This window comes from Haloarcula sp. Atlit-7R (assembly GCF_003666065.1).
Lineage (GTDB): Archaea > Halobacteriota > Halobacteria > Halobacteriales > Haloarculaceae > Haloarcula > Haloarcula taiwanensis.
Genome location: NZ_QXIK01000008.1, coordinates 1 through 115,343, shown reverse-complemented (window position 1 = coordinate 115,343; position 115,343 = coordinate 1). Strand labels below are relative to the sequence as shown.

The window sequence follows — 115,343 nt, the reverse complement described above, 5'->3', positions numbered from 1 at the left end:
CATCAAGGAGCGCCCCGATCTCCTCGATGTTCTTCTCGACCCGCCTGAAGGGCCGTGGATGCTAAAGTACAAGAACAACTCCGACTTCCTACCCGTGTTCAACGGCTGGATTGTAGCGCAGACACTTAACACGTCGCGTGAAGACTACCAGCTCCTCGTGGACAAGCGACTGGTCAACATCAACCGCGAGCGGTTCGCGGACATGATTGAGTTCGGCCAGCAGCTTCGGAGCAAAGACGACGAACCCTCGAAGCGCGCGCTGAAGGGGCCAGTCCGGGCCGCAGACCTCGCCCGGTACGACTTCGAGCGCGACGAAGTGGAACGCATCAACAACGACCTCACCGGCCGTGAGGACTGGCGGATCGCGGTTCAACTCATCCAATGACGACAGCCGACACCCCCGAGATCACTCGGGACGAACTCGCAGAGCACTGGACAGTTATCCTCGCAGAGTACTGGCGACAGGCCGATTGGGATCAGTTCCCGGACACGAAGCGCCGGAGCGAATCCTTCGAGGAGCGGCTTCTCCGCGCACAGAACGCGGGAGACGTACACGGCGCACTGAAGAAACTTGCCCGGGGCCTCGGCATGGCCGCGCCAGACCTTCCGACAGAGAACCTGGACCCGCTCGTCAAGAACGACGAGGAATCGATGCGAGTCCTCCGCCGAGAGGACATCTGGCTGATCGCCAAGGCGCAGGAGACCGTCCAGAACTACTTCGACGCCAAGCAGAACGAGGACAGCGAGCCCGAGCCGACGACCAGCGAACTCAGCGACTTCATCACGGAGGACTAACATGAGCGAAGCTACCACCACCGACGAACTCAGCGAGATCGGCGCGACCGAGACCGTCACCGGCAACGCAACCACACTTTCCCAAATCCACACGGGGGCGGACGAACACACCGGGAACACGCAGCTGCTCCGCAAGGAGAAGATCCGGCTCCCGGACGAGGACCGCTTCGACGACGTGCCGTTCATCGCGGGTAACTCGGTCCGCGGCCACCTCCGCCGGCTGCTCGCCGAGGATCTCGTGCAGCGACTCGACTACACGATCACCGACGAACGACTGTTTCACCTGCTCCGGGCGGGCGGCGTCCTCGAAAAGGGCGGAACGTCGGACATCGACGTCGGGATGAGACGAGACCTCAGGGATGCCTTCCCGATCATCGACCTGCTCGGCGGCAGCACGGGGAACCAGATGTTCGGCGGAACGGTGGACATCCACCATATGACGCTGGTGTGCCGGGAGAACAACTGGCGCACCGAAGCAGAGTCGGAGACCTCGTGGCGCGAGTTCGTCGATGAGATGCACCAGACGCGGATGCACGACGAGCCCGACGACACCGGGATGGACGTGGACTTCGGGTTCGACTTCGACGCTAACGACGAGGACGCCGCCGGGAGTCAGCAGATGATCTACCACTTCGACACCATCGTCCCTGGCGCACAGTTCGAACACAGCGTCCGATTCGAGTCCTACGCAACCGAACTCGCCCGGGCCTGCCTCCTGCACGGCCTCCGCCTCTGGCAGAACGAGGGTGTCATCGGGGCCATGTCGTCGTCGGGCCTCGGGCGCATCGACATCGACTACGAGACGGGCCTCTCGGAAGCTGAGCGCTACACCACGTACGTGGACGAACAGGGCGGAGAGATCATCGAAGCGCTGGACGAGATCGCCAACAAGTAGCGACCATGTACCAGCTCTTGCTCCGGCTCGAAGCCGACCGCGACTGCGCGTGGGAACGTGAGTACCACCGCCGGATTCGCGGCCGTCTCGGGCAGACACTCAAACGCGCTGGAATCGACGATTACCGCGAGACGCAACGACCGCCGTTCGCGTTCTCGGATCTGATGCCGCTCGGCGACGACAAACAGCCCGGCAGACCGCTCGATGAGGGTGACGCCGTCCATCTCCTGATCGCAACACCACGGACTGAAATCATGAAGGCAATCGCGGGCGACCTCCAGCGCGATCCCGAGCTCACGGCAGGGTCGATGGCCTTCGAAACCAGGGCCGCGAAGCCGCTTAAGACGGACGTGGGCGAGCCCGGTTCTGAGGGCGTCCTCACCACCGGTTCGGGCATCATCGTCGCGCTCGACGACGGCGACACGGATGGGGAGCACAGCCAGCCGGAATACTGGACCGAACGCAAGCACTCGGTTCACGAGTTCAAGACGACACTCTCTGAAACGATAGACCGGGTTCTGGACCACGAGACTGGCGACACGGACACGCTCCGGCCGTACTTCAGCGACTACCAGCATCTGAAGACTTACTCCTCGAAGCTTCGCGTGACGCCAGAACAGGCGCTTACGGTCGTTGCGAGTAAGTGGGACCTCCACTACCACGTCCGGGATGAGAAACACCGAGAGGCGCTGAATGCACTCCTCGGGACCGGCGTCGGGCGGCGACGCTCGTACGGCTTCGGGATGCTACAGACCCGTAACGACGGGACGCACGAGGTGAGCGGATGACCGCGACGAACCTCCAGCTGACGCTGGAACTCGGATCGGGAATCGCGCTCGGCCACCCGTGGCTCAACGGTGATGGCGTCCTTGAGCGTCTGGCGCTCATCGATCACGCAGGCCGCGAGTACGACCGGTGGGTAGCCGACCTCGAAGAGGACGGACCTGCCGACCTACGCAACGTGGACGCCGTCGAGACCGGGCTCGCGTACACTGACGGCCTCGCGCACGCCTCTGTCTCGCAGTTCGACACCGAACGGACGGTAGAGACGACGCTGTACTCCTCGTACGACGAGGTTCGGGCGCACACCGTCGGTGGGTCTCGTGCCCGGTCGAAGATCCCCATCGGCGGCGGGGCGTTCAAGTCGCAGATGATAAATGTCGTCTACCGGCCTGCCCGGCAGTGTACGTTCTACTTCCGAGGCGACCGCGAGCGGATCGAGTACCTTCTCGAAACCCACCTGACTGACCTCGGGAAGAAGACGGCGGCTGGCTTCGGAAAGGTCGCCGATTGGGGACTTAGGGAACTGGACACGGACTACTCGCTCGTACATCCGACAGATGGCGTTGCGATGCGGCCGCTTCCGACAAGCGCCCTCGACGAGTGGGGCGATCAGCAGACACTCACCTGGAAGACGCCATACTGGTACAACGAGTGGGCCAGCGAATGCGCACCACCCGGCACGGAGGTAGAACTGGCGTGGTAGACTTCCCTGACCCTGAGATGGACACCGAGTTCGACTACGATCAGGGCGACGACGGGATGCCCGAGCGGACACGGCGAGCGTTCCAAGCTCATGCCGACCAAAACCTCGGTAGTAAAATCCAGAGGGCTATCGAAGAAATCGAACGGGTCTACGAATCCTATCCGACGACAGTCGTTGCGACCTCAGGCGGGAAAGACTCGATGACGGCGGTGGCACTTGCGTCCGAGGCGTCTGTCGATCACCGCGCCCTCCATTGGGACTACGGCCCCGATCTCGTCCCTCGGGAGTACGAGCAGGAGATCATCAACAACATTCTCGAATACGTATCACGCGGTGACCTTTTGGTCGCAGTAGAGGGAATGAACCGCTACGAGCCATATTCATCTCCAGCTGCTGAGCCGTTCCTGTCGCAATTGGCGACGAAAGAACGCCTCTCGGATTGGAAGCCAGCAACCGACTCGGACAAGAAGCCCATCCTTCGGTCAATTCGCCCTCTCAACAACTCTCGGGAATCGGATGTGTTCGACCGGCAAATAGTCGCCCTTCGGCGCGGTGAGAGTGGAAAGCGTGACCGGAAGATATCGGGACTCTACGGCGAGTCGATGGGCTTCCCGGTAGCGTTCCCACTTCGAGACTGGTCGGCACGCGATGTATGGGCGTTCATCGTAGACCGGGGCGTCTCCTATCCAGAGCACTACGACAGGGCAGCGTATGCCATCGGAGATGCGTCACCGCGAGATTACGAGGACACGCGCATGAGTGCCTTCTTCTTCGAGTTTCTGGACCCGTTCGTCCACCACGGGGTTTCTGCTTGGCGACACCTCGACCTTCCTGCCCGCGAGTGGGACGAATAGACCGTCCTGGTAAAAAGAGCGTTACTCTACACTCTCATCATCGTCGCCGTTTGGTACAGCTACTACCTCAATCTCAACAACGCCAACCGTTTCACGGTCACAGCGACCGCAACGCGGCATTTCACGCTTCGGGACACCACCCGTGATTGGAATGATATCGTGCCCGTCCGGGCAGGCGACGATTGTCGTCGCACGGTCAAGATCCCGAGCCAGCGCTTTTGCCGACTTCGGCGAGTAGCCAGCGCGGAAGGACCCATGCGTCAGCGTCTCAACTTCAAAGACGACTTGGCCAGCGTGCGGATCTTGGTCGCTGTCCGCAGGCTCGTCGTCAGTCATATCTCGGGCCCGTGATCGGCAAGCCAGTCCACCTCGTCTCGATTATCTCGGTACCTCCGTACGTGCGTTGAGACCTCGCTCCGCTTGTCGAGCCCCAATTCTTCTTTGACTTCTTGATGCGTCCTACCCTCCTCGATCAGGGCGACGACCTTCGCCTGCTTCTTGGCGACACCGCCCTTCTCGTGCAGCTCCTCTGCTCGTTCCTCCCACGTCTGATCAACGCTTTCGCTTGACCAGCCGCAGTTCGGGCAACTCACGACACCGGTGCCGCGTTCGGTCACGGCTACATCGCAGTAACACTGCCGGCAGTGGACGCCGGTATTGTAGGCGTACTCGTCCGTGACGAATATCGGGGAAACGTACGGGTTAGATGGGTCGCCGTCCCCGAACAGCGGCTCCGCATCCTCGGGGACGAACTCCTCGATATCGTCCGAGCGGGACGTTCCGAGTCGGGATTCGTAGGTAGTTTCGGTCATTCTTCACTCCCGTTGTACGCGGTTGGTTTGACGTGGATGAGGATGTACTGGTCACGTCCCGGTGCGTCGCCGTGCCGGAGGTGCGCCTGGTGGCCGACGCTTGTGACAAGCTGCCGGAGGATTCGGACGTACTCATCCGAGAGCGAGTCGCGGTAGTCGCCGCGCTGCTCGGGCAGCGCCTCACGAATGACCTGCGCCATCCTGCTGGTTTGGCCGGGGCCGTAGAGCGCGAGCCAGTATTCCTCGGTCTCCGAGGCAAGACAGTCGCCGCTCGGCTCGGTTCCCTGCCCCATCTTGGCCGCTATTGCGCGGAAGGCGTCGCGCACGTCGTCAGGATGGCTGTCCATCTTGGGGTCGTCCAGGTTCATTTCGTTGTCGATGATCGTTGCGGCTGCGGCGTCGGCGTCGAAATTATCGTCGGTCATTGTATCAGTAGGTGTGGGTCCGGCGACTCTCTATGTCGCCCTCCGGCGTTGCGACGCGGGTGACGTGGTCGAGGTTGCACTCTTTCGAGGAGTCGTTGCAGCTCGTCGTTGACTTGTTGATGACGACCTCTTCGCCGGTCTCGGCAGCCTCGTCGAGCGCGTCCTCGTCTTTCTCTTCGTTGGTCCGCGCGTCATCGAGGAGATCTTCGAAGGTAAGCACGTCGCCCGGTTCGGCATCGTCCGGGACGCGGTCGGTGTCAACCTTCATGGAGAGGTCCTGCTCGCGCTCGGTCATCTCGTTGTAGGACTTGCTCGGGACGAGTTTCTGGCCCGTGAGTTCCTGCCCCCACGATCCGGTGCCCTTCGAGTACTCTTCGACCTCGTAGGTGAGCGGGCTGTCGTCCTTGCTATCCTCACGGAGTTGCTCGATCTCGTCGCGGCGGTCATCGACCGGGATGAGCGCTCGGAACCGCTCCCCGCTGTTGTCGCGGTGAGTGCCGGCGTCGAGAACGTCCATGCCCTTCTCGCGGTCGAGTCGGGCGCTGGAGTCCTCAACTGATGCGTTACCGGCGTCGAAGGTGACGAAGAGCGTTCCGGACTCGGCTCTGACCGTCACGTCCGCGCCGCGGTCAGTCGTGAACGAGAGTTCGTCGTGACCGCCGTCGGCGACCGCAACCGGCGCGCTGCTGGCCTCACCAGCGGAGGCCTTGCGCCAGGTCACGAACTGCCCACTGGAGTTCCGGAGCACGTGCACGTCCGTGCCGTTCCACGTTTCGGTGGTTCCGAGTTTCTTGGCCGGGTCGTTCGCCGCTTCGACTTTGGTGGTGAGTTCTTCGGTCGTCATCTGTCTTGCCACACATAGTTGTATGGCGGTATACCACTTAAGTCTTGCCCTACAAAATTGTGTGGCGGTATGGTCACCTGCTATTTTATATCCTGTAAGCCAGTAACTATCGAGAAACGTGCCACGTTCTCCGGGATTCGGTGATATCGACGAGTGGCCGTCTGAAAGTGACGGGTTTGAAATTGAGGGAGAAGGTTCCCTCTCCGGCCTGTCGGACGAATTCTGGCGGTACACCTCGGCACAGTTGGAATTAGGATACGGGCCTATCGAACCGATAGCCGACCAACTGAAACGAAACCTCAATTTGGGATACGATCCCGCCGAAGCTGTCGGGAAACTCAACCTCGTCACCGACACCGTCCCGTTCTGGAGTCTTGAGAAGAACTGGTACAAGCTCGACCGAGAGGATGCCGCGCGGCTCTACCTCTACCGATCCATCACCGCTTCGAAGGACTACGCCATCGAGAACGAACTGGAGGATGGCGCAGCCGACAAACTCGGCCTGAACGACGCCGTCACCGAAAACACCATCGAGCGCATCAGCAAGGAAGTCGAGAAGCAACTCGGCGGCGATGTGAGCGCAGAGGTTCGTGATGTCGTCGAGCAGCTGGAGGACAACGACGAGATCGTGACACTTCCCGATCCCGCTTCCGACGGGCGCGGCGAGCCGGAACTGGTACTCATCGCGCGCGAGATGCGGAAGGACGCGTACCACAACATCCAGTTGGACCGCGACGAGTCCCGGGTTACGTACCCGAAGTGGCAGTTGTTCAAACTCATGGAGATAGCCGGACTCTGCAACATCCACCCGAACGATGCCGAAGCCTCGCTTCGCTTCCTCCCGTACTTCTACTACCGAGACGCGCCCGGATTCAAAGCGCTCTGGAACCAGCTCCGCGAGCACGACATGGCCGAACTGCGGAAGATGTACCTCGCCGCCCTGGAGTCGCTGATCACGGTTATCAACGAGTACGGCTACCTTCCCGAGACGGCCGACCTCGCCATGGACCTCACGAACATCATGTGGTACGGCCGCCACTCCACCGAGAAAGACGAGAAGGGGAAGCGCCTCGACCGTGGTGAGATACCACATGCGGACCAACCTATCGGCGTGGAGGGGGTCGATAATAAATCGGGGTCGTCCTTTGCGTTCCAGATTGCAAGCGTGAATCTCGCAAACGTCGATATTCCGGTCACGCTGGCCGCGAAAAGCATCCAGCGAAGAGGGAACATTGAGCACCAGATCGACGAGTTGCTCACCTACGCGAAGCACCACGTTGACCCCGATGTCGTCTGCATGGACGGTGGCTTCTACGGGCGCGGAATGCACGACTGTCTCGAAGAGCACGACCTCAAGTTTATCAGCCGGCTCCGTGGGCGGACGCCGTCCATCATTGACGACCTGAAGGAGGCCGCCATCCACTACGACCTGGACTACAACGCGGCAGGGTACGACGTCCGAATCGGTGAGGTAGTCCCCGAGAGCGAAGCCGAGTCGTGGCTCATCACGATGCCGTCGGAGAAACGCATCTCCAGGGCCGAGACCGGGACGGACGACAAAGGCAATTGGGAGGTCTACTACACCAACCTCGATCCCGAGGAGTTCGGCGGCCTGGAGATCGGGAGACGGTACCGACAGAGATGGGCTGTGGAGACGGCCTACCGCCTGATGAAGCACGACTTCACCGCGAAGTCTGCCAGCGAACTACGGAGCCAGCGGGAGTTTATCGCCAACATGGCGTTCATCTACAACGCGATGTGGATGGCAACGAATGTGACCTACGCCGTCGAGAACGACCGCCCGGTCAAAGACGACCAGGGCCGATACCCCTTCACAGCCAATCAGTTCATGGTCGCCATGCTGCTCGACATGGAGAATATCGACATCGGAGAAGTCCGCGACCTATCAGTTCGAAGTAACATCATTCGGGAGGTGTTCGGCGACGGCTATCCGTTCGAACTTGAGGGTCACCCCGAATTTGAGAATTGAGGCTCAATTACCGAGGACTGTAGAAGCAAAATTGCAGTTGAGTTCGTCAGAAGGGGCCTACCGGCTCTGAAACGAGTCTGTCGCGGCTTCGATACCAGTACTTCCGTGGCATAATTAGGCGGGTCCCGCCTGTGACCCCGATGACTGGGGTAACCAGAAAAATTCGGGATTTCAAGTCGCTTACCGGTCGAGTCCAGCGACGAAATCCGAAGCCCATCGTGGTGTCGGAAGGACATCGCGACGGACGGCCGCCGGAACAAGACGAACTCAGCCAAAATCCCGCCGGCGAACTGCCGGTTGGGGGAGTCGGTTTCTTGTTCGGGAAATAGCTTCAAGCGATGTAGAGTATGTGTGATAGTGTCGGCCACGGATAACTGATGCAGAAGTGATAGTAATGGCGCAAGACGTGCGGCAGACACGTGGGAACTCCTTTTAAACGAGATCCCCCTCGCTCGGAAAGCCGCTTCAGGTACTGTTCAGTGTATTCGGTATTCCAGGCTATAGCGAGCCAATATGGGAACGATAGCACCAGCGCAAGACGTGCGACAGACAGATGAGAACATTTTTAAGCCGCTCATTTGAAATGGAGGTAACATGAGCATCCTTAAGCGCGACTTATCTGGGCTCCTGCCCCAAGGTGAAGTCATCGGGGCAATGCTAGGCCTCGTAGTAATGGTGCTTTCAAGTGCTATCCTGACTGGTTCATTTCCATTCATCCCCGGGGTAGTAATTAGCACAGTTCTGGTTGGGCTGTCTTTCGCTCTTGCAGCCCAAGCACCGTAACGTAGGACCGGGCAACGTAGCGGGTCTGAAATAATAACTAGCAGCAGTACATTTCACACAACCAGACAGATGTTAGAACAGATACTCGACTTAGTAGTGGGTATGGTTTTACTCCTTTTTCTTATGGGAGGTGTTGTATTTTATTTACGTACAGCGAACATTTATTTTGACAAACTATACTTGTACCACACTCCGAAAAAAGAGTTTGAAGGAATCAACTACATCCCACCAGATACCAGCAAGGTCGACCCTTCTGAATATATCGACGAACTACCAGAAGGGGAAACTGAAACAGAGCAGGTTAAACCTGTAGGCAGTTCGAATAGTTTCGATTCTCCAGAAAAGGTCTACGACTTTCAAAACGATATAATTGAGACGTATGGAGAGACACTGCTGCATAAGATGTGGGCCGTGCTGCTGTGGTTATTCATTGGTGGAGGATACGCGGCGCTTGTTTTGACAGTCTACCTCTTTTTGAGGGGTGGAAGTGATGGTGAGTCAATACTATATACGGTCAGTATGTTCGCCCCGACACTTCTCCTCACAAGCCGATACGTAGTGTTGGCTCCATTCACCCCGTTCAATGAAACCCTCGATACAGACTATCATGATTTGATCCGCGACACGATGTTTTCATTTATCGGCTCAACTCTGGTGGTTACGGCTATCGTCATTGTGAATTTGATAATTAGTGGAACAGAGCAGTTCCAACAGACGATTGACGCCTCTCAGATTGCTATTGCCTCCGTTTTAACTATTAGCGTCTCTGCGGTTGGTATCTACTTAGGCGAAAGATATCTGTTTAATCATGGTGTCAATGAAAACTGCATTGACACAAAGGACCTCAATAAGGTAGACCGTGAACCGGACTGGTTGGATGATAAAAATTGAGACGATAATGGGTAAGTTGGATCATCCAGTAGGGCGGCCTACGCAGTTCTATTAAATACCACCGTCTTTGTCCCTCGGGGTGGGATATTCATCTGCTGGGAGTAGAGAACACTAGTATTCGGCCTGATGCTACGGTGATGTCTGTTACTGATTCCCAGAAGCCTATCGTCGCTATCGACCTCTTCTGCGGGGCCGGTGGGTTCAGCGCTGCGCTTGATAGGGTTGGCGAGACCCTCAATCGAGAAGTCCACCATTCGGGAGTGAACCACGACGAAGCCGCAATCAAGTCGTACAAAGCCAACCGGAGCGATGCAATCTGCTACAACCGGAAAGCACAAGCGCTGAACCCTGGAGAAGTGCTGTACGACAGGCTGACCGAAATCGCATACGACCGGTGTGACGACCCAGATGTGACCCGAGAGGAGATAGAACCGGTTGACCGCGACGAAGTTGAGCTTATCTTGACAGCCGGGCCTCAGTGTACAGCGTTTTCTCAGGCCTCGGGCGGTAAGCCCGACCCATCAAACCAGCCGCGGGTGTCTGCCTTTGAGGTGCTGACGTGGATCAACCAGCTGCCCGGTGGTGTAGACATCTTTGTCCTCGAGAACGTTGGGGGGATTCGACGGTGGGGACCCGTAGTTGACGACGAATATCATGATGATGGGGCCGTCTTTAACCAGTGGATCAATACGATGAGCTCCATGGGATACGCCGTCGACTGGAAAATGCTTGAAGCCAGTGACTTCGGGGACCCAACCAGTCGCGAGCGGTTCATTCTACTCGGGAAAAAGGAAGGGACTGTATCGTTCCCAGAACCGACCCACGATGACGACGACCCCAACAAGCCAGATCGTCGAACGGCAGCTGAAATAATCGACTGGGACGACCTAGGGAGCTCAATCTGGGATCGTCACAAGCACCGAAGTCGAGTCACGCCGCCAGCAAGTACGACGCTCAACCGGATTGCCGAAGGGCTACGGCGGCACTGTCACGACAGTCTAGAACCGTTTGCTGATGTGCTGGAGACGTTCGACCGGGATACTGTCCACGACCTACGGGAAAACCGGGTAATCCCCCGTGAGTATGTCGCGGAAGCAGTCCAGGCGCTCGACGAGCCCTTCCTCGTCCGGTTCGGAGCACACGAAAAAGAAGCAAGTACCCACTACCTGCTAAAGTACTACGGTACGAGCCCCCCGAAACCAGTTGACGTACCCATCGATGCAATCACTGCTGGGGGCAATAAGTACGCTCCAACAACAGCGTCGACGTACCTCCTTCGGCAACAAGACCAGTACGGGTCCCCCGTCGACGTGACGAAAGAGAGCACCCCAACAGTCACTGCAAGTGGGAGTCATCAGATCGTCACGCCGGCGATAACCTCGCTTATTGCACCAAGAAACCAGTGGGCACGGGGGACCCATAGCAATCCCCTCTACCCAGCAGATAGCAAACCGTTGCACACGGTGACGGCGAAGAATCATGACGGGCATCTCGCAACACCGTCACTGGTCCGTCTCTCACATGGCGGTCGTGCTCTAGATTGTAACAAGCCGGTTCCGGCCCTCCAGACCACGGGGGGTGACTACAATCTCGCCACGCCGTATCTGACGCCGCTGTACAACGGTCGAAAAGGTCAGCAGCCTCGGACCCGGTGTCTCACCCGACCGCTGATGACAGTACCCGCAAGCAAGTCACCAGCGCAACTCATCACACCGGGGGCTGCATTTATCGACGACTGTCAAGGAGAACCGAAGCCACTGGACAAGCCACTCAATACACAGCCTGCGAGCGACCGGTTCGCACTCGTCGTACCCGACCTTGTTCAAGACGGTCTCAATTTTGCCTTAGACGTGAAATACAGGATGCTCAAGCCGATTGAGCTTAAGATGGCTCAAGGCTTCGCAGAAGATTTCGAATTGAAGGGGTCGAAGACAGAACGAACGGCTCAAATCGGTAATGCAGTCCCGGTCAACATGGCCCGGGCAGTGTTGCTACACGCACTATCCGACGAGAGCGTTTCACTGGCATCCTTCGGTGGGGGAATTCAGGAACCAGAAGACGTGTCGCTGCCGGATTACGAGACGTTCCGAACTCGGAGCCGAAGTCAAGGTTAGCGGTGCGTTCAGTCAGCGTCCCATGTCTACATCCACAGTGTAGTAGAACTCCCTCTACATCTGATGTCCCAATATTACAACTCAGAGGCGGGTGAACTGTGATAAATCATCTAGTCATTTTGATATTCTATTCATGCCGCTAAAGAGTATATTCAGGCACTCAGAGATAATATCAACAGATAATCATTGGTTGGTTATCAAAAGGAATATTAACTATAGACCAAATAACTGTAAAGCATGGGCGAAAAAGGGAGAGTGTTGCATGTTGATGACCAACAGCAAATTCGGTATTTATTTTGTGATTTTGTAGATGAGTTCCAGTACGATTTTGCCGTCGACACTGCCCCAGATGGCGATGAAGCTCTAGATATGATTGATGGGTCAACTTACGACTGCATAATAACTGACCAAGAGATGCCGAAAGTTACTGGGTTGGAGCTAGTCAGGAATCTTGAGGAAAGGCCCGTCTCGATACCAGTAGTCGTCTTCACAAGTGTAGGAGACAAAGAGACGCTTGCAGAACTGAGAGGAGCGGACGTCTCTGGAGTCTATACTAAAGGGGACATAGGCTACCAAGAATTGCTTTCCAATGTAAACAGTATCGTGAAGGCACAGACGGACTCTACTGCCCCTCAACAACAGACCGACGAGTCGCCGAAATCTACGCAAATCTCCGCCCCCTTCTCGGAAAGTATTTAGCTGCTGTCGCCGGCGTAGCAGGTTTTAACCATGAGCAACTACCCAGCCGGTGCTGAGTCTGACCCTCGCGCACCATACAATCAACCTCCCGTCCCAGAGTGTCGAGGTTGTGGAGAGAAGATCGGTCACGGAGACGACCACGAACGGGGATGTCCGAACGAGGGGATGTGTGCAGGAGAGCTACTACAGCAGCGTGAAGATGATGCAAAAATCGAGCAGGCGGAACGGCGTATGGAGGAACAGCGAATCCAGTCTCAGATAGAGAGCGGGGTGGACAGCGAATGAGCTCTGTTACTGAAAGAAGCCCTGGCTCGGTGTCGAGCACCAATCAAGCAGGGAAGCAGCCTCTCACCCGGCTACGGCTCAATCATCCAAAAAATTACGTTGGTGTCCCCGTGGCTATCGCTGCTCCTGGTGACACCGGGAGCTTAGTCATGGGGAATCTCACCGCAATGGCCGGCGCAGCGAAACTCGGAGCACGCGCCTTCGGACTGATCGACACCGATGGGGAAGTAACGTCTTGGGGGTGGGAACTCTTAGAAAATATTCTTGAGCAGACTCACCCTGAAGCATATCTTAAGGAATTAAAGCAGTTGCAGAACAGCAGGGGCCGGTTCGTAGAGCAACGGCCCGAATGGGAGAGTTTCGGTGGATCAGTGGCGCGGCGATACGGTGCGACAGAACCAGTTATTGAGCAGCTGCAAAAATATGGCCCACTGGAACTCCCCGACCTCGTCTCTCGGTTAGCAGAAGACCACTGGAATATTGCCAATCGGCTCTTTCTAAAAGACGGCGTGGCCGAATCTCCCGAAGAGATTACAGATGGCATCTTGTGGGACTCAGATTCGTATCGCGGAGCGGGGGTATGCCAGTTCAAAGGAATACTCTATCACTTTGGGGTTATCAACATGCCGGGATCATCTACAGACTACTTAGACCCAGGTGCAGACCACTGGGAGCTTGAGCCTCACATCAACCACGAGGGGGGCATCTAAAATGTTTCAAGAGTTAGCGAACAAGATGGAAATCATAGGGGCGAACACCAACGTGAAGGTTTTCGCGGTCTCTGTCTGTGACCGCTATTTTTACCCATATGCGCTGGGGCACAGTGGATACGTCACTGATCGACACCGGAATGCCTGCTACGAGTTGATAGTAGACAGTGATAAAAACAATCTAGCGGTAGACAACGCGGACGTCATCGAGAAGGCAATGGAAGTCAATGCCGACTCAGTTATTCCAAAAGACTACGTCTCAAAGCCGTACGAAACGCACGAATCGGTCAAAGAATTCGTCTCGCTCTATCAAGAGTCGGAGTGCCAAGCCCAGCCGTATATTGTGCTTCAGCCACCGTACAAGCAGATATATTCCGAGTTTGAGGACTTCTACAGCCAGTTTAACCATTTCGCACTTGGTGGGCTCCAATCGCTCAGTTCCCCAGAGATGCAGGTCCAAGAAATAAATCGGTTCCACGAGGTCGCTCACAATGACGTGACTGTCCACGGATTCGGGGTGGGCACCTCAGTTGAGATAATCCGTGCCTGCCGGAACAACAGGAACTTCTTAGATTCACTCGATATCGGGACTCCAGAATTATCCATCAAGAACGATAATATCGTTGACGCTGAAATGGAACAGTTCGATTTCCGTGTTCCAAAAGGAAACAACAGTTCGACGATCAGGGGGCAATTTGCAGAGGCAATGCTGTATCTACTCAACTACGTTCTATCTCCTCTCCCCAATGAAGGGTTCATAGAGGAGTTCTACGGTCACGAAACCGTTGAAGAGGCAATGACAGAACAGGGAGAATTATCTCAATTCACCGACGAAGCAACTGCTCGAAACGTATTTAGCTAATCCTGAAAGAGGGATCGCCTCTTGGGGTATTCAGTCCAGTGCAAACTGGCCCATGGATAATTCCAGTTCTGACCCACATACGGAAAGTCTGCCACGTAGCAAGTTTCCGAATTCGGAGACGGAAGCCGTCTCTATACTGCTACGAAAGATAGCCGACGGTGAAGTTGATCCACAGGACCTGCTCGCTCGCATTTGCCACGAAACAGATTCCGCAGACATGGAGAGTGAAGACGTTGAGGACCTAATCTGCGATCTTACAGACGCCGCCCTCGAACATCTGGAAGGCGTCGGAGACGTATCGAGGGCGGTCTCAATGGCACTCGATGAATACGAGAAGGATATCACCGGTAACCGTGAGGAAGTCCGCAAACAGGTTGCACAACGGGTAGACGAGCGGCTCCCAGACCAATTCGAATACGAAATTGTGCACCATCCCAACCAAGGTATCGGTATCGCAGTCCAGACAGGATGTCCTCAGTGCGGCCACGAGGACATATTCAATGGGTCACTCACCCATAGTCCTGCTCAGTTCGTGGGGATGACGGTAGACCGGGGGGAGCTACAGGATATAGAGGGAGCAGATATCGGTGACGGGACTACGCTCTGCTTCATTGACGATGCAGACGTCTCTCTCGATTTCGTCACATGCGGACTGTGTGGGGCGGAGCTGGAAACGGCCTAACCAGTTCCCCTGGAAGGTAGCTAGTCGTCTGCAGCCCCCTCCTGTTGCGGTGGGGTGTCCGCAGTGTACGCTGTCACCTCCCCATTGACAGTTATACCCTCTACCGAGACAGGATAGTTTTCGGTAACCTCATTGATGAGCGATTGAGTGACTTTCCGGATGTTCACTCGAAGTTGTTTCTGCCCTCGGAATTCTCCGTATCTGAACCCTTCGCCGTTTCCAGCAATTTCCATAAGCGTGTAGGCATAGTCGTGAGATGGGCCTTTCCCGAGATTCTGCTCAAACATGTCTTGTACCTCCCGGTACGTGCAAGCATGTCTTTCCTGACCCGCTTCAAGAGCAGATTTCACGATGAGGCGTCGCAAACGAACTGCCCTGGTCTCACGGTTTAGATCGCACCAGAAGGTGCGTTTGTCTCGCTCCGACTTTGGTATATAAACAGGCGAGTACGGATGCTTTACACAGTTCTTGTATTCAGCAACGGCTTCAATATAGTTCTGTACAGTCTCAGAATCACCGGATACAGTCTTCGCAATAGTTTTCGCTAATTGAGATTCTGTGAATTGGTCGTCAAGTCCCTCAGCTATATCCATTACTATGCTGGGGTCCACTCCAGAGGTATCCTCTGAAGCGGTACCAGAGTCGGCGAACGATGAAAGGCCAGGCGATTCAACAGAGTCAGAGAGACTTTCATCGGTCTGGACAGTGGAACCAGACTCGTTACGCCGTCCTAAATCACTTTCATCAGATTCAGGTTTGGTACCAGTTGATGACGGAGACTTTGTTAGTTGCTTAATCCCCTCGAGAAGACGTCGAGACCGGCCTCCCTTCCGATACGCGTTGAGTGCACGGGCTAGAACCCCGCCGTAGGAGTCTTGATAGTGCTCATCTCCAAATGTAGCAAACTCCGATTTCAGACCAGCATTAACACGCTGTCCCAATTTTACCGTATCTGAGTGGTCGATATCTGAGGGCACAGGAGTTGATGAAGAAGAAAGCCCCCGCGAATCAAGGTACTTCCTGAGCAGCGATTCTGCCTTGGCGAGGGTTTCATCCCGATCCAAGAACTCTCGCATTGCTGCTTCCATCTCAAACCGGAGATATGGACCCAGCTCGTCCCATTTCTCTTCAACGTATGCAACGAATTGGTCCCACTCTATACGTGGGACGCGCCAGCCCAGTTGCTTTCTCTGCGTCATGCCGCCGCCCCCCTCGATGAAAGGTATGGAACCAGGATGGTACCACCTTCCTTCCTTCCTGTCGGGAAGGGGGAAGGAATGGTAACAATATGGTACCAGTGGGTGGTGGTGTTGAAAGCATCCTGGCGCTCGCAGAGTCCTTGGAAGATATCTAAACTCCGTCCCGTACAGGGATTTCTCTGAGAAATCAATTGTGGCCTATCACACAGGACACTCCTAGTCCGGCTTTCTTCTTCATTGGCGACGGCCGTGGTACCAGCTCGTTCCCAAAGGCAGGTCGTTCCAAGTGCAATCGCACCTTGACCTGCTCTAGTTCCCGGGTGAGGTGGAAAATGGGCAATCGCTCCGAAACCCGATATACTGTTTCTATGCCGGTTCATCTTCCGTCGCAGTTCATTCCGCCAATCTTGCATTGATAGATGTGCTTTCCGCTAATCATTTCAGAGCGCTATCCAGAGCTACCGCTATTTCTAAGGGCGGTAGCTTTACATACCCGGCAACAAAAGAGACGAGTGTCCTACTTCTCGTCCTCTTGGCGTTGACCGGTGAGCCGCTGGTGTCTGGTTCCCTGTTGTACTATTACGGTTCAACCTGCGATACTACTTAAATGATTTGGAGGCTGTTTGACTATTTAGAATATACGTCCGATTCTGGAGCAATCTCGTGAATCGCAAAACGCTGAGTATGGGACTTTGAGACTCTTTAACCTCCATCTGGGAAAAAATATACTGTCATTGAAATGTAGTTTGTATTTACTATTCCTGAGGGCTACTTTCCAAATAATACAGAAAACCTCGTGGTGGTGAGTTATATCCACTTCCGTACTTAGTTTATTAAACTCAATATTCGAAGGACGGATCGGAAATTGGAGTTTGTATTCGGTCCTTCGCAAAACCTGACCTCTATGGCAGAATCATACAGCGATACGACAAACGGCTTCGGTTCTACGAAGACCCAGGAGACATCTATCCAAGATTGCCTCGAGGTGATCAGCCCAACACGGCGGAAAGACTACAAGGCGGTCGTCATCAACGATGTGAGTCCGACGGAGCAGGCAGAGCAACGTGGGGTATATCCCTCGACAGTTTCAGAGAACGTCCGCCGTGGTCACCAACAAGTAGAGCAGCACCTCAGAGAACAAGGTATCATCACGGGGCCACAGGGGCCGGGATACACTGTCGACATTCACTCGGTTGGTGGACGAGAACCAGATGGGTCTCCAGCAGCTGTTTCAAAATGGACGTTCGAAACTAGTGCTATCCGTACCATCGTCGAAGATGCGATACAGGGGCGGACGCTTAATGCGTGCGCCGGGGAGACTCACCTCACAAGTGGCACTGGGACAATTATCAGAAACGACCTCAATCCGGAGAGGCCTGCTGAATACCACCAAGACATCTGTGATTTGGAAAACGGGGTTTTCGAAGAGCGGTCATTCGATAGTGCTATTCTAGACCCTCCGTTTGACCCTCAAAATGCTGACAAGCATTACGAGGGTTGGCACGCCGGCGATCTGGCCGCTGCTCGCGAGAACCTTAGTAGTCTCATCAAGCCAGGTGGAGTGGTGGTCGAACTAGGATGGAACTCTCACGATCTCTCAAAGGCCAGTGACTCCTGGGAACGAACTGAACTCCATCTCTTCTATCGTGGGCCGTGTCTCCCAGATATCTTCCTAACAGTGTCACAGAAAACTCAGATGTCCCTCTTCTAAGGCGAAAACTCTCTCAAGCAGAAGAATTGCTTCAAGGCAATCGAAGTATGGCTGAGTTTCAGAGTCTTCGGCTCGTAGCCTTGCTCGAGTATTTCAGGACTATGCTGTAGTAGATGAGCAGAAACAGATTACCAGCCCCAGGAGAGCCACCGGTTCTCTCATACTATTCTATCCGGGCTGGGGCCATGTCGTTTGAGAACGATAAGGTGAGGAAGCATCTTTTAGATTTTATCGAACCAGAAGATAAAGTTTTGAACGTCTGCGCCGGCGAAACTAGACTACCTGTTTCTGATGTTGACAGAAATGACCTCAGAGACGACGTCGACGCAGAGTACAACTTAGATGCGCGGGTTTTGTTCGACGAAATTGATGAGACATACGATGTCGTCGTCTACGATCCTCCATTCTCGTTGAACCAACACACACAGACATATGGACTAGAGCCCGAACTGTGGCCTGGATACGGGGAACAAATTGCCCGAGGGATGGAGTCGGTACTAGAAGAGGGCGGGCTTGCTATTCAACTCGGGTTCCACGGTACAATCGACCCAGCAGACGAAACGGCCCTCACACCAGTCAGTGTCAGTGCCTTCCAGCAGCTCGGTCGAATGGACGACTGGTGTCTCACTGTTGCCGTCAAAGCCTCAGAACCGACAACGTGCTCAAATACGAAAGTGGAAAACTGTGTTCAGCCTAATACCAGCTCCACCAACGAACTCGTCGAGGGGAGAGGATTCAACATGGAATATACCCGGGTCGACAGCCATCTGTCTCGTGGCAAAACTGCTGCCAAAGTGTTAGAGACACTTGATGAGCCAGCAGGGAAGACACTCGCCCTCATATGGGGGGAAGAACCGAGTCCATTCCAATCCACCTTGGCGCAGCGAGAATCTTTCGTTGACGGCATCGTCCCATATAGAGGGCCCGCAGACCGGATTGTTTCCGTGCGTCTGGGGAGTGGTAGAAACAAAAGGGGAATCGAAATCCATCCAGACGACCTAACCGAAGCAATCCCATCTCTAGATTATGACAACGTCATTCTTTGGCCACACTCCCACGGGTGGAACTGGAATATCACTCGAAACGGGGGGCCGTGTGGGTATATCAAAGCTATAAAACAACAATTAGACGCTGCGCTCGGTTCCGGGACGACAGTCACAACAGTCGGCCATACAATGACAGGGATGCGCGACGCGTGGGGATATACTCACTCCGGCGTGCATATCCTCGATCCGTCCAACGATATCCGGTGTACGTACATCAGTCACTTCGAAAAACCGCAGACCGGTCTGGGAGAATCCCAGTCGGCGAACACTCCAATTGATATCGGCTACCGTCAAACTAGTGCAGAGCCGAACTGGATTTCGGTGGATACCCTAACAACCTGGAACAGGCATCCAGCATACTATATCTCCTGTCCTGTGTGTGGGGCTCATGGAAACCATTACTGCATAGAGGACAACGAGCAGTGTGGAATGCACTCAGAACGGATGGAGTGGTTCCGGGAAAACTATCGGGAGAACGAGACCGTCCGATGGTATCGGCACAGAGAATTCGGAGAAGTGAAACAAGAACCCACCTGCGAATTTGAGTCCGTTGCTACAGAGAGTGGAACAACTCGATGCGAAAACAACCCAGACCCAGGGCCAGAAACGAAGACAGTCAGTACCACTTTAGAAGACTACGCGAACGGGTAGCTGTTGGCAACGGATTGTGACAGAGTAGTTCAGAGCAGATATCGTCTAAATCAGTCTGAGAGTATTCAGTCTGATGCTGAAATACCACCATGAGTGACGACGCTTTAGAAGTAAGTATCCGGCCCCCCTGTCGAGACGACCAGTGGGCGCTACTCGGTGCGTTGTTCATTGATGAGGACTACAAGTATCGCCATGTGTCATCGAAAGAAGATGCGATATCTATTCTCACCGAGGCAATCGAAAACCCCAGTATGCCGGCATATTGGAGTGACGAACCATCAAGAGATACAATTGAATTTGATACACATCCAGACTATTCCAACAGTATCACTCACGACGATCTCTCACCGTCGACGGCTACACTAACTGACTTCGGGGTTAAATCAGATCGATTTCCAGACGGCAATTGGCGTGAGGCACAGCCAGAATATGAGCAAGTGAAGGAGTTCATTGATTCGAGCGCCAGCGACGAAGTGTGGGTCGTAACCGACGACAAAACTGGCACCGGGGAGTGGCCTTGGAACAAAGCGGTCTGGGTTTCAGTAGCCGAAGAAGAACCCCCCACTGACGGCGCGGATACGCTCTTCTCCGTGTGGGCACATTGGAGTAAAGCTCACTTCTGGTATCGTCTTGAGGTTCCGGAGACCGTTCTCATACAGTTGCTACAAGGATTCTGGAATGTGGACTACGGAGAAGACCTCAGGCAGTACCAACAATTCCGCGATGCAGCCAGGAGAAGTAGTAGCGGTGACTCTGACGCTCACTCATTATATGAGTGGTGCCCTGGGACAATTGAGAGCGCTCATCGAGATGGAACTCCATTCAGCGAAGACTGGTCCTACATACCAAAATTCCCAGACGAAATTAATGGGTGGGAGTACGTACCCGGGTCAGTGTATAGGGGAGACGTGTGGAGTGGCCCAGAGGGGGACCGCGAAGTCCAATTAAAACACAACTGCTCAGATTTCTCTTTTGGGTCTGTCAGAGACCGCCGCTTTTTTGGAACGGGAGCATCGGTCACACCTTCACAGTGGCCGTCGAAAATACAGTCCGAATGGACAATTGAAGAGAGTCGCGAAGCAGCTGTCCAATGGATGGAGAATCACGACCCAGAGTTATGGTCACACCCTGCATGGAGAATCTGGCGTCAAATCGACACCAACCCTCCAGGTAACTACACAGTCAAACGAAGTCCACACGTTGGTAACAACGGGAAGAAAATAGCATACAGACTTAGACAAGATATTGGTAGCGGGTATACGCGTTCCCTCTCGGTTGAAGGCAGTTTGAATGATTCCGAATGGGTGACCGAAATTGGCTATTACAAACCAAAGAACGGTGGCCCCATCCACAGAGAACAAATAGGGACTTTCTCGCAGGGTAGACCGTATCAAAGTCTCCAAAGGGCAGTAGACCACATCGAGTCGACTGCAAAAAAGATGGACTACAAGGGTCTCTCAGATGAAGAGCGAGAGTGGTTGACAAAAAATGTCTGGGATACTACTGTTGAAAAACACATAGACCCTCTACCAGAGGCAAAACAGTGCCCAGTTGAATTGAATAGCGGCAGTGCATCCAAGACCTTTCTAAGCATGGCTCGGAGTGGATAGAGATAGACTCCCGATTTCACTCAGTATTCGGAATCTCTGCTAAGCCGGAACTCAGATGATATCGATTGACCCATACGATATTAGCGCTCCAGACGAATCTGTACGCACAGAGACGATACAAAAACCTCAGCCGAATAGCGATCCCCTTGAAATCCTTGAGAGCGACCGAATCCTCGACACGAGCTGTGTGGGTCACGGGAAAGACAAGGCTGTTCTATTCAGCGGCGGAGACGATTCACTCGCCCTCACTCATCTTGCGATGGAAAAAGGATGGGCAGATGTGGTCGTTCACTTAGCAACAAATTCAGCGATACCTGAAAATATAGACTACGTCAGGCGGGTCGCAAAGGAGCACTGCTGGCCGCTTATTATCATTTCATCGCCCGTCGAATTGGATACCTTTAGCTACAGATACGGCTTTCCAGGGGCGCAAGAGCACACAGCCGCATATCACTCTTTCAAGGGACGGCAATTAGCATACCTCTACCGCCGGCGGAGTGGAGGGGTCAAATTCATTTCTGGAGTTCGAAAGTTAGAATCAGACCGCCGGATGAAAAATATCTCTGCTGAGGTCCAGTATTCCGATGCCACATCTGGAGGGAACTTCACAGGGTGGTGGGTCAGTCCTTTGATACACAAATCTGACGAATGGGTGCATAAATATCGGCGCAAACACGACCTCCCCCGAAACCCTGTCGCAAAGCAAATCCATCGAAGCGGAGACTGTCAGTGCTTAGCGTACGGGAACCGGTCCGAAGAACTGATTCTGATTGAAAGCGAATACCCAGAGTTTGGAGAATGGCTGAGAAACGTTGAAAAGCGGACTCAGGAATACCGTGGACGGATTCATATTCTTGAAGACGAGTTTCCTGATGTCGCTAGCGAGGTAGCCAGATTACGGAAGCAAACTCGCCCAAACCCGATGAAAATGACAATACTCAAAGAAAACTTCCCCGGTGTCTATCATGATATCATCAGTGTCAGTCGAGACGATGCGATCCTTCGGGGACAAATGGAACCGACCAATTACATTGGGCATGGGGGTATGTCGTCAGATGACCTCCAACGGTTGGTCGCTTCTGCAGATCAGTCGCAGGCGACACTCTGCGAGACATGTGGTGATGGATGTTCACTCTCATCATCAGCTGTGGAACGTCAAATTGAACGAGCAGAACAAGCATATAATCAGACATCGGCGGTGCAAGAAGAACTTCCGGGAATAACAAAACGGGATGCACGCCCCATCGAAACATCACAGTCTGAATCCGGAGAAGGCGACAACACTGTCCAGACGACGCTACTCTGACTGATTTTGAAAATTCTGATAGCAAAGCGTAACAAATAGTAACCTACAGATAAGTTTGGTACTAAAGTGGAATGCAGGTGTTGGATGGTGACAAGCGCTTGTAGCCGAACTCTTAGTAAAAATCTCGTCGAGGTGGGGTCTGGGAATGGGTGAGCGTGTTGACGATATCGATATGAAATGGGTGGGGGCTGCTCGGTGTGTAACATGTGGGATAACTGGGCCACTGAAAACGACAAATCCAAACCAAGACGAAATCTGGCTTGATTGCCCCAATTGTGAGACGATGAGAAAGCACGAAATAGTGATTATATCAGATACGACTGCCGCTGCACTCAGTAGAGTAACCGAAAATGGCACTTAAGAAAAAAGAACTCCGAGGCAAGTGTACAGGCTCATGAAGCCTCTCTCTCATCAATTCGCAATCGGGCTGGCGGTCATGCTATTACTTTTCAGCGGTTGCTCAGGGTATGTCCAAGACAGCGACGAAACGAGGACAGATTATGAGTTGGAGGTCAATAGTTACAAATGCTCAACGGAAGGGGTTCCAGAGGAGCCAGCCAACCACTCCGATTGTGAGCCTGTCACGCCTGTAGCCTCCAACGAAACTGTCTCAGGAGTAGAAGACTATTCCCCCACGATACCCAACGAAACCGGGCTGGAACCTGACTGTACTCGTGTTGTCTTCGGAGGCAATGGAACGCTCAAAGAGAGAGAGTGTACTGAAAGGTAATAGAAGGGCGGGCAAGAAACCAACTTCCGTTGACGAAAAAGCCGAACAGTTCTCATCCTGTATTCAGCCCTCTGCTACAGTGCATTCATGGCTCAGTCCACACTTGTCGATAGCCAATCGACCAGTCCTGAAAACTCATCACAATCTTCCAAAGAAGCAAACGATACAGATGATTCACGACACTTCGTTGAATATCTGGATGTGAATTCGATGCGTCCGATCCGAGGCCTCGCAGCAACCCTTCACACAGAAGCAGAAGTCAGGAAGTACATCGAGGCAGAAGAAGCTCGATGGAACCGAGATGCAGTCCTACGGATACTCCGCAACCGGCTTGATGAAGTGGAATGACCTCCTAGTCGATATCCTTTGTTCTCCCTCACATCGAACTGACAGCTAAGGCTCACTATTGGTCGAGGGGGGGAAGGCGAGGAAATTTAACCTACTAAAATATTATACCTGATAACGTGTTTCCCTCCCGGATACATGAACAGTTCCCGGCCCCTGGTTACCGGGGGGCTCAGGAACAAGCCCTCGATGATATTCAGGCGGCTTTCGAGAAAGGTGCCGATATAGTTCTCGTACAAGCTCCCACCGGCAGCGGGAAGTCACTGCTGGCTAGAGCAATAGCGGGGTGTGCCCGAGCTAATCGCGAGGCCGACGGCGAGGAGGTATATGATGCATACTACACGACACCTCAAGTGTCTCAGTTAGACGATGTTGAAGACGACGACCTTCTTGAGGACCTCTGTATCGTCAGAGGGAAAAACAATTACAACTGCATTCTCCCAGGGCAGACCGACACCCCGGTAAGCCGCGCCAAGTGCGTTCGGGAGACTGGGTTTGACTGTGACGTCAAGCATCGGTGTCCATATTTCACAGACAGAGCGACAGCAGCAGACAGTCGTATAGCGGCAATGACTCTCGCGTACTTTATGCAAACCGCTAGTAGCGATTTATTCGGAAAACGAGATGTCGTTGTAATTGACGAGGCCCACGGTCTCGGGAAGTGGGCAGAAATGTACGGCACAATCAGTCTCTCCCCCTCGACAATTCCGTTTTGGGATCAACTAGATGTGCCAAATATCTCAAGCCTGCAAGAGGCAGTTCGGTTCTGCGAGCGCCTTTATACTATCAGTGGCCGCCGTCTAGATGAACTGAGTACAAAAGAAGTGCTGAATGGGAGAGAGACTGCCGAGAGAGAGCAAATATATCGGATACGGGGGGACATCAGCTGGCTCACAGCGGACTTCGAGTCCCAAGACGCTGGTACGGAATGGGTGGTGAATCAGCCGGACGACCACGGTACAATATCAATTAAACCACTTAATCCAGAACGATATCTGAAGCACACTATCTGGGATAGAGGGAATAAATTCGCTCTACTGTCTGCGACAATTCTGAATAAGGACGCCTTTTGTCATAAAATGGGCCTCTCACCCAGCGACGTAGCAATGGTAAAGGTGCCTCACACCTTCCCTGTTGAGAACAGGCCACTGTACGATGTGACTCAGGGAAAAATGACCATGCAACACCGGGATGAAACACTCCCGAAAATCGCCCGGGTGGTTGCTCAAGTGATGAAAAAACACAGTGATACGAAAGGACTCATCCACTGCCACTCATACGCTATTCAAGAGCAACTGGCCGATATGCTAACAAAAATCGGTGTCGGAGAGAGAATCCGACAACACGGGAAAGAAAACCGAGATGCTGAACTTGTGAACTGGAAAGCATTGGACGGCAACGACGTTTTCCTCTCAGTGAAGATGGAGGAAGCTCTCGATCTATCCGGCGACCTCGCTCGATGGCAGGTAATCTGCAAGGCCCCTTATTTGAATACCGGCGACTCTGCCGTATCGGCGCGACTTGAAGACGGTCGGTGGAACTGGTACTATCGGAACGCTCTTGAAACGGTCATTCAAGCCTGCGGTCGTATCATCAGGACTCCCGATGACTACGGGGCGACGTACTTAGCTGATTCCTCACTGCTCGATGTGTTCGAGAATGCAGAGCACGATATGCCCCCGTGGTTCGAGGCTCAAGTCGAACGGATCAGCAAGCCAAATCTCCCACGAATCGCGCCAGAGCAGTAGGTGTAGAGCCCCCCCTCATCATGGGGGAGAAATGCCCTTGACAGTAGAGTTGGCCTTGAGAGAAGGGAATCGTATCCTCTGAACGCTTTAGTATTGAGTAGATAGCCTATACGGGCTGGTCTATAGCCGTGATGATGGGGCTTCCGGACCGTACCACACGACTGATTCAAACCTATGAGTCTCCCAGATATCGATGCAGACGGCAGTACCGACAGCGTTGTGACGTATAGACGCACTCGGGCCATCCCCGCAAGTGTACTGAACGCTTTGGTGTACGTTCTAGGCTATCAGCAGTGGCTCTGTCCAAATGCTGACTGTGAGTACGCCTCAGATGCCCGGAAAATCTGCCAAGGCATCTACGCTGCCATCCTCATTACAAACGGCCAATACGACAAGTCAAACCGGTATAGTTCGGAGCCGAACTGGGAGCGGATTCGGGCTATGCGGGAGAGTATCTTCAGCGACCATTTCTATTGTCCTGACCTGTTCGACGAACACATCAAGGAGGAGACCCCCGACGAGATGTTTGATGCAGTTGAAGCAGAACTCAGCGCTCATGGGCTCCTGCACGATATTCCTCCGGAGCGCGAGCAGTCATACGTCCAGAGACGCGAGTAGTGTACTCAATACCGAGGGCCGGTCTGGAAGGTATTGAGTGATCACGGCCAGAGTGAGGCGATTAGCAGTTGCTTGTGCTGGTCAGTCCACATCTGAATAGCCGCGATACGGTCGGATTGACGACTCCAATGAGAAGGTATTGGGCTGAGTAGCACAAGTGCGCGGTCTTGCAGTTAGTTCAAGTGATTAGTTATGTCCACGACACCAGCAGAAGCCGACAGTAGCACCGACACTCCATTCACCATCGGCGAACTCCAGAACCACATCGATATCCAGTCGTCTCCTGTAGGCGAACTCATCCAGTCACTGAGTGGCTGGGCAGAACTCCGTGCGGGGGTTTCCAATGGTCGCGACTGGGAGGAAATCGATGGAGTCGGACCATCGACAGCTGAGAGCCTGAACAACACCGACGCAGAAACTCTCCCCACTGGAGGACCCGTGGGGCCCACGGAGCCGGCAGAGCCGGAAGTCGAAACCGAGACCGAGGATAACATCGAGACCGACGACGATGCCGAGTCCGAAGATGGACCCGAGTCGGGTAGTCAAGATGATGAAGACGAGGGCGGCAAGGACAACGAAGCAGATAGTGAGGACGCCGGCGAAGAGGACTTCGAACCGACCGTGGAACAGAGCGACGAAGATAGCCCCGACGAACAAGAAGCAGAGGGAAGTAATCCCACAGACGAACCGGAGGATGAAGACGAGAGCAAGGGGCTGTACGACATCCGGAACACGCCTGCTCAGTTCGAAGCGTCCATCGAACTCTCTCGCCTGAAGAGCATCTTCGACGCAGTAACCAACCTCGTCGACGAAGCGAAATTCCGAATCGGCGAGGACCGAGTCGCCATTCGAGCAGTCGATCCCGCAAACGTGGGGATGGTCGACTTAGACATGAGCACTCGGGCGTTCCAGAGCTATCAGGCGGACCCTGGAGTCATCGGCATCAACCTCAATCGGATGGTCGATGTGCTCTCTGTCGGGGACTCTGACGACACTGTCCATCTCGAACTCGATGTCGCAACGCGGAAACTGACAGTGACTGTCGATGGGCTCGAGTACACGCTGGCTCTCATCGACCCCGATTCAATCCGGCAAGAGCCAAACATCCCGGACCTGCAGCTCGACACCGAAATCAAGATGAGCAGCAGTGTCCTGAACCGTGGTGTGACGGCCTCCGACATGGTCTCGGACCACATGGGTCTCTGCTACACCCAAGACGGAGCAACCATCTATGCAAATGGTGACACCGACGACGTCAACCTGGACCTCACCAGCGTCGACGGCGTGGAAAGCATCAAGGCCAGTGGCGAGGGAGACTCGCTATTCTCTCTCGACTATCTCAAGAAGTTCGACCGGATGGTCCCCAAGGACGAAACCGTGCGGATGGAAATCGGAGACGATTTCCCGATCAAGATGTACTTCGGCGTAGCAGACTCGCATGCCGAAGTGGAGACGCTACTCGCTCCGCGAATCAAGGCCGACTAAGACCTGAGACACTACTCTCCGGTTGTCTGTGAGCCAAAATTAGCCTCTGCTGTCCCTGTCCTCATTTTGATGCCTTCCAAATCCAACGTCGATTTGAGCGCGATGCTGGAATCTGTTTCAACCGATGCTAACAATACTCCTTTCAACTCATATTCGCTCTCTTTTCCGGAAACCGAGAACAGAGAGGAGTTGATGAGTTCAGTAACGGAGTCGTTCACGGAGACTATTACCCAATCATCTGGCGTCGAGCTCACACCCGAGCAAAAGCGATTCTTTCAGGGTTGGCTCCGTACTCAAGCCACATTTCCAGAATATAGTTGGCGGAATACTGTCTTAATCCAGGCGCAGTTTCCATCAGCGGACTATCTTAAGAGTCCTGATGTCTGGAATGACGAAGGGGTCTCTATCAAGAAAGGCGAAACGGCTATCTGGATTTGGGAGCCGATTACTGGCAGAGCATGTCCAAAGTGCGGAAACACAGCCAGATATCATAGATTGGGGAAAGTAGACTGTCAAAACCATCTCACAGGCTCCCCAGAGTACTGGCCTGAAGACGTCGTAGGGACACGGCCCAGTGCATACTTCGACCGCTCACAGGTGGAGTCACTATCAGGACCTTTCGAAAAATACAGTATTGACCTCTCTTCCCTATCTGCAAGCGTGATTGAACAATTAGTAGAGCGTCTAGTTGACGACGATGAATACCGGTTGTCAACTGTCAAACCACACCAAGCAGATTTCGACGGGGGTGGGCAAATCACTCGGGACGTAATGACGTTCGAGCCGACCATTACAATCAAAGACAGTAGACCAAGTATCAGAGCAGGAAATATCATCAAATACCATCTGCTCGGAGCTCACTACGATAATAACGGAGAGCCTGGAACTAGGACCCACCTGGCTATAGAATGCGCTGCAGGGGCTATCTCAATGGTTCTCGGAATCACCCCTCCAGAGCGGACACATCATCTCACTGCACTTGGAGAGACAAAATCAGGAGTTGAGTCGTCGCTCACCAATATCAGCAGTACCATCGAATCATATCTGCGGCGGCTGCGGACAGCCGCACATAGTCGGCGAGAGCAAATCTAATCGAAGACAGCCCAACAGAGAATCTCCGATTTAGTATTCAGTCCCCCCGCCAGGATGCGAGCAAGCGGTTGTATCAAATCAGTCGATTAGTCCAAGGAACACATGACGACAACACTCAGTAATTTCGGAAGTGGAGATGCACAGCCGACCGGCGGGCTCAAAGGGATAGCAAACGCTGCATACCTAACCGCACCGCCTGAACGAGAGAATGTCGGGGAGTGGCAGTCCCCGGACACCGAATACGGTCTGACGACCCATCGTCACGACGGAGGGTACACCGGTGGGGATACTCACAGGGCAGCAACTCACGAAGTCCGCTGGGTTTCTGGCGGGGATCTCAGTGGGTACGTTGAAAAGTATGGTCAGGAACTAATAGGCATTCCAGACACATACTCTGGATTCGAAACGTTTGATCCGTATCTGAGCTGTATCGATGGTCTGCTCACGGAGGCCTACGGATACGGAATAGACGGGACGGCCGCAGAACGAGCACTTCGAATCCTGATCGACAATGGGCGGTATAGCCGCAACAACTACCATATCATCGCCTGCGGGCAATATCCGTGGCTGCTAATCGGTGATGAGGGAGTTCTACTCTGTTCGACGACTCCCATTGACCGAACTAATTCAATAAGCCGGGAAGTACCGCTGTCACTTCCAACTGGAGAAGTCAGTGTTGAAGAGGAAAACCCGGTCGTCTTGACTGCCCTCCGCCGAATCGGAACATTCCTATCTGGTGATATCCCCGATGAAGCATCAGGTAGCAACCCTATCACCAATACTGTCTCACTTAAAGAACATCTTCACCCGCCACTGACGAAGCGTCGGTCGAAATATCACAAGTTTGCAGTTGAATCTGGAGAAGCAGGGTCTGAAACGGAACTCAGAGTCAAGAGAAGTGACTTAGAGTGTCTCGGAACGATGGAGTTAGACCCTCGTTCCATTCCTGGTGGTGATGGTCCAGAGCAGATTACAGCTCCGAACTGTGGGGACGATGTCGAGATCGCATTCACCGAGCCGCGAGAAATCGGGGAAACCTATTCCGAAGGAATCGTCATCGGGTACTCGTTCGACTGGGAATGCTACGAGTACTCTACCGAAGAGGCCGCGGTTGTGACGACCTACCATCTCGAAGAACCGGTGTTCGATGGGAGCAGAATCGAGGTGACAATCAATACGACCCACAGCCGTCTCGCAACGGTTACACCGGAATACGAAATTCATGACAACTGAAACCCGCTCATCTGCCCCCATCCCAGACAGCGAGATAGAACCTAACGATGTGGATGTGGATTCAGAACCGGAGGAGGTCATCGGAGGACCGCTAAGAGAGCCCCAAGGGCTGTGGCATTTCCAACGAGCAGACCGACTCTAATCTATTCCACAGGATATCCAATCATGAGTTCAACGACGCAACACCACAGCATCGAGGAGAAGTACAATGTGCAAGATATCCCACGTCTCGGTCCCGCACGAGATGCGAGGAGCGAAACGGAAGTTCAAGTTCAGCGAGGTGACGGGGAATTCGTCACAGTAGCCATTGGCGACACCATAGTTCGAGACAGTAGTGTCGGTACTGAGCACCGAATCGTCCTCGAAACCTACACTCACGGGTTTGTGACGTGGATTCTCGACGAACAGAGATATTCCTATTATCCGCGTGACCACCTAGAAGAAGATATCACAGCGGGGGCCTACGAAATCACAATCGCAGCAAACCCGTGAGGGGTCGCCAATTAGTACTGCTACAACGGGTCCACACCAATCTAGTCTATACAGCACAACTATTTTGGATAGTAACTAGCAATCAACTGAACAATGCATAAACAAGGTCATTTCGGACTGGGTCTGCTATCAACATCGGTCCTGACGCTCCTGCTACTAGAAGGGGGGTTCTTTCTCTGGGCACCGCTGATAGGACTGGCTGGAATCGCCGGGGGGCTTACTCCTGATATAGATAACAAGCAGATTGTCCCGTTCAAACACCACGGGTGGACCCATACGGTTGTTTTTGGGCTGTTCATTTCAGCTATCATCTCTGGCTGCTTGTTTGGAGTCTTCCATGCCGCTATCAGGCTCACCTCGGGGACAACCTTCGCCATTACCAGTCCGCCCCTACTCGGGAATCTGGCTCTCGCAATACTGCTTTACGTTGGGACTCTCGCTGGATTTCTCTCACACTTATTTGGAGATACACTATCGACAGCAGGAGGAACCCTTCTCATTCGACCGTGGAAACCCATCTCGAACAACCATGTACGCATTGGTGTGACTACTGCAGGAAATCCAGTGTACAACCTAGCCTTCTTTCTACTCGGTGTGATCTCTCACATTCTACCATACTACGTCTACCTCTGATACGAGAGTATTCGGTCAAATTGCTTGAGTGAGTCATGTCTCAGAGCAAATCACAATCAACCCTCAGTGGCGACACTGCACAGATAGAGAAAGAATCTGATGAGGGAGCTGACCAAGATGGGCAGCAGGCCTCTCTCGTCGACGGTATCGAATCGGGCGAATCATCTCAAGATGGTGTCGACGGGGGAGAAAACCGAGCAAACAGTAAAAAAGGCAGCCAAGATACTTCAGACAGTGAGGAGAGTCTAGAAGGTTTCGGGGTTGAAGACGACCCAAGGCCCAATAACTCGAAACTAGACAATCCTGACGGAGAAATGGAAGCAGACCGACGAGTGAACCGCCGCAGTGATGACAACAACGAAGACACTGGAGCGCAGAAGCAACTCTTCCCAGATGTTGAAGATGACCAAGCAACCCTCACAGGCGAACGGGCACATAACCAGTGTCTCTTCGAGTAAACTCTACCTCCCGACATTTTCAAGTCGCCTAATTAAGGCTTAGAATTAAGTACGAGAATGTCTTCGAAATATCTACTATTATGACCAGATCTAACAAGAATCGCTGCAAGACAACCGATAAGGAAACCGTCCAGTCAATGCTAACCGACTCTGAGCTATCTCAATTACACTCTCAGCGATATTTCAGTGGCGATGGTACCTGGACCGAGGCCCACGTTATCGTTGCTATTGTCGATGGGGCTACCGATGATATTGCCCTCTCGAAGGCTGCCGCTGCTTTTAAAAACAGAGAAGATAGACCAGACCCACTCTTCGCCCACGACAAAGAGGATACGTACGACCTAGCTATAGGACTCCAATCGCTCCCTCTGGCAATATCCGAATCCCCCTGGTCTGCAAGAGACGCAATTATCCAGCTAGGGACTGATGAAGCCGAAGAAGCCCTAGACCTGATCGTATCTGACTCTACATTCGCGGAAGGTGAGTCCATTGCATACAACGAGTGGGGGGAACAGTTTACCTCTGAAGCGGCGCTCCGAAACCAGGCCGCCTCGATAGAGGATAATGGGTGGATTGTAGTTGGTGTCGGTCTAAAGCCGACAGGTGCAGGAGAAGGGAATGAAGAGTATATTGGAGAAACGTTCAATGTCCACTGTCCGAGCTGCGGGCCCAAACCGGCACAGTGTAAGAATATCGTCTATGAAGAGCGCCACGACGGGCACAGTGGAATTTGGGAATGCTCCAACTGCAGCGACATCTTCCGAGGACCTCATCCCCGCGGGCCAGCGCGGCAGGAACTCATCACGGACAAGTAACAATACAACGTTCCCACGCTTGTAATATGAAAATCAAGTCTCCCTCACTCGGACACGTACTCAAAAATTTTCTATCAGTCGCTGCATTCGGAATCGCCATCGTCTCCATCAATAGTTGGGCACTGTCCATCATCTCTGCTGGAGCCCTATTCTCGTGGTTCTATATTTTTGGCGAGTGTCTGTCTGCTTCGCCTCAATCCAAACAAGAGAAATATCTACAGTATATAGCAGAACAGCGAGAATACGACCAGCAAGATGAGATAAAGCCTCCTGAAAACTGAATCTCTCCTTCTTTAAGATTGTTCGCTGCTATCCTGATCCTTTGTCGTCCGGATGTTCTGAATGTTATTCCGAACAGTTTCAGGTTGCACACCACGAGCCTCAGCAATCGTTTCAGGTGTCCACCGGTCAGACCCATGTTCGAACACTAGGTAATCAAGAACGGGGTTAACTACATCCCGGCGGTCAAGTTCTTCCATCATTAGGTCCCACGCGTTCTTGTTACTCGCCTCCCACCCTAACGACACATTTGAGAATTCCTTCCGGTCAGAGCTGTACTCCCCACGTATTCGGACATATTCTTTCTCTTCTAACTCGCTCAATATGTGGGCCGGGAGAGATTCAACAGCGTCAGAAGGTACTCGGTACGCTCTCCGATCATTCATCTTCGCCACATCCACAGCAGGCAAATGGGTGTCAGATTCGTCGACGAACTCCATCATGTACCCCGACTCGATTGTCACGTACCCTCGCTCAGAAGCCATAATATCTGTTACCTCATCACCGTCCTCGACCGTCCGGACCACTTCAGACAGCCCGCGACTTCTTGCCAGTCGACAAGCCAGGTCCTCTCCGTCGCGTAAGTTTTTCACACTCTCTGAGGATGCAATGTACAATAAAATATACGCCATTTGAGTACTAATACATTATTTATAGGATAAAAATACTTCCCCTGGTATTTAGTAGGGGTAGCTAACACAGAAACTTCGAATTTTTAGTATTCTCATGACTCAAACTTCACCTCCAATCGGCATTGACCTAGGGACGTCGAACAGTGTTATTGCGACCGTGAGCGGCGGAGACTTCGAAATCCTCGAAAATAAGCGGGGAGACCTAAAAACGCCCTCTGTCGTCAGTTACGACTGGGACACAGACCAGGTTTTCGTTGGAAAGCAAGCAGCGAACCGAGCCGTGAGTAACCCTGAAGATACCATCCAGTCCATCAAGCGTCACATGGGCGATGATGATACATTCCCTCTTGGAAACGAGACACACCGCCCAGAAGGTATTAGCGCACTCATCTTGAAGAAGCTCATCCAAGACGCAGAAGAGCAACTGGACCGCCCCGTCGAAAACGCGGTCATTACCGTTCCTGCGTACTTTTCCGAAAAGCAACGAAAGGCGACGAAGAAGGCCGGAGAAATTGCTGGGATCACTGTAGACAGAATAATCTCAGAGCCTACTGCAGCATGTCTTGCTTACGGTCTTCAGACGAGTTCAGAGAAGACTGTGTTCGTATATGACCTCGGTGGCGGTACTCTGGATTGTTCAATTGTAAATATTACAGACGGTATCGTCGAGGTGGAAGGAGTCGACGGGAACGACGATCTTGGAGGCGGCGACTACGATGGGCTCATCGTTTCATGGTTGATGGACCAGATAGAGCAAGAGCATGGAAGCAGGCCTGCCGTTACTGACCCCACAGTCGAAGCCCGGCTATTCGAAGCCGCAAAGAAAGCAAAGCACGAACTCACCTCTCTCCGTTCAACCACATTTTCACTGCCCTACGTTGAATTAGAAGATGGTAGTACAGCCAACTTCGAGAAGACACTCACCAGAGATACGTTCAAGCAGATAACTGCGGGTCCAACCCAAGAGACACTCGATATTACGAAAGACTTTCTCAGGAGTGCTGGTGTCACTCCATCTGATATTGATGATGTGATTCTAGTTGGGGGCTCGACCCGTATGCCTGCCATCCAAAATGCTATAGAACAACTATTCGGTCAAAAACCACGGGTAGGGATTAACCCAGATACTATCGTCGCACTGGGCGCTACGGCCCAAGCCTGTATCAGCCAAGATATACCGGTGCCGTCAGCTGCCAAGACGAACATCACCCCAAAAGCAGAGCATTCAACCGATAAGCCCATTCTTGGCGACGATTCACAGCCGGTCTTAGTCGATGTCCTTCCACAAACAATCGGTGTAGGGCTGGCCGATGAAAAGACAGGAGAACTCTATTTCCAGCCTCTAATTGCGAAAAACGAATCAATCCCTGCCGAGACAGAGGTCTCAACTACACCGCTCGAAGACTATCAGACCCACTCCACGTTCAAAATTTACCAAGGAGAATCAGAATCGCTTGAAGAAAACGAATTAGTCGATGAGTTCACCCTCGGCCCATATCCGCCGAAAGAACGGGATGAAGCTAGTCATCGGATACATATCCATATCGATGCTGACGGAATAATCAACGTCGAAGCAGTTGACGAACAACACAACATCAGAGAAGGTATTCAGATCGATGCAGAATTCGAACTCAGTGAAAGCGACATGGAAACAATGCAATCAAATCTCCCAGCGCTCCACGAGTGAGCACATCTCTGTATGAAGCGTAGTGTCGCCGCCAAAGTCCTCGACGTGTCAGAGACCGCTGCCGAAAGCGAAATTGAAGAAGCCTACCGAACAGCGGTCAAATCACATCACCCGGATGTTTCTGATGAACCAAACGCCACGGAAAAATTTCTCAGAGCAAAAAAGGCGAAGGAAACACTTCTAAATAACCAACCAGGAGAGCATCGACGGTCAGTACAGGACTCAGAAGAAGATTCACAAGACAAGACGGAATCAAACAAGCAAAGGTCGTCGCAGTACCGACGTCGACGGAAGACCTATCGTAAGCCGGGAGAGGATACGAACGGAACTAACACAAATTCATCTGACTATTCTACCACTTCGGATTGGCGTTCTGAACGGCAACGCCGGAAGGGAGGGAAGAGAAAATCACGGTCCGGTACAGATCGACACTCCAGAACTGAACATAGAACCCAAACACAGTCTCAATCGAAGACCAAAACACAGTCTCAGTCTCAATCTCAGTCTCAGACAGATCAGCGTTCATCAACTTGGACAACCCCCCTTGCTAAGGAGTTCCGAGGATCTATTCTTAGCATATTAGCTGGATACGTTCTCATCGTCTGTGATGGGTTCCTTCCCCCGAAAGTAACTCGAAGTTCAAAAGTCGACGAGGAAGCATTCCGATCCGCACCGAATCAACTTCTAACAGCACTCACCCTGTCAACCGAAAAATGTGTCGCTGTACTCAAGCAGTGGAAAAGTGGAACCGCATTTATATCAAGTGTTATCGGGGTGACTCCTGCTATTATTCTTACTGAATTCTACCGCCCACTTTCGTGGGCTGAGGGAGCTGCCACCGTCACTTTAGCAACAGCCGTATATGTCGGAGCAGCACTCTACTTATCGACCCGCAGCAGCATCCAAATTGGTAAAATAGTGAGCCAGCCAACTGAACAGTTCAGTATTGACCGGTGGTCTCCCCTAGGAGAACTGCAACTGCTGGTACTCTATGGGCTCTCGTACGCCATCATTACTACAATCAATCCTGGTTTGCTCTATATGTCGTTACAGTTTTTCCCGATTCTGCTCATCTATTCTCTCCCCGTCGCCTACATTCTCGATAGATTTTACACGAATATATCAAATAACGTCTCAGGAACTATATTTGGGTACAAGGGACAGGTAGGGACGCTCTGTACCAGTATGGTCATAACTGGGGGTGTCGTCCATATGGGGCCCCTCGTAGAGATTTCACCATCTGTGTTGTTAAACCTGGACCCCGACCAACTGCCATTCGCCACCCTCTCAGCGAACGGGATTCTGATATCTATTTCGAGTGCATCGCTATACCTGTTCTTATCACCTGTCCTCGAAGTTCTTGACATTGGGTGGGTCCGGTGTCTAAAAGACTGGGAAGAAAATCTCCTAGGGAAATTTGTGTGGAACAGTATTGTGAGTATCTTTGTCGGAGTGCTCCTTTGGACAGTTCTCCCGACAACCGCAGCACCCCAACTTCACATATGGTTCCGACACGCAATTATCGGAACTGGACTGTTCCTGTACGTCTACGGAATAGTAACTAGCTGAGACAAAATCTAAGCCAGTGGACGTCTGAAGAAAGAAACCGAATAGTTTCTAAATCGGTGAATGAGTGCGGCGGGACTCGTCCTTCATACTCTCACGTATCAACTTAGCGGCACGGGCTGGTTTAGGGATATCTCGCAATACAACATCTGTGTCACCCGTTCCAGCCGTCTCAACATAGACGTCTCCTTTACCGACAAGTCTGTCAAAGTAATCCTGTTCATAGCGGCAGTCCTGTACTCGAGTAAGGATGACAGGGTCTACGTTTCTAGCAAAGATTCTCCTTTTGGCCCAAAGATTTCTTTCTGTGATAACGTAGTGTACTGATAACCTCCGGAGCTGCGCCGTCACGACGGGAATAAAAACTAGAGGAATAGCAAGAGCTATCAGAAGTCTCGCATTGTAACCAAAAATTTCCACACCTCTTGTAACATCCCAAAACAGTAGCATTACCAGGTTTATCGCCATGAATACCGACAGGAAAACCTGCTTTATCACAAGCCATTGAGAAGGGTGTGTATGAACTGGAATTCGCTCGTCTGGTTTCGTCTCCAACCACTCTGCTCCAAACATTATTTGTGATATCTTGAACGTACTAGGTACAATTATTTTGGGGAGGCCAACAACAGGCAGTAGATGATCATAGATAATAGTTGAATGCTACCCATAAATTATGTTCAAGTATTTTTATGAGAAACAAAGAAGCAAGCGGTTCTTGGCCACTGCCTTTATATGCTGAGGAAGATTTAAAATAATACATGCGTCACGAACGCCGGCGAGACAGGGTATGGAAAAACGCCATCATCATGGCATACCGATACGGCGAAGTAGATATCAAAGACCTCGATGTCACGGTGACGAAAAAAGTCGAAACAAAGGAGCAAGCAAACAAGCTCATCGAGGAGGAAGAATACCGGAGCGAAGAAGACATGACTCAGAACCCGGACGGTTCATATACCGTGATCCTTGAACCGGACATGTCTGACACAGGCAAGCGGTCTGTTCTAAAAACGCTATCTTCAGATCGGTATAACTTCTTGAAGAAGGCAGAAGATAAAGCGGGCATCTGGGAAGTGGGCCCCCTGCTGCAGGCACTATTTGGCGTTGACGATCCATCTGCTGGTCACGAACTCGTCAAAATAAGTGGCCCCGCAAAAGAGCAGACTGACTTGGAAGAAAAGGAACTCGGGACGGTTTTGCAGGTATTCAACGGTTCGACTGTCAAGAACCCAGTTGAATAGGATTATACCCTGTCTTCACCACCTGCCGGATTTTTAGCCGCCCTTCAGTAAAGGCAGATTCACTAGGGTCTCACCATCTCGGGTTTCATTATTCTACTAGGCGGAGAGTCTTCAAGTCAGGAATACCTACTATTTGTAATCAGCAAAATCACCGGTATGAGGCTCAATTAGTCTGATTGCTTCACCCAGAACCGATATTTACAGAAGTTTTTAGTGCGGTGTCCAATTATTACAGTTAACAGAAACCTAAGCACCTGTTAACATGTTGTTACTACCTGTCACGGGAGACACACAACATGGTCGCAGTTGCCCTCTACAAAACAGGACTCATTGGTGATTAAAGTGGCTAATAACTCCCTCGAAGACATCAGTACTACATCAAGAAGCGGAATGGTCTGTCCTCACTGTTGGACAAAAGGACTGAAAAAATCAGAAAGCTACGCCTCGCAATTTAGCGGTAGTGGCAAAGAAGAGGTGATTTATGCATCTGCCTGTACAAACTCAAGTTGCCCAAATTACGACTCTGGCCGTGAGGACCCAGGGCGTGTTCCTCCAGAGCAAATAAAAAAGCAGTATTCTTCTATGCCGCTCGCAGGGCAGATTGGTGATCTGATAGGAGGCAATCTGAAAGTCGCTGGAATTGCGGTTATTATCGCTATTGTCGGAATCGTTCTCGTTACTACGGGCCTTCCTTTTGGGGCAGGTGGGAGCGGTTCTGGAACCGCACAAGCCGGGGACGTGGCGTATGAAAATATCACAGAAACTGATAGTGGATTCACTGCTATCAAGACGGAGGGGGAGTGGACGATATACGAGTCGGCTGATGGGGAGAGGTATCTTGTCGCCGGTGAGATCAACGGGAATGTGACGTACCTAGAAGAGGGCGGGGAGACAACTCTGCAACCATATATTTTCGATTCTGTCAGTGCTGCCGAGAATGCTATCTTTGCATGGAGAACGAAACACGATCAAGATCCAGACGCATACCCTGAACCAACTCAGACTAGCGACACTCTTGTTAATCAAACCGACTGGAAAGTATATGAGCACAAGGACAAGTACATTGTTGCCGCCGTTATTGACGGGGAGGTAGTTTACTTGGATGGAGACTCCAACATCTCCGATACTCCGTATCTTTTCGACACGCGAGAAGATGCCCGCAACGCGATATTAGATTACTACAATCAATACGGGAACGAATCTCCTAATGGAGAATCTATTGACCCCGTCAAACGAAGCCAATTACGAGAAGATCTCACTGACCACGATTCAGACGGCGACCTCACTGACGATGGTCCCAGTGACGATGGGATTTTTAATTCAAATGATGGTGCTGATTCAGACGGTGATGGCTCAATAGACGAAGATGTTTCTGGTTCAGACGGTGATGACAGCCTAAATTCAGGTGACAGTCAATCCGGTGAAACCAGTTCGCAAATCAACGGTCGAGTTGTGAATTCCAACGGAGAGCCCGTTGAGGGGGCTACTGTTCACCTCTATTCGACCCATCGTACGACTACTACAAATTCTGAAGGCCGGTATAACTTCGGCGGCGTCCCGGTAGGTGAACACCACCTGTTCGTCAACCCACCGACAGGCACCGAACTAGTAGCGACGGAAAACGCGACGCTCCAAATGAGTGAGACTGGCGAACTACAGATTGTAGACAGTAGTAACCAATACTCCGCCTTCGAATCAGGCGGTACTGTTACTAACAACGAAATCACCATCCAACCACCAAAAGGACGACCCATCGATATTGCAGGCCAAGGCTCTCGAGTAGCAGCGCCAGTTATTTTCAGGAATAGTAAGAACGCAGAGGATGTTGAAGTAACACTAGAGGGAGTTTACACCGACGGAACCACTCGAAAACAGTACCAAGGAAGTAGCTATACTTCTACCGCCACTATTGACGGAAACACCAAGCCGAAAAACCAGCAACTGACGATACAAGGGAGCGCTTCTGCCGAAGAAATCACCAACACTGGCTGGACAGACCCGTCAGGGTCCGAGATACCAATCAAAGGAAACAGTGACCCCAGAGATGTTTCTGTCGAACTAAGAGAAAATTATACCAAGACGGTGAAAAAAGATAGTGGAAGGTTGAATGGCACCGCTGTTCTACTGAACAACACAGGGAACCTCTCTCCACACGATATCAACCTTACACTGAAGACCACTCAGAAAAGGCACAGTCACCGTACCGGAGAAGTTGACCTTTCGGATAGCTCTCCAAACAAAACAACCGTATATCAGGCCAGTGAGACAGAGACAGTTCAGATCAAGTCGTACTATAAGTACAATTATGACAACTATGATGGGTATTCGACCAGCGACGATCATGAACACCACCACTACGAGTTTGAGGACGATGTCAGCGTAATTATTGACAGAGCTGATGGGCCTAATGAAACGGTTTATAACTACCACGCGGAAAAACATCCAGACAGTGTCAACTCCCCATACAGGAACTATAACGATTGGTATTACGGTATAGATGACAGCGGATGGAGCAATTCAACAGTCGAACTAAGACCTGAAGACAAGGTCATTATTGAGGCCGAAAGGAGCGCTCGGAATGACTGGGCAATAGGGAACAATCTTAAGTTGAAGTCCCACGTTCTCCAACTGGAACCTCCGCAAAGCGTTTCCGTTCAGGGAGCCGGTGACGGGATGAATACGGAGAGGGTTGGGAGTGGTGACTCGGTTACCATCACAGGGTCCGATATCGAAACTGAGCCTGGTCTAGATAAGATTGAAGTTTCTGCTGATAATCTCAATATCACGTACTTCTTGAATTATACCGAACGTGCCGGGACAGTTGGTGCAACAGTCAGTGCCAGTGGAGAAAATTTCTGTAGAAACCCAGATGGTCTCACGAAGCCAATCTCTTGCGATATTCCAAGACAGGAATTAGAAGGCGATGTCTTAGAAATTAGCAGTGCTGAGGGGTCTGTCCCATATGCCCTCACGTACAAGAAGCGAGACGTTCCGGAGCAGGCTTCTGTTGAAATCAATGGGGAGCAGTACGACTACCCACAAGATTTCACAGGAGAAGGTCCACTAGGAGGGAACGGTCAATCGATAGAAATTGATTCTCTAAAGCCCGGGAGCAATAGTGTTAAGATAGAAACAGGCTCCGTCAACGGGGTCCAGCCAGAACTGAAAACAGTTATCCGTCACAGCAGCGAGCCGAAGCAGACCCACAACCCGACAATCTATGTCATTTCAGCGTCTGGCGAAGTCAGCTCCAAACAATTGCCTGATTCATCCCTGATCAACGGGCAACTGGTTGATACTGAGACAGTGACCCTCCCAGAAACATGGTTCAGCGAAGGACGGAATGTCATCGTTGTCGAGACAACAGACTCCTCCCAAGTGAGCATCACAGTCACAGGTGAGGGCCTAGAAGCTCAGACACTAGAATTTATGCCAGCCGCACAGGTTTCAACTCCGGCAGAAGTTCCAGACAAGGCTGATCAGGAGTAGAGATACCAATGTCTGAGAACTCTACAACGGCAGCTGCCACTTCAAAAAGCGAACTGGTCTGTCCTGCGTGCAGCGGAGAGGGCGTTAAAATAATATCCAGTCACGCTTCCCGATACAACACATACCTTACTAAAGTGCGGCAAGCATCTGGCTGTACTACTCCCGGATGCCAGCATTACTACCGGAGCGAAAATCCAACGCCCATACCGTCCTTCGAAATTGACAAGCAGTATTCTCCGGGGAGGGTTGACAGAATACGCGACGTACTTGGTCAGTGGCGTGCAGAAGCTCGACTTCCCCAGGTTCGGGGGAGGGTTTTCCAGATAGCCCTTACCGTCTTGATTACTGCCCTCCTGATTGGAGGTCTCCTGTCCCTCGGATTCGTGTATAACGGCGGTACCGCAGAAGCCGACTCTGGATTCAATAAAGTGGGAGAAGTAGACGGGTGGGTTATCTATATGAACAATGGAGAATATCTGGTATCTGGGAATTTTGATGGGGAAATTCGATATCTCGGTGAGGGTGCAAATGTTTCCGAAAATCCACACTTCTTTGACACCGAATCTGCTGCGAGAGATGCTATTTCAGCGTGGCAAACAGCAAGAAACGAAAACCCTGAGCAATACCCCGCACCAGACGAGCAGGAAGACAGGAACGACATCTACCCGGCAGCAGACATATGGAGCCTCTACGAGCAGGACGGCGAGTTCATCGTTTCAGGTGTGAAGAACGGAGACGTCGTTTACCTACACCCAGGTGGGGTTGTCAGTGACCGCCCCTACATATTTGATGACCGGTCTTCAGCCGAAGAAGCGATAGTCGCATGGTTGAATAAGAATCAGGAGAATGCCACCCAAATTCGGCCCGCTGATCAGCCAGACTTGACCTCAGACCTCCAAAATCAGTCGTCAGATACTACTGATTCAACTGAGATTGACCAGCAGACTGAAACTGACAATTCAGACGGCTCAGATGGTTCTGACGGGCCATCGGGCACTACCCCAAGTCAACGGACAGATACCTCATTGAGCGAAGATTGGGAGCAAAATTGGGACCGGGTTGAAGTGTATGATTCAGTCCTGCGGGAAGCCAACACTGAGTACGTAGTTCAAGGTCGTGTCTACGATGCAAAAGGCAATCCAGCTGAGGATGTTACTGTTCATTTGCATTCTGACCCCCGAACCACACGGACCAACGAACACGGTGAATACATATTCACTAACGTTTCGTCTGGGGACCACACTCTCTTCGTCGAGCCGAAGAACGCTTCAAAAAATGTTGCTCCACGAGACGTTAGGCTACGGGTTGACTCCGGGGGGAACGTTTCCGTCATAACCGAGAGAAACGGTGTGCTCTACTTTGAAGATGAGGAGAATGTGATCTTGAATCGTATCGGGTTCGAGTTAGAGCAGTCTGAAAGAGTATATCTCCAAGGGAAGGGGGGCAGGTTATCCGGGAACTTCACGGTGTACCAATCTGCTAACGCTAAAAACTATAGTATTGCACTAACAGGAGCCTACAACAGTACCCTGAGCAAAGAGGCAGTAAGTGGGAAATCATCTAATGGGTTGCTTTACGTGGATGGTAACGAGGAAACGAAGACCACGCTGCTCGCACTCAGCGCCAACGAGACAGTCGCAGTACAAGATACCGAAGGCGCGTACCAGTCTGGAGAGCCTAACCCCAGCATTGAGATCATCGGGAATAGACACCCCAGAAACGCCACAATAACGCTCTACGGGCAATATAATACTACAGATGTTACGCTAACAGGCAATTCAAATACTGTACGGGTCGTTGACGTCGAGGGGTCAATTAATCCAGTAGGCCCCTCGGAGAATAACGAGCCGACTCTCACTATCTACGGTTCAAACCGAACAGAGCCATTCTCAAAATCACACAGCGATATCTCAAATAAAGACTTCAATAAAAACATCAAAGGAAACAGTGGCCCAATCAATACCCAAATTCAATTATTTGGAAACACGCTAATCGGTGAGGAACAGTCTCGACAAATTGGATATTCTAGAAGAATAAACGTTGGCGGAAACATTCCCCCCTCAGATGCGTTTGTCACGTTTTACCCAGAAACACGACTTGCTCAAAAATCCATTAGCGGTACTGGGACAGAACAGGCTGACATCTCGGGGAACATGCCACCCGACCCGCCCGATGGGAAGAATGGGGCAGAAATCACTTTGAAGGGTCGTGAAAAGGTAACCTCCGAAAAGATATCTGGCACGTCTAGTTCTACAACGCAGTCTATTGATTTAGTCGGAAATACCCAACCACGAAACGGGGAGATCACATTCACTGGTGAGGAAACCCTAGTATCGAAAACTTATACCAGTGAGTCAGACCCGTGGATTGCCAATGACGGCAACGTTGACTCATCTGCAACAGTAACGATTACCGGAAATACGAATCACCTTGGAACAGCGAGACAGACTGGAAGTGTTTCTGATGGAGGTTCTATAACGGTACACGTCGACGGAAATGTTCCTGCTGAAAATGTCCAATTAGAACTAGACGGTGAAAGCAGAGACGACTACTATTACCTGCTAAATGTGGAATGTAGTAAAAGCAGGCTTAAGGATGATGCAGACTTCACAAAGTGCTACGACCGAATCGGGTCTATTTATCTGGATCAGGGAACCACGTACAGGGTTGATTGGAATGCTGGTGGCTCTGTTGGCATAGAACATCAGGGTGACGAGCCTGTAGCCGCGGGCGGGAGGGTTAGTATCACAGGTAAAGGAACGGTGGGGTCCGCAAGCGTAAGGTGTGAAAAGTGGTCTGAATGTTCAATCCACGGTGATGATGACAATGAAAAAACGGATTACGTGTGGGGTAGTACCACCGTGACGATAGGTGAAAATGCCGACAATCCAAGGGTTCGGTTAGTTGGGTGGCAAACCATAGAGGGTGAATATGGTAAAGCCTCGGGAGATGCTGGAGCGAGAGTTTACAAAATAGAAGGTCCAGGGAAAACGACGGTCTCAGTTGATGGACAATCAGTCTCAACAGCAAATGTCGGGCCCAAGGGTACTACCACTCTCAATCTTGGGACTCTCGAACCAGGGACACACGAAATAAAAATTGATACCGAAAACCGTCTCGGGGCTGATTATACCGTCAATTGGGATGAGAAGTCAGTGACAGAAGACATTTCTGTCACTTCGAGCGACGGTGAAATTGATGGATGGAGTGAAACTGGGCCGTTGGAGAACGGAGAGTCCATATCAAAGTCAGTCACGCTTCCCCCAGGAGACACCAGTATAAGTATCAGCCATCATGGCGCAGAACCGAGTTGGGAAGCCACTGTTAACGAAGTAACAGCTACAGAAGACCCAACGGTAGAACTCTCTAATGGGGGAACGGTTACCTACCCGGGGATTCTGAGAGAGGATGAATCAGTGAGCCGTAATATCCCAATCGACAGCAGTGGCAACCAATTACTATCTATCTCTACTGCACGAGAAAGAGTACACTATACTTTATATTATGAAGCAGTGACCTCCACCGAGGACATTTCAGTCGACATAGATGACGACAGTAACGGTGAAGCAAAATTGAATACGATATTAAAGGAAGATGAAACTGCGACGAGGACGCTTGAAACACTTGATAGTGGTCAAGTATCTCTCTCAGCTGAATCAGAGACTGGACCTGACCCGAAATGGACTGTGGTCTACGTTGCGAATTGGACCACAAAAAGCCCCACTGTTGATGTAGGGAAAGATGGAAATGTTGACGGAACCAAGCAAGGTCCAGTCACGTCGCCTACTACGGTTAGCCTTAGCGGTCTTTCATCAGGGAGTAATGAAATCTCATCCGATAGTGCTTCAGGTCCGAGGCCAGAGGTTGTGGTAACATATAAAAATCGCACTGCGGCTGAAAACCCGAAAATCTCCGTACAAGGGGAGGAGTTGAAGCATAATGAAATACTTCGTCAGGGCGAGAGCATTACGTATGACCTTTCAGGATTAGAAGAAGGTCAAACCCCCCTTACAGTCACTACAAAAGCAGGTGTTGTTGATTACACTCTATCTGGAGAGTCGGTTTACCTACTTGAAGATCCGGGGGTAGACTACGATGATGATAAATTCAACGACGCCGGATATCGGGGGACCCTCGATGAAGGAGAATCTGTTACCCTTGAGGCCCCTGGGCTCCAACACGGGACTCAAGAGCTTGATTTCAACGCAGAAGTGAACAAGATCGAATATGAATTAAAGTACACTGAAAGAAACGTTACAAAAACTCCAAGTTTCAAAATAGGCGGGGCAACTGCGTGTAAGCAACCAGGGATTACGGGTGAGGCACAAGAGTGTGATGTTCCCGTTTCCAATCTCTCACTAGGAAGTAATACGTTGAACCTGTCCACGCTGAATGGAACAGTCAGATACGAAGTTGAATATACTGCTGTCACAGCTCCTGAATCAGTAACGGTCTCAATGGCTGGTTCGACTCATCAATATCCTGCCGACTTTGCAGGAAGTGGAAAACTGCCTGACGACCCCACTCAGGAAGAAACAAAAAGTATCTCGTCGCTTCCACCGGGGACCCACTCTGTTTCAATCTCCACTGGAAAGGTTGATGGGCTGGATACCGCAGCTAATGCAGTTGTTACATTCTCTAACCGGTCATATCAGACTGAAAATCCAACTATAACTGTCACCGACTCAGACGGTGTCCAGCATTCGGCGACGGTTCCGGATACGGCTCTAAGTGCTGACGGCCACTTGACCGGGACATACCGGATGGAGCTCGAACCGCAGTGGATGACCGAGGGGAGGAATACTGTCCGTGTCCAGCCCCCAGGACAAACAACAATCAATGCGACTGTCCGAGGAACCGGGTTAGTCAACCAAACCCGTCAATTCCAAGAAGGGTGACGTCTCCGTCGACGACGTTTACTCGCCCCACTACAGGAATCTGGCTCTAAAGGCGAGTATGGGCTGATCCTCTGGAAATCACATCCCAAGATAGTCCGAGCCAAAATAGTACACATACACTCCGGTTATCACCTTTGATTTTAGATTTATAAATAAAGCTCCTTCAAACCCCCAATATTCAGTGTTTTTCTCTTCGGCGTAGAATAGACTCTACTCGCTGAATTAGACAGGTAGAATACATTTATCTCTTACCGGACACCTGTGGTGTGCATACGGCTTGCATAAATTTTAAAACGGACTAGTCGAGTATGATAACTGGAAGGATAGTACAACTATTAGGAATTCAAAATGGTAACAACTCGGGACCGGATGACAATCTCGCTAAAACAACGCCACAGTGTCTGGCTGGAGTGGAATAGTCAGATTGTGGCGTCCAAAATATTACAAACCGAGATTGACGACGAAATCGCCGCTACCGTTGACCCGGAGCGATTCGAGAAAGAACTCGAATTCATCCGGGAAAGCGGAGAAGCAATAACGGACATCGGGGAACAGTTTGAAAACTACCAAGAGTTCCAAGATTACCTTCAGACGCAAATACTCAAAGATGCATAACGACAACTCGGAACAAGACGAACAAGCCAGTACAGACCCTCTTATTAGTCGCACAGACCTTGTACTACTGAAAGCGATGGCCATGGTCGGGGTGGCGCTCCTGTTCATGGGCACTGCTGCAGCTCAAAGCGATGGCGATCCCATCTGCGGAGAGGGGCAAGCCAGCGTTATCAGTAACACAGTCAACACTATCATCCAGCTGGCAACCTACGGTGGGCTGATAGGCACCGCTGTTACCTTCTTTGGCACCTCTGCTGTTGAGTCAGCACCTGTTGATGATGAACGGCGAGAGAGCCTGAAGAGCATCCGAAAGAAGTCATACAGTGCTTCAACCAAACTGGTGTTCGGAGGGCCTATCCTTTACATCATCATTACCCAGAGCGGCCTCCCGTGGGGAGACTGCATCACGCTCGTCCCATTCTGAGACCTGTAAATGGATATCCGAACCGTAACCGTGGTTGTTATCGCCGGCGTGGCTATTGGGTCGCTCGTTCCAGTAGCACAAGCAGACTCATTCGATGGTCTGCAAAACTCCACTGAACACGGTTACGAGAACGGCACGATGGGAGTTGCCTTTTCACTCGATCAAGACGTCCCTGCTAACCACAGTAGCAGCCGTCAATACGATGGGGACACAGGGGTTTACTTTGCAGATTACGATGGCTCTGGCAATTCAGAGTCTGGTCCTCCTTTGCCCCCGTTCAACAGCATCGGGAATCATACCGATGTTACCTACAACACTCCCCCAGATACCTACCACAACTGGAATCGCTACGAAGTTAGCAATTTCAGCGTTGGCGACTCGGATACGTCTAGGTATCCAAGTTCAGCTGAGACAGTTGATGATGAGTGGGTACAGGACGCCCACTCCACAAAATTCTGGCACGCGCCGTCGACGACGGTTCGGCTAAGTAACGAAAAGACAGTCCAATATATCCCCGAAAGTGGGACAGTCTACGGGGTTGTAGATTACCGACTCAAAAGCCCCGTTGATGATCGCGACGGTGGCGACGGGGTGAAGGTGTACAGAACGATTGACAGTCACAAAATCGAATCTGTCTGCCTCATCGAAGGCCGGACAGAGCAGCAGATCAAGTCTGACCCCGACCCCTGCAGCGAGGACCAGTACGTCCTCGGGAAAGAAACAAGCAACATGTCTCACCCCTCGATTGAATATACCGCTCGGGGGGCGAGCACAGAAGAACGGACGTATCACCTCGTTGCTGATATCCATACTGAGATAGAGGTGGTCAGATGGGTTGAAGTCGAATACGAGGTGTGCAATAGGAAAATCAAGCCAGATGGTTCAATCGTTACTATCTGCACCCCGAAGACGAAATTCGAGAAAGAAGACACCAGCATCGTTGAAAAAGATACAATCACCACAGACAGTTGGGATATCAAGGTCTACGATACCAGCAACTTCCAGGTGAGTCGGTCTACCGATGAAAATAAGACCGAAATCTGGGCCGAGTCAAAAGGTCAACCGTGGGCCGGTCTGAACGTCAGCGGGACACAGTTCTCAACCGGGTGGAGATTCTACACTCGGCGCGACACAGGCTGGGATACGGTTACTACTACCAGCACTGACGACGGGTCATCATCAACCCGTTTTGAGACTGTCCCGGTCAAGACATACGCGTACCCCAGCAGCCGGGGAACGTCTCGAGTCAGTCAATCACCGACTCAGAAAGTGTTCCTCGAAGGGACTCTGGATGGAAAGAGTCGATCATCTCCCACGTCGACCATTGATGATAATGTGTCCGTCGACGTCGCGAAAAACAACTCCCAGGCATTTCAGCCCCACTACAATCAGACCAGAGGATTGCAGGTTAAAGCGCTCGGGAGGGGTGCGAATCAGATGGAAATGGCCGGGATTGTCCACGGAGAACAGAAACTGGTGAGCGAAACCGCTCTCACGAGGACTGTTGAACAGAAAGAATCTGAACTTTCTGTTTCCGTGATTGAGGCGAACGGTACGCACGTCGCACTCAATATCACACTGCAAACTCTCGAAGGAGAGCCAATCAACCTTGTCAGTCGGAACAGCCGAGGTCGTGACGGAGGGGCGATCCACCTTCCAAATGGAGATTCCGTTCTGACTGGTGAAAACGGTAGAGTGACTGTGACATTCGAAGGGCCAGCATCTGGAACTGTACGGTTTAAGCCAGCGAGCTGGCGCGGGCAAAGTGTTGCCTACGAGAGTTCAATAGCGAGGTACAGCGTAGCGCCCTTCACTTCGGTTGAAGGGGTGATTACGCTATTCCTCAGTCTATTTGCTGTTACGGGCCCGGTCTTAGTCACGATGTACCTCTTGGACGACGTCGCCGGCATCGACACTTGGCCACCTCACAAACGGTGATAAACTCATGAATGCTCAACTGACAGACTTTACCGACGTACTACACGCCGAAAGTATTCGGAAGATTACGCAAACACAGGAGGAAGGATAATGGTGAACTACAGTCGGCGGTCAATACTCCGAGGTCTCGTACCGGTCAGTGCAATCGCTGTGGCTGGATGTAGCTCAAACTCAGCCGACTCAACTGAAAGTGAGAGTACCGAAGGGGGTGGCAGTTCGGTACTCCAAAATATCCACTTTGAGGGGTTTGACCTTGTCGTCGGACTCCAGTCTACTGACCGATTCAACACCGTGACCGTGTTTGATCCAAGTGGCGAAGAAGAGGCGTCAACTGACATCGCCACTGGGGCAGAAAGGGTCTCTTTCGGGGTCGAAGGGTACTCTCCCGGAGAGTATAGAATCGTCGCAGTCGACAGCGAAGCAGAAGAGATCGTTGATGAGGCGACAAAGGATATCCGTCCGGAGGTGTCCATCAGCATTCAGATTCCCCCGAACGAAGAAGTGGGCGACCAGAACCCTCTGACCGTCCCCGCCGTTAATGTTGAAAATAACGGGTCGGGTCCCACCTCAATTAACTGGATTGCTTGGGAGGATAGTGAAGGTATTATTCCGCCCAAATACAATATTGAGAATACAGAAGCCAGGTACCCCAGTAATGACCTGGCACCAGAACAAGAGTACCCAATCGAGGTTTACTCAGGGGACACATCTTCAATTCAGTACGGGGTTGGTTCCAAGGTTCTCGGGCTTCCCCTCCCGGCCGAAAATGTAACCACAGACCTCGTGGTGACGGTCAATACCCCCCAAGGGAATTTCGAATTTAGTCGGAGGGTCGAGTACGAAATCGAGTCCAACCGGATGCCGGACGAACCAGGAGACTCGACAGTGACCATTTCACAGCCGGATTCGAGGTAGCCACGATGCAACTTCAAGGTTCAGTTCAGTGGGTCATCGATGGCTTGATGGGGTTCTTAGATGCATTGTTCACCCCGCTCGCCAATGCAATGGGGCAGATTTTAGCAGACATTGCTGACTTCACTGTTTTAGTACCACATCCGGAGTGGACTACAGCGAACCAGGTTATGTCTGCGCCAAGTGGCGGACTCTGGCTTACTCTATGGGAGTTCCACTGGACAGTAATGGTCCCAGCATCGCTTGCGGTTCTTATCACCAGTTGGTTTGCTCGACAGGGGGGAGTTGCAGCGAACCTCATTAGCGTAGAGCAAAGCGCACGCTCTAGGAAAAGTATGGCAAAGGGGTTCGGTCTCATCCTGATCAGCTGGTGGCTTGCTGGAGCGTATCTAAACCTGGCCCACGCACTCACACAAATCATCACGCCCGATGCTGCAGCTATGACAGCCGCTATACCCGAACTCAGTGTAGCGAGTGTGGGTATTGCAGCAGCGTTCTACTACTTAGAACTGACAGTCGGGTCCACATTGTTCGTGTTGCTAATCCTAGTAAATGTTATTCGATTAATCGGTTCAATCGCGTTCGTCATCCTCTTTCCGATGATACTCGCGGTTGTCTACGGGAAAATACCTGTCATGAGCGACTTGTTCAAAAGTTTCGGGAACAAGCTCGCTACCACGGCACTGTGGACGATTCCTGTTGCCGCCGGGTGGCGAGTCATGGCTATTCTTGGAGGGAGTGACGAAGGCATTCTAGAAAGCGTTTTATCTTCAAGCGGCATCGGAGTCGGTGTTGTAGACTCCGTTATCAATCCTTTCCTCATCATGATTCCCGCGCTCATCGGGATTGCATCTCCGTTCCTTATGTCGAATGTGAGCCAGATGTATTATCTCAGTAATATGGCTGATGTGAACCTCGGCGCTGATGCAGCAGGTGTAGGTAGCGGTGCAGGTGGCGGTGCAGGTAGCGGTGCAGGTGTCGGTAGTGGAGGTCCTGGTGGAGGCCCAGCGGGTAGTGGCGGTAGTACAAGAGTAAATGAGGGGCAGAACACTCTCGGCGACTACGGTCAAGGAGACGGGCGAACCAGTAGCGATATCAAAAAAGGTGGCCCCCCGGGAGAACGTCAAACCGCAGTTCGAGAAGGGCTCTCACAGACAAAGGAAACCTTCGATGCCCTCGACGAGGACTCCAACGCTATCGACTGGGAGAACGTTGACAAGACTAAAGACCGGATGCAGGCTGCTGGAGGTTTGGCGAAGCGGGGCGGAGGATTAATGAAAGAAGGTTACTCCGACTGGAAAGACATCTTCACCGAAGATGGCCCCGGGTCAGTTGATGCAGGTTCAGTTGATCCAGATCGGGCCGGACTTCAATTTGGCCATAGAAGGGCTGAAGGTCATGAAGAACCAGATTGGGTCAACAGCGCTTCACCCAGCGAGGGTGAAGAAGGCACCGACAGTGCTGACACAGTTGACATTGCAGACGACTCAATCAACAGCAGTGTCGACAACACCGATGACCTCTTTGATAGTAGCCCCCCTGATAGCGAAGACACCCCTGGAAGAGATGTCGACAGCACTGACGACGAGATAAGTCAGGAGACTGAGAGCATCAGCAACACTACAGGTAGTTCTGACCCATTCCAAGAATTGTCTGAAAGCGAGGAAGGGGGCAGCGAAGGTGTGCAAGAGACACTACAGGACGTTTTCGGCGACTCTCCGAACGATGGCGAAGAAAGCGAAGAGTCAGGCGGTGTTGAAGAAGAACCAGAAGGGGAAGCGAGTGCGAACGATAGGCCAGTCCCTGATTGGGTTAGAGAGGGGGAGGGTAGGGAATGAAATCTCCTAAGTGTCATAGATGTGGGCTTGATCCCCCTGTTCGTACCACACACAGCCCGGTCGGAACGTGAAGTAACCAACTCAAAACAACATCATACAATGAACCTAAGCACAATCGACTCGCTCGATAAGCCCGACAAAATAACCTTCCTCGGTTGGCAAACTAGCTTCGAGACCGCTGATATCGCTGTGGGACTCGGTCTCCCACTAATGGTATTTCTCTTCTTGACGATCAACGACGTCTCAGTTATGTTCACCGCGCCGATTGTACTATTCGTCGCGACATGCTCACTGACTCTCATCTTCGCCGCGCCTAGCTATCTTAACGTGAGCGAATATCTCTCGACACTCCGTTTTTACTTCAAGCGGAAAGGGGTAGTTGATAATACCTCTACAGAATCAGTTCCTGACGACATTGAAGATGGGCTGCTAAGAGAGTTCAAGGCAGACGAGACGACCCGGGAAATGACCCAAATAAAGCGGTTCTATCCTAATGCACACGTAGTTGAGCGAACGGATGGAAATTACCTCGCTGCCCTCAGGATTGAAGCCCCGAATAGAGACTTTGACAGCGCCGATGACTTTGCCTCGCTGGCTATGGACATCGGAGAACAGGCGAACAAGAATGTTGACTTTTATTTCCAGTTCTATGTGACTACGCGGCCATTTCCGATAGAAGACTACATTAGCGAATTAGAGGCGAGGTTAGATGATGAAGATATCCAGACAAAACCCATTATGGAGGCGATCCTGAAAGAAAAGATTGAGCGCCGGCCAGAGGACCTCAAGCAGCGGGGGACTGAAATACCACACTATTACCTCATCTGCAAGGTATCGCCGAGGGACATAAACATCGAGAAATCAGGAACCAAGTCCCCGATAGAGAGGATGGTCGACATTCCTGTTATCGGGTTCTTCTTCGAGATACTGACGAACATTCGTTCCGAAGTTGAAGACCATCAGCGTGAGGTACGGATGCTGCAACAAGTGCGTCGAAAAGTCTCGAAATTGGATAACGCATGCGTTCAGTCTCATGGAGAGTTCGAATCTCGGCCAGTCTCTTCAGCTGAGTACTCTGAAATCATGCACTCCTTCTGGACCGGCGAAAATCGGGCCAGTCCCGAGATCCGTCAGCAGGGTGCGGTGACTGGCGTAACAGATATTCCCGAGGTGAAAGAGCATCTCAAATCACGAACATCGGACGGTGACGCAGAAGAGCAAAAGACTGAGGCTGTCACCGAAGTAGAACAACCCGAAGATTGGACAGGTACATCGGGTTCGGATGACCCGAACTACGGCAATGGGGGGTCATCTGACAGTAACGGTGACCCGTCTCAGGAGGAGGGGGCGAATGCGCCCATCTCAGAAGACCCGCTAGAATTCAACCACGAAGATAATCATACCAACGGTGATGATGAATGAACCTACTGACTATCCTTCAAAGTAACAGCCTTCCGGCTATTCCTGCCAGATGGTGGAACCTACTCTTTGAACCGCTTCCGGTGGTGTCTGAGACGTGTACTAGTACAGCCTGCTCAATCCCCGAGATTGGGGCTGTCCTCTACCTGCTCGTCATCGTCGGGATGTTCAAAGTTTCGTCGACGGTTGTATCCAGGAGCAACCTTGGCAGTAGTGCTGATACCGACCCTGTGCCGGATGATGCCTTCGAGTCAGATGATGATGATGGCGGTGCAGTTTCAGCTGTGCAGGAGGCAAAGCAGGCCGCTATTGATGAATCGCAATCGGAAGCCGGCGGTGGAAATGCATCCGAAGAGTCTGAAGCGACAGCAAATGCTGAGACCGATGAAATCCCCGCTGGTGCTGGGCTTGACGACGTTTCGGAACTCCACCAGCGAACCCTGGCCCCAGGAGGAATTGACAGGGGGTTCTACGACGCCCGTGTTGGACATCAGTATCGGCGAGTCCTCTTCGCTGAAGGATGGCCAGATACGCTGACTACACGTCCGCTGGAGCACATCTTTTCGGACCCGACTCTCCAGTTCGACATGAGCATCCACTTCCAGCCGCAGAATCGGAGGTCGGCCATTCGAGATGCTGAACGTCGGGCCGACGATCTCCGTGCAGCAGCCTCCATCCAGAGCGAAAGCGCGGGGTCCGGGTCGACCTATGCAGCGAGCGACAAGGAAGCCGAAGCACAGAACATGGAACAGATTCGAGAAGCGCTGAAAGAAGGGTCCCGTCCCTTTAAGACCTCGATGTACGTCTCAATCCGGGCAGACGATGAGGAGAGCCTTGAGCAGCAGGAAGAGCAACTCGTGACGAAAATGCGGGACAGTCCCGGTGAAATTAGCCTGACCACGATACGTGGGAGGCAGATGCAGGCACTTCAATCGGTGTCGCCCATCGGCAAAGACGTCCTCCGGAAAGAAGGAGAACTTGATGTCTCACAAGTCCTCCTTGGAGGGGGCGTCGGGTCACTCCTGGGGTCAATGAACGTCTCAAGTGAGCTCAATCCCAATGGCATAGAAATAGGAGAGCACGTCGGGAACGGAATGCCACTAATCCGGGACCCGTTCGACTCAGAGACCAACTACAATCAAGTCATTATCGGAGACAGTGGCGGGGGGAAATCGTACGACGTGAAGTTGCAGGCACTCCGTGAAGCGTCGAGAACCGACGACAAAATGATTGTGATGCTGGACCCGCTGGGGGGGTTCCACGGGGTCGCAGAAGCCCTCAAAGCACAGCATGTAGTTGTCGGTGGTGACCGAGGTCTCAACCCCCTCGAAATTCAGAAGCCTCCACAAGACGCAATTGACCGAATTGGGGAGGCATTTGACCCACTCAGCAACAAGTACGTCTCTGCTCTGAGTTTCTTCGATAACTACTTCAGAGCGCAAGGGTTCCAAGACGGACTCGGAGAGAAACGAGTCATCCTCAATGACGCGCTCGTGGAGACCTACCGTCGAAAGGGTATCACCCACAACGTTGAGACTCACTCAAAGGAGAGCCCGACCATCCGTGACCTGCGGGAAGTGCTGGGTCACATGGCGAATAACCCTGGGGAATTTGATCCTGCTAACGAACAGCAAAAAGAAGTCATTGCAGAGCAAGCAGGAAAACTACACACGTACCTGAAACCCTTCGTCTCCGGCCAGTACCAGAATCTCGGGAAGCAGTCGGAGATGGACATCAAAGACGAGGACTTCATCTACGTCGACCTCGAGCAGCAGGAGTCCTCGAAAGGTGGTGGGTCTGGCCTAATGATGCAGCTGCTCTTCCAGATCATCTACGAACGGGCCAAAGCATCCGAGAAGGAAGTCATATTCATCATCGACGAAGCTCAGTATATGCTGCAAGATGATGCTTCTCTAGAATTCCTCTCACAGCGGGTCCGTCACGCTCGGCACTTCGATATGTCTATCAGATTCGCTACCCAGAACGTCAAAGACTTCATGAGGACTGACGAAGCAACTGACATTATTAACAACAGTTATCTCACTATCTTCCACAGAACCCGTGAAATCCACGAGTTCAAAGACGAACTCAACCTATCCGATACACACGCTAACTTCATCCAAGACCTACGGACTGGTGAAAATTACGACCACAGTCACGCACTATTCCAAATCAACCAGAATGAGTATCCAGTCAAAATACAAGCACTTCCAGCCGAAGACGAGGTAGTCAGTTTCGACCCTGACAAACAGAACCGGGATGAGCTGCCAGGACTCCGCGAATTATCCCAAGAATCTGAACTTGTCCATAATATACGTGCGTATCTAAACGAGTGGAAAGAAGAAGCGTACGAGCACTCGACACTAACCAATCCTGCAGTTCCTGGCGAAGAGTTCACTGGATCTGTCCGAACGCTCGACGAGGAACAGCAACAAGCGCTTGAAGCAATCGGCTGGGAATATCTAGTTGAAGCAATCCCACGGATTAACAATGGAGAAGACCCCGAAAAAGTCCTCGCAGAGTATCTGGATAAGAAGATTATAGATATCCTGCGGGTCTCCGACCACGAACGAGTTGTCGAACGCAGCGCCGAGATGAAAAACCAAACCGTCGCTACTGACGGCGGTGATAATTTAGAATAACCCACGGTGTTCGGTAGCCCGCGCACCACTCAGTCCCAACACGCAACTAAAAACCAAATCCTACTCACAAACGTCCTTCAATAATGTCCTACGACGTCAAACCAGAGTCCGGAGCAGGAATACGACCATTCTACAAAATTACTCCATCGACAGCATCAGAAGGCACCTCAGACATTGATAAACACCTGACAAGCCTTGCTGACCTAAAGAAAACTGTCGAAAAATCAGGGGTCGGGCGAGCCATCAGCGATGCAATTCCAGGGGTGCCAACCCCCGAAAAGAAAGAGCCCGTTACATTCGAATTTGTTGCCCTCTCTAAAGGCGAAAATGAAGCAGTGGAACTGTACTACTCCGCCGACGGGAAGCACGATACCCTCAAAATGCGGCTCAAGTCTGTCTACCCGTCATCCTTCGATATTGAAAAAGTACATCTTGATCTTGGCCACAACCTCATCGAGCCAATTCCAATCAGCATCGACGAATTCAAGGCTAGGCTAAAAGCGGACCAGTTGTACCGAGATAAAGAAGAGTATCTGGACATCATAAACCGGCACGGCGAAATTGATAATGAAGAGAGTACGCCAACCGTCACAGGGGTTCAAGCGGTCGCTGCTATCAACTTGGACGAAGCCCTCGATGACAACAGCGAAGAAACTGATGGCGAAGCCACCGAAAAACTGAGCGACAATCTGCCATGGTTTGACCGAAAAACTACGCAGAATCTCCGTGATAAACTGGGTGTTGAACCGGAAACGTACAATGACAGTGCAGACCACTTCATCCAATCGAAAGGCCGTATCCACGCCTCTACTGGTTCTCCCGAATCTGACTTAGATGGGGAGACAAACTCTCCCGAGTCAACAGAGGGGGAGCGTTCGAAGTCTACTGACCCATTTGCCGCACAGTCTGCTTCCGAAGAGGCGAGTGAGAACAAGAGTGACAACCAGTGGGCTGAATCAGAAAATTCCGGTGAGTCCGTAGAATCTGACGAAGATATCTCTACCGACGGGGGGACCAAAGGCTCGATGGACGGTGCAGATACCAGCACAACATCGTCTACCGACTCCCCAGAAGACTCTGAAGATAAGCCGAGTAGTGACAATAACAGTACTGGGGAAACCGCCTCTGCAGCTGCAATGGAAGATGAAACCGATGATCAATTTTCTTTGGGGGACGGGGACCGGAGTGAGACCAGCACGGATGAAGACGATGACCGGGCAGTCTATGAAGACAGTGACAAAATCTATCCACTGCGGATTGTCATCGAAGATGAGGACTTCACTGGAGTAGTCAAACTAAATCACCCCGACACAATCCCAGAAAACGAACCGCTGGTTACGCTGGATGGGCCGACGCTGACGGAGGACGGAGAGATACTCGTTCGGCCCAGCGTAGAATATACCGAACCTAATGCTACCCGTTGGTACGGTCAAGAAGAGACATCAAAGGACTGGATGACAACTCTCGATACCGCAACAGAATCCAATCCAGAATACGATTCTGAAAATCATGATGAAGATGTTAGCTCACCAGAAGCGCTCCAAACGCTATTCACTCATCTTGAGGAGGCCGTTGACCCAACAGCATATCAAGTCGTATTCGAATCTAAACCAGACTGGGATAAACAAGCACAGCGGAGGAAGAAAAATATCCGGTCGGGGGAATTCGACGAACCTTGGCTGGAAAAATACGTCCTCGGTGGCTACGAGACAGGCGAAGACAGAGACCTGAAAGCCTACGAGTATCGGCGGATCAAGCTCATTGAGAACAAACGGCCCAAGGAAACATTTGATATCAACATTCGGGCTATCTCCCTTGCCCCGAAATCGGACTTTTCGAACGACGCAAGTGACCCCACGGAGCCGCCGGGAGAAAAACAAGAACGCATCCGTGAAACGATGCAGTCCCTCACACCGCTACTGGACCCCCTTGACGGGGTTTATTACGGAATCACAGGGGAAGTAGCCGCAAAAGGGGACAATGGGATGGGCATCAATCCGACCGCTGATGAAGTCGTGACTAACTTCTTTGAGCGAAATATCGTCAGAACCGAAGATCGCCGTGGCACGTTCACATCACTGAACCTCTGGAATGACCCGAAACAGCATCCAGAAATCGTCGTCAACGGACGTGAATTAGGCGAACTAATCATCATTCCAAGCGGAGAAGACATGGACAGCGACGTGTTCCGATCTACCGGGACACGCGACGAAGACATTGAGCCTCTCCGTCGGCCCCGGCCAGCAATCCACAAAGGGTTCTCTGACGGGATGGCACTCGGCTATGCATACGACGAGAACGGTATCCCTGAAGACGATCCAACCTGTCTCCCAGAAGAGAAGCTAACAAATCACTGGGCACTCTTCGGAGCGTCCGGGTCAGGGAAAACCGTCAACACGATATCCATGCTGCTCTCGGCTCACGCAAACACCAGTGGGCCGACGATACTCGTGGACCCCAAGCAGGGGAACATGGTCGAAAACTACTGCAAATCTCACCTAGCTCGGTTTGGCAACCTCCGAGACGTGAAAGTGTTTGACGTCCCAAAAACACTCCCAGCAATCCCCTTCTTCGATATCCGCCCACACCTCCATGAAGGGATGAATCGCGACGACGCAATCCAACAAAAGGTGGACGAGTTCCATATGGTCATGGAGATGATTGACAGTAATTATTCCACCGCGTACGTCGCCAAGACCGTCCTCGGGGCGCTCATCAAAGCACAATTCGACGCAAAGTACGGTGACAGTCACTACACCTTAGACGACCTGTACTCGCTCGCTGTTGACCTCTACGCCAATCAGAACCTCCCTCGAGTCTCACATCAACCACAGGTTGAGCATATCCTGAGCAACCAACTGCATAACAGTGAGCAAGATTTCAAAAACACCATGCAGGCGGTCATCAACCGCCTGGACGACCTGCAGGAAGACATCAACCTCTACCGCCTATTCAATCAAAATCCAGAATGGGACGACGAAAACGGGACCTACAAATTCAACCGGATGACAAAAGAAAAGTACAAAGAGGCGGAAGAAAACGACAACGTCGACATCGAAGACGTCGACCCGCCAAAAAGTGCTCTTGACTTCCGGGAATACCTCGATACGGATACGATATTCCTCTTCGACACTGGCAACTTCGTCAGAGACGAGTCCCAGCAGGCATTCAGCATGTATATCCTATCTGCGCTCTGGGGAGCGGTCAGAGCCCGTTACAACGACCGGGACTCACACGAAGAAATCGAACACACTGTCAAAGTCGTCATCGACGAATCAGCCCCCATCGTTTCAACCGAACTTGTCACGAATACCCTGATTCCAGAAGGTCGAGAATTTGGCCTCTCGTTGGGGATGATTATGCAATTCCCCGGGCAGGTCGCCAACCACGGAGTCGAAGGGAGCTTCGACGAACTGAAAAACAACGTCCAGTCCAAAATATACGGCCACATCGATCCGGACAGAGCAATCGCTGACTCACTTATCCACGGTAAGAAAGACGCCAGCGCCATCAAGAACAAAATACGACGACTCCGGGGCGGTGAGTGGATTGTCGACCTACCAGAACCAGAATTCGGCGTCGACGTGCCACCGCCATTCTCGCTCAAATCACTGGAAATTCCCGAAGGCCACCCCGAAGGGGAAAGGCCATTCAACGACTCTGAACGTGAACTATTCTATGAGAGGTATAGCACTCGAAAATCAGGCACCCAGAACCGGTACGGCTTCACCCGCCCCGACCCAGAAGACCTCGACGACGACGGAGAGGTTACAGAGTTAAATACCGGTTCAGACATCGGTTCCGATGATTCCGAACCTGAGGAACCCGAAGAATCCGAAACATCCACCCCTGAAGCGGAAACCGAAGATGCTGACTCCATATCAGGGTTCACTGATGGAATGTTCGGTGAAACGTCCACAAGTGGCGATGCAATTGCGTCTACTGAATCGGGTCCAGTCTCGCAATCAGATACGGCACTGACTGATGCCTCCGACCAATCTGATAGAGTAGCAGACGGGTCCTCAAACGCAGGAGCTAGTCCGAGTGAAATATCAGCGAACACCAACGGAAGTGGGGATTCAGACCAGCTATTCGAAGATATATCTCCCTTCCCAGCGACCGAAATAAATGATATCCTTAGCAGCAACGATATGACGAGTCCCAGTGGTGTCCAAGCCGCGGCATTCGACGTTGAATCAAAGTACGGCGCTGACACCGAAGAATTCCACCGCGCCCTAGTAACGCTCTCTAACCAAGCGGAGGCCTACGGAACCCATGTCACACCTGCTGAGCTGTGGGAAGCATTTAAGCACAGCGGAGGGGGCGGCACGGATAGCGACACCCAATCAACAGACGTTAGTGACGTCGACGGGCCGCAACAGGAAGGCAGCGTGAATGCAAACGAGTTCACTGACCACAGTAAGTTTGCGTCGTCTAACAGCGATAGTGACAACGAAGAGAGCATGTCTGAACCCGAAACTGAAGATGAAATAATGACGAATCAAGAATCAGTAGAAGTTGACAGTACTGTTGAACAGCCCATTCCCGAATCGGACGAAGATGATACCAGTAGCGAGGATGCCGGCAGTTCAGAAGGGCTTGATACCAATCTCAATATATCGGGAGAAGTAGTGAAGCAAGCAGAAGAAGCAGCTGAAAAAATCGAGTCCGAATCTGATTCTCAGGACCATACCCAATCTCCGGCAGATGTTTCGCTTGAATCTCCAATTCGAAAGAATGGGTCGCTTCTTAGCCGAGAAGAGCGCGAGGAACTCGGGCTAAGCAGAGACGACGTCAAATTCATGTCACTCGTTGCCGACGCATTTCGAGATGCCTTGGAAGGGTACGAGCTTACTGACTCGATGAACAATTTCGATGAGCGAGCGGGTGAACCAGACCTAGAAAAACTCCAAGATGAGGGGTATATCGACCCAGCAACTGTGCTGCGTCAAAAGTACTACTCGCTTACCCGGGACGGGTGGCGGCTAATCAACAATGGCGTCCCCGGCAACAAGTTCGGTGACCACATGGAGAAGATCGGTCACAGAGTGGGTGTTTTCCTACTCTCAAGAGCGCTCTCAGAACTTCCTGGAGTCACTATTTCCGAGTATGAGGAGCACGACGGCGAAACGTATGATGTGATTGGATACAACGAGGACGGTAGTATTCAGTTCGTAGGCGAAGTTGAGACTCAAAGCAATAACAAAGGCGCAGTCGTTGACGACTACCAGAAGTTAGCGGCTGCCCCTGGAGAAGCGGTCTGGGCCTCCCCAAGTCACTCTACACTTGAGGAAGTGTGGAACACTCTTGTAGACCAGGGCGTGGTAGAACCAGCCAACAGGACGACAGATAGGGCGCAGTTCTTACAGAAATATTTGGATGAAAATGAAGAAGATGGTATTCACAAGGTCTGGACCTACTCTCAATTAGAAGAGAAACTCAAAGGGGGGACATAAGATGGCTTGGAAAAATGCCACCGTCGAGCAGTTGAAAGAGTATTATTATAGCGAATTCCCTGAGAGAATCTCAGATATTCCTGAGTTTATTCGAGGGTCTAAATCAAAGCAAATAGGAATCGCATTTCCCGAAGCTCACCCAGTTGAGGGAGAGCAAGTCCCGGCGAAAGATTTTGTTCGGCGTCCACTCTTCGATAACGGCGAGGCCTACCAGAACAACTACATAGACCAGTGGCGGGGAGAAAATGGCATCGTCAAATTTGTGCAATCACCTGGGAGCAACGATCCGATAGAGGGCAAACACGCCCTTGCATCACCAGCACTCATTGACCAGCCCTCTATTCCTGAGGCTGTATATTATGCCGTTGATTTCTACGACCGCAATTGGGCGCTAGTAGTAGATATTGACGCGAAAGACGTTGCACTTGAATGGGCGAAACAGCAACTGACCACGGTACAGAATAAAACTAACGAGGAAATCAAACGAGAAACTGGCGTCTTTGAGGCGGCCCCAGAAGGCTACCCATACAGATTTGACGACATTGACAGATCCATTGAATACGGCTTTGAGGTGAAAGAATTCTTCCGCGATAACCTCGGTAGCACAGCTACTCAGGCTGTTTATTCTGGCCAGGGCTGTCACGTATATCTCTATGACGAGGACTCAATGTACCGATACGGGGAGCAAAATCGCGAGCTGATCACCCACCACCTGATTCACGAATTGGGTATCCCTATCGACAAGCCAGTTACTACTGACCCGTCCAGGGTGATGCGACTTCCTTACTCCCTCCACGCAGACGTCTCTCGGGTGGTCACACCAATCTCCAGCCCAGACTTCGACTACCGCAAGGAAGCCAAGCCCCAGTTCCTGACTGACGCCGACGCGCCGCTGAACGACTCACAGTAGCCCCAAACCAATGCAAGTTGACTCATACAAGAAGGCGTGGGAAGTACTCGCCTTCGCCGACGAGCACTCGAACAGCGAACTCAAACAGGTCCTTGATCGAGGCTTCAAGGAGTACGCCGAAGGGGGCGGCGAAGAAGACCTCATCGAAGACGTCGACACAATTTGCGAGTGGGCATTCAACCCCACAATTCGAACCAAACGATTCGATGAACCCAAGCTCAAAGTCCCAGGTGTCCTTGCAGTCTTGAGTACACTAGCCAGTTGCGCCATCCGCAAACACGAATATCTCGAAAACGCTCCCCCTGAAAAAATCCAGCTGATTCAGCATGTGCAGTACATGCATACGAATTTATTAATGACCATGATGGGGCAATTTGATCCAGACTGGTTCCTTCATATTGGCGATAGACTATACGAAAAAGAGTTGGACCAGGCGCGGCCTCATCCCGCCTGTGGAGCCACTGCAATCGTCTTGCACGAAGATGCCGACCCGGAGTTCGACAAGTTCTTCGAGATCCCCATGGTCGCCGCAACCGAGCGCTGCAAGGCCCGCTTCCACGGGGGCAGTTGGGGCGGTCGATATGGGCCCGAAGACAACGAAGCCGTCGGTGAAACCCACTATCATATTCGTGATAATAACATCTACGTCCCCATCGAACACGCCGAAGCGCTTCTCTGGGAACGACAAAGTAACGCGTTTGAAGCACTCATCGAGTTCGGGTGGGAAGCCATCGACCACGACGAAATTCAGACCATCTTCAACGAGAGCAAGAACATCCAACCGGAGATTGAAGACTTGTTAAAACACGGAGATAAAGACCAACTCTGGACCGACTGGGACCCCCAGGAAAATCTGCTTCGACTCGTCCGAAATGCGGCCAACCAGGTCGACGATCTGGACCCAACCGAGTACAACAAAGCCCGAGTCTACTACGATGCGATAGAAGATTACGGGGCTAATGGCTTTGGAGAAAGCAGCGCAAAAGAGAGGATCAAAAGTGTCCGTTCCCTCGCTAATAGCCTAGCCACCATCGCTGATTCTGCCGACTACAAACAGGTAGATGTGCGGCGGTATGACGACCGCCGGAACTCCGAATATGCGGTTGGGTCGAACGGTAGTGGGAAACAAATCACCCTCGATTCGCTGGATGATATCTTCGAATTACCGTGTTTCAAAAATATGGTGGAAGCGTTAAAATTAGAGAATAGTGGGCCGGTGAGAAAGGACCTGTATAACTTTGTTCGAATGGTGTACTGGCTGGAAGGATATCACAACTTACCCGAGCAACAGAGGGAAGATGCCGTGGTTGATGACATCCACGATCTCTTTGAAAGTAAGTGGGACTGGTACGACCGTGAAACCACTGATTATCAGGCTCGTTATGAATTGCGGAACGGCGATATCAATGGGAATACTCCATTTCCGATGCATTGCGACAACCCCGATATGCAATCTCACTGCATCGGGAAGCATGCCTGTCCGTACTCGATCTACGGGAGCCTTCCTTTCCCTCAAGAGATGTACGACCAGCTCGAAGACAATGAACGGGGCGGGCAGCAACGGTTGTCTGATTAAGATTATCTGTGTTAATTTAACCAGTTTAATTTTCGGATAGTATATGGGCTTCGCGTGTAGACCAGTCTATGATATTGCTACTTTCCCTGGCCTTCTTCCCAGTTATATTAGGATTCTAAGATAATAGCCTGTGAGTGTGGCTAAGGAAGTAATCCCATGATACAGCACCGTTACTCACGGATGGCGGGAATCTCGAGTCTTCTTCTTACTACCCACACCGATTTCTAGTCCCGAAAATGCGATTAGACGTAAGTATGAGTATCTTGCAGCATTTTTTCACCCACAACGCTCGTCAAATCAATTCAAGGATGGCTAAAGTGCTATATTCATCCGTTTACACTCTTCTGACGGGCTTACACTCTTTTTCGAGGGGGTTGCGAATTCCTGGGTGGCAATCTCCAAACTGTAAATCCCGAATCGGCTGAAATCACCCGTTTACACTCTTCTGACGGGCTTACACTCTTCTTGACCGGCGAAATCACTTCGGGAATACCGCTCTACGTGCAGAATTATGCCGTTCACACTCTTCTACACCGAAATTTCCCTCAACGGTAAACCGGCAAAACAGTTTACACACTTGGTTACGAGTTCAAAATGAGTTATAGATGCTATAAACGGATTTGCATAGTTTACACTCTATGTCTACCTGGGGGTATTTGTCCAAAGAAAGAGGGGGGTAGACGGGTAAACAGAGGTGAAGCCGGGCACCGCCGGCAGCGGGCTTCAAACGAGCGCGGATCTGGTGGCCCCCCAGGGGTGGCGATATATCAGGAACGCTAGAGAGAACGAAGCCGGTGGACAGCCGGGAAGCGGGGACCCGCACATGGCCCACAAGAGAGTCTCGATGGTGGGCCAACCCAGGTGGGGTCCGGGTGGGATGAGACGACGTCGACGACAGTAGGTGGACAGGGAGATCGGTGATGGTGAAACGGCAATGTGCAGTGACGGCGCCGTAGGTGGAGACAGTGAGAGTGTGTACAGGAGTACCGGGGCAACCAGTGGGGATAGTGGGAGTGCCATGGGGACAGACGTGCGTGTGACAACTCTTAGCGAGACGTGGTTTTTTCACGAATCTGATACAGGGTAATCACGGCTCGCAGCCGACGAAAGCCCCTCGGGTGAAGCAGGAGGAACGCCCCTCGATGAACGACCACTGTCGCCCCCTGGAGACACGGCGTGCCCGAGTGGGTGTTCGTGACTGCGATGACGGTGACCCAGACCTCGAAAGCCCTCGGTCGCTCGACCGATCATTCCGGGGCCCGCGCTGCGCGCCTCACTCGCCAGCTCGTTGCGGTGCTTGCGGGGCCCGGGACGGACCGAGCGACCTCGCCCTTTCAGTCCAGCCAGGCCGGACCGCACCCGCGACTGCAACGGCACCGCAACCGCGACAGCACCACCACCGCGACAGCACTGCAACCGCCACCGCGACGACGACCGCAACGCCACCGCGACCCCGACCGCACCAGCCCAGCAACCGCACCTGCTACAGCGACCGCAACCGCCTCTGTAGTGCAAGCCACAGGAATGTAGATGAACGGACAGGAAAACGCAAAAAATTTTGCGCCGGCGGGGACAGAACCAGGATTCAAGATATATACGGAACCTGATACGTGGCGGGTCACGGTAGTCAGGGAGTGATTCTGCAGAAGGGGTTATACACGACCCTCAGTCAACTGAAGGTTTCAACCGATGACCAAGACAGAATCACCAAACAGTCGGAGCGGAAGTCACAGTGAAACGTCGCGATATTCAGCAGAATCGCTGGAGTAGACACATATGAAAAGTAACCTGTTCAGATACGTGCTCGTCGCTTGCATCGCGTTCCTCTGCCTCACGTGGACCGGCGCAGTCCTGGGAGGGCTGCTGGCATGACGGACGAAATCGTCGCCGGAATCACCACGACCCTCAACGCGCTGCTGGGAGCAATTCAAGAGTTCGTCTGCGGAGGTGTCCTCGCATGACGCACCCATCGCCACTGCACACGCTCCGGGGCTACGTCGAGGTCGTCCACTCCCCGACCGGCGAGCTTGGGGTCGGGGGCTACTCCAACACCAACGTCGACGAGCTCAAGCAGCGAAGCACCGGGGTCGTTACCAACATGAAGCGAGTGCGCGATATTGCACGTCGCTTCCACAACTGGGACGTGCCGAGCGAGGCCGACCTCCGCCGCGAAGCAATGCGGGGTGGGCGGTAGTGCCTGGCCGTCCGGAGCGGTGTCTGCGAGACGACTGCGATGCCGAGGTCACCGACATCTCGCTGGGGACCTCCTCGAGGGTCGGCAGTCGGTCGCGACCAGAGCCGGTCGCCGAATGCAGTGCCGGGCACTCGACGCCAGTGGGGGCGAACTGACGATGGCCCGGGACGCCCCGACCAGCTGTGTTCGAGACGACTGCGAGGCCGACGTCGACAAAGTGACGATGGAGGATGTGTCGGTCGGACGGATGGCGCCACACACAGAACCTGTCGCCCACTGCGAGGATGGGCACTCGATGACCTTCTAACTCGGCCCGCCGGCGCCTTTTTTTGCCATCTCGATGAACAGTGGTCACTTCAGTGGTCTATTCTGATCGCGCCAGTGACGGGGCGCGATCACCTCCGCCCCACCCTCCGCTCCGGGGCTTCCGTTGCGGCGGCCTCGAGCATGCGGCGCTGACGCGCCGGTCTCGTCGACCGCCGGACGGGTCCGCGCAGCCACGACCTTGACCGCAACCGCTACCGCGACAGCACAACCCCGCACCGCAACAGCTACAGCACCGACCGCACTGCTCAGCGCAGCCCCGCACCACCCCGCTACAGCGACCGCCACCGCTCCACACAGCACCGCACCGGCACCGCCCAGCACCAACTCTGTAGTGCAAGCCCACAGTATGTTGAACGAGAGACATAAAAACGGAAAAAATTCAGTAAGCGGGCTAACATAACGCTCCTCCCCCCCATTGGACTGCATTATACACGGCCCCAGGTAGGGGTGAGGGCTGACGAAGATGAAGGCGTCGGGGGAGAGAGGAGAGCGAGACGTGGTCGGTCAGTTCTCAGTCTGGTGTTCCAACGATGAGTGATTACAACTCCAACAGCGACAGTGGCAAAGTCACGATTACCGATGCGAACAAAGCGCGACACGGATACGCGGACGAGAGCGACATCGCCAAGCGGAAACACGGACTCGACACCCCGGAGCCGAACGAGAACCCGGTCCGTGAGCAGGCAGAAGTCCCGAGCGAGAAGCCGACGATGGCCCTGGGCACTCAAATCGAGAACCAGGACGAACTGATGGCGGAGGTCCAGACCGAGGAGGGACAGGACTTCGAGACGGCTGACGACACGGTTGAGATGGTCGGGAGCAACAGTGCGTCGTTCAAGGCCGACCGGGACGTCCGGTGGGGGTCCGCGGAAGGGTTGGACCGGAGCGCGTACGACACCAAGTCGGACGCCGAGGTTGCTGAAAACCTTGGACTGGCGCATCTCCCCGAGGCCGACCAGTCGGACAAGGAGCCGATTCCGGAGCTCGTTGACCGACGTGCCGGCGAGGACCTCGCGGCCTACGAGAAACGTGTGGGTGAGGAGGCTGACCACGCCCGGATGGACAACGAGGCACGAGCTATCGCGGAACCCCGCGAGGCGACCACGGTGGAGGAGTCCTCGGCAGAATCCTCGTTCGAGACTGCGAAGTACACCGCAGCGTGGGTCACGGAGGACGGCAGTTCCGACGAGGAGCGCGAGATGAGCCCGACCCGGGAGCGGGCGGAGAGCGCGCGAGTCGCGGCGGCGAAGGTGGCGGCACAGCCGGAGGTCCCCCCGGAGCCCGAGCACGAGCAGGCTGGCCAGTTGGACCGCGACCTGGCGGGGTTCGAGGAGCGAGCCAAACTCGCTGCTGGCCTGAAGCCGACCGAGTCGTGGTCGCCCATCGAGCGAATCGGTGAGGAAATCGTCGAACTCGGCCGGTCGGTTGAGGACATCGCGGAGAAGGTCGGTATCACGGAGAAGCAGGCACTCATCCTGCTTGCGGAAATGCGGCTGAAGTCAGACAGCGCCCTCGACGCAGCGATGAAGGCTGTCGAGCAGGCGTCGTCGTACTTCAAGGTCGCACCGACGCCCATCGAGGAGGTGCATCCTCGACAGTACACGACGACGGTCGAAGGGACGGTCACCCGGCTGTTCACTCCCATGAACGCCAGCGAGTACCAAGTCGCCCACGTCGAAGACCGGTTCAGTGGGGAGATGTTCAAGTTCATTGTCCACGAACGGACGCGGTTCTCTCGCTCGTGGACGGAATGGAACGGCGACATCGTGACGGACCTGCACGAGGGTGACGAAATCCGAATCATCGACGGCAAACCCCACTACTCGCCGGGTCGAGGGATTAACACGAAAATCCACGCCTCACAGTGGACGGTCATCCAGAAACGAGAGCGGGGGGATGGAAAGTACGTCAGCCGCCATGCACCCCGAGACCGAGTCATCTCGGAGAAGGACTGGGAAGTCGAGGGTGAACTGGACGAGCCGGCCGTCAAGTCCCCGAAGGCGTACAACATCAAGCAGTCCACGCTGGACCAGCGGCGGGCGAAAACCCCCAACGGGGCAGAGCAGGACAGCGAGTTCGAGCGCCGGGCCACTGCCGACCCGACGCTGGTCCAGTGGGCGTACCCCGCCTCGTGGGTCCCCGAGGAGCACAAGCACCACTACGAAATCGAGACGAGCAGCGAGGCCAGTTCCGAGTAGCGACGCTCGGGGGCTTTTTTTTTGGTCGCGTGATGAACGTCTGTCGCCTGTGTGTACGCCAGCCGGGCCGCGGCGACGGGCGGCCCGGCTCCTCCGCCCCTCCCTCCGCTCCGGGGCTTCCGTTGCGGCGGCCGCGAGCGTGCGGCGCTGACGCGCCGATCTCGTCGACCGCCGGACGGGTCCGCGCAGCCACGACCTTGTCCGCAGTCCCGCTCGGGAGGAGCCAGCGGGACCCTGTTGATAGCGGCCGATATTTAGCGTGTCAGCGAAATCGAGACATGTGTAGTACCAAGACAGAGACCGATTCACCAACCGGAATCTCCGCTGAAGAGTGGGCAGATGAACACGACGTCGACATGCAGCACTTGCTCGCGCTGTTCGAGCGGTTGGACGGACTTCGGGGAGGGTGGGAGGTTTGGTTTTATCGGAACCCTCACCTCAACGCCGGCGAGCGTCAGCCTGTCCTCACAGTTGAGCACGCTTTGTTCGATGACTACACTGCTGTCTGTCTGGATGCAAGTCGGGAAGCTCCGGCGGGCGACTACAAGATTGTCGTCCCGACGGCAACGGATATCTTCACTCACGAGGAGGATATCACAGTCGAAGAGGGTCTCGTCGCAGTCGCAAATCACGCGAATCGTCATCTAGAGCATGCAAAGCCTGACCCACTTCGGGAGACACTCGCGTCCTATGCCCGGGGTGCCTACGAACGGTTGGGACAGGTCACCGTCGCAATCAGCGGTTGACCGGCGATGATCGTCCCGCAGCGATATTCAGTGAAATAGCCTATATGAGGGCCATGAAGGAATCAGTCGTCGTCGCGACCAGCAGAGCAACGCGGCGACAGCAGTGTCCATGGTCCGCCTGGCGTGGGGTTGCTTGCACGTCAGCGACGCGTCCGGCAGCGATATTCAGTGACCAAGCAGGAATAGGGAGAAGGGAAGAGAGAAGCCCTCACCCACACACGAACCATGTCCAGCATTGACTACACCACGGCAGCCGAATCGCTCGCAACCGAACTCGAAAACGAAGGCGTCGACGCCGACGTTGGCCAGCTCGAAGAGGACATCCGAACCAACGCGACCGAATACGGACTCGGTCTCGAAGAGGCAGTCCGGACGGTCGCAAACAACCGTCTTCCCTCGGACGGAGACATCAATCCGTTCGCAGGGAGCAGTGACGACCCCGTCATCTCGCTGGCTGACCTCGAAGAAGAGCACGAGGCCGCCGACGACGGCGAGGCTGCCTGGGTCACCATCGAAGCGGCACAGGTGATGAGCACGTGGGTTCCCGACCACGACTCGATTCATCAGAAGGCTGAAATCGCAGACGAAACTGCACGCACTGTCGTCACGGTGTGGAACGGTGACGGCCAGCCTACCTTCGAGGAGGGGGACGTGGTCCGTCTCGAAAACGTCCCGACGGACGAGTACCAGGGTCGCTACTCCGTCAACATCGCCCCCGGACAGTCGGTCGTCGAACAGACTGACGCTGAAATCTCCCCGGCAGACGACACGGAGTCGGTTTCGGGGCGAGTCGTCCGGGTGCAGGACGGGCTCATCAAGCGATGTAGTGCAGAGGACTGCTCGCGAACGCTTCGGAACGGGCGCTGTAGCGAACACGGGGACGTGGACGGAGACTACGACCTCCGGCTGAAGGTCACTCTCGACGACGGCGTGGAAACCCACGAAATCAACTTCAACCGAGAGGCCGTCGAGGACCTCATGGACACCACCCTGGAAGAGCAGAAGGGAATCGCCCAAGACGAACTGGATTCCGACATCCCTGGCGAGAACATGGCCGAAGAGCTACTCACTGGCCACATGATGGTCGAGGGCCCGGAGATGTACGGGTACATCCTCGCAGAGGAGTTCGGCCACATCAGCGGTGTCGATGCCGATGCCGTCAACGAGGCCCTGGTGGAGGCCCGCGAGGCACGCCCGGCTCTGTAGACTGACCACTCCGCGTCTTTTTTTGTCGAATCGGTGACCCGCAGCACTCGGTGACTGGTGAAGCCTTCCGCAGCGATATTCAGTGGAGTAGCATATATGAGGGACATGACGGAACAGGTCGGTCGGAACGGTCAGACCGACAGCCGGTGTCCACTCACTGCACTGCTTGGTCCCGTCGCGAACAGCGCGATATTCAGTGACCAGAGCAGTCATGAGGGGGATGAGGGAAGCAGACGAGCGTCCCGACAGTCCCGATAAAACTTCGGTGTTACTACCAATGGCAAACTCACGACAACCCGCGAAGCGCGTACTGGCTCCTGAACTCACCTCGGCTCACCTGCAGGTCGAAGGCGAGGTGGATGACGACGAGGACGATGGGGATACCAACCCTCCGAACTTCCTCGTTCTCCCCAGTGGTGTCGGTGCAAACCGTGTCCTCATGGTCGGCGTCGCCACTGAAATCGAAGACGTGGGGCAGGATGATGAGTACCTCCGACTCCGGTGTTCGGACCCGAACGGCAACGTCTTCTACACCTACGCTGGTCAGTACAGCAAGGGCCCCAAGGCCACGATTGCTGCCCTCGAAGTCCCCTCGCGTGTCGCCGTCATCGGGAAGCCAAAAACCTACGAACAGGAGGGTGAAGTGTTCGTCTCCCTGAACCCCGAAACCGTCCACGAAATCTCCGAAGAGGAGTACGACGACATGGTCGTCGAGGCCGCCGAGGCTACGGTCGAACGATTCACCAGCGACCAGGAAGACCAGAAGTTCGAGGAGCTAGCCCAGAGTGCTCACACGGACGAGAAGCGGCTGGAAGTCTACGACCGCTGCGTGGAGGTCCTCGAAGCCGTCCACGAAGGCATGGCCGATGCCCCTGCCGATGACACGTTCTCCGAAGACGAGCTCGAGCAGAAAGGCTACGACGAACTCCGGTCGCTCGCCTCGGAGTTCGACGGCATCTCCGGGAATGCCGCCGCTGACGACATCGTCACTGCGCTCACTGACGAACCCCGGCCTGCCTAACACGCGCCGGAACACCAGGCGTCTTTTTTTGGCAGCCACGGGCAGCTGCTGATACCTCCCGTCGCCTGGTCTCGCCACAGTCGGGCCGCGGCGACTGGCGGCCCGACTCCATCCACACCACCCACCTCCCCACCCTCCGCTCCGGGGCTTCCGTTGCGGCGGCCTCGAGCATGCGGCGCTGACGCGCCGATCTCGTCGACCGCCGGACGGGTCCGCGCAGCCACAACCTTGACCACAACCGCCGCCCCGGCAGAGCCCGATATTTAGTATGAGAAGCATCAATAGGGCTAGTAAAATGAGTGTCACTGATTCAGATACGCGAGTAGGGCACTGTCAAAAGGATGATTGCGACGTCTACATCGGCAGGGGAAACGGCCAGCGCTCAATGAAGGATGGGGAAATCGGAGAGCGCGGATGGATCGGCAATCCATTCGTCCCAGAAAAGAACGCACGCCAAGCCCACCATGATGCCGAGTCGATAACCGTCGTGGGGTCGCTCGAAGAATCCGTCGCGAAGTTCGCCGTGGCGATGAAAGCCCGGCTGGAGGCTGACCCCGAATTCCGCTCAGCGGTTGCCGAACTAGCAGGACAAAACCTCGGCTGTTTCTGCCAACGGCTCGACGAAGATAAGCCCGCCTGCCACGGAGAAGTGGTTGCCCACTACGCAGAGCAACTGGCATAACATGAGTTGCTACTGTTCCCGGCAGGGAGTCACCGTCCAACCTGCCAACTACGAACTTCCTGTTGAGTCCAACGGCTCCCCACTCGTCATTTTCGGCTCGCGGGATTACGCTTCTCAGCCTGGGTCCGTTCGGGACCGTGCTGAGCGTGTTCTTGCTGAGGTCTCGTCCCGGGGGGTAGAGGAACCGGATTACATCATCTCTGGCGGAGCCGATGGAGCTGATGCAGTTGCTGAGGCTGTCTCGATGCTACTCGGTGTCCCGATGGTCGTCTTCTCAGTCGGTGAGCCGTCTGAGCCCACTATCTTTCGTCGCGAACAAGCCGATAACCAGTGGATCATTGAAGCCGTCACCTCCTACAGTGGCGGCAGGGATGATCCTCGGTCCGGACGGGGGGCTTACCTCACTCGGAACTGCCTCATGGCCGAAGTAACCGCAAACGCGGGCGGGGCTGGGTTTGCTATTTATAACGGCGACTCATCCGGCACTGGGCATATGCTCGATAGTTGCCGCGCTCATGGTGTCGACACTATCGAAATCTGGCGATACGATACTGCCAGCAAAACACGGTAAGTACTGTATCCCTGAAACGGGAGTTCTCTCAGACGGCCATATTTTCGTTCTGAGCGGTTTCTCACTCTAGCCGGGCTACCTATCTCGTTCACGCCGACAGTAGAAGCAGTACCCCCTCCGGCTGCAGAAACACGCCCCTCTCGAAATCCGGAGACCATTACTGAATAGATGAGTGTATATTCTATCTACTTGCCAGAAATGTTGCTGATACTACAGTCCTAACACCTGCACGACTGTCATTGTCGGGAGCTCGCTCTGAATAGTGGCAACTCCTCCATCGGGTTCCCTCAGTTACTCGCTGAGAATCACGCCAACAGTACCCAAGATTTCTGCCCGAGTGTGTGTTAACTGCGGACCCCACCTGTTGGTATTCGGGTGGCCGTGCGATTACAGAGGCTGTCGCCGGGCCGCCGGCGACAAAGAATAGCATGACACCAAGGATACACCTTAATCAGGACCGGAACGGTCGCATCGCTTGTGACAACTGTCGCTCCCGAAACACCGAAATCGTCCGGACCTCTCATACCGGGACCACTCACGAGATTGAGTGTCACGACTGCGGACACGAGATGACCAAGTACTCCGGTCCGGAGTGTCCCCGCTGCGGGAGCCACAATACCCAAATGAGGACTGTAGGGGCTGCTCCCCATCGTAGCCACGGGGTCAGTTGCCGGGAATGTGGTCTTTCACCTTAGAACAGTGAGTTGGAAGCATCTGCATCGGGAGGAGGCACAGTCCACCGACCACGATGCCGAGGTACACGAACTCCGTTCTGTGGCACCACCGTGCAGCGAATGTGGCGTCGAACCAGCTGCTCCAGGCTCAGAGTTCTGCCCGGACTGTCAACGAGAAAGCGATTCGGAGCGGAAACGATGAACGCCTGTGCGGTGTGGCCACAGTCGATACTAGCAGTGGAACAGGTAGAACGTACCGCAGCGATATTCAGTCATAGGGCCGGAGTGAGACATGTTCGAACAGACCGAACAGAGCGTGAGTCGAGTTGCACAGCAGTCCGAACTCCCCGCAGAGCCACAGGCCCGTGACGCCGACGGACAGGTCATCCTCGAAGACCAGGACGACATGGACGCCCTCGCCGATGAACGCTTTTTCGAAGCAGAGGAGCAGGGTCCAACGGGGGCAGTGAGCACTCGATTCCAATTCCCGGACCAGGGATAACCGCCTCTCCAACCACCAATGTCATCCACTCCCCACTCGACGCAAGGCGGCCAGACGGTTCTCACCAGTGACCAAGACATCAACACTCGGTCCTGTTCACCTCCCTCTGTCGCGACGTTCAAGGAGGCACTCGATTACGGTATCGAAGACAACATCGACAGTATCGAAGCAGTTGCAGAGTACGTCGCACTGCAGCACCCCAACTTCGACCTGTTCCCGGCACTCCCATCGGTCTTCCAGGTGCAGTTCCTCGGCCAAGTTCTCACTCGCGACGGTGACCAAATCGTTCAGAAATCAGAGTTCGAAGTTCGATACGGTGACCGCTCTGTCCAACAGATTCTGGGGACAGTAACCCTCGAACGGAGGTACGATAGCCTTGACGCATCTCGAAGCCGGTCAGTCGTCGATGAAGCCGTCGACGCAACAGTGGAGTACCGAGAAACCACGACGCCCTGAATGGCGCATCTGGCCTCTTTTTATGGCATGCGCTATCGTTTGAACTCCATACACCCCATCACTCGTGTCTACCAGCCGATCCAAGCACCCCCACACGGTGGTCGCGGCGGCGAATAGGGAGTCATCTCCGAGCGACTCTCAATACTAACCCATCTTCGATAGGAAGCCCGGCAGCTCTCCGGGCTGACGGTGGGGTTTGGCAGTCCAATTGCGCTACTACACACCGCTATCCGCAAGCCTGACTGCCATGATGCGTATTCAGCCCTCGGGCTTACCCGAGGGCTTCAGAGAAGTGAGTCGAACCAAGAACTGCATTCGCCGGAATCTCCAGTGTGCCTACCGACGGCATCTGGCCGGCCACCGTAGCTCCGCTCCCTTCGAGAACTCACTCAGTACACCAGCACAGAACATGAGCGAATCAAAGATTCGCGGGGTCGGACGCGGTCCACCCCGCTCGCACCACAAAGTCGCTCCAGAAGACCGGAACCACAACCACGCCTCCTTTCAGCAGGAAGTGTGGGAGTCCAAGAACTGGGCAGGTGCCCCTGAAGCCCTCAGTTGGAACACCGAAGCGGATGGGAGGTACAACTCCCTTCCACCCCACCAGAAGATCAACACGAATCCCGATCCCCACCCTCTCCCCCATTCCCCACATCAATCCGCCCCGCCCCTGGGAGCCGGGCGGCCATCTCCCGCGATGCTCTTCCTACAGGGCAACAAGATACTGCGGAATCCCAACCTAGCTGTATTCCGCAATCGGTGGTGGAACCGCACTGCCAGAAGTTGGAGATATAACCGCTACTAGGCCCCAGGGTCTTTTTTTATGCTATACCGGTTCAGTGGGACCACGCTCCGGTTACGACCGCATCTGGTAGCGGTTGGGAATGCTAACATCAATCCGCCCCCTACCCGCGTTGCGTAGGGCGGCGATGCGGTCATTCCTGCGGTGCTGATTCCTGTGGGGGGTTCGATACCAACCTCTCGCCGCCAATTCGCGGCCGCTCGATCTCACCACTCGCTTCTCCGCTCTCCGCGCTCTCTCGCCACTCGCTCTCCCCACGCCTTCTCTGCGTTCGCTCTCTCCGCCCTCTCTCGCCGCTCGCCCTCTCCCGTAACGAGCGCAGAAAGCAGTGATGCTTCTTTCGCATCCATATTTATGTTCTGATATTTCTAGCAGCACCCGCGTTACTGTATATTCTCCAAAAATATCAAAACACTTATGTATATATGGTGTGTAGATAGTCCTGTATGAGCCATCCCGATAGTGGCAACGCTCGGCGAACCCCAGCGGAGGACAACCAATGAGAAGCAACTACTTCAAAATCGTACTGCTCGGTTGCATCGGTCTCATCTGGGTGACGAGTGTCGGCGCAATTCTCGGGGGGTTGATTGCCTAACCTTGCCGGGGAAATGGGCGTCGGCCCTCCCAGTATCCGCTCTGACAGTCCTCCTGACCCAGGAGGCGAAATCGATAGTCGCGTATGATACCTCCTGGGGGAGACTGGCTGTCAGAGAACTCTACTCGCGGATGGTCGACGTCCCCGGCCTCACGAATTGTACGTTAATGATCGAACGACGAATCCGCGACAGAGAACCAATGAAAGCACTCAGCAATTTACCGGCAGACGAAGCGCGAAGACGACTACCAGCAGTGAACCTAATTACTGACGAGTACCTCCAAGCAGAAGTACTCCGAGTAGCAGGAAAAGCACCGAAGTATTTCTGGGAGGTGCCTGCATCCTCGCCTACGACACTCAATCAAGTGTGTAGTGGCGAACACGGCTTGTGGGCTCACACGTTGATGGTCAGCACCGTCGTCGAAGAACTCGGAGGGTACTATGAGCGGCGATTCGATGTGAACCTAGACTACGCTCGTGCAGCTGCCGTACTCCATGATATGCGAGAACGGGGGGACCCTGACGCTCCCTCAAAGTCAGTCGTAATTGACCACGACGTCCGTATGGAGAGGTACATCAGAGACCAGACATCGCTCCCGGACGCGATTGCCCATGCAGTAGGTCGTCACATGGGGGCGAAATACGAGGGGCCGGGCCCCATTGGAGCACTTGACGAGCTAGTCCACCAAGCAGATAAAATCGCTTCAACGGCAAATGCCATCTATAAGATTCCAGGGCCTGTCCCGGAAGAACTCGAAGAAATTGGCGTTGAGGAAGCGGAATTTTGAGAGATTCAATATACGGTACTGAATCGGAGGGTCGAGATCGTGTCTCAGTTTCTACTACTGCGAGTGTTCAATAGGGTTCTCTCAGTCGATTAAGAAGGTCGCAAAGGTATTCGGTGCGATGGCATACATGAGGTTTCACATGAGTTCGAATCAACCCACAGCCGGAGACATCGACTCCGCTACGTCGCTATCAGCAGGCGGGCCACAGCGTCCGCAGAACAACGGGGTGAAAAAACACCAGATGACCGTTCCGAACGGATTTTCTCGTCCCCAGATTGCCGCTCACGTTCGTCGTGCCCTGGATTCAGTCTCCGAAGGGATGCGAGTAGCAGTGTACGAGCCCTCCGGTGCCGGTACTACGCTTGTCGTTACTAACGACAGTCGGACTCCGGAGTATGGGCTCACTCAGATTGAGGGAAGTACTCAGAGCGCAGAACAGAAACTGTCGAGAGAAGTAATAGTAGAGACACTCGTTGGTACGCTCTCGGGTGAGGACCGTGGAGAAGGAGGTGAATTTTTCACGAAGCCAGCGAGTGGTTCTGGCTATATCACTGATTTCGACGTGCGGTAGTTCAGAACCACCGAAGTCAACATCCGTCCTCGCAACAACTAATCAACCATGACCGATCCCCTGATTTTGATACTCAGCATTGCCAGTATTACTGCGCTGGTGTTTGTTGTGATACTAACCGCAGGGCTTGGACCGACTCTAAGCGGCTTCCTCATTCGGATGGCCATCTTTCGCTCCCTCTTCAGTAGTCAGTCCCAAGGCAACAGTGGGCAGAGAGGGACAGTCTCATCTGTTTTAATACTGGTCACGATATTTGCCATCGGGTTCAGTATCTCGGTCGTCTTCTCAAGTACACTCGCCTTTTTTGGGATGGTTTCCGCTATCGCGATAATTGAAACAGTAAAGCGAGTCTGAGTATTTCGGTGGACCTGCCTGTGTGAGGCCTGTTTACTTTTCGCGTGAAACCTAACATGACATCTCAAAATCCTGATCTTGAGCCTCCTTCGCGAGTTGAACCGTCAGTTGAAAACCTCGAAGAAGTCTACACCCGGTGTGGGATCGAGTCTCTAGACCAACTCGAATTGGTCATTGAAGACTTGATGGACGACCGAGGATGGTCGCACTACACAGACAGTGACGAATTCCGCAAGGACCTCGTCGCTGCTTATCAGGACGCCTATCTCCAAGAGAGTGAGAAGATTGTCATTTCCAACGCAATGGATGCCGCTCTCAAAGATGCATCCTACTGGCTTATCGAGGGAGACCTCCAGCCCGGAGCCAATATCGGTGACACAGTCGCACCGAAGTTGACCGGCTACATCGGGGCCATACTACCTGCCTACGCGGGCCGGGGTCTAGATGCTTCCGGCTACCTCCAATTCGGTCACCCCGGCGGAGAACCTGGAGAATCATAATGTCAGTCCCGGTTTCCCTCACCCCTCACGAGCCCTGGGACATAACAGCCGAACAGACGCCTATCGGAATGAAAGTCACAGCAGAACGGCCTGATAGGGCTGGCTGGTTCGTGCTGAAGGAGTATCCGAATGGAGCAGAGTTGTCTCACCGCTACGAGGCAGACCTTCCCGGGGGGTTCAAATGTCCTGAAAAGTCCCAGTACGACGGTATGGAGAGTGCGGTTGCCGAACTTGAACGGAGGATGATGGTCGACGCTGGGCGATAGATTGCTATCCCTTGAGTACCATCATCGGGTGTGAGCGACACCGAATCAGACGATATAGAAATCTGCGTTCGCCAGCCGGATGGCTGGGAGACTATCTCATTCCCGAGTGGCACTGACATCGAGGTTGCGGGAGGGAAAACTAACGGACAGCTCGCACTTACACTGATAGGGAAACGAGATGATCGACCCCACATAATCGAGCCAGGAATCCTCGATGTCAAAGTCAGTGACGAGCAGTTCTTAGAAACAGAAGTGCCGAGGACGCCAGATGGGACGAGTAGTGTCTTAGCAGAACTTGTTTCAAAGTGACTCTACGGGTTTTAGTACGTCGTTTCGTCGAACCGCTTCTTCAGGTCCGGGTAGTTGAGCATCTCGGCTACCGCGTCCAGGTACTGCGTTAGGACGTACCCGTGTGTTATATACTCAATATCGTCTACATCTGAGTCTGCTGGTAGTTCCCACTCATCAATCAGATCAAGCAGTGGACCTGCTTCTGCTAACTCAGCGCTTTCATCGGTGACTCTCTCGTAGGTTTCTCTTTTCACTTCGCGGAATTCCGACTGTGCCCACGAGCGGTCGTGGCAAAGCCAATAATACCATGACTGAGTATCGAACGACCCGTTCCAGTCAATTTGGATGTCTACCTTATCGTTGCATGCGGTGAAAAGGTCGACCGCTCGTTTTCCCTTGAGTATTGTTTCAAGCGTTACATGGGCCTGATTGATTGCTTGAAGCAGAGCTGATTGCGCCTCTTCTGGAGATACAGTGGTTCCAACCGGCGTCGCACCTCCTGAGATACACCTTTCAACTTCGTCGACAGCCTCTTCGGTGACCGATGAAAGGTAGTGCTGTATCGCAGTATCTACTCTGTTTTTTGACCGCAGGGAGCTAATGCTATCGCGAAGATTGTCTATCTGAGTCTCTTGGTCAGCGGACAGGTGAGACGCGACATCCATCTCAAAGTTAACAGACGTAGTCTCCCCAGTGGGAACGGTGAATTCGATTTGAGACGATTTAAAATACGAGGCTGGATCAGTGTCTTCAATCTCGACGATATAGTCTCCGGCAACCAACTCAATCTCCGCTATGCCATCGTCTGGGAGCGTTTCACTAGATTCGATATCAGTACCGTACCTCTCCTGTAAGAACTCGTCATCGGGGGTTATCGTATAGCTGAGTGAATCGATGAAATTCCCATCGCAGCCCAAATGTGCTATGCCAGTCCCAATCTCTAATTCAATTGCAGTTTCTGTCTCCCCATCTTGGATATCCAACTTTTCTCTCGTTGTGGCATATCGGTCGTGGGATACCGTTATCCCGCCTGTCTTGACTCGCGGGGCGAGTTTAAATTCAACCATGCCCCGATGCTGTTCATGTTTTGCTGTTTTCGCTGTTGCCGCCGAGTCGCTTTCGCTATCCAACGGAGAGAACTTTACCTCTGCCTCTGGGACTGGGTTTCCCGTCTGTTCATCTATAACGAGTACTTTGACGTGCGTGAACTCGATTGTATGTGAGTTATCATCCGACGAATCTGGATGCGAAATGTGCTGCTCTTGATTTGACATGGTTGATGTTAGTCACCTTCTCCAGAAGTATGAATTTGCCTGCTGGAGCCGATCAGTCTTTTAGTGGTGATAACGGAATTACGCGGTAGCCCCTCTTATTTTTTGTTCACCATCTGGGGTTTGGCGAGTAAGAGTATTAGGCTTCGTGCGATAGTGAATCATGACGGGTACCACGAGTGCTGTGAGTGTTCGGACAGCCGACGGCGGCATCGACGAATACCGGGGCGTTATGTTTGCCGACAGAGGGATTGACCCCGATACAGGGGTTCCTGGTGTCGTTCTGCAGTACAAATGCCAGCCGGGAGATAAAAAGCCAGAAATCGAGTTCATCGAAAACGGGTCCATCGTCAGTAGTTACGATGAGGTCTGTCAAACCCAACCAGCGGATGAATTTTCTGAACACCTGTGCCGGGAAGCGCGAAAAGGGGGGTATATGCCCCCTCAAGTGCCAGAAGGGACTGACATCGAAATCAGTACCGCCGTCCTCTCTGGAAACTGTGACAGTGCCGTCCTAGCACCCAAGGACGCTATAGAACTCGTGAAACATCGTGCCGAAATCGAATACAACGATCACGTCCGGGGTTACGGGGCCAACGACGACGAATTTCTTGAACAGTTCAACGACGCACTAACTGAACTCGAAACAGCGTTCGATGAGTCCGTTAGTACCACTCAGGGTTCTGGGTCAGATTCTTCCGAGAGAGTAACCGTCGAGTCATCCCGCAAGTCACTTGAGATACTTCTCAGTGCTGCCGAAGAACGACTCGCTCAGCTCGATGACCACCCTCAAATGATGGCGAAGCCTGCCGAGTTGGGGGCTGCTATCAAAGATATCCGGCAGGGGTTCGAACCCGCATAATGAGTACGGTAGAACTACTCAATCCAGACGGTCGAAATCCAGAGGTCACACATTCATTCGCCCTACAAGAAGAGGTCTGTATTTCGGTTGACGTCGCTGACCCTGCCCGAGGGGGCGAGTTCGTGTGTGGGGTAGTGATTGACCGCGGCTACAGTCAGCCAAGTAACCATCCAGTCTACGCAATCGTAACCGACGAAAATATCGAGTACTCGCGGATGGAGTCAAACATCCGAAGCAGTCACCCAGAGAAAAATGAGTCCACAAAAAACGAATCCCAATAGCCGTGACCCCGAAGATGTCCTCGGAACTTCCCTTCCAGATACCGTCAGTGCTGCCTCTTTCGTCCGACCCTATTCATACATCGTGGTGAGAACGGATGACGGCCGCCTCAAACAATTTGACGACCACGACGAGGGGAGAAAGATGAGTGGAGGCCTCCACACCCGCCACAACGCAGTCGGGCGGAAAGCCATTCTTGCACGGAGACACCCCGATGCCACATACGAGATATTCGCTGAAGAAAACAAAGATTAGAGGAGTATTCTGGGTGGCGGCACAGTAGGCCACGATATCGGTCAATCCCTCTACTGGAGACTAAACTAATGACAGACAGCACTCTTGATCCCGTAGTTGAAACGCTCTATAGTAGCCCCGGTAAATGGCTAAATCCGGTTGCAGACGTGTACTACATGTCTGTTGGCGGAACCGGACGGGTTGAAATACTGTGTCCCGTAGGGATTCAGTTCTCTAATTTCTTGACGACAACTCTACCAGCCCATGCAGAGTTCTATGAAGATATCAAGGAGGAACGAGCGAACAACGACGAAATCGGCGGGGCGGCAGTAGTTTCGAAAAAGCCAGACTTCGATGACGTCGACAACCCCGTAACGTGGGTTGAGCAGAACAAGAACCACGTCTATATCAAGGAGTTCGTTCCGTTCGACGAGCGGGTCACAACTCGAGAGCAACTCCGAGAAGAGCTGGTAGATATACTAGAATACGACCCAGACTTTAGCACTATTTTCCAAGACGCCGCAAGAGCCGTGAAAACTCAGCCCCGAGAAAACGCATGACCCGGGGGCCCATTCGGCCAGACGGCTTAGTCGGCGCAGATTCAATCGACAATCCTCCTGAATGGGAAGGAGGGTCAGTAGTACACACTGGAGGAGGTATCTGGAATCGTATCTGGAGGCAAGAACGTGACAAGGTGAGGATCGAAGTAGTGTACGACCCAGAAAAACCGGGTGGTGTCTCAGCCGGAGTGTACGATGGTGAAGGTGTATGGCTTGGTGCTATCAAGACATTAGAGGTAGACGACACAGACCCTGATGAGGAACAAACAATCGACCTAGCAGTCAAGTTGATGCGAGCGATCAATCAAGGGGTATATGATGATACCATCACTAATTTATCTCCATGAATAGTTCTGAGAACTCAAAGGTAGTTCAGGCCGACGAGTTGGATTTCGGAGAGCGAAGAATTCTCTCAATTATTCATCTCAATACTAACCCGGTCCAGGGAGAGTGGGTCTCAGAAAGAGTCGTGAAAACTATCGGGAGTTCCGCAGGGCTCGATGGGTCAACAACCGAAGACAAGCTGGATGAGCTTGAGGAGGAGGGGCTGGTCATTGAAAAAGAAAACAGGTACCAAACTGCAAAAGGAGTCGGTCGCCCCAAGCACCCCGGCGAAAACTAATCCCCTCCCAAGACGAACACCACGAATCACAAGATTCGCCCACAGCGTTGCTGACGAGTAGAGCGATTCTGCCCTTCGGTTCTATGATTCTCAAAGTATTTTGCACCATGCCAAATGAGCCATGAGCCTGCCCAGTCAAACCATAGTTGAGGACGGCATCATCCCGTTTTCGGGACTGTCTCCGTGTGACGGGGAAGTCAAAATCCCCCGGGTGGTCGCAGATGAACTTGACCTACCACGATATCCTGAATCGTCGCTGAAAGATATCATCGAATCACTGCCATCAGCAGAACGCCGGACGGTAGAGATTGACAACTCGTTCGTCGCCGGCAACGGGATCGTCGCGACCGACGAGGTTAAATCTCTGATAGAGTCTGACGACTCGATGGGGTCCGGCCTCAAGGACTTCAACGATACCAATGCCGGAGACCCGTTCGACGCTGGCCGCCAGGAGCCCACACAGCGAGCTCACGACGCCCGAGCGATTGTGGACCCACGGCGAGAGGCACTTGCCGCTCTCGGATACAACGCCTCCTACCACTGGCAGATTGGGAGCGACGGGTACACGGTGATCAACCCGACCGACTGGTACTATAAATGCCATCAGACCCTTGAAAAGCACGGCGAAAGAGAGCCTATCGGCTGGGTTGAGTTTTCAGACTACGGTGGAGCAGTAGACCTCTACGTGCTGCTTCCATCGCAGCGGTTTATCCCGCCCACGATGGAGGGAGACGATGAAGAACGTGGGGCAGTGTATATGGGCTACCACTCCGGCTACCGCTTCGATGGAACCCGGTCGCTCGATTTCGAACTGTTCGGGTTCGACACAGAACATGAAACAGCGTACTGGGCACTCGGGAAATCCAAGTCCCAACCTCATCGTGGCAATGTTATGCAGTACGCCAAAGACTGGTGGGAGAAAGGGTACGAAGATATCACCAGCGCCACCTCCGTCGACAGCGACCTCCTCAAAACCGTCGACGAAGCATCCACACTCAAGTTGGACTTCAGCGGCGAGGATACCTGGGACCCCGCTGAGTTCATTGAGCATCTTGGACTCCCACCCACATATGCAGAAGAAATCGCAGACCGGGCCCGGAAAATCAGCGCCGAATCAGACGTCCTCTCTATGTGGAATCTATTTGTCAACATCAGCGCCGTCATCAACGAGAAGTACACCGGCGAGGGGAAGTCACGGAATTCGATGACGTTCCAGGGGCACGCCCGTGTAGGCCGGAAACTCTTGCGGGACCCCGAAACAGAAATCAACCGTGCTAAGCGGAAATACGACGAAACAACGGATGAAGGTGAAGACGTTGCGGAGTCACAGCGGACCTTAGGTGAGAGCATTGAGGACATCGACGGCATCATTCAAAGCGAATCCGAAATGTCTACGCGCGAGAAGTTGACCGTGACTCAGCAGATTCAGGACACACTGGGGTAGTGGAAAGATTTGGGAACAGGAGCAGAAACGATTGCGAAGACTCCCCCTGTCGTATTTAGCCTGCTTGCCGCCATGAGCATGAACGGACCGACTCTAACCGATTTTGCGGAAGAGCACGGGACGGCGGATTCCATTAGCAATTCGAATACGGATACCACTGGGGAGTCGGGGGAGGACTCGCCAGACGACATACCGGCCCCTCTACTCCCGCTTGATGGGGCAGTCGGCGAAGAATACATTTTCCCAGATCGTCACGTCTCACTCAATCAGGTCCCTCAGTACTGGGAAAATACCCGGAATTCTTGGAACCTCATTCCGAAAGGTGCGTTTTCAATCATCTTCGATAGCACATCATGTCAGAACGGGTGGCCAAAGGATAGCGAACTTCAGACCGGTGTATATCTCCGGGGGAAACACATTTCAAATCCGCCGGCCCCAGTCGAAGTAGACGATCAACTGCTATGTGGTGCCGCAACGACCGCCGCTCAGGCGGCCTACAAGATTCTCTCCGAGTACGACTTGACCGACGCTCCCGTGGTCGGGCTGACGAAAGAGTGTTCAACAAGCCTCAGTATCTATCTTGACGCGAGGAAAAAGCCCCGACAGCAAACTGTATTCCACCGGTCAGCCCCAGAAAACTCTGAGCTTGAAGCAACTATCCCACCCACAAAACAATCCCCGGCGCTGTTCCACGGCTTCGAGCATATCCGACTGTTCAACAAGAGCATAAAAAATCGAAGCAATCACCCAGGACACGAAATCTACACAGAAGCGACAAAGCCGAGACTCTCCCTAGACGACATAGGCTGGACCGGTATGCTCAACGATTCCCTCTGACTTTGAGCGCTTGGAGTATTCAGTTCAGATGCAACAATGTATGACCATGAAAATGAGCGAGTGCGATTCATGCCGGTGGACAGACATCCAGGTAGATGGGTCCCCCTGTCCACAATGCGACGGCGGAACAATGGTGGTTGAGGATACACCTAGCGAAGTCATCATTCGTTTCGACGGTGGTGCTCGACCAAATCCCGGCGCTGCCGCCGTTGGCTGCTGGATTGACGGTAACGGTTGGAGTGAAGAGTATAGTGATACTATCGGGACAGCTACGAACAATCAGGCCGAGTACATGGCACTCATTCAGTCCCTGAAACTCGCACAGAAAAACGACGTTAAACATGTTGAAGTAGAAGGTGATTCTCAGTTGGTTGTCAAACAGATAACTGACGAATGGGGCACCAATGATGATAAACTCAAAAAACTCCGTGACAGAGCACGTGAGTTAGCGAGTCAGTTCAAAAGTTTCAGCATCCAGCACGTTCCCAGAGAACAGAACGAGAAAGCCGATGAACTAGTAGATCAAGCTCTCTGCGAATAGTTTAGTACTCAAACACCAAACCAACAAATGACGGAATACGAAATCACTTCGACAGGTACCGACGCAAACGGAAAGTTCATTCAGTTCGCCGACTCGGCACCACTGGAGGGTATCACCGTCGACGAAGCAGGGGGGACTGTCACTTTCCACGGGGAACAGGAGGAGTCCGCCATCCTCCAAGCCCTCCATGAACTAGTGGCTATCGAACGCGACCGACTTCTCGGGTACCCACAAGGTGAGCTTCACAAAGACCCGAGTGTCGCGCTACAACAAGCAGTCAACGCTCTAGAATCCAAGGGGGATGACATTGACAACCTCATACTTCCCGAAGATCAAGAAGCGCTGAACATCGAATAACCTCCCGAATCTTCTTGGTCCCCCCGTGGTGTTTAGTTCATGCCCGTCACGTATAACCCCCAATTAGACTCATCTGATTTCCACCCCCGAACAGAGGAAGCGAGGCACGGTTTTGAACTGTCGCATCCGCAAAGCGTAGACGAGATTCGTCTAACTCGGGTCGAGAATAAAGAGAAGATACGGACGTTCCTCGGCCAATTCGGGCGCTGCGCTGAAGTAAGCGACCCAGTGGCCTGTTTCGGAGCCTCCTATCGCGGTTACCTCGTTGCTATCGCTGTCCTTGGACCCGCTTCGATTTTAGAACTGGTCTCCAGTAGCGCTACCGCTGTCACCCATTTATGCGGCAGACCAGATACCCCACATAACACCGGAGCATGGTTACTCGGAAAGGCACGACGATGGGCGACCTTAGAAGGCTACGACTCACTCTACGGGCTTGCAGACAAAAGGGGGTATGCGAGCACGGCCTACGAGAGAGCCGGATTTGAGGAAGCAACCTCCATTCAAGTGCGATCTCCCCCCATGATGGAATCAATTTGGAAGTCTGAACTCATGCAGTTCCGCTAACTTTCGATAAGATCACAATTGAATGCCAAAAAAAGTAAGTATATTACTGCTGAAATATCGTAGTGGGCAATGTCAAATTCTACAGACGAGTATTTCAGCGCATTAGCGGATATTCATCGGCGTAGGGTACTCGTCGGCTTACTTGAGACTGCTTCTCAACAGGGTTCCATAGCCGTACCAGAAGACGTTCACGATGGGCATGCAGAGTTAGAATCTCTCCAGGCAGGGTTTCACCACGTACATCTACCCCGGTTGAAAGCAGCGGGGCTGATCCGCCAAGAGCAGGGCGGACACGAAGTAATGAAAGGGCCGAATTTCGACGAGGTTCGACCAGTTCTTGAGACGATGAGAGACAGAGCCGATGCTCTGCCCAATGACTGTCTCTGATCGGTCAGTAGACAAGATAACAGTGGCTAAAGAAACCTAAAAGACCCAGAATACGGTATTTGAGGAATTCGCACAAGTAGAGATATGGAGATCAAGACTCATCAGCAAACCCTAATAGAGGCAGGCAAAACCAATGGAGAACCAGACGGTCCAAATGAAACTCTCCCGCCCGCCCCCAGTGTTGATGACTTGACTCTCATCCGTGAACGGTCGAAAAAACCAGTTGACCTCTTTCTGGAAGAGCACCACTATCTCGGTTCCATACAAGGCTGGAAAGCCTGCTTCGGCGCTCGATACCAAGGGCATCTTGTTGCAGTCTGCGTTCTCGGCCGCCCAGCGAATCCCGACGTCGACGACGGAACGAATATCTATATCACGCGGTTAGCAGCGCGGCCCGACCGTCCACAAAACACTGGCTCATGGCTTATCGCGAGAGCGAGAGAGTGGGCTGCATTAGAGGACTACGATACCATAATCGCACTTGCTGGTATCGCAGGCAATCCTGGTACCGTCTATCGTGCTGCGGGATTTACGTGCGAAAACTTTGAAAATCCGGATATCGGTGGCGGCGACAGCTGGCAATCTCGAGAGGGACGGCAAGCGTACGAAGAATACAACAAGCGGCGGTGGACGTGCGACCTCAAAAACTACCGATAGCGATGGTAGAATACATCGTCGGGGATGCTCTCGAATATCTTCATGGACTCTCCTCCGAATCAGTAGATTTCGTTCATTTAGACGATGCATGGGCGAGGCCGCAGCGGTCGGGGGGGGGGTTCGGAATTACCTATCGCACACACCCCTTCAATAGCAGCGATGCAGCCCTCGTCGAAGGAGAACCAGGTGTCGATACAAGCCTCACAGTTGTAGAGTTCCTCGATGCAGTGTATGATGCCCTCCAGCCAGGCGGGTTCCTTGCCCTCGATACAGACTCCTACTTAATTTCACGGGCCAGCAACTACTTTCAGAAAGAATGGCCAGGGCACTGCCAGTTCACCTACACAGTCACGTCCCTCACATCAGACGGGGTCCCAGATCGTAGCACACCAGGCATGTACGCTTCATCTGGTGGCTACACAATTCTACTCACACAGAAAGATGCAACGCCCATTCCGCAGTCGCATCCTGCCGGAGGTAGACATACACGGGGCTGTCCGTGCGAACGGGAGCACCGAGACTGGGACTGGGGAACCGTCAAGCCGCTCGCCCCTTATCTGGACCTGATACAAGAATACACCACGTCGAATAGCCGGATTATCGAACCATGTGCAGGGACCGCCCCTGCGGTGATAGCCGCGGAGCGAGAATACGGAGGCAGTGTCGACGCCACAGCCATCGACATCGAGCCTGATGCGAAAGAAGCCTACGAACGCCGGCGTGAAGAAGAGCTCCCACGCCAGACAGGGATAGGAGAATGGGGTGATTAGTTCGTTGTCAGCCGTGGCAGGAAATCAACAGACAGTGGAGGGGATAACAGCGGAAACAGTGGTGTGCTAAAATTATGCCTCTGAGTATTGAGAGCCGTCGCAGAATAGCGCCCTCATGGCGACCCACGATGGACTACCCGTGAGAGTGTGACAAGGGTTCAGTAATTATGGCAATAAAGGATTCAACGCTCGCGGATTACAACCCGGAAAGTGAATTCCAATCAATGGAAATACTGGAGCGGGTCGCAGAACCTGCTGCTCCAGAAGACGTTGACACGGTTACGACCCACCTCGAACGTTTTGGGTCAGTAGTTACTCTTAATCACGACCTAGGCCCATATCTTGTTGGAGGAGCCGTTGGCGGGCCAGAATGCGATTATCGGCTCTACCATCATCCTAACGATGAATCCAACAGTGGACTCGCCGGACTTCTCCGGTGCGGAAAGGAACTAACCAAGAGAGGGGAACCAGACGAGTACAGGTTTGGCTTCGAATTATCCGACAGTTCCGAAGAGACGTCGGTCCAGTATGTCGAGTCAATAGCGGCGTGTTCACACTCTCTCAATAGTAAATTGAACGAGCTGTTGCCACATCTCCGCACGCACCTCACAGAAACCGACTGGGTGAACGCAGAGCGGCCCGACGCTGGCTACGGTGAATGGCTCCAGGCAGCGGGTTCAGTGGCAGACTACATCGCCAATACAGAGACACCATACACCATTGAACCAAACGACATCCACCGGAATCGAGTGACGCACACTATCGCTCGGTATCCCCTTCCCGCGGTCAAGATGCTCGCACAAGTAGAGCAGTGCTTGATCGACACCCGAGACGACGGCGTCAAAACCGTCACTCCCGAAGCCTTCCGGCAGCTCCTATTCGACTACGCTGACGAACACGGAATCAGTAACTATGCAACCGACTGATATATCCTGGTGTAAGTACTCTTGGTCGCCAGTTACCGGTTGTACTCGTCACGGTCCAGAATGTTCGAATTGCTGGGCCGAAGCCTTCACTCGGAGACAGGCCGCCCGAGATAACGCGCCCGAGTACATGGACGACCTCGAATGGACACAGGCAAACGCCGAAGCAGTCGTCGACACACACGAAGATCGTCTTGACGAACCACTGACCTACAGCTATCCTGATGGGCCGGGTCGTATCTTCGTCGTTTCGATGGGAGACATTTTCCACCGCGAAGTGCCAGCGTCATTCATCCGCCGCGTTATTGCTATCGCTCGGCAACTCCCAGAGCACGAGTTCGTATTTTTAACCAAACGTCCCGAGCGAGCAGCTGAAATTGAGGTTTCGTGGCCAGACAACGCCATCGTCGGAACCAGCGTCGGAAGCGGTCCTGGTGGAGAGTACCCCGACACCACCCACCGTATCGAACAATTACGCAACGTCGACGCCCGACGCTGGGTGAGTTTTGAGCCACTCATCGAACCCGTTGGGGGGGTTGAGTTAGACCATATTGAATGGGCGGTTGTTGGTGGCGAAAACGCCAGTGACGATGTGCGGCGTGAGATGGACCACAAGTGGGCGCGAGATATCCTTCGTCAGTGCCGACGCGACGATGTCGCGTTCCACTTCAAGCAGAGCAGCGCAGCGACAAACGAAACGGGTACCCGACTTACTGTTAACAGTTGTTTCAAAATTCGGGGGGATTTGTTGCACAGCTTCCGCGACCGAGGTGCCGCGAATTCGCTTACCGAAGACCCACCCAGTCATCCGCTTCGGCAGGGTCAAACGCGCCGCCCCAGTCTGGTACTCCCCCCGGGCGTACCTCACGCGTCGCATGCAGTAGTTCTTCGCCACTCCATTCGATCTCGTCAGTGTAGAGCCGGTCAGCAAGCCGATTATCGACGTACTGAGAGAGGTTGTAGAGGATCGTCGCCATCATGAAGTAGAACGCTCGGATACTCGGCTTACTGGATTTGCATTTAGCGTGATAGCGCCGCTTGATCTCGCGAATCGATGTCTCCACGCCCCAGCGCGCCCGGAACTCGTGGCCCAGGCCTTCGAGGCTTCGAGCCTTGACGTCCATATCTGTGAGAAATGCCTCATGAGAGCGGTCGCGGTTACCAGCTCCGACCACTTCGTCTGGAACTGGCCACGCGAACGCATTCGGCTTCCTTGAGAGTGGGAAGTCGCCAAACGAGACTCCTTCTCGGTACTCTGGTTCATCTTCGACCGCTGCATCGAGCAGATCACTGACTGCACCGGTATCCTTCGCCTGAATGAGAAAGTCGACGTCCGACTCGCGAAGGGCGGTCAACGCCGTCTCTGTATAGAGCTCTGAATCCAGATATACGCGCCCGATATCAAGGTCGTACATCCCGGTGGCCCGCCGGAGGAACCGGCGAAGATATTCTCCAATCTCGGTCTGGCTTCGGAGGGGCAGCGCTCCTAACACATAGGACATATCGCGGTCGACGATCGCCAGCACTGCGAACACCCACGCTGACGCACTATTGTCACGAGGCAAAACGCCCGATGTCCACGGGGTTGATCGATCACCATACCACTCAACTTTCGTTGTATCGTAGGCCAGATGGACCGGTGGGTCTAGGATTGAATCGGCGGAATCAGAGACCGACTGCTCTTGTTCTTGCTTGAGGAGTGCAGCCGTCGCCTTTCCAAACATCTCGTCGATGTCTTCAACCGAGAGAGCGCCGGTATACTGGGAGACGGTCCCCGGAGACGGCACCGGTGCGGGGAGATCCATCCATTCGAGTGTACGGGTGCCAGTATTGAGATACGAGTTTTCGAGTGCGAGATGCGCGAACAGCGTAAGAAACGCCGCTGGGGGGAGTTTGAATGCCGGTGCATCGGGGTCTCGACCGAACGACAAATGCGGAGATATGACCGCAACGCCCTCCTCAATCAAGTGCTTCATCGCGACGAGCTTTTCCTCAAGAGTAACCTCGGACGAGAGTATTTCTTCTCTTCCCCATCCCTTCTCTCGGAGTTTCGCTGGGAATTCCGCACTGGCCCATAGACCGGCATATCGAGCTCGAATGGCCAATTCTTCGATTGCTGCCTCAGTCTCTTCGTCAAATTGCCAGTGCCGTGAGAGCGTGCTGTGAGTTGGCGGGTCGTCAGGATCAAACCCGAGGCGAACTGGCAACCAGTAATTCAAATTTTTACTGAGTCGGTCTGCGAAAGCACGCGCAGAGTCGTCATATGCTCTCGCAACGACTGCTGCCTTCCAGTATCCGGCCTCTGAACCGTCCAGAGTATCCAGTAGTTGCCGGAGGTTCACATCCGCATCTAAGTTGGGAATACGGTCACCCTGAAAACACGTCTGTTCGATGAACTGGTAGACACAGAGACCGAAATCTACCGGATTCCCGTCTGGATCATGGGCTTCTTTCCGCGTAAACCCGTCCTCTGTGCGCATGTCGCTGATCCAAATGAAACTCCGGCGGGAAGCGTGTAACGTATCGAGTGCTGGGATCGCAGGGTGCGGGATACGGCGAGCAACCCGTTCAAATTCCACGGGATTACTAAACGGGATATCTCGAATGTCTGCTCCTATCGGCTCATCCTGGGGCGAATGTACTTTCCACACTGGAGGGTAGCCGTCATCCTCGCGAGCCATTGAGACGGACATTGGGAACTCGCGATAAAGGCCTGCGCATCAATGCAACAATCACCCCCTAATTTTGAAACTACTGTTAAAAACGAGCAGTACGGTATCTACGAGCAAAAACGGATTCGTGAATTCCCACCAGTCCCGGAATGCGTGAAAAACGCTCGCGACGAGAAGTGACCACACCCCATTTCAAGTGTTCTGAAGCCTCCAGTCACCCGGTTTCCAGTAGCAGATTAGACTCAAGCAACTAATTCCAAAGTTATGAATCAAACCTGTCCACACTGCAATCAGCAAGTAGAGACACTGAAGAACGACAGCATGGGATACAGCCCAGTCGACGGCACTGAATTCGAATTGTGGGTCAACGGAGAATGCCCCTACTGTGAAGCCAAACTGAAAATCTATGGAAGTGGTACCTTGCGGCAGAATGGCGAATAGTCCTACTCTGTCACGTTCCCTAGCCTCCCGTCAGTCAGGGTTCTGTTCCTAGATAGAACTAGTCAGAGGCCGTCAAATGGTCCTGTGCTGTTTCAATAACATCTTGAGGGTCAATCCCCAGTTTTGGGTAAGTGTCTCCATCGAAACGTGAGTCAACTCGTTTCAGGAATTCGTCGCGATGGCCTTCCTTAATTTGAACAGTCACTTTCATTTTGTCGTAGTCTTCGAACGCCCAGACGCCCTCCGGTTCGAACAGTGTCAGTACGGCGCTTTCATCATGGTCAAGAGGTTTTCCAAGAAACTCCTGCCGGTCACGCCCGTACAGATTGTCTAACACTCCAAGGATGTCTTGGAGACCGACAGGGCGGATATTTTTATGAGCATGTAGGTGGTGGGTACTGCTCCCCTGCTCAAATTCGAACGGTTTGAATTCGGTCTGTTCTAGTGATAACCGCTCTCTATTGCCTTTTTCAAGACGCCGGCCCATATCAATATGCAATGGAGAGATATTCTTATGGTTTTTGTATCAATCAGCTGAGTCTCAAATTTCTATAAGAACGGGTGGGGATAGCCCCGGTATTCGGTGGTCGGGCAATAACGAATCGAATCATGGGAGAATATCCGGTACTCGGAGGGTCTCTCCGGTACCCATCTGTTGAATCGCATCGAGCTTGCCTGCGAAGAAACTATACAGCCAACAGCGAACCGATAACAGTCTGAGTCAGTAAGTCCAGTCCATGAGCAACAGTCAACAAAGTCTTGGCGACTACGGAATTGACATTGAGAGCAACCCAGAGTCACAGGACCGACAGGACCCACACACTATCGGTATCCTAGGCAGTGCTGACGACTACGCGCCCCATTCGATAGATAGAGAAGGACTTCCCAACATCAACGGATTCGACTGGGAAGTCCAACCCGTCCAGTATGGACCGGCGGAAATCCTCGAATACTGGCGTTTAGACGGTGATTTTCATGACGGCCTTTCTCACGAAAAGATACCCGGAAGCGGAGGGATCATCATCCGCGGAGCTGACGACTACCTGCGAGAGCATGCACTAACCGAGATCGAAGTTCCAGACTACTATACTCGGTTTGAAAATGAGGAAACCCACTGTCGGTGGAGTGCAGACGGACGTACACACATTTCGTGGCGGTTTTTGAAGCGTGCCGTCAGGCTATCGAATGGGTACGGAAGGATTGATCCCGTGACCACGAGGGTCATCCTGTGCGATACCGGCCACCTCTTCGTGTCTGGGCCACGCGGTGCGTTCTTGGTAGACATTCCACCAGGCCGGATTTTCCGCAACGGCGACGACCTGCCAGAACCGCCAGACAGCGTATATGAAACCATCCGTGGGATTCAGGTGCCAGAAGAAAATCCCGAACTCCGGACAGCCTTCGAGAGGTACTTCCGACTTCTGTCTGAGTCCCCGTATCCATCCCCTATCAGCCACGCCGGATTCAATGGAGCCGACCACGTCCTCGAAACAACAAGCGAAAAAACGGTCGTCAATGACAACAACCTCAAAGTACTTGGTGGGCAAACCAAACCCTTCGAAGACACTGTCGGCGTATATTCCAGGCAGTGTGAATCGACTAATTTTGTGGTCTCCGTTGACCCGATGCACTTGCCCGGAGAGATTGGAGAAGAGGTAACACTCTCTGACGACATTACGTCGTTCGGTTCAAGCGGCGATACGACAGGCATCATCACTGGGTACAGGACAAATTGGCGGGAAGAGGATCATATAGCACCGAGTAGTTCAGGAGTATCTACTCTCCACTTCAACCTCATTGTCGGTCTGATCATGCCAGACCTCACTGTTACCCGGCGGAGAATCAACGTCGCCACATTTGAGCCTTGATACGAATGTGTCGTTAGTACGCGAAGACGTCCCGCAGCCCCGCAAAGGTAGTGTTCCCTCAACCCCAGGGACTGATTCCCGTTTTCGTACCCCGCTATTAGATTCGCTGGAGGGCGGAGGTTTTTGTATTAGTGTGTTGAATCTATACTATGTCATTCGGGGGCCCGTTACGACTGCCATCACCCGGACCCGTGAAGAAGCGATGTACGATGAAGTTCGAAAAAGAATCGTTGAAAGAGTCCCCTCCGAGACGTACCGCGAAACAGACCAGATTCTACCGTTCAAACACGACACAAGCAGGTCTACCATAGCCAGCGCACCCCTCCCATTCGCCACGGGAGAGCCCCGGACCTATGCCGTGTACGTGCTTGAGTGTCTCCAAAGCGGTACGGGACCTGCAACTGCCCTATCACAAGGGGTATCCACGGCGAGTGTAAGCCGCTACGGAGACGCTGGTGGGAGCCGGCGGGTCATTTACGTCGGTATGGCAAAACGGGTCCTCGACCGTATCGACCAGCATCTGAACAAGCCAGGAAGTGAAGGGGCCTACTTCACTGCACTGTATCCCCCAGTTCGCATACTCCAAGTTGGGTGGTTCAACGGCAAGGAGCAAGCTCGTGATGCAGAGCGACTCACTGCCGGCCTGCTCGAAGAGAGGTTTCCCAACGACTTCATTGCCTATCCCGGTTGAACTTCTCAGAGGTGTTTGACAACTCAGCGGCGTATTGGGACATCCGCTTTCATGGGATAAATAATGAGAAACGAGTGCGACCAGTGTGGTCGAGGTGGGCTAGGTGTCGAACTTTGCCAGACGCGACGGGGAGATACAGAAGCATATCACGATAGCCGGCCCGGGCGGTTCTGTCGGAGATGCCATGTGGAGGCCCTGGACGACCCTGAATTAGTTTACCCGCAGCTCCTTGACGATGACTTTACGTTCTTCTACTCTGCTGCATCCGGAACATCCCGAAAGGTCCTTGCAGCGATGGAGGAGACGCATACGCTCGTTTCGTATTTGACTCAGAACAACGGGCGAGTCGGATGCGAGGAGCAGCATTTCGTTGACTGCGGGGGGAATCCAGAAACGTTCCTAAACAATACGAGTGGAGACCTTTCTTACCCAGATAGTCACAGCGATTATTTGAACTACGTCGAGCAGACCACAGTTAGCCACCAGGACCGGTGGGCACTCCGGGATTATCCGATAGTCCCCCAGATTCAAGAAACCTTCCAGATGTCCGTAGAGCGTCTACAGGACCGTACCACAGATGCTCACCGGGCCTTGCTTAACCAAGCCAGCGACCGTGGTATCTCCGCCCAGCCAGTGTCGATCATTCACGGTGAGACTGTCGCGGACTACCTCCGGCACATTGACCACCTAGAGGCCCACGGGGCGTTGACTGACTACGTCGGAATCGGTTCGTTCGCGCTTTCCGCACCCGATTTCAAACGAGACGTGATCCTTGCTGTGCGTGAAGCTCTTTCGCCGGCGGTCGATATCCATGGTCTTGGGGTCTCACTCAGGACCCTGCAAAAAGATAGCGTCATTGCCGCTCTCCGAAGTGCAGACAGCGGGGGGTGGATTTCTCAGCGGATGCGAGCCGACGAAGATCCAAGATGGGATACAGACAAGCAGATGGCGCTTCGTCCTGGTACATACGAGTACCTAGAGTATACGCAAGAACTCAGTACACTCATCTCTGAATCCACCTCACAAGCAGACGGCGCTTCAACACTGAGCAAATTCACCGACTCAGAACTGTCGACGAAACGGGATTGGACCCGGTCTCTCTCTGGAGAAGCAAAGCGGGCTATTGATAGCTACCAGACAGCGTCACAAACAGCCTTCGCCGCAAACAGCGGGGAATCCACCAGTCGGTCCAAACAAAGCGGTATGTCGGAGTACACGACAGCACCGTCACACAGCTGAGATGTGTATATAGGCCGGGGCAAATTTAGTGGGGGCTCTGCAGTCATCGCGAGCGTGTATTCTAGAGTTGGGGCTCCGACGAGTCCTACCAATGGAGACTGTTAAACAGATAATCGACCAAGCAGGCTACGACTCAGCAGCAGAGATGGATATCGGCGAGACCATCGAGGTCTCTGCGCCTGGTGTCATGGATCTAGTCATAGAAAAAATCGGGCACGACACTCTATCCGTTGCTCAATACTGGAAACAACGGGGGGACATGATGAGGGACCCTGAAGTCGTTTTTAGCGTCGAAAAGGGTGATTGGCTCCCAGTCGAATACCGTCAGGACCCGCTGTTTCACCGGGTTGAAGAAACCGGATTACAAATAGACGACTTCCTTTCAACGTGGGATAGGAATCTTAAGAACCAAGGATTTCTAGAAACCGGTGAGTGAGTGTACCTTGATCAAGGGGTAGAAGAGGTAGTGGGGAAACTGGATAGTTTGAACGAGCGCTCGCAGAAGTCCGCTTGGAAAGATTACTCTCTCGCTATGTTGTGCCCAGATCAACCGCGTCGGATTCGCTAGCTGTTACGATAATATAGGAGCAGATGAGCTCCTGGATCATCTGTGCCCCAAAGAACATCTGATTTTCAATGTAGCATGGAGCATCCATCTGATCGAAAGTTTTCTCCATCTCATCTCGAATGGAGATTAGGTTCTCAAGAGTGTCATCCTCGACAAGTATGTCAAGGAGTATCTCTTGCTCGTAATTAGTCAGGGTGCTCCAGTTGAGCGCAGTATCTTCCTCGTCTAGGGCCCTTACAATTGTTGCGACCGGTTCGTCGGTTCGCGGCATATGACTTGCGTCCATTTTTAACACACCCTATTGTCGTATAAATCTGCAACAGCCTTTCTGCCCTCCACAGGCCTCGGATACTCGCTCACACGGTTCTGATCCATCGGGGCAGTAACTGAAGGAAAACTGGAAGGAGGCTTAAACCCTTGTGTGCCATTCTCAATAGCGATAAATTCCCGTACGAAGACCCGTTCACCATCAGCAGTGACATACAGGACGCGCAGCCCCGGTTCCTCTCGATGTGGGCCAGATATTGGGGTCCCTTGTCGGTCAACCTCGTATTCCAAAAGTAGTCCTGCCTTAGCTTGGAATGCGTAAAATGCATCCTTCCCCTCTGGGATGTCATGCCTCTCCCCGTTTTCTGCCCAGGACTCCGGGATTAGTTTAGCCTCGTTCAGCTCGTGCCATCGGAGGTCGAATTCCTTCTTGGTCGAGTTCCTCGTCGAGTACCCCGTCGTTTTTCCTTGATATGCACGTTTCTGAGAGGCCATATAGTACCCTATGAAGCTCCAACACCTTCAATTTAGGGATTCATGTAGTGGGTTCATGTGTAGTTTTCACCCATATGAATCACTCATATGAACCAAAGATTGAAGTCGGATGCACAGACTATATACAGATATCGAATATATGCTCTCTATGGTCCAGTTTGAGATTGATGATCTAATGGATGAAATCCTCGACCTATTTCAGGAAGAGGGGAATCTGACAACCGGGGCGCTGATAGACATGACCGGCACGAGTCGGCAAACGGTCAAGAAGCGTCTGGACAAGCTCCATGCAGCCGAGTGCATCGTCCACGTTCATAGTCCCACAGCGCTCTACCGTCTCGTCGACGATCCGCGAGAAGACAGTGAAGCCAGCCCACAGTCGCCCAGCAGCAGCGATACTGAGGGGGTGCCCGAAGATGAGTGATATCACCTCCTTTGAAGCAGTCGATAGCCGGGCAAGTCTCGCCGATATCCACCCACTGCTCCGCAACGATATCTCTCGCGAAGGACAGGATTCGGAACCTGAGGCCGATCCTGCAATCAAAGAGTTCCTACAGCACGACCTTGTTCGTGACCAGATAGCAGAGGCTGGTGACCAGGCCGATGCTCCGTCTGAATTTGTCACTGCAGTCCTTGATACTATTCTTTCAGCACAGGGGCCGGTTACCTACAGAGATATCTGCAACCACGCGGAGACGTCCAATCTCAAGGCAGTCAAAGCGGCCGCTCGGGAGCTAACCCATCGAAACATCGTCTTTCCGCAAAAGATGAACGGTGATGAATACGTCGCATTCCATCACGGCGGTCTCGAAGCCGTGCAGCGAGCACGTAGTAAGCAGCGAATCCGAGCTGCCGCGGTTGACGAATTCTGACGGGGTCGGTATCTCCGTATTTAGTTCTCTGCCCCGCTGAACCATGAGCATAGCCACAAGCCACGGGGCAGTTACCGAGGTTGAGGAGATCCAGATAACGTCGAAGCAGGATGAACCGGTTACCAGCGATTCTAACAACGATGATGAGTCGGTTCTAATCCGGGTCGTGCAGGGGCCGAATGGAGTCACTAGGTGGTTCGAGAAGTCCTTCAGTGGGAGTCGGCGCTGCCAGCCCAGATTCACCGAGTGGGGGGAGGCTGAGAAAATCCAGCAGTGTCCAGGTTGTGAAGAATTCCACAACGCTAACAGCCCACCGTACTGCTTCGGCTGTACATTTGGACTCCGGTAGCATACAGCCGTATTCAGTACTTCGCCAGACTGAGAGATGTCACAAGCAATTGCTAACCGAGCCCGAGTCGAGAGTCTTACCGAAATCAGCGGCAGAGTCCACCGCTACGTGGCAGGTGCTTTGGATCAATTTCAGGCCAGTACTGTAGCGGGTCCGTCTTCGGAATGGGTTGGAGCAATCGATACCCTCGTCGGTGGTAGTTTTCTGGACATGGCCGAAAGCAACCCGGGCGACATTGACATTTTGGTCGCGACGGACGCCCCACCATCTCAGAGTGTTGAAGATGGGTTCTGGAGGTACATCAACGAGAAGCAGGTCAACCTAGACGCTTTCGGGGACTCGGACTTCGGCATAGAACTCGATTGCTGTGGCGTGGTCGAGATAGAAGCGGTTGATGAAGCGGTGAACCAGCCACGACAATACTCCCTCCAGCTAGGTGAGCACGTCCCCATTGAAATGTATGCCAACATGGCACAAATGATGGAAAATCACGAGGTGCATCAATGACGATTCTCACCGGCGAACAGTTCGTCTGCGAAACCATTGAACAGTTCTTCGACAGAACTTCATTCGAACTCGCCGACGTCCTCGAAGCGATTGACAATAGCGACACCACCGAGATGCCCCGATGTGACGGGACCATACTCGAGGATGTCCAAGACTACCACAAACAGTACCCCGAAGAATTCCCCGAGCCGATCACCGAATACAGAGAAATCCCGAGAGAAGAGGCGATGGAGTATATCTGGATGATCGGGGAAAACCAAGCCCTGCAGCTCCTCCTTGAACGCGACGAGCAAGACTGGGTTCACCTCTACAACGGGATGACACACAATTTCGTCAAAGTGACGGGGTCAAAGGAAAGATAGGTTACTGCGTTTCAGCCATTGCTTCAGCCGCTTCCTCAGCCAATTGAACCTGGTACTTCATTACAAACATGATAGTGTGGAGGAATAACCGAAAGAGAATAAATAGCGTCAGGAAAGTTACAACAAACCTCTGAATCACAGGAACAACTGGGAAAACTGTTTCAATCAATGCAGCAGTTTCCGGGGATGTTCCACTTAGCCGAGACTGGAGTTCAGCAATTACAAACGGGAACGCAAGTATGACAACAGACGATTTTAACCAGAGGTGAGGATACTGTTTCGCTTTCTTCTGGTATGCCGAAAGACGCCTCGTGAGATCGTACTTATCCCTCTTGGTGGGTAAGACATGATGCACCCCATCGAGGCCGAAATGCCAGAGTCCAAGTGCCGTCGGAAGGCCATAGAAGAGCAGATGAACGGCTAAAAGAGCGTAAAGAGCCGGTGCAAGAGGGGCCACTTCACCGAACGATAATCCGAAGATGACCACTAGTGCAATGTCTGTGGTTATCAGGACCTTGTGAATGTAACTAGAAAGACAATCTCTCAAGAAAGCATGTAGTATCGCGTAAAACCGGGTAATGAGGTCCAGTTTTTCTTTTAAGTCCGCTATACTGTCTTCAGTTGTTGTGGATTGTGCCGCCATTGGATAATAACTGGATAGTAACTGATGTAAAATTTTGGTGCGATTATCAGTTTTAATCCACTACAGTCGGTATAGAGCAGCTAGGGTGAGGGTCCTGTAATTACTTCTTGCTGAATGGTCGGTGGCGGCTGATAAGAGGTTTGCTTGTGCCCCATATGCCGGGTAGCGGTAGGTGAAAGGCTCTCCCAATGTGCCTCCGTCGACGATAGTATTTGCAGGAGGACGCCCTACTGAATCAAGCGGACCAGACCCGAGTTGCGAGAGTAATAAGGAGGTAAGAATGGGACTCAGTGAACTTAGTACGACAGTCAATTCTGAGCCGGTTAGCGAACTATTCAAGGTTCTCAGCCGGCTTCGTGAACGAATCGATGGCCCCTATCGGTTAGCCGAACTTGATGGGACGTATGACTGGCCAGAGAGGGGCATCTACTGGTTTTTCTCACCGGAGAGTTCACTGAGTTCCGGATCTGTCGCTGACAACCGGCTCACACGCATTGGAACGGTCGGCGTCTCTGAAGGGAGCTCAAACACACTCTGGAATCGATTGCGACAGCATAGAGGGAACAAGCGAGGGAAATATAGCGGTGGTGGCAATCATCGGGGGTCTATTTTCCGGTTACACGTCGGTGCCGCCCTCATCGAAAAACACGACTGGTATGACAAGTATCCTCACTGGGGCGAGCCGAGTCCAGATGCGCCTACAACCGAAGTCCGCGAGCAGGAACACGAATTGGAACAGCGGGTCACCGAGTACATCGAAAGTTTGCCATTCCTATATGTGAATGTCCCTGGCGAACCGGGTCCAGAGTCTGACCGCGCAACCATCGAAGCAAGTACAATCGCGATGGTCAGCCACTATCGCCGGACGGCGAATCCAGCCGACCTCAACTGGCTGGGATATCACTCGCCCAAGCCCGAAATCTACCGCTCCGGTCTATGGAACATCCAGCACGTCTCCGAACTTTTCGACCCTTCCGTTGTCTCACTGTTGAATGACTATGTCGACGAAACGCCCTCGATTGGGTGACCGGCAACCGTTTTCTTTTGTATTATTTTGGTATCACTTAACAAATTAAGTATTTAGTATTAGGGTTCAATTGGTAGCATGTATATGAACCGCCGTACCGCGATTAAAGGCCTCGCCACAGCAATGGTTGGAACGACTCTGTCCCTAGCCGGTTGCTCTAGTAGCGGAGGAGGTGGGGGTGTCGACATCGAGCAGAATATCGAGTACGCCGCAGAACAGGACGAGTACGTAGAGGTCACGGATGTGACAGAAGAAGCCACTCAAGTGAACGGCTCCGAGGGGGTTGCTGTCTCCGGGACTGCGAAGAACACGAGTGATGACACCGCGTTCATCGAATTAGTGATGACCTTCGTTGACCCCGAAGGCACAACTCTCGGGGAAACCAGCGCGTTCCCGAAGGGTTCAACATCCCCGAACGAACCCGGCGAGGCCGCAGAGTTTGAAGCCGCCATCGCAGAGAGCCCGGGAGATATCGCCGAATACACGATTGAAGTACGGGCGACTTGACAACGCTGAGGGCACGTTGAATTACCTCTGAAACACTTCCACATCAGCTCTTTTCAGTAACTTTACCCGACCGTCAGCGAGGGGGCAAAACAACTATTCTAGACTCGAAACCACTCAGTACGAGAATAGCAGTGTGAGTGGTTTGGTTCTAGTATTTAGGAAATCAGCAATTGTGAGGTAGTCCAGGTATGAGCACGCATTCAGAGTCGAATGGTCGGGCACAGCCAGTTTCAACCCTATCGCCACTGTCAGAAAGTGATGTGGAAATTCTTGAGGATAGCGGGGTCGAGACTGTTGAAGATTTCCTTGAAAATGCCGATCAAATCCAGGGGTTTCTACGAGACGAGGAATTCGATGCAGCCCTCACCGAAGCCAAAACCAACGCTGGAAGCCTCAACATCACTGAACGAGCCTATCAAGAACACAGCGAGTGGCACGATGAATTGGTGAGTGGTGGGCACGATCCAGTCACCAAGATAGTAGACGCCGAGGATATTAAACAGCCTTGCGGTCGGCCACGGGAGGACCTCCCCATCGGGGAGAAATGCCCTGAAATGGACGCCGAAGTCGAAACAGCCCTGGCAACCGCTGGCTATACCAGTGGGTCTGACTTCAATGGCGTGACTCCAGAAACCGTTGCACGGGACTCTGGGCTCAGCATTGAAACCGTCCGGCCTATCGTCGAACAATGCCGGACGGCCTATTACGGTCTCCCCGTCCTCGAAGACAACGGGCATCCACTCATCCCGGACAGAGAAACGTACCGGGCAATCTGGACTCGGCGGACGCTATCCGGAGCGAAAGATGTTGTCGATGTCTGCTACAGCGCTGCAGAAAACGAGTACCCGATATGTCTTGTCGGGTACCCTGGCGTGGGGAAGTCGTATCTAATCTCCCACATCTGTGCGATGACGAACCGACCTTTGCTTTCTATAGACATGGACTCCTCGCTTAGTACCGAAGACGTCCTCGGGTTCCACATCCCTGAAGATAACCAGCAGGTGACGTTCAAGTATGGACTGTTCCCCATCGCATTCAGGAACGGTATCTGGCTGAATATCAACGAGCTGGCGGCAGCGGACGCCGGCGTTTGGCTAGCAATGCATCAGATGACAGAAAGGGACCCGCAAATCATGCTCCGGTCAACGGGTGAAAAAATCGATCCACATCCTGCCTTCCGTATCACCGGGACGCGGAATCCAAATACCGATGCGTTTGCCGGCCACGGAGCAAGTAACGAAGCGTCCGATAGTCGCTGGGAGGAAATCTGGATCGACTACCTCCCGAAAAGAGACGAGGTCGCGCTGCTGGACCACATGGTCAATCGTGGCCAGCGGATTGTCTCCAAGCATCAACTGGAACAGTTAGTGGACTGGGCAGAAGGGTTCCGTCCGGGCGTCCCAGACGCGGATGCAGACCCAGATGAAAGTCCCGAAGCAGAGTTAGAGTTCAAGAACCACGTCTTCGCTGGCCAGAACCAGAACCGCCTCCCTCGTCTCTCTACACGAGAACTCGCTCAAATCTGTTTCAAATCCGCTCGCCCCGGAGCAACCCTTCGTCGAGCTGCCAAAGCCGTCGTCTACCACACTTGCCAGCCGAATAAGCACAACATCGAAGCGGCCATCGAAAGGGCAGAAGATATCAACCTCTAACCGGATATTCAGACAGCTACAGAACACGTCCCTGTATGAATTTTAGGTATTTGAGCTTCTCTAACTTCGACGTCGATATCCCCCGCCCACTTCATGGATACGTGCAACGGCTTAGAGGCGGCTTCGTTCCCGTGTGGGTCCTTCCAGTGACAGTGGGACGGGACACGCTCCGGCAGTGGCTGCACAGTGTAGATGGGCAGTTCGAAACGGAGACTGGAGCACGGTTTCCAGACGGAATCAGTGCAGTACCGCTCAGTTCCCGAGCCCCGAAAGAGAGCAACAGTCCTTTAGAATTTGAGGTTAAGCCCTCTCGATACGTCGAAATCAAACGAGCAGTCGCCGCAAAAATCTCAGATCCATATATACGAGTCCCCCTCGCCGTTTCAGACTCGCGGCGAAATCAGTTCCAAGAAGGCCGACAGCAGACGATTCCAGCCAAAATCAATCGTCGGTTAGAATCTATCACAGAAGCGCCGGCGTGGGAGGAAAAGTGCCAAGCAATGGATTTCAAAGGCTGGTTTTTGACGTACGAGGTTGGTATCAAACAGCCCAGAGAGAGTACCCCCGCTCGAATCAAATCCGTCGCGATTGAGGCACAATTTCGCTAAGGGCCGTATTCAGTACTGTCGCACAGATGTCCAGACCGTGTTGGACAGGAACAAGTACGCCTATGGGAGCATATATTAATTACCGACTCGCAGAACCATCGCAAGCACAGAAGGCCAACGACTGGCTGGAAGATCAGTCAGAAACGTCTGAGTTGAAACCGCTTGAGTTCGGCCAACCAATCCACTTCTGGGATGAAGTCGATATTCGCATCGAGGAAACCAAAGACACCGGAGTTCCAGACTTTCATGAAGTAGGAGAAGGTCAACTCAAAGTTAGTTGTCTACAGGTGGGTGAGGAAGGGGCCCATATCAAATCGCTGTGGGTGTCCCTCTTCGAGAAACTCCATGCTCACGAGCAGTTCGATGTCGAAGTCTTGAGCGATAGTTGCGGGCTGAACAACCACTACTTCACTCCAGAACAACTGGCCTCGATTACTGACGACGGGAACGCGCTCACCGGCGGGGCTGTTGAAGAGTTTCAACGTATCCTCTCAGAGGCGAACTAACCATGGGTCACGAACGGATTATAACGGTCAAAGATACCGACGGTTCGATGTACAGCGTCGATAAATGGGAATCCACAAACCGAAGCTCAACGTCGCCGAAGCTCAAGTATCCCGCCCGAATCAAAAACCTCGACAAATCGCACCGACTAGACCGCTGGGAGACTGCCGACCAGCCAAAAATGGCCGTTCGAATGGCCGACCCGCTGGAGGTGGCGATAGAGGGGCTTGAACGCCTGCTGGTCGACTACCATGTTGAGCCGGAGGTCATTACAGTCACACGACACGCTCCCTTCTCAGTGGATGCACTCACCGATGCAATAGATGTTGAAGCAGAGTTCGTTGACTCAGCCGAACAAGGTATCCGAAAGTGACCATGCTTACTGAGATCAAAGCGTTCTGCGACTGTCTACCTGGGGAGTGGAAGAGTAAAACAGAAACCTCGTTGCACTATTGTTTAGTGCCGCCGAACGAGCAAGACAATCCGGTTGAAATCATCCTCAATAAGGAATCTGAAACAGTTACTGTTCGAGTGGAGGATTCTGAAAATGTACTGCTATTCACTTACTCAGCCCCGGTATCTAACTGGATGACAAAGCAGATCGTCGACGATCACAACCTGCTAACCATACTGCAGGTCGAATCTCGCGGTCGCCGGCAAGACATTTTGAGCATCCGGGGGCCATACGCCAAACACACCCCTGAGGGAATCAGTCTACCTGGCGTAGAAAACGAGAAGCAGTTCCTACTAGAATAAATCGCCTTCCGTTATCTGACCGGGCGCTCCTCCTCGTCTACATGTAGAAGGGCACTGAGGGCCCAGAGTCGTATTTCAGTACTTTGCCAGTGTGGAATATGAGTGATAGTAACAAAAAAGACCCATCGGTGGGGGTATCTGCGACGCTGGAGGTTTCGATGGGAGTCATTAGGAATGAAGATGAGACGGTGGAAGACGCTGTCCGGCGTGAACTCAGCCAGGACCTGACCGGGCTCCGGGCAGCCAATCTTCTCGATTCTGCGAGCGTCAAAGATGTTGAACGCTTGGAGAGCCACCAGTCTGCCAGCCCTGAAAGCGAGGAGGGCCAATGACTCTGGTAGAATCCGACAGAACTGTCGTTGAAGGGTATTACAAAACACTGATTCGTGATCTGGGGCTGGAAGACGAGTTCGAGGATATCACGGGGAGTACCCTGGAAGATCACGAGTTGGAGGTCGCTGAAGGAACCCTCATCGAAGACGTCCTTGATGAAGGTCCTGACGACTATCTCATCATCACCCCACAGAAGCGCCCTCTGGAATACTGGGTTGAAGTTCTATAACGGACACCGGGCCACCAATAGAGAGGTTTTCAAGACAGTAACAGCGGGTGCGGGATACAATATGCATTCAGAAACCGAGCAGCAGTACCTGGAGACAATAGCACAGTACGGCCAGAGGGAATTGCTTTTATGGCAACTTGCTGCAGACGGAAAGGAATTTTGTGGCGTAAAGGCCACCGTGAAAGCCTTAGGGCTAGAAGATGCCACAGTTGAAGAGCAAGTCGAAGCCTTCGTCGAAGATTTACGCCAGGATGGGGAAATCAGACCGGAATACGATGAAGGGACCGACTGGGAACACCTTGAAAACGTCTATGGAGACTCCGTGACTGAACTCTTAGACGAGGTGGAAAACTAATGCCGCCTTTCAGTATTCTTGAAGAGCATCCCCTCCCCTTAGAGAGAGAATCAGTAAAATCTCTTCAGGATGACCACGCACAATTCGCTCCGGAAGAAAATGGGTACTTAACTGTCGATGAGTTGCACTCAGACTACACAGAGGTTGCCGCCGAAATAAGGGACTGGCGAGCATTCAAAATCCCGATCTCTGGGTGGGAAGGTCTGTACCTGTGGAACAGTTACGGCGGGTACGGTATCCGAATCCGAGGCGAGAAAGACTACACAGAAAAAGGTCTAGCTGATATCCTCGCCATCTACTCTGACGAAATTCCCGTGTCTTCTGACGGTCTCAATAAGATAATTCCCTTCGCCGAGAAGCACAAGAATCCGATCCTTGATGGAGAGAAAACAGCCACACTACGGCTGGGGTATCCGACAATCACATCTGGCGATACGCTCACGCTCACCAGTGAAGACGGAGACGAATGGGCAACTGCAACGTGCAAATCGACATTCACAAGTCGAGCCGATTCCGCCGCCCAGTACCTGAAGCTCCAAAACGCGAACCACTCAGCAGTTCATACGGAAAAACCCGTCTCCGAAATTCTTGCTCCCTACTATGACCAGCCAGTGACCCCGAGGACTACCGTCAAAGGGATCGTATTCACAGTTGAAGAGACGAGTTGATATTCACACATGACTTCCTTCACACTGGTCAGTTGCTCAAAGTCTAAACAAGACGGCATCCACCTTGCTCGCAATCTCTACCAGCCGAGTCGAAATTTCCGAAAGCGCGTTGAATACGCAAAAGAGCACAGCGATGACTGGGGAATACTCTCCGCAGAGTACGGGTTCTTACATCCTACGGAACCAATCCCAGATTACGAGCGGAAAATCTCAAGCCGGAATGATACATGGGGGGCGATTGTTCTGCAGAAGCTCCTGCCAGTACTAGAATCTCGCGACGTCGACGGAGTGACTATCTTGGCCGGGGCGCAATACATCGACCCAATCCAAACGGAACTAGAAGCGCGAGGATACGAGGTACACGACCCACACGCCGGCCTCCGGCCAGGGGAACGATACAGCGCACTTTGCGACGCTCTATCTCCGGGCGAACAAAAGAGTCTGAGCGAAGATTTCTAGCGAAGTCCGCTTCTGAGCCGATCTAGAGTATTGAGACCCCATGCAGAGGTAGAGCATGTCTATTCAGTCCCGTCTCGGTGGTTTTTCTCAAATTACAGACGGGCCACTTGTCGACCGGCTTCCAGACCCTCCAGAGGACAACGAACTGGACTCTGTCATTGCACCTACGGAACTCTACTCGTTTCCGGTAGATCAAGTCGAAGGTATCGATGAACTCCGTAGAGAGATTCGGGACATTATCTTCTTTTCAGAGGACTATATTGAAGCGTGGTCGCGGTTGCTTGGAAATCACATTAGCTACGGGAACAAAAAAGTCGCAGACGGTACAGCTATCTACAACCTGGGCTCCGCCCACGACTGCGTCAATCTTCGCTTACTGTCAAGAAGAGCACTGCTATGCCGCCAAGTCAGAGCGTAATTATCCACAGCCACTTGATTACCGCCGTCGTCAAGCGATCATCTGGTCGCTACTAGACGGCGAAACGTGGGCAAGAGCCTTTCGTCGGCATGCAGAGCGAAAACGGAATCCAATTGACGCCCTCCGGTTTAACGAATCAGGAGACTTCGCAACGCGGCAGGATATTTTGAAACTAGAGACGATTGGAAAGCGGTTGGACAACATCGTAGATACTTACACCTACAGCGCCATCTCGGACCTACCATGGGAAGAAGTTAATTTAGTGGCCGTCAATCAGTCAAATAATTTCCGTGACTATGGCAAGGGGCGCTTCATTGTCGTAGACTCTGTTGAGGAAATTCCAGATGATGGCATCCGATGTGCCCACGACCTCGACGAGAGTGTGAAGTGTGGAGACTGTCGGCTCTGCATCGATATGGACGCCGACGTCGACGTCTGCGTGAAGAACTTCTATACTGACGAGGAAGATAACACTCACTCTCCCACAGATTCACTCTCTCTTGCAGAATACACCGAAACAATACGTGAGCAGATACCGGACAGATGGTCAGTCGTAGCCCTCGAAGAAGAGGAAAATATAGTTACAGACTCAAGCATGGTCTTGGACGGTGCAGTGGTTTCAGACAACTCAGATGCCATTGTTCAAGTCGTGCCGTTCGGGACTGTCGAGGGTGAATCCGGATACAACGCAAACAGAGTGCGAGTCCAAGACAACAAAGGAAATAGCGAATGCTACGTCGGGCTGTCGGCCACTGATGTCGACCTTCCACCGGAGGGGGTCAATGAAGCGGTCGCCGCTGGGTCTGTCGACCCTGATACAGTATTCAAGAAGGCGACATTCCCCGACCAGACCGTCATCCACGGCAACTCAGGGGGTGTCGACACGGAGGTTCGGTCCACATTCTGGAACCCGGATATGACAATTTTAGCGGTTCTGGCAGCGGTGAAGCAAGTAGAAAGTAAGCGTACAGACCAAATTGGCCTCTCAGAATTTTGAGCAGGGACCCCCCGCCTTCGATGTGTAAATACTCAGTCCAGATGGCCGGGGTCACCACACTAATTTTAGTAAAGTAGCAGAATAGAATCTCACCAGTGACAAACCCTCAACCAGCACTTGACTTGTTAATTTCGCTCCCATCACAAGAGAAATCCGTCCTTCGAGACTGGTGGATATACGCAAGTGGCGCAGAACACGGTGATGACATCAAAGATTACCCCGAGCTTTGGGGAGATGAATCTGGCTGGGAGATGCCCTCTTCCCTCGCAGACCTCGATGAAGAAGACAGGGTCAGTATTGGTCACTGGAGTAGAGGGAGTCCCCCTCTCAATCTGAATGCAATCGCTATTGGGTTAGGTCTTGAGCAGAGTACATACGAACCCGAGCGGTTCAATGGATTACTCTATGAGCCGCCAGGTCATGCTGGTGAGATTTGTGCATTTTACGAGACGGTAATCGCCACAGGGGGAACGGGCAAAGAGGCGCGGGAATTACTCGATGAGTTTATTCGAAGGCTCTCAGACTTGGGAGTGGGAGACGAACCCACTGAGATTGAAACTGCAAAAGTAGGCGAAGTGATTTCTTAAATCCAGTTGAGCACAGGGTCGCAGAACCAGAGTTATCCAGACAACCTCCATCTGACCTCCGGGTTTAACAGTGTAGCCAGTAAAGCAATCGGCTATGCGAGACCATTACGAGGCAGCTGGGAAGGTTGCTAGTGCCGCTATCGCGAATGGGGATACAATCGTACACTCGTACGATACATCCTCGAACGAACTGGGTCATTTTGGGCTTCACATAGAGTCCAGAAATACCACAGTACGGGTGGATGCTGATCCAGCAGCGGAATATCTGAGTGGAAGTGCGGTCACGAGACTGACAAACAAAGACGGGTTCAGTCCAAGAAATCTTCCGAAAGCCAAAGCCGCACGGGAGGTTATAATTGAAGACAGGGACTTGCGGGACTTCGATGGCGACATCCACGTCCTCGAGTACCAGGACGGCAACGATAGCACGGAGATTTTTGACGGTATCCGAGTCGTGTGCCCTATATATGCGTATAACCCAGGGTTCGGCCTTCAGGAATATAGAGAAGTCATCAACAATTTAGTGTTTAGAGGTCGAGAGACGTTTGATATCGTTGCAGACGAATTGGATATAGACCTTACTGGCGAGAAACCAATTGAACCCGAATCGGACGAAGGAAGTAGCCGTACCTTCTACTGAAATCGCCAGCAGAACCCCAGAGACGTTGGAAAGGCATATAAGTCGGGTCGGTTACACTATATCTGTATGGCAGACCTAGTAGTCAAAGCCGCTGTCAAGGAAGAGCTGAGTGACATGAACGTTTCTGCAGACTTCTACGAAGCCCTGGATGAAGAGGTCGGCGAACTCCTCGAAGACGCCGCCCGGCGTGCAGAACAGAACGACCGGAAAACAGTCCAGCAGCGCGACCTGTAACGCCGCAGGTTCTTTTCTGAGATAGGCAAGGGTCAGTTGGGAGCGTATTCAGCCTCTTGCCAGTGTAGAATGAGTCCAACCGTTAGTCCCGCAGACGACCCTGCAGAAATAGCAGAGGCTCAAATCCCAGATGTTGCTGCGTCAGGGTATCGAGAGAGTTCTATCCGAGAATATCTGCTCTCACTCGGCGGTACTGACGGGCTTTCAGTGGAGTGTATTCCAAATCTCCGCACAGCCAGAATCAACCAAGACAGTAGGGAAGAGGCACCTACAATCCAGATTCCGGCCAGGGACTTTTCCCAGCGGACCCACGATTATTCTCAAAAAATAGCAAACCGGCTGATCCAGTATGGATTAGCACTTCACGAACATGGTCACGATAGGTACACTCCAGGGCCGTTTCTCAAAGAAATATTCAATCGGGCCGAATTCTCTCAGCCATACAGCGACCTCTACTGGGACTGTATCAACGGGTTCGAAGACTACCGAATCGAAAACGCCCTCATTCAGGGGGAGGGGAAATGGGCCGAGGAACGGTTGATGTTCACTCATCATAACTTCACATATGTCCCTCCTGAACAGACTCCAAATCCAAAGAATATCACGTGGGCCACTGCGATCCAATCAGCAACAATCCATTACGGGAAAGCCCGCGAGACGTTTGACTTCCAGCCGATGCTGGAGGACGATTCTAACGAGTCTCTCCAGTGGAGGTCTCCACAGGATAAACAAATTTACGCTGCTGTTCTCCCCGAGCTGAAGCAGACTCTCGACGCAGTAGGGTTTGAGCCAGACGGGAAAGCCGCTGTGCGTCGGATGATAGAGTTCGTTCACGACTTAGACGAGTTCCTCGACGAGTTATCCGAAAGTCCACCAGAGCGGGAACAAGGACAAGAAGATTCCGTCGACAACAGCGGGGATGACAGCCAGAATGACATGGGGTCAGAAAAAGAATCAGCAGAATCGCTTGAACAAAGCGATGAAGGAAATAATCAGGATATCTCATCCGACTCCGACAGTCTCAGTGAAACTCCCGATAAGGGCAGGGGCAGTAGTAGTGGGTCTGAGCAAGAAAACGAGGACAGCGGAGCCAACAATCAACAAAAGAAAGAAAACGAGACAGGAGAGGGGGAATCAGCCACCAACAAAAAGGGGACAGAGACTGAGGCAGAGGAGACAGCCGAATCAGAGAGGGACAAGAATTCAGATTCCGGAAAGGAAGAGGAAGAGCAGGACACTGACCCCGAAAGTCCCAGAGCGGCAGCCGATGACGAATCTCCCGAGAGCGATAATCAAGAGGATAGAGGCAGTTGCGCCTCGGGTCAACAGGCCGGAGAGCCAACTCAGGATTCAACCAACGGTGATGAAGGAGTAGGTGGAGAGACAGCCAAGGACGACTCCGCAAAATCATCTGACTCAGAAGAAAACAGAGACTCCAGTGTTCAGACAGAAGGTCAACAGGAGAACAATCAGGCGACCGACGTAGACCAGCAGGAGGACTCCCGACCAGAAGGAGAAGACGAGGCGGAGCGTGACGATGGGGAGGCCCCCATCGAGAAACAATCAGGGGGTTCCGGTCGGGGCGAAGCCGAAGCCGCTCAGGAAACCGGTCAGGAGCCAGAATCGGCTCTCGTTGAACGGGAGGGTCGAAAAGCATCCCGAGAAGAGCGAAAACTAGAGCGGGACAAACAGGAACTGGAGCGAGAGATTGAACGCCTACAGGTGGCGCTCGAAGGCGGTAACGGGGAGGTGGACCGGCTACGGATGGTTGACCCATCAGACGAGCCAACCAACGCTGAAACGTGGGAAGAGATCATCACCGAATCTCACATTCTCAAAGGACCACTTCAACAGTCACTACAGCAAAATCAGACAACGGACGAACGCCGAGGGACTCGGACTGGTACATTTGAGCCCTCTCTGAGCCACCGACTGTCAGTCAATAATCTCGCAATCAACAAACAGACAACTGACGGGCAGAAGAAGTCCTACTCTGTCGTACTAGTGCTTGATCGGTCTGGGTCGATGGCTCGGCAAATTTCAACAGCTGAAGTCGCTATCGGTGGGTTCGCACTAGCGTTAGAACAACTTGGTGTGAATGTCGCAATAGTTGACCTCTACCGTGGGAATGCCCGAATGGTCAAACCCTTTGGGACTCCAACTCGACAAGTCCGGAGCAATCTGACCAGTGGAAAAACGGGTGGCGGGACGCCCCTCACTGATGCATTGGTTGTGAGTCGAGAACGTATTCGTCAAGAACCGCACTACCCCTTCATGTTCGTCGTCTCGGATGGGAAGCCCCACGACAGAGAGCGGTATCTCGCTGCACTCTCAGAGACGCACTTCCCTGTTGTCGGGGTTACTCTCTCCCAGTCTTCTCACGCCAGCAAGTTCGACGAGTACTACGATATCTGTCGGACGTCTGGTGTAGATGGAATTGGAGATGAGCTCGTATCACTGGCGACCGAAATCATGTTCTAACTTCTTCAGCCATCTGTCCATTGATAGGCTCTGCAAAGGCGAACCTGTCATGGACTGTTTCAATTTCTACTGTTAGATTCTCCCCGATCTGTGCCCCAGAGACGAATACAGCATATCCTGTATCGATAAAAGCGACACCATCCCCCTCATCTCCTTTACTCTTGATGTGGACATCTCGGCGGTCTCCTTCGGATACAGGCGGTGTGGGATCATGGTCTACCGACATCTCTTCTTCCGTTGGTTGCCGCTCTTTGAACGAGCCATCTGAAGGACCCCCACTCTCGCCAGAAGGTAAGATTGCGACTCTATACGTTTCAGACTCGCTAAGCTCTCCAATCTCTAGTTCAGACTCTGGAATTTGGAGGTGAAACTCATCTGCAGTAGAGGTGATTTGGGCATGAAAAAGAGCCAATAATGAATCATCTATCTCCATACTGAGTCTTCACTGTCTGTATTATTTAAAATGTGGTGAATGGCCGGTCCGGGCTGTCTACGTGGTCAATAAAGAGGTATCTACACCATATTTTAATACTGAGACAGATTATATGGAAAGTAAGATGCAAATAGTGTGGGTGAAACGATGAACAACCCGATCCGGGGATGCGTTGCACGGGTTGAGCCAACCCCGTACCACCGTGAATTCGTCAAAACCGTTGAACCAAACTGGGCGATGCTGAAGCTCCACCATGCAGAGCGGTTAGTAGAAGACGGTTATACCGCAACGACATGGGGGTCTGGCACCACCAAATTCATCACCACGTCGACGATCAACGATGAACGCCTAGATTCCATCTCGTGGAGCGAAGAGCGAGACATTGTCCGAGAGTTCAATCCCACATATCACATCCCCACCGATGTCTCTGTATATGCTAGCCAGCCCACTGATGAGCGGGCTGAATGTATTGAGAACTGCATGACCGGGGCCGCTTACATGCAATCAGAACTCGAAGAATATGCCCCCTCTATTATTCCATTATTCAAAGGAATCACACACAGCGAGCGGGAATTATGTCTAAGCGCTGCTGACGCACTCGGCGTAGACACAGTTGCGATATATGTCTCGCCGTATTTTTCATCCAAGCAAGGGAACAATCGAAAGCAACTTTTCCACGACCTCAACCGGTGCCGAGACCACGACATGCCGGATGTATTTCTCATCGGACTCTTATCCCCGAAGTACCTCGAACGGGTCCCAGAATTCGTTGTTGCAGCAGCGGGGCAGTACCAGTGGAGACAGCGGTACGAGCCAGAAATCCAGTCAACAGACGAGATGCGCTCAGCGTATCACCAGTTAGAGGGTCAAGTCGGAAACGCACTCGGAATCACCACTCGGAACGTTTCGGAACAAGCATCGACCAGCAGCTACATCCAAGGAGACTAACAGCATGTCACTGCACTGCCCGAACTGCGGTTACGTCGACGAAAACGAAGACAGGGAACGAGGATATCGTCTCGAAAACGAAGACAGAAGTCGATTAAACAGCGGGACTTGGCGTAATGACCAGGGATTTGAAACGGTCCTTTCCACCCCACAGCGGCAGTCTGTCCGGTGTCCGGAATGTGGCGAGCGAATCTAACTCCCCACCATGCAGAAAAAGAAAAATACGGGTGGAGTCAACGTCGAGGCCGCCGGGGAGCAATCAGTTGAAGATGCGATTTCCAACGCAGAGAATTCAAACACTCAGGCCACGGTAGGCGAGTTCCAAGCAGAAATTGAAGACGACGTCGAGAAAGCCAAGAGCGACGTCGACGAAGAGTCTTGGCAGGACCTCGTCGACGAAGCCCAAGCAACAGAAACCGCTTACGAATCTGAGATTGGATCGCGGGCTGAGAAGTATAGCGAAGATGGGATAGAGGTTGTTAGCGAGGGAAGTACCCAACAGTACGAGTTTGATAGTAACGCCGGTCACGGGGAGGCCGCACAGCCGGGTGAACGAGAACCTGTCCGAAGAGATAAGCCATCAGCAAAGGAGGGGTTCATTGAAACCCAAGAGCCCGAAATAGAGACAATCTCTGTTGCTCAAGAAGTAGGTGCAGAAAACGAGGCGGTGCAGCAGGTGTTTGTTGAACCTGCCGATCAGGGGAGAAGCAATCAACTCCGGTTAGAAGAACACCACTTCGACAACGCCGAGGCAGTCTTGTCTGGAAATGAGCAAGTATCCCTCCCCGAAGATAGAGAATTAGACGATGCATTCCGCGACTTAGAGCATGAAGAAGTTACAGGGATTGACTTTGACAATCTTGAACCGCCTCAATCTGAAAGCGTTGGAGCTGACCCAGAAGAGACCGGTGGAGGATTACACGAAGGTATGGAAAGGGCCTCGGCGAACCAAGCGGAAGCCGAGTTCTACGCTCAGAAAGCGGTTGACAGATATAATAACGGCGAGTCGCCGGGGGAAGCATCCAAACACGCTATTGAGAGAACAGACTTTCAAGAAAATCGGCCATGGGTAGGAGAGGAACAAGGCCCGGCTACCGGCGAGGACTATATCTACAGATTCGTCGAGGGAGGGCCTGGAATTGATACACTCCAATCCCCAGCCTTCCAGCAGCAGCTCGCGGAACGGCAACCAGATAACTCCGTCACTGTTGATGGCACCGAGTACCAGAACATCTTTGAATCAATCACAGATGGTAATAAAGTCGTCAGCGACGACGTTGAACCCGCTCAAGTTGCACAGTCTCTATCCGCAGAAAACCATTCCTATATTGGAGAGAAAACCGCTAGCAACCTCAGAGATGCTGGGTTCAGTGAAGTCGCAGACCTTGCCGACGCTACTGTTGACGACCTTACGGAAGTCGAGGGAATAGGCACAGCAAAGGCCGAGAGAATAATCGAAAACGAAGGAGAGGCTGCCAGAGAACTCAATCGCGTTGCAGAATCCCTTGCCGATGCGATTGAGTCCGATGAGTTCGGGACTGAAGAGTACGAACGCATTTTGAAATACTGCGCGAAAAAAGGCGTACCACCAGAAGTTGCTGAAACAATCTTTTTTGATTCATCAGTCCGGAAAGAAATACCCGGGCCGACCCCCGTT

The 115,343-nt window shown here is 52.9% G+C and carries 106 protein-coding genes and 1 pseudogene (1 of these 107 running past the window's edge); 92 read left to right on the top strand and 15 right to left on the bottom strand.

Annotated features, from left to right (window positions below; all coding sequences use genetic code 11):
• The 6 genes in view from D3D01_RS16060 to D3D01_RS16035 are tightly spaced (at most 5 nt apart) and all read left to right on the top strand, a layout consistent with a single transcriptional unit that may run on beyond the window.
• Nucleotides 1-385, top strand: partial view of a hypothetical protein gene (locus tag D3D01_RS16060; RefSeq protein WP_121512906.1) — the 3' portion only. It extends 299 nt beyond the left edge of the window; only the last 385 of its 684 coding nucleotides appear in the window; the start codon falls outside the window, past its left edge; it ends in the stop codon at nucleotides 383-385.
• Entirely contained in the window at nucleotides 382-795 is a 414-nt protein-coding gene (locus tag D3D01_RS16055) for a hypothetical protein (protein WP_121512905.1), read from the top strand. Before D3D01_RS16060 ends, D3D01_RS16055 begins: the two co-directional genes overlap by 4 nt.
• A 1-nt stretch (nucleotide 796) precedes the next feature.
• The gene (locus tag D3D01_RS16050) at nucleotides 797-1,690 is read left to right on the top strand and encodes an RAMP superfamily CRISPR-associated protein (RefSeq protein WP_121512904.1); all 894 of its coding nucleotides are present in this window, start codon (nucleotides 797-799) and stop codon (nucleotides 1,688-1,690) included.
• Nucleotides 1,691-1,695: 5 nt separating this feature from the next.
• Nucleotides 1,696-2,478 carry a CRISPR-associated endoribonuclease Cas6 gene (locus tag D3D01_RS16045; protein WP_121512903.1) on the top strand — a complete coding sequence of 261 codons (783 nt, stop codon included), beginning with the start codon at nucleotides 1,696-1,698 and terminating at the stop codon, nucleotides 2,476-2,478.
• Nucleotides 2,475-3,176, top strand: a complete 702-nt coding sequence (locus D3D01_RS16040) for a hypothetical protein (protein WP_121512902.1) — start codon at nucleotides 2,475-2,477, stop codon at nucleotides 3,174-3,176. The genes D3D01_RS16045 and D3D01_RS16040 overlap by 4 nt, the downstream gene beginning before the upstream one ends.
• Nucleotides 3,170-4,030 (top strand): phosphoadenosine phosphosulfate reductase family protein, encoded by an 861-nt coding sequence (locus D3D01_RS16035; protein WP_158600483.1) that lies wholly within the window; start codon nucleotides 3,170-3,172, stop codon nucleotides 4,028-4,030. Before D3D01_RS16040 ends, D3D01_RS16035 begins: the two co-directional genes overlap by 7 nt.
• A gap of 21 nt (nucleotides 4,031-4,051) precedes the next feature.
• Here D3D01_RS16035 and D3D01_RS16030 read toward each other — a convergent pair whose 3' ends face one another.
• From D3D01_RS16030 to D3D01_RS16015, 4 genes are read right to left on the bottom strand one after another with little or no spacing between them, the layout of a single operon-like run.
• Nucleotides 4,052-4,366 carry a hypothetical protein gene (locus tag D3D01_RS16030; RefSeq protein ID WP_121512900.1) on the bottom strand — a complete coding sequence of 105 codons (315 nt, stop codon included), beginning with the start codon at nucleotides 4,364-4,366 and terminating at the stop codon, nucleotides 4,052-4,054.
• Nucleotides 4,363-4,842: a hypothetical protein gene (locus D3D01_RS16025; protein WP_121512899.1), complete on the bottom strand. Its 480-nt coding sequence runs from the start codon at nucleotides 4,840-4,842 to the stop codon at nucleotides 4,363-4,365. Before D3D01_RS16025 ends, D3D01_RS16030 begins: the two co-directional genes overlap by 4 nt.
• Complete coding sequence (locus D3D01_RS16020) at nucleotides 4,839-5,267, bottom strand: hypothetical protein (protein ID WP_121512898.1); 429 nt, start codon at nucleotides 5,265-5,267, stop codon at nucleotides 4,839-4,841. The genes D3D01_RS16025 and D3D01_RS16020 overlap by 4 nt, the downstream gene beginning before the upstream one ends.
• 4 nt (nucleotides 5,268-5,271) lie before the next feature.
• Nucleotides 5,272-6,123 (bottom strand): hypothetical protein, encoded by an 852-nt coding sequence (locus tag D3D01_RS16015; protein ID WP_147439931.1) that lies wholly within the window; start codon nucleotides 6,121-6,123, stop codon nucleotides 5,272-5,274.
• A 106-nt stretch (nucleotides 6,124-6,229) separates the two neighbouring features.
• On the opposite strand from D3D01_RS16015, the gene D3D01_RS16010 reads away from it, so the two are divergent.
• The 9 genes from D3D01_RS16010 (at nucleotide 6,230) to D3D01_RS15970 (ending at nucleotide 15,127) form a co-directional block, all read left to right on the top strand.
• On the top strand, nucleotides 6,230-8,101 hold the full coding sequence (locus D3D01_RS16010; protein ID WP_121512896.1) for a transposase: 1,872 nt from the start codon (nucleotides 6,230-6,232) through the stop codon (nucleotides 8,099-8,101).
• A gap of 594 nt (nucleotides 8,102-8,695) precedes the next feature.
• The gene (locus D3D01_RS16005; RefSeq protein ID WP_121512895.1) at nucleotides 8,696-8,884 is read left to right on the top strand and encodes a hypothetical protein; all 189 of its coding nucleotides are present in this window, start codon (nucleotides 8,696-8,698) and stop codon (nucleotides 8,882-8,884) included.
• Between the two features lie 102 nt (nucleotides 8,885-8,986).
• Nucleotides 8,987-9,775 (top strand): hypothetical protein, encoded by a 789-nt coding sequence (locus tag D3D01_RS16000; RefSeq protein WP_147439930.1) that lies wholly within the window; start codon nucleotides 8,987-8,989, stop codon nucleotides 9,773-9,775.
• A 137-nt stretch (nucleotides 9,776-9,912) separates the two neighbouring features.
• Nucleotides 9,913-11,889, top strand: coding sequence for a DNA cytosine methyltransferase (locus D3D01_RS15995; protein WP_121512893.1), 1,977 nt, complete (start codon nucleotides 9,913-9,915; stop codon nucleotides 11,887-11,889).
• A 237-nt stretch (nucleotides 11,890-12,126) separates the two neighbouring features.
• Nucleotides 12,127-12,588: a response regulator gene (locus D3D01_RS15990; RefSeq protein WP_121512892.1), complete on the top strand. Its 462-nt coding sequence runs from the start codon at nucleotides 12,127-12,129 to the stop codon at nucleotides 12,586-12,588.
• A gap of 30 nt (nucleotides 12,589-12,618) precedes the next feature.
• Nucleotides 12,619-12,873 (top strand): hypothetical protein, encoded by a 255-nt coding sequence (locus D3D01_RS15985; protein WP_147439929.1) that lies wholly within the window; start codon nucleotides 12,619-12,621, stop codon nucleotides 12,871-12,873.
• Nucleotides 12,874-13,022: 149 nt separating this feature from the next.
• Nucleotides 13,023-13,583: a hypothetical protein gene (locus D3D01_RS15980; protein WP_147439928.1), complete on the top strand. Its 561-nt coding sequence runs from the start codon at nucleotides 13,023-13,025 to the stop codon at nucleotides 13,581-13,583.
• A 25-nt stretch (nucleotides 13,584-13,608) separates the two neighbouring features.
• Complete coding sequence (locus D3D01_RS15975; protein WP_147439927.1) at nucleotides 13,609-14,445, top strand: hypothetical protein; 837 nt, start codon at nucleotides 13,609-13,611, stop codon at nucleotides 14,443-14,445.
• 217 nt (nucleotides 14,446-14,662) lie between these two features.
• Entirely contained in the window at nucleotides 14,663-15,127 is a 465-nt protein-coding gene (locus D3D01_RS15970; protein ID WP_121512888.1) for a hypothetical protein, read from the top strand.
• A gap of 20 nt (nucleotides 15,128-15,147) precedes the next feature.
• Here D3D01_RS15970 and D3D01_RS23460 read toward each other — a convergent pair whose 3' ends face one another.
• A complete protein-coding gene (locus D3D01_RS23460) occupies nucleotides 15,148-16,326 on the bottom strand; it encodes a hypothetical protein (protein ID WP_147439926.1) in 1,179 nt (392 codons plus the stop codon).
• Between the two features lie 904 nt (nucleotides 16,327-17,230).
• Here D3D01_RS23460 and D3D01_RS15960 point away from each other — a divergent pair.
• The 7 genes from D3D01_RS15960 to D3D01_RS25030 all read left to right on the top strand — a co-directional run bounded on the left by D3D01_RS15960 (nucleotide 17,231) and on the right by D3D01_RS25030 (nucleotide 27,576).
• Nucleotides 17,231-18,037: a hypothetical protein gene (locus D3D01_RS15960; RefSeq protein ID WP_121512886.1), complete on the top strand. Its 807-nt coding sequence runs from the start codon at nucleotides 17,231-17,233 to the stop codon at nucleotides 18,035-18,037.
• 185 nt (nucleotides 18,038-18,222) lie between these two features.
• Entirely contained in the window at nucleotides 18,223-19,734 is a 1,512-nt protein-coding gene (locus tag D3D01_RS15955) for a hypothetical protein (protein ID WP_121512885.1), read from the top strand.
• A gap of 89 nt (nucleotides 19,735-19,823) precedes the next feature.
• Nucleotides 19,824-21,344 carry a hypothetical protein gene (locus D3D01_RS23455; protein ID WP_147439925.1) on the top strand — a complete coding sequence of 507 codons (1,521 nt, stop codon included), beginning with the start codon at nucleotides 19,824-19,826 and terminating at the stop codon, nucleotides 21,342-21,344.
• 55 nt (nucleotides 21,345-21,399) lie between these two features.
• Nucleotides 21,400-22,650, top strand: a complete 1,251-nt coding sequence (locus D3D01_RS15950) for a phosphoadenosine phosphosulfate reductase family protein (RefSeq protein WP_121512884.1) — start codon at nucleotides 21,400-21,402, stop codon at nucleotides 22,648-22,650.
• 1,194 nt (nucleotides 22,651-23,844) lie between these two features.
• The gene (locus tag D3D01_RS15945) at nucleotides 23,845-25,473 is read left to right on the top strand and encodes an ATP-dependent DNA helicase (protein ID WP_121512883.1); all 1,629 of its coding nucleotides are present in this window, start codon (nucleotides 23,845-23,847) and stop codon (nucleotides 25,471-25,473) included.
• Between the two features lie 174 nt (nucleotides 25,474-25,647).
• Nucleotides 25,648-26,091, top strand: coding sequence for a hypothetical protein (locus tag D3D01_RS15940; RefSeq protein ID WP_121512882.1), 444 nt, complete (start codon nucleotides 25,648-25,650; stop codon nucleotides 26,089-26,091).
• Between the two features lie 723 nt (nucleotides 26,092-26,814).
• Nucleotides 26,815-27,576: a DNA polymerase sliding clamp gene (locus tag D3D01_RS25030; protein WP_394343402.1), complete on the top strand. Its 762-nt coding sequence runs from the start codon at nucleotides 26,815-26,817 to the stop codon at nucleotides 27,574-27,576.
• 11 nt (nucleotides 27,577-27,587) lie between these two features.
• Here D3D01_RS25030 and D3D01_RS23450 read toward each other — a convergent pair whose 3' ends face one another.
• Nucleotides 27,588-27,794 carry a hypothetical protein gene (locus D3D01_RS23450; protein WP_233563423.1) on the bottom strand — a complete coding sequence of 69 codons (207 nt, stop codon included), beginning with the start codon at nucleotides 27,792-27,794 and terminating at the stop codon, nucleotides 27,588-27,590.
• 976 nt (nucleotides 27,795-28,770) lie between these two features.
• On the opposite strand from D3D01_RS23450, the gene D3D01_RS23445 reads away from it, so the two are divergent.
• The 5 genes from D3D01_RS23445 (at nucleotide 28,771) to D3D01_RS15910 (ending at nucleotide 32,299) form a co-directional block, all read left to right on the top strand.
• Entirely contained in the window at nucleotides 28,771-29,901 is a 1,131-nt protein-coding gene (locus D3D01_RS23445; protein ID WP_147439923.1) for a hypothetical protein, read from the top strand.
• A gap of 165 nt (nucleotides 29,902-30,066) precedes the next feature.
• Nucleotides 30,067-30,393: a hypothetical protein gene (locus tag D3D01_RS15925; protein ID WP_121512879.1), complete on the top strand. Its 327-nt coding sequence runs from the start codon at nucleotides 30,067-30,069 to the stop codon at nucleotides 30,391-30,393.
• A 93-nt stretch (nucleotides 30,394-30,486) separates the two neighbouring features.
• Nucleotides 30,487-31,026 carry a metal-dependent hydrolase gene (locus D3D01_RS15920; protein ID WP_121512878.1) on the top strand — a complete coding sequence of 180 codons (540 nt, stop codon included), beginning with the start codon at nucleotides 30,487-30,489 and terminating at the stop codon, nucleotides 31,024-31,026.
• A gap of 35 nt (nucleotides 31,027-31,061) precedes the next feature.
• On the top strand, nucleotides 31,062-31,484 hold the full coding sequence (locus tag D3D01_RS15915; protein WP_121512877.1) for a hypothetical protein: 423 nt from the start codon (nucleotides 31,062-31,064) through the stop codon (nucleotides 31,482-31,484).
• 80 nt (nucleotides 31,485-31,564) lie between these two features.
• Complete coding sequence (locus D3D01_RS15910) at nucleotides 31,565-32,299, top strand: hypothetical protein (protein WP_121512876.1); 735 nt, start codon at nucleotides 31,565-31,567, stop codon at nucleotides 32,297-32,299.
• Between the two features lie 293 nt (nucleotides 32,300-32,592).
• Here D3D01_RS15910 and D3D01_RS15905 read toward each other — a convergent pair whose 3' ends face one another.
• Complete coding sequence (locus tag D3D01_RS15905; protein ID WP_147439922.1) at nucleotides 32,593-33,018, bottom strand: hypothetical protein; 426 nt, start codon at nucleotides 33,016-33,018, stop codon at nucleotides 32,593-32,595.
• A 286-nt stretch (nucleotides 33,019-33,304) separates the two neighbouring features.
• Here D3D01_RS15905 and D3D01_RS15900 point away from each other — a divergent pair, with 286 nt between their 5' ends.
• Nucleotides 33,305-34,897: an Hsp70 family protein gene (locus tag D3D01_RS15900; RefSeq protein WP_121512874.1), complete on the top strand. Its 1,593-nt coding sequence runs from the start codon at nucleotides 33,305-33,307 to the stop codon at nucleotides 34,895-34,897.
• Between the two features lie 12 nt (nucleotides 34,898-34,909).
• Nucleotides 34,910-36,466: a DnaJ domain-containing protein gene (locus D3D01_RS15895; protein WP_121512873.1), complete on the top strand. Its 1,557-nt coding sequence runs from the start codon at nucleotides 34,910-34,912 to the stop codon at nucleotides 36,464-36,466.
• Between the two features lie 48 nt (nucleotides 36,467-36,514).
• Here the strand turns inward: D3D01_RS15895 and D3D01_RS15890 are convergent, their stop codons facing one another.
• On the bottom strand, nucleotides 36,515-37,036 hold the full coding sequence (locus D3D01_RS15890; protein WP_121512872.1) for a PH domain-containing protein: 522 nt from the start codon (nucleotides 37,034-37,036) through the stop codon (nucleotides 36,515-36,517).
• Between the two features lie 185 nt (nucleotides 37,037-37,221).
• On the opposite strand from D3D01_RS15890, the gene D3D01_RS15885 reads away from it, so the two are divergent.
• From D3D01_RS15885 to D3D01_RS15745, 26 genes are all read left to right on the top strand, one after another.
• Entirely contained in the window at nucleotides 37,222-37,704 is a 483-nt protein-coding gene (locus tag D3D01_RS15885) for a hypothetical protein (RefSeq protein ID WP_121512871.1), read from the top strand.
• Nucleotides 37,705-38,046: 342 nt separating this feature from the next.
• Nucleotides 38,047-41,193, top strand: a complete 3,147-nt coding sequence (locus D3D01_RS15880) for a carboxypeptidase-like regulatory domain-containing protein (RefSeq protein WP_147439921.1) — start codon at nucleotides 38,047-38,049, stop codon at nucleotides 41,191-41,193.
• A gap of 8 nt (nucleotides 41,194-41,201) precedes the next feature.
• The gene (locus D3D01_RS15875; protein ID WP_121512869.1) at nucleotides 41,202-46,091 is read left to right on the top strand and encodes a carboxypeptidase-like regulatory domain-containing protein; all 4,890 of its coding nucleotides are present in this window, start codon (nucleotides 41,202-41,204) and stop codon (nucleotides 46,089-46,091) included.
• A 369-nt stretch (nucleotides 46,092-46,460) separates the two neighbouring features.
• On the top strand, nucleotides 46,461-46,706 hold the full coding sequence (locus D3D01_RS15870) for a hypothetical protein (protein WP_121512868.1): 246 nt from the start codon (nucleotides 46,461-46,463) through the stop codon (nucleotides 46,704-46,706).
• Between the two features lie 76 nt (nucleotides 46,707-46,782).
• Nucleotides 46,783-47,130, top strand: coding sequence for a hypothetical protein (locus D3D01_RS15865; protein WP_147439920.1), 348 nt, complete (start codon nucleotides 46,783-46,785; stop codon nucleotides 47,128-47,130).
• Between the two features lie 9 nt (nucleotides 47,131-47,139).
• A complete protein-coding gene (locus D3D01_RS15860; protein WP_121512866.1) occupies nucleotides 47,140-49,068 on the top strand; it encodes a hypothetical protein in 1,929 nt (642 codons plus the stop codon).
• 90 nt (nucleotides 49,069-49,158) lie between these two features.
• Nucleotides 49,159-49,983 carry a hypothetical protein gene (locus D3D01_RS15855; RefSeq protein ID WP_121512865.1) on the top strand — a complete coding sequence of 275 codons (825 nt, stop codon included), beginning with the start codon at nucleotides 49,159-49,161 and terminating at the stop codon, nucleotides 49,981-49,983.
• Nucleotides 49,984-49,988: 5 nt separating this feature from the next.
• Entirely contained in the window at nucleotides 49,989-51,818 is a 1,830-nt protein-coding gene (locus tag D3D01_RS15850) for a hypothetical protein (protein WP_121512864.1), read from the top strand.
• A 99-nt stretch (nucleotides 51,819-51,917) separates the two neighbouring features.
• Nucleotides 51,918-53,240: a hypothetical protein gene (locus tag D3D01_RS15845; protein ID WP_121512863.1), complete on the top strand. Its 1,323-nt coding sequence runs from the start codon at nucleotides 51,918-51,920 to the stop codon at nucleotides 53,238-53,240.
• The gene (locus D3D01_RS15840) at nucleotides 53,237-55,879 is read left to right on the top strand and encodes a VirB4 family type IV secretion system protein (RefSeq protein WP_121512862.1); all 2,643 of its coding nucleotides are present in this window, start codon (nucleotides 53,237-53,239) and stop codon (nucleotides 55,877-55,879) included. Before D3D01_RS15845 ends, D3D01_RS15840 begins: the two co-directional genes overlap by 4 nt.
• Nucleotides 55,880-55,962: 83 nt before the next feature.
• Nucleotides 55,963-61,335, top strand: a complete 5,373-nt coding sequence (locus tag D3D01_RS15835) for a hypothetical protein (protein WP_147439919.1) — start codon at nucleotides 55,963-55,965, stop codon at nucleotides 61,333-61,335.
• Nucleotide 61,336: 1 nt separating this feature from the next.
• Nucleotides 61,337-62,245 (top strand): hypothetical protein, encoded by a 909-nt coding sequence (locus D3D01_RS15830; RefSeq protein WP_121512860.1) that lies wholly within the window; start codon nucleotides 61,337-61,339, stop codon nucleotides 62,243-62,245.
• A 10-nt stretch (nucleotides 62,246-62,255) separates the two neighbouring features.
• On the top strand, nucleotides 62,256-63,821 hold the full coding sequence (locus tag D3D01_RS15825; RefSeq protein WP_121512859.1) for a primase-associated protein: 1,566 nt from the start codon (nucleotides 62,256-62,258) through the stop codon (nucleotides 63,819-63,821).
• Between the two features lie 1,957 nt (nucleotides 63,822-65,778).
• The gene (locus D3D01_RS15820; RefSeq protein ID WP_121512858.1) at nucleotides 65,779-66,015 is read left to right on the top strand and encodes a hypothetical protein; all 237 of its coding nucleotides are present in this window, start codon (nucleotides 65,779-65,781) and stop codon (nucleotides 66,013-66,015) included.
• A 115-nt stretch (nucleotides 66,016-66,130) separates the two neighbouring features.
• On the top strand, nucleotides 66,131-66,322 hold the full coding sequence (locus D3D01_RS15815; RefSeq protein WP_121512857.1) for a hypothetical protein: 192 nt from the start codon (nucleotides 66,131-66,133) through the stop codon (nucleotides 66,320-66,322).
• Nucleotides 66,323-66,872: 550 nt separating this feature from the next.
• Complete coding sequence (locus tag D3D01_RS15810) at nucleotides 66,873-68,540, top strand: hypothetical protein (protein WP_199725409.1); 1,668 nt, start codon at nucleotides 66,873-66,875, stop codon at nucleotides 68,538-68,540.
• 278 nt (nucleotides 68,541-68,818) lie between these two features.
• Entirely contained in the window at nucleotides 68,819-69,286 is a 468-nt protein-coding gene (locus tag D3D01_RS15805) for a hypothetical protein (RefSeq protein WP_121512856.1), read from the top strand.
• Nucleotides 69,287-69,511: 225 nt separating this feature from the next.
• Entirely contained in the window at nucleotides 69,512-70,492 is a 981-nt protein-coding gene (locus tag D3D01_RS15800; RefSeq protein WP_121512855.1) for a replication factor A, read from the top strand.
• 277 nt (nucleotides 70,493-70,769) lie between these two features.
• The gene (locus D3D01_RS15795; protein WP_121512854.1) at nucleotides 70,770-71,513 is read left to right on the top strand and encodes a DNA-binding protein; all 744 of its coding nucleotides are present in this window, start codon (nucleotides 70,770-70,772) and stop codon (nucleotides 71,511-71,513) included.
• Between the two features lie 268 nt (nucleotides 71,514-71,781).
• Nucleotides 71,782-72,195, top strand: a complete 414-nt coding sequence (locus D3D01_RS15790) for a DUF4326 domain-containing protein (protein WP_121512853.1) — start codon at nucleotides 71,782-71,784, stop codon at nucleotides 72,193-72,195.
• A gap of 1,537 nt (nucleotides 72,196-73,732) precedes the next feature.
• The gene (locus D3D01_RS15780; protein WP_121512851.1) at nucleotides 73,733-73,942 is read left to right on the top strand and encodes a hypothetical protein; all 210 of its coding nucleotides are present in this window, start codon (nucleotides 73,733-73,735) and stop codon (nucleotides 73,940-73,942) included.
• Nucleotides 73,943-73,960: 18 nt separating this feature from the next.
• Entirely contained in the window at nucleotides 73,961-74,398 is a 438-nt protein-coding gene (locus D3D01_RS15775) for a hypothetical protein (protein WP_121512850.1), read from the top strand.
• 1,597 nt (nucleotides 74,399-75,995) lie between these two features.
• Nucleotides 75,996-76,583, top strand: coding sequence for an HD domain-containing protein (locus tag D3D01_RS15770; protein ID WP_158600479.1), 588 nt, complete (start codon nucleotides 75,996-75,998; stop codon nucleotides 76,581-76,583).
• Nucleotides 76,584-77,564: 981 nt separating this feature from the next.
• The gene (locus D3D01_RS15755; protein WP_121512846.1) at nucleotides 77,565-78,008 is read left to right on the top strand and encodes a hypothetical protein; all 444 of its coding nucleotides are present in this window, start codon (nucleotides 77,565-77,567) and stop codon (nucleotides 78,006-78,008) included.
• Nucleotides 78,008-78,274 carry a hypothetical protein gene (locus D3D01_RS15750; RefSeq protein ID WP_121512845.1) on the top strand — a complete coding sequence of 89 codons (267 nt, stop codon included), beginning with the start codon at nucleotides 78,008-78,010 and terminating at the stop codon, nucleotides 78,272-78,274. The genes D3D01_RS15755 and D3D01_RS15750 overlap by 1 nt, the downstream gene beginning before the upstream one ends.
• A gap of 30 nt (nucleotides 78,275-78,304) precedes the next feature.
• Nucleotides 78,305-78,583 carry a hypothetical protein gene (locus D3D01_RS15745; RefSeq protein ID WP_233563420.1) on the top strand — a complete coding sequence of 93 codons (279 nt, stop codon included), beginning with the start codon at nucleotides 78,305-78,307 and terminating at the stop codon, nucleotides 78,581-78,583.
• Nucleotides 78,584-78,594: 11 nt separating this feature from the next.
• Here D3D01_RS15745 and D3D01_RS15740 read toward each other — a convergent pair whose 3' ends face one another.
• Nucleotides 78,595-79,839 (bottom strand): hypothetical protein, encoded by a 1,245-nt coding sequence (locus D3D01_RS15740; protein ID WP_121512844.1) that lies wholly within the window; start codon nucleotides 79,837-79,839, stop codon nucleotides 78,595-78,597.
• A 229-nt stretch (nucleotides 79,840-80,068) separates the two neighbouring features.
• On the opposite strand from D3D01_RS15740, the gene D3D01_RS15735 reads away from it, so the two are divergent.
• From D3D01_RS15735 to D3D01_RS25025, 12 genes and pseudogenes are all read left to right on the top strand, one after another.
• The gene (locus tag D3D01_RS15735) at nucleotides 80,069-80,698 is read left to right on the top strand and encodes a hypothetical protein (RefSeq protein ID WP_233563418.1); all 630 of its coding nucleotides are present in this window, start codon (nucleotides 80,069-80,071) and stop codon (nucleotides 80,696-80,698) included.
• Between the two features lie 602 nt (nucleotides 80,699-81,300).
• The gene (locus tag D3D01_RS15725) at nucleotides 81,301-81,771 is read left to right on the top strand and encodes a hypothetical protein (protein ID WP_121512841.1); all 471 of its coding nucleotides are present in this window, start codon (nucleotides 81,301-81,303) and stop codon (nucleotides 81,769-81,771) included.
• 149 nt (nucleotides 81,772-81,920) lie between these two features.
• On the top strand, nucleotides 81,921-82,118 hold the full coding sequence (locus tag D3D01_RS23440) for a hypothetical protein (RefSeq protein WP_147439918.1): 198 nt from the start codon (nucleotides 81,921-81,923) through the stop codon (nucleotides 82,116-82,118).
• Nucleotides 82,115-82,393: a hypothetical protein gene (locus D3D01_RS15720; RefSeq protein ID WP_121512840.1), complete on the top strand. Its 279-nt coding sequence runs from the start codon at nucleotides 82,115-82,117 to the stop codon at nucleotides 82,391-82,393. The genes D3D01_RS23440 and D3D01_RS15720 overlap by 4 nt, the downstream gene beginning before the upstream one ends.
• Before the next feature lie 121 nt (nucleotides 82,394-82,514).
• Nucleotides 82,515-83,837 (top strand): hypothetical protein, encoded by a 1,323-nt coding sequence (locus D3D01_RS15715; RefSeq protein ID WP_121512839.1) that lies wholly within the window; start codon nucleotides 82,515-82,517, stop codon nucleotides 83,835-83,837.
• Between the two features lie 9 nt (nucleotides 83,838-83,846).
• A complete protein-coding gene (locus tag D3D01_RS15710; protein ID WP_147439917.1) occupies nucleotides 83,847-84,674 on the top strand; it encodes a hypothetical protein in 828 nt (275 codons plus the stop codon).
• A gap of 130 nt (nucleotides 84,675-84,804) precedes the next feature.
• Nucleotides 84,805-85,215, top strand: a complete 411-nt coding sequence (locus D3D01_RS15705; RefSeq protein WP_158600477.1) for a ribonuclease HI family protein — start codon at nucleotides 84,805-84,807, stop codon at nucleotides 85,213-85,215.
• Between the two features lie 27 nt (nucleotides 85,216-85,242).
• Nucleotides 85,243-85,572, top strand: a complete 330-nt coding sequence (locus tag D3D01_RS15700; RefSeq protein ID WP_121512836.1) for a hypothetical protein — start codon at nucleotides 85,243-85,245, stop codon at nucleotides 85,570-85,572.
• Nucleotides 85,573-86,610: 1,038 nt separating this feature from the next.
• Nucleotides 86,611-87,183: an XF1762 family protein gene (locus D3D01_RS23435; RefSeq protein WP_147439916.1), complete on the top strand. Its 573-nt coding sequence runs from the start codon at nucleotides 86,611-86,613 to the stop codon at nucleotides 87,181-87,183.
• Nucleotides 87,184-87,185: 2 nt separating this feature from the next.
• Nucleotides 87,186-87,953 carry a hypothetical protein gene (locus D3D01_RS15685; RefSeq protein WP_121512833.1) on the top strand — a complete coding sequence of 256 codons (768 nt, stop codon included), beginning with the start codon at nucleotides 87,186-87,188 and terminating at the stop codon, nucleotides 87,951-87,953.
• Nucleotides 87,954-88,120: 167 nt separating this feature from the next.
• Nucleotides 88,121-88,879 carry a hypothetical protein gene (locus tag D3D01_RS23430; protein WP_147439915.1) on the top strand — a complete coding sequence of 253 codons (759 nt, stop codon included), beginning with the start codon at nucleotides 88,121-88,123 and terminating at the stop codon, nucleotides 88,877-88,879.
• Nucleotides 88,866-89,513: pseudogene (locus D3D01_RS25025) on the top strand (DUF5131 family protein); the annotation flags it as partial. The gene D3D01_RS23430 and the pseudogene D3D01_RS25025, both read left to right, overlap by 14 nt.
• A 148-nt stretch (nucleotides 89,514-89,661) precedes the next feature.
• Here the strand turns inward: D3D01_RS25025 and D3D01_RS24575 are convergent.
• Nucleotides 89,662-91,557, bottom strand: coding sequence for a transposase (locus D3D01_RS24575; RefSeq protein ID WP_233563416.1), 1,896 nt, complete (start codon nucleotides 91,555-91,557; stop codon nucleotides 89,662-89,664).
• Nucleotides 91,558-92,047: 490 nt separating this feature from the next.
• Nucleotides 92,048-92,476 (bottom strand): hypothetical protein, encoded by a 429-nt coding sequence (locus D3D01_RS15670; RefSeq protein WP_121512830.1) that lies wholly within the window; start codon nucleotides 92,474-92,476, stop codon nucleotides 92,048-92,050.
• Nucleotides 92,477-92,726: 250 nt separating this feature from the next.
• Between D3D01_RS15670 and D3D01_RS15665 the strand changes: the two genes are divergently transcribed.
• The 4 genes from D3D01_RS15665 to D3D01_RS15650 all read left to right on the top strand — a co-directional run bounded on the left by D3D01_RS15665 (nucleotide 92,727) and on the right by D3D01_RS15650 (nucleotide 96,223).
• The gene (locus tag D3D01_RS15665) at nucleotides 92,727-93,857 is read left to right on the top strand and encodes a hypothetical protein (RefSeq protein ID WP_121512829.1); all 1,131 of its coding nucleotides are present in this window, start codon (nucleotides 92,727-92,729) and stop codon (nucleotides 93,855-93,857) included.
• A gap of 202 nt (nucleotides 93,858-94,059) precedes the next feature.
• Complete coding sequence (locus D3D01_RS15660; protein WP_147439914.1) at nucleotides 94,060-94,548, top strand: GIY-YIG nuclease family protein; 489 nt, start codon at nucleotides 94,060-94,062, stop codon at nucleotides 94,546-94,548.
• Between the two features lie 186 nt (nucleotides 94,549-94,734).
• Nucleotides 94,735-95,787, top strand: a complete 1,053-nt coding sequence (locus D3D01_RS15655) for a hypothetical protein (RefSeq protein WP_121512827.1) — start codon at nucleotides 94,735-94,737, stop codon at nucleotides 95,785-95,787.
• Between the two features lie 91 nt (nucleotides 95,788-95,878).
• Complete coding sequence (locus D3D01_RS15650) at nucleotides 95,879-96,223, top strand: DUF6908 domain-containing protein (protein ID WP_121512826.1); 345 nt, start codon at nucleotides 95,879-95,881, stop codon at nucleotides 96,221-96,223.
• A 94-nt stretch (nucleotides 96,224-96,317) separates the two neighbouring features.
• Here D3D01_RS15650 and D3D01_RS15645 read toward each other — a convergent pair whose 3' ends face one another.
• Together D3D01_RS15645 and D3D01_RS15640 are read right to left on the bottom strand one after the other, a co-directional pair.
• A complete protein-coding gene (locus D3D01_RS15645) occupies nucleotides 96,318-96,626 on the bottom strand; it encodes a hypothetical protein (protein WP_147439913.1) in 309 nt (102 codons plus the stop codon).
• Between the two features lie 17 nt (nucleotides 96,627-96,643).
• Nucleotides 96,644-97,117 (bottom strand): hypothetical protein, encoded by a 474-nt coding sequence (locus tag D3D01_RS15640; protein WP_121512824.1) that lies wholly within the window; start codon nucleotides 97,115-97,117, stop codon nucleotides 96,644-96,646.
• A gap of 148 nt (nucleotides 97,118-97,265) precedes the next feature.
• On the opposite strand from D3D01_RS15640, the gene D3D01_RS15635 reads away from it, so the two are divergent.
• The 4 genes from D3D01_RS15635 to D3D01_RS15615 all read left to right on the top strand — a co-directional run bounded on the left by D3D01_RS15635 (nucleotide 97,266) and on the right by D3D01_RS15615 (nucleotide 99,207).
• The gene (locus D3D01_RS15635; RefSeq protein WP_121512823.1) at nucleotides 97,266-97,541 is read left to right on the top strand and encodes a winged helix-turn-helix transcriptional regulator; all 276 of its coding nucleotides are present in this window, start codon (nucleotides 97,266-97,268) and stop codon (nucleotides 97,539-97,541) included.
• Complete coding sequence (locus D3D01_RS15630) at nucleotides 97,534-97,989, top strand: hypothetical protein (protein ID WP_121512822.1); 456 nt, start codon at nucleotides 97,534-97,536, stop codon at nucleotides 97,987-97,989. Before D3D01_RS15635 ends, D3D01_RS15630 begins: the two co-directional genes overlap by 8 nt.
• 559 nt (nucleotides 97,990-98,548) lie before the next feature.
• Nucleotides 98,549-98,845, top strand: coding sequence for a hypothetical protein (locus tag D3D01_RS15620; protein WP_121512820.1), 297 nt, complete (start codon nucleotides 98,549-98,551; stop codon nucleotides 98,843-98,845).
• Complete coding sequence (locus tag D3D01_RS15615; protein ID WP_121512819.1) at nucleotides 98,842-99,207, top strand: hypothetical protein; 366 nt, start codon at nucleotides 98,842-98,844, stop codon at nucleotides 99,205-99,207. Before D3D01_RS15620 ends, D3D01_RS15615 begins: the two co-directional genes overlap by 4 nt.
• A 1-nt stretch (nucleotide 99,208) precedes the next feature.
• Here D3D01_RS15615 and D3D01_RS15610 read toward each other — a convergent pair whose 3' ends face one another.
• A complete protein-coding gene (locus D3D01_RS15610) occupies nucleotides 99,209-99,850 on the bottom strand; it encodes a hypothetical protein (RefSeq protein ID WP_121512818.1) in 642 nt (213 codons plus the stop codon).
• A 778-nt stretch (nucleotides 99,851-100,628) separates the two neighbouring features.
• On the opposite strand from D3D01_RS15610, the gene D3D01_RS24570 reads away from it, so the two are divergent.
• The 15 genes from D3D01_RS24570 to D3D01_RS15520 all read left to right on the top strand — a co-directional run bounded on the left by D3D01_RS24570 (nucleotide 100,629) and on the right by D3D01_RS15520 (nucleotide 112,305).
• Nucleotides 100,629-100,877, top strand: a complete 249-nt coding sequence (locus D3D01_RS24570) for a hypothetical protein (protein ID WP_233563414.1) — start codon at nucleotides 100,629-100,631, stop codon at nucleotides 100,875-100,877.
• An 84-nt stretch (nucleotides 100,878-100,961) separates the two neighbouring features.
• Entirely contained in the window at nucleotides 100,962-101,384 is a 423-nt protein-coding gene (locus D3D01_RS15600) for an FxLYD domain-containing protein (protein ID WP_147439912.1), read from the top strand.
• 260 nt (nucleotides 101,385-101,644) lie between these two features.
• Nucleotides 101,645-103,036, top strand: a complete 1,392-nt coding sequence (locus D3D01_RS15595; protein ID WP_158600475.1) for an AAA family ATPase — start codon at nucleotides 101,645-101,647, stop codon at nucleotides 103,034-103,036.
• 670 nt (nucleotides 103,037-103,706) lie between these two features.
• Nucleotides 103,707-104,150, top strand: a complete 444-nt coding sequence (locus D3D01_RS15585; protein ID WP_121512814.1) for a hypothetical protein — start codon at nucleotides 103,707-103,709, stop codon at nucleotides 104,148-104,150.
• 47 nt (nucleotides 104,151-104,197) lie between these two features.
• On the top strand, nucleotides 104,198-104,521 hold the full coding sequence (locus D3D01_RS15580; protein ID WP_147439911.1) for a hypothetical protein: 324 nt from the start codon (nucleotides 104,198-104,200) through the stop codon (nucleotides 104,519-104,521).
• Between the two features lie 541 nt (nucleotides 104,522-105,062).
• On the top strand, nucleotides 105,063-105,236 hold the full coding sequence (locus tag D3D01_RS23740) for a hypothetical protein (RefSeq protein WP_158600473.1): 174 nt from the start codon (nucleotides 105,063-105,065) through the stop codon (nucleotides 105,234-105,236).
• On the top strand, nucleotides 105,233-105,466 hold the full coding sequence (locus D3D01_RS15565; protein ID WP_121512810.1) for a hypothetical protein: 234 nt from the start codon (nucleotides 105,233-105,235) through the stop codon (nucleotides 105,464-105,466). Before D3D01_RS23740 ends, D3D01_RS15565 begins: the two co-directional genes overlap by 4 nt.
• Nucleotides 105,467-105,527: 61 nt before the next feature.
• Nucleotides 105,528-105,821, top strand: coding sequence for a hypothetical protein (locus D3D01_RS15560; protein WP_121512809.1), 294 nt, complete (start codon nucleotides 105,528-105,530; stop codon nucleotides 105,819-105,821).
• Entirely contained in the window at nucleotides 105,821-106,489 is a 669-nt protein-coding gene (locus tag D3D01_RS15555; RefSeq protein WP_121512808.1) for a hypothetical protein, read from the top strand. The genes D3D01_RS15560 and D3D01_RS15555 overlap by 1 nt, the downstream gene beginning before the upstream one ends.
• A 9-nt stretch (nucleotides 106,490-106,498) precedes the next feature.
• Entirely contained in the window at nucleotides 106,499-106,948 is a 450-nt protein-coding gene (locus D3D01_RS25020; protein ID WP_121512807.1) for a DUF6884 domain-containing protein, read from the top strand.
• A gap of 209 nt (nucleotides 106,949-107,157) precedes the next feature.
• The gene (locus D3D01_RS15540) at nucleotides 107,158-108,363 is read left to right on the top strand and encodes a hypothetical protein (RefSeq protein ID WP_147439910.1); all 1,206 of its coding nucleotides are present in this window, start codon (nucleotides 107,158-107,160) and stop codon (nucleotides 108,361-108,363) included.
• Nucleotides 108,364-108,458: 95 nt separating this feature from the next.
• On the top strand, nucleotides 108,459-108,950 hold the full coding sequence (locus D3D01_RS24155) for a hypothetical protein (RefSeq protein WP_199725408.1): 492 nt from the start codon (nucleotides 108,459-108,461) through the stop codon (nucleotides 108,948-108,950).
• Between the two features lie 94 nt (nucleotides 108,951-109,044).
• Nucleotides 109,045-109,590, top strand: coding sequence for a hypothetical protein (locus tag D3D01_RS15530; RefSeq protein WP_121512804.1), 546 nt, complete (start codon nucleotides 109,045-109,047; stop codon nucleotides 109,588-109,590).
• A gap of 66 nt (nucleotides 109,591-109,656) precedes the next feature.
• The gene (locus tag D3D01_RS15525) at nucleotides 109,657-109,824 is read left to right on the top strand and encodes a DUF1931 domain-containing protein (RefSeq protein ID WP_121512803.1); all 168 of its coding nucleotides are present in this window, start codon (nucleotides 109,657-109,659) and stop codon (nucleotides 109,822-109,824) included.
• 69 nt (nucleotides 109,825-109,893) lie between these two features.
• Nucleotides 109,894-112,305, top strand: a complete 2,412-nt coding sequence (locus D3D01_RS15520) for a vWA domain-containing protein (protein ID WP_121512802.1) — start codon at nucleotides 109,894-109,896, stop codon at nucleotides 112,303-112,305.
• Here D3D01_RS15520 and D3D01_RS15515 read toward each other — a convergent pair.
• A complete protein-coding gene (locus D3D01_RS15515; protein WP_121512801.1) occupies nucleotides 112,295-112,738 on the bottom strand; it encodes a TRAM domain-containing protein in 444 nt (147 codons plus the stop codon). The genes D3D01_RS15520 and D3D01_RS15515 overlap by 11 nt on opposite strands.
• A gap of 147 nt (nucleotides 112,739-112,885) precedes the next feature.
• Here D3D01_RS15515 and D3D01_RS15510 point away from each other — a divergent pair, with 147 nt between their 5' ends.
• Both D3D01_RS15510 and D3D01_RS15505 read left to right on the top strand, forming a co-directional pair.
• On the top strand, nucleotides 112,886-113,686 hold the full coding sequence (locus D3D01_RS15510; protein WP_121512800.1) for a hypothetical protein: 801 nt from the start codon (nucleotides 112,886-112,888) through the stop codon (nucleotides 113,684-113,686).
• Nucleotides 113,687-113,891: 205 nt separating this feature from the next.
• A partial coding sequence (locus tag D3D01_RS15505) for a helix-hairpin-helix domain-containing protein (protein WP_233563412.1) occupies nucleotides 113,892-115,343 on the top strand: 1,452 nt, incomplete at its 3' end.

Excerpts from the sequence above, each read along its gene's own strand:
- D3D01_RS16055 (WP_121512905.1), top strand. The coding sequence starts at position 382 with ATGACGACAGCCGACACCCCCGAGATCACTCGGGACGAACTCGCAGAG.
- D3D01_RS16050 (WP_121512904.1), top strand. The coding sequence starts at position 797 with ATGAGCGAAGCTACCACCACCGACGAACTCAGCGAGATCGGCGCGACC.
- D3D01_RS16045 (WP_121512903.1), top strand. The coding sequence starts at position 1,696 with ATGTACCAGCTCTTGCTCCGGCTCGAAGCCGACCGCGACTGCGCGTGG.
- D3D01_RS16040 (WP_121512902.1), top strand. The coding sequence starts at position 2,475 with ATGACCGCGACGAACCTCCAGCTGACGCTGGAACTCGGATCGGGAATC.
- D3D01_RS16030 (WP_121512900.1), bottom strand. The coding sequence starts at position 4,366 with ATGACTGACGACGAGCCTGCGGACAGCGACCAAGATCCGCACGCTGGC.
- D3D01_RS16025 (WP_121512899.1), bottom strand. The coding sequence starts at position 4,842 with ATGACCGAAACTACCTACGAATCCCGACTCGGAACGTCCCGCTCGGAC.
- D3D01_RS16020 (WP_121512898.1), bottom strand. The coding sequence starts at position 5,267 with ATGACCGACGATAATTTCGACGCCGACGCCGCAGCCGCAACGATCATC.
- D3D01_RS16005 (WP_121512895.1), top strand. The coding sequence starts at position 8,696 with ATGAGCATCCTTAAGCGCGACTTATCTGGGCTCCTGCCCCAAGGTGAA.
- D3D01_RS16000 (WP_147439930.1), top strand. The coding sequence starts at position 8,987 with ATGGTTTTACTCCTTTTTCTTATGGGAGGTGTTGTATTTTATTTACGT.
- D3D01_RS15995 (WP_121512893.1), top strand. The coding sequence starts at position 9,913 with ATGTCTGTTACTGATTCCCAGAAGCCTATCGTCGCTATCGACCTCTTC.
- D3D01_RS15990 (WP_121512892.1), top strand. The coding sequence starts at position 12,127 with ATGGGCGAAAAAGGGAGAGTGTTGCATGTTGATGACCAACAGCAAATT.
- D3D01_RS15985 (WP_147439929.1), top strand. The coding sequence starts at position 12,619 with ATGAGCAACTACCCAGCCGGTGCTGAGTCTGACCCTCGCGCACCATAC.
- D3D01_RS15980 (WP_147439928.1), top strand. The coding sequence starts at position 13,023 with ATGGGGAATCTCACCGCAATGGCCGGCGCAGCGAAACTCGGAGCACGC.
- D3D01_RS15975 (WP_147439927.1), top strand. The coding sequence starts at position 13,609 with ATGGAAATCATAGGGGCGAACACCAACGTGAAGGTTTTCGCGGTCTCT.
- D3D01_RS15970 (WP_121512888.1), top strand. The coding sequence starts at position 14,663 with ATGGAGAGTGAAGACGTTGAGGACCTAATCTGCGATCTTACAGACGCC.
- D3D01_RS23460 (WP_147439926.1), bottom strand. The coding sequence starts at position 16,326 with ATGACGCAGAGAAAGCAACTGGGCTGGCGCGTCCCACGTATAGAGTGG.
- D3D01_RS15960 (WP_121512886.1), top strand. The coding sequence starts at position 17,231 with ATGGCAGAATCATACAGCGATACGACAAACGGCTTCGGTTCTACGAAG.
- D3D01_RS15955 (WP_121512885.1), top strand. The coding sequence starts at position 18,223 with ATGTCGTTTGAGAACGATAAGGTGAGGAAGCATCTTTTAGATTTTATC.
- D3D01_RS23455 (WP_147439925.1), top strand. The coding sequence starts at position 19,824 with ATGAGTGACGACGCTTTAGAAGTAAGTATCCGGCCCCCCTGTCGAGAC.
- D3D01_RS15950 (WP_121512884.1), top strand. The coding sequence starts at position 21,400 with ATGATATCGATTGACCCATACGATATTAGCGCTCCAGACGAATCTGTA.
- D3D01_RS15940 (WP_121512882.1), top strand. The coding sequence starts at position 25,648 with ATGAGTCTCCCAGATATCGATGCAGACGGCAGTACCGACAGCGTTGTG.
- D3D01_RS23445 (WP_147439923.1), top strand. The coding sequence starts at position 28,771 with ATGACGACAACACTCAGTAATTTCGGAAGTGGAGATGCACAGCCGACC.
- D3D01_RS15925 (WP_121512879.1), top strand. The coding sequence starts at position 30,067 with ATGAGTTCAACGACGCAACACCACAGCATCGAGGAGAAGTACAATGTG.
- D3D01_RS15920 (WP_121512878.1), top strand. The coding sequence starts at position 30,487 with ATGCATAAACAAGGTCATTTCGGACTGGGTCTGCTATCAACATCGGTC.
- D3D01_RS15915 (WP_121512877.1), top strand. The coding sequence starts at position 31,062 with ATGTCTCAGAGCAAATCACAATCAACCCTCAGTGGCGACACTGCACAG.
- D3D01_RS15910 (WP_121512876.1), top strand. The coding sequence starts at position 31,565 with ATGACCAGATCTAACAAGAATCGCTGCAAGACAACCGATAAGGAAACC.
- D3D01_RS15905 (WP_147439922.1), bottom strand. The coding sequence starts at position 33,018 with ATGGAGTTCGTCGACGAATCTGACACCCATTTGCCTGCTGTGGATGTG.
- D3D01_RS15900 (WP_121512874.1), top strand. The coding sequence starts at position 33,305 with ATGACTCAAACTTCACCTCCAATCGGCATTGACCTAGGGACGTCGAAC.
- D3D01_RS15895 (WP_121512873.1), top strand. The coding sequence starts at position 34,910 with ATGAAGCGTAGTGTCGCCGCCAAAGTCCTCGACGTGTCAGAGACCGCT.
- D3D01_RS15890 (WP_121512872.1), bottom strand. The coding sequence starts at position 37,036 with ATGTTTGGAGCAGAGTGGTTGGAGACGAAACCAGACGAGCGAATTCCA.
- D3D01_RS15885 (WP_121512871.1), top strand. The coding sequence starts at position 37,222 with ATGCGTCACGAACGCCGGCGAGACAGGGTATGGAAAAACGCCATCATC.
- D3D01_RS15875 (WP_121512869.1), top strand. The coding sequence starts at position 41,202 with ATGTCTGAGAACTCTACAACGGCAGCTGCCACTTCAAAAAGCGAACTG.
- D3D01_RS15870 (WP_121512868.1), top strand. The coding sequence starts at position 46,461 with ATGACAATCTCGCTAAAACAACGCCACAGTGTCTGGCTGGAGTGGAAT.
- D3D01_RS15865 (WP_147439920.1), top strand. The coding sequence starts at position 46,783 with ATGGCCATGGTCGGGGTGGCGCTCCTGTTCATGGGCACTGCTGCAGCT.
- D3D01_RS15860 (WP_121512866.1), top strand. The coding sequence starts at position 47,140 with ATGGATATCCGAACCGTAACCGTGGTTGTTATCGCCGGCGTGGCTATT.
- D3D01_RS15855 (WP_121512865.1), top strand. The coding sequence starts at position 49,159 with ATGGTGAACTACAGTCGGCGGTCAATACTCCGAGGTCTCGTACCGGTC.
- D3D01_RS15850 (WP_121512864.1), top strand. The coding sequence starts at position 49,989 with ATGCAACTTCAAGGTTCAGTTCAGTGGGTCATCGATGGCTTGATGGGG.
- D3D01_RS15845 (WP_121512863.1), top strand. The coding sequence starts at position 51,918 with ATGAACCTAAGCACAATCGACTCGCTCGATAAGCCCGACAAAATAACC.
- D3D01_RS15840 (WP_121512862.1), top strand. The coding sequence starts at position 53,237 with ATGAACCTACTGACTATCCTTCAAAGTAACAGCCTTCCGGCTATTCCT.
- D3D01_RS15835 (WP_147439919.1), top strand. The coding sequence starts at position 55,963 with ATGTCCTACGACGTCAAACCAGAGTCCGGAGCAGGAATACGACCATTC.
- D3D01_RS15830 (WP_121512860.1), top strand. The coding sequence starts at position 61,337 with ATGGCTTGGAAAAATGCCACCGTCGAGCAGTTGAAAGAGTATTATTAT.
- D3D01_RS15825 (WP_121512859.1), top strand. The coding sequence starts at position 62,256 with ATGCAAGTTGACTCATACAAGAAGGCGTGGGAAGTACTCGCCTTCGCC.
- D3D01_RS15820 (WP_121512858.1), top strand. The coding sequence starts at position 65,779 with ATGACGCACCCATCGCCACTGCACACGCTCCGGGGCTACGTCGAGGTC.
- D3D01_RS15815 (WP_121512857.1), top strand. The coding sequence starts at position 66,131 with ATGCAGTGCCGGGCACTCGACGCCAGTGGGGGCGAACTGACGATGGCC.
- D3D01_RS15810 (WP_199725409.1), top strand. The coding sequence starts at position 66,873 with ATGAGTGATTACAACTCCAACAGCGACAGTGGCAAAGTCACGATTACC.
- D3D01_RS15805 (WP_121512856.1), top strand. The coding sequence starts at position 68,819 with ATGTGTAGTACCAAGACAGAGACCGATTCACCAACCGGAATCTCCGCT.
- D3D01_RS15800 (WP_121512855.1), top strand. The coding sequence starts at position 69,512 with ATGTCCAGCATTGACTACACCACGGCAGCCGAATCGCTCGCAACCGAA.
- D3D01_RS15795 (WP_121512854.1), top strand. The coding sequence starts at position 70,770 with ATGGCAAACTCACGACAACCCGCGAAGCGCGTACTGGCTCCTGAACTC.
- D3D01_RS15790 (WP_121512853.1), top strand. The coding sequence starts at position 71,782 with ATGAGAAGCATCAATAGGGCTAGTAAAATGAGTGTCACTGATTCAGAT.
- D3D01_RS15780 (WP_121512851.1), top strand. The coding sequence starts at position 73,733 with ATGTTCGAACAGACCGAACAGAGCGTGAGTCGAGTTGCACAGCAGTCC.
- D3D01_RS15775 (WP_121512850.1), top strand. The coding sequence starts at position 73,961 with ATGTCATCCACTCCCCACTCGACGCAAGGCGGCCAGACGGTTCTCACC.
- D3D01_RS15770 (WP_158600479.1), top strand. The coding sequence starts at position 75,996 with ATGAAAGCACTCAGCAATTTACCGGCAGACGAAGCGCGAAGACGACTA.
- D3D01_RS15755 (WP_121512846.1), top strand. The coding sequence starts at position 77,565 with ATGACATCTCAAAATCCTGATCTTGAGCCTCCTTCGCGAGTTGAACCG.
- D3D01_RS15750 (WP_121512845.1), top strand. The coding sequence starts at position 78,008 with ATGTCAGTCCCGGTTTCCCTCACCCCTCACGAGCCCTGGGACATAACA.
- D3D01_RS15740 (WP_121512844.1), bottom strand. The coding sequence starts at position 79,839 with ATGTCAAATCAAGAGCAGCACATTTCGCATCCAGATTCGTCGGATGAT.
- D3D01_RS15735 (WP_233563418.1), top strand. The coding sequence starts at position 80,069 with ATGTTTGCCGACAGAGGGATTGACCCCGATACAGGGGTTCCTGGTGTC.
- D3D01_RS15725 (WP_121512841.1), top strand. The coding sequence starts at position 81,301 with ATGACAGACAGCACTCTTGATCCCGTAGTTGAAACGCTCTATAGTAGC.
- D3D01_RS15720 (WP_121512840.1), top strand. The coding sequence starts at position 82,115 with ATGAATAGTTCTGAGAACTCAAAGGTAGTTCAGGCCGACGAGTTGGAT.
- D3D01_RS15715 (WP_121512839.1), top strand. The coding sequence starts at position 82,515 with ATGAGCCTGCCCAGTCAAACCATAGTTGAGGACGGCATCATCCCGTTT.
- D3D01_RS15705 (WP_158600477.1), top strand. The coding sequence starts at position 84,805 with ATGGTGGTTGAGGATACACCTAGCGAAGTCATCATTCGTTTCGACGGT.
- D3D01_RS15700 (WP_121512836.1), top strand. The coding sequence starts at position 85,243 with ATGACGGAATACGAAATCACTTCGACAGGTACCGACGCAAACGGAAAG.
- D3D01_RS23435 (WP_147439916.1), top strand. The coding sequence starts at position 86,611 with ATGGAGATCAAGACTCATCAGCAAACCCTAATAGAGGCAGGCAAAACC.
- D3D01_RS15685 (WP_121512833.1), top strand. The coding sequence starts at position 87,186 with ATGGTAGAATACATCGTCGGGGATGCTCTCGAATATCTTCATGGACTC.
- D3D01_RS23430 (WP_147439915.1), top strand. The coding sequence starts at position 88,121 with ATGGCAATAAAGGATTCAACGCTCGCGGATTACAACCCGGAAAGTGAA.
- D3D01_RS24575 (WP_233563416.1), bottom strand. The coding sequence starts at position 91,557 with ATGGCTCGCGAGGATGACGGCTACCCTCCAGTGTGGAAAGTACATTCG.
- D3D01_RS15670 (WP_121512830.1), bottom strand. The coding sequence starts at position 92,476 with ATGGGCCGGCGTCTTGAAAAAGGCAATAGAGAGCGGTTATCACTAGAA.
- D3D01_RS15665 (WP_121512829.1), top strand. The coding sequence starts at position 92,727 with ATGAGCAACAGTCAACAAAGTCTTGGCGACTACGGAATTGACATTGAG.
- D3D01_RS15660 (WP_147439914.1), top strand. The coding sequence starts at position 94,060 with ATGTACGATGAAGTTCGAAAAAGAATCGTTGAAAGAGTCCCCTCCGAG.
- D3D01_RS15650 (WP_121512826.1), top strand. The coding sequence starts at position 95,879 with ATGGAGACTGTTAAACAGATAATCGACCAAGCAGGCTACGACTCAGCA.
- D3D01_RS15645 (WP_147439913.1), bottom strand. The coding sequence starts at position 96,626 with ATGCCGCGAACCGACGAACCGGTCGCAACAATTGTAAGGGCCCTAGAC.
- D3D01_RS15640 (WP_121512824.1), bottom strand. The coding sequence starts at position 97,117 with ATGGCCTCTCAGAAACGTGCATATCAAGGAAAAACGACGGGGTACTCG.
- D3D01_RS15635 (WP_121512823.1), top strand. The coding sequence starts at position 97,266 with ATGGTCCAGTTTGAGATTGATGATCTAATGGATGAAATCCTCGACCTA.
- D3D01_RS15630 (WP_121512822.1), top strand. The coding sequence starts at position 97,534 with ATGAGTGATATCACCTCCTTTGAAGCAGTCGATAGCCGGGCAAGTCTC.
- D3D01_RS15620 (WP_121512820.1), top strand. The coding sequence starts at position 98,549 with ATGGCCGAAAGCAACCCGGGCGACATTGACATTTTGGTCGCGACGGAC.
- D3D01_RS15615 (WP_121512819.1), top strand. The coding sequence starts at position 98,842 with ATGACGATTCTCACCGGCGAACAGTTCGTCTGCGAAACCATTGAACAG.
- D3D01_RS15610 (WP_121512818.1), bottom strand. The coding sequence starts at position 99,850 with ATGGCGGCACAATCCACAACAACTGAAGACAGTATAGCGGACTTAAAA.
- D3D01_RS15600 (WP_147439912.1), top strand. The coding sequence starts at position 100,962 with ATGAACCGCCGTACCGCGATTAAAGGCCTCGCCACAGCAATGGTTGGA.
- D3D01_RS15585 (WP_121512814.1), top strand. The coding sequence starts at position 103,707 with ATGGGAGCATATATTAATTACCGACTCGCAGAACCATCGCAAGCACAG.
- D3D01_RS15580 (WP_147439911.1), top strand. The coding sequence starts at position 104,198 with ATGTACAGCGTCGATAAATGGGAATCCACAAACCGAAGCTCAACGTCG.
- D3D01_RS23740 (WP_158600473.1), top strand. The coding sequence starts at position 105,063 with ATGGGAGTCATTAGGAATGAAGATGAGACGGTGGAAGACGCTGTCCGG.
- D3D01_RS15565 (WP_121512810.1), top strand. The coding sequence starts at position 105,233 with ATGACTCTGGTAGAATCCGACAGAACTGTCGTTGAAGGGTATTACAAA.
- D3D01_RS15560 (WP_121512809.1), top strand. The coding sequence starts at position 105,528 with ATGCATTCAGAAACCGAGCAGCAGTACCTGGAGACAATAGCACAGTAC.
- D3D01_RS15555 (WP_121512808.1), top strand. The coding sequence starts at position 105,821 with ATGCCGCCTTTCAGTATTCTTGAAGAGCATCCCCTCCCCTTAGAGAGA.
- D3D01_RS25020 (WP_121512807.1), top strand. The coding sequence starts at position 106,499 with ATGACTTCCTTCACACTGGTCAGTTGCTCAAAGTCTAAACAAGACGGC.
- D3D01_RS15540 (WP_147439910.1), top strand. The coding sequence starts at position 107,158 with ATGAACTCCGTAGAGAGATTCGGGACATTATCTTCTTTTCAGAGGACT.
- D3D01_RS15530 (WP_121512804.1), top strand. The coding sequence starts at position 109,045 with ATGCGAGACCATTACGAGGCAGCTGGGAAGGTTGCTAGTGCCGCTATC.
- D3D01_RS15525 (WP_121512803.1), top strand. The coding sequence starts at position 109,657 with ATGGCAGACCTAGTAGTCAAAGCCGCTGTCAAGGAAGAGCTGAGTGAC.
- D3D01_RS15520 (WP_121512802.1), top strand. The coding sequence starts at position 109,894 with ATGAGTCCAACCGTTAGTCCCGCAGACGACCCTGCAGAAATAGCAGAG.
- D3D01_RS15515 (WP_121512801.1), bottom strand. The coding sequence starts at position 112,738 with ATGGAGATAGATGATTCATTATTGGCTCTTTTTCATGCCCAAATCACC.
- D3D01_RS15510 (WP_121512800.1), top strand. The coding sequence starts at position 112,886 with ATGAACAACCCGATCCGGGGATGCGTTGCACGGGTTGAGCCAACCCCG.